82 protein-coding genes, 4 tRNA genes, 3 pseudogenes and 1 CRISPR repeat array (2 of these 90 cut by a window edge) are annotated in these 115,343 nt (G+C 59.3%); of the genes and pseudogenes, 20 read left to right on the top strand and 69 right to left on the bottom strand.

The features are described 5' to 3' along the window. The 8 genes from H3T90_RS03985 to H3T90_RS04020 form a co-directional block, all read right to left on the bottom strand. On the bottom strand, positions 1-1,058 hold the 5' portion of the coding sequence (locus H3T90_RS03985) for a polyribonucleotide nucleotidyltransferase (protein ID WP_198229668.1). The gene continues 1,723 nt to the left of window position 1, outside the view; 1,058 of the gene's 2,781 nt are visible here — the first part of the coding sequence; it begins with the start codon at positions 1,056-1,058; its stop codon lies off the left edge, out of view. Between the two features lie 250 nt (positions 1,059-1,308). Next, complete coding sequence (gene rpsO / locus H3T90_RS03990; protein ID WP_024626835.1) at positions 1,309-1,578, bottom strand: 30S ribosomal protein S15; 270 nt, start codon at positions 1,576-1,578, stop codon at positions 1,309-1,311. A gap of 165 nt (positions 1,579-1,743) precedes the next feature. Beyond that, positions 1,744-2,460, bottom strand: a complete 717-nt coding sequence (locus H3T90_RS03995; RefSeq protein ID WP_052733377.1) for a hypothetical protein — start codon at positions 2,458-2,460, stop codon at positions 1,744-1,746. A gap of 252 nt (positions 2,461-2,712) precedes the next feature. Then, complete coding sequence (locus H3T90_RS09030; RefSeq protein WP_332468235.1) at positions 2,713-3,759, bottom strand: LacI family DNA-binding transcriptional regulator; 1,047 nt, start codon at positions 3,757-3,759, stop codon at positions 2,713-2,715. A gap of 178 nt (positions 3,760-3,937) precedes the next feature. Continuing rightward, positions 3,938-4,831, bottom strand: coding sequence for a carbohydrate ABC transporter permease (locus tag H3T90_RS04005; protein WP_198229669.1), 894 nt, complete (start codon positions 4,829-4,831; stop codon positions 3,938-3,940). Continuing rightward, on the bottom strand, positions 4,828-5,766 hold the full coding sequence (locus H3T90_RS04010; RefSeq protein ID WP_198229670.1) for a carbohydrate ABC transporter permease: 939 nt from the start codon (positions 5,764-5,766) through the stop codon (positions 4,828-4,830). Before H3T90_RS04010 ends, H3T90_RS04005 begins: the two co-directional genes overlap by 4 nt. A 101-nt stretch (positions 5,767-5,867) precedes the next feature. Continuing rightward, on the bottom strand, positions 5,868-7,235 hold the full coding sequence (locus H3T90_RS04015; protein ID WP_232350557.1) for an ABC transporter substrate-binding protein: 1,368 nt from the start codon (positions 7,233-7,235) through the stop codon (positions 5,868-5,870). Between the two features lie 93 nt (positions 7,236-7,328). After that, positions 7,329-9,467, bottom strand: coding sequence for a glycoside hydrolase family 36 protein (locus H3T90_RS04020; protein WP_198229671.1), 2,139 nt, complete (start codon positions 9,465-9,467; stop codon positions 7,329-7,331). Positions 9,468-10,607: 1,140 nt separating this feature from the next. Between H3T90_RS04020 and H3T90_RS04025 the strand changes: the two genes are divergently transcribed. After that, positions 10,608-10,868: a hypothetical protein gene (locus H3T90_RS04025; protein WP_198229672.1), complete on the top strand. Its 261-nt coding sequence runs from the start codon at positions 10,608-10,610 to the stop codon at positions 10,866-10,868. 304 nt (positions 10,869-11,172) lie between these two features. Continuing rightward, a CRISPR array of direct repeats spans positions 11,173-17,130; the repeat unit is 28 nt; unit sequence GGATCATCCCCGCGGATGCGGGGAGCAC. A 164-nt stretch (positions 17,131-17,294) separates the two neighbouring features. On the opposite strand, the gene H3T90_RS08875 is transcribed toward H3T90_RS04025, so the two are convergent. From H3T90_RS08875 to H3T90_RS04100, 17 genes and pseudogenes are all read right to left on the bottom strand, one after another. Continuing rightward, complete coding sequence (locus H3T90_RS08875) at positions 17,295-17,450, bottom strand: hypothetical protein (protein WP_232350598.1); 156 nt, start codon at positions 17,448-17,450, stop codon at positions 17,295-17,297. A gap of 28 nt (positions 17,451-17,478) precedes the next feature. Then, a pseudogene (gene cas2e / locus H3T90_RS08880) lies at positions 17,479-17,721 on the bottom strand (type I-E CRISPR-associated endoribonuclease Cas2e); the annotation flags it as partial. Then, entirely contained in the window at positions 17,721-18,707 is a 987-nt protein-coding gene (gene cas1e, locus H3T90_RS04035; RefSeq protein WP_408610688.1) for a type I-E CRISPR-associated endonuclease Cas1e, read from the bottom strand. The gene cas1e and the pseudogene cas2e, both read right to left, overlap by 1 nt. After that, positions 18,704-19,393, bottom strand: coding sequence for a type I-E CRISPR-associated protein Cas6/Cse3/CasE (gene cas6e / locus H3T90_RS04040; protein ID WP_198229674.1), 690 nt, complete (start codon positions 19,391-19,393; stop codon positions 18,704-18,706). The genes cas1e and cas6e overlap by 4 nt, the downstream gene beginning before the upstream one ends. A 9-nt stretch (positions 19,394-19,402) precedes the next feature. Continuing rightward, positions 19,403-20,200 carry a type I-E CRISPR-associated protein Cas5/CasD gene (cas5e, locus tag H3T90_RS04045; protein ID WP_198229675.1) on the bottom strand — a complete coding sequence of 266 codons (798 nt, stop codon included), beginning with the start codon at positions 20,198-20,200 and terminating at the stop codon, positions 19,403-19,405. A 7-nt stretch (positions 20,201-20,207) separates the two neighbouring features. Continuing rightward, complete coding sequence (gene cas7e / locus H3T90_RS04050; RefSeq protein WP_198229676.1) at positions 20,208-21,356, bottom strand: type I-E CRISPR-associated protein Cas7/Cse4/CasC; 1,149 nt, start codon at positions 21,354-21,356, stop codon at positions 20,208-20,210. A 103-nt stretch (positions 21,357-21,459) separates the two neighbouring features. Further along, positions 21,460-22,050: a type I-E CRISPR-associated protein Cse2/CasB gene (gene casB, locus H3T90_RS04055; protein WP_198229677.1), complete on the bottom strand. Its 591-nt coding sequence runs from the start codon at positions 22,048-22,050 to the stop codon at positions 21,460-21,462. A 149-nt stretch (positions 22,051-22,199) separates the two neighbouring features. After that, positions 22,200-24,032 (bottom strand): type I-E CRISPR-associated protein Cse1/CasA, encoded by a 1,833-nt coding sequence (gene casA / locus H3T90_RS04060; RefSeq protein ID WP_198229678.1) that lies wholly within the window; start codon positions 24,030-24,032, stop codon positions 22,200-22,202. Between the two features lie 78 nt (positions 24,033-24,110). After that, positions 24,111-27,242, bottom strand: a complete 3,132-nt coding sequence (cas3, locus tag H3T90_RS04065; protein ID WP_198229679.1) for a CRISPR-associated helicase Cas3' — start codon at positions 27,240-27,242, stop codon at positions 24,111-24,113. 726 nt (positions 27,243-27,968) lie between these two features. Next, the gene (locus H3T90_RS08885) at positions 27,969-28,463 is read right to left on the bottom strand and encodes a DUF4145 domain-containing protein (RefSeq protein WP_198229680.1); all 495 of its coding nucleotides are present in this window, start codon (positions 28,461-28,463) and stop codon (positions 27,969-27,971) included. A gap of 455 nt (positions 28,464-28,918) precedes the next feature. After that, positions 28,919-29,410, bottom strand: a complete 492-nt coding sequence (locus H3T90_RS04075) for a holo-ACP synthase (RefSeq protein ID WP_232350558.1) — start codon at positions 29,408-29,410, stop codon at positions 28,919-28,921. A 329-nt stretch (positions 29,411-29,739) separates the two neighbouring features. Further along, positions 29,740-29,813: transfer RNA gene (locus H3T90_RS04080), tRNA-Gly, on the bottom strand. A 657-nt stretch (positions 29,814-30,470) separates the two neighbouring features. Next, positions 30,471-33,413: pseudogene (locus H3T90_RS09105) on the bottom strand (beta-ketoacyl synthase N-terminal-like domain-containing protein); the annotation flags it as partial. 176 nt (positions 33,414-33,589) lie between these two features. Then, a pseudogene (locus H3T90_RS04085) lies at positions 33,590-39,836 on the bottom strand (fatty acid synthase subunit beta domain-containing protein); the annotation flags it as partial. Positions 39,837-39,887: 51 nt separating this feature from the next. Further along, the gene (locus tag H3T90_RS04090; RefSeq protein WP_198229682.1) at positions 39,888-41,459 is read right to left on the bottom strand and encodes an acyl-CoA carboxylase subunit beta; all 1,572 of its coding nucleotides are present in this window, start codon (positions 41,457-41,459) and stop codon (positions 39,888-39,890) included. Beyond that, positions 41,456-43,291 (bottom strand): acetyl/propionyl/methylcrotonyl-CoA carboxylase subunit alpha, encoded by a 1,836-nt coding sequence (locus tag H3T90_RS04095; protein ID WP_046323362.1) that lies wholly within the window; start codon positions 43,289-43,291, stop codon positions 41,456-41,458. The genes H3T90_RS04090 and H3T90_RS04095 overlap by 4 nt, the downstream gene beginning before the upstream one ends. 64 nt (positions 43,292-43,355) lie before the next feature. Further along, positions 43,356-44,462 carry a biotin--[acetyl-CoA-carboxylase] ligase gene (locus H3T90_RS04100; protein ID WP_198229683.1) on the bottom strand — a complete coding sequence of 369 codons (1,107 nt, stop codon included), beginning with the start codon at positions 44,460-44,462 and terminating at the stop codon, positions 43,356-43,358. Between the two features lie 177 nt (positions 44,463-44,639). Between H3T90_RS04100 and H3T90_RS04105 the strand changes: the two genes are divergently transcribed. Together H3T90_RS04105 and H3T90_RS04110 are read left to right on the top strand one after the other, a co-directional pair. Next, positions 44,640-46,532, top strand: coding sequence for a DUF6020 family protein (locus H3T90_RS04105; RefSeq protein WP_198229684.1), 1,893 nt, complete (start codon positions 44,640-44,642; stop codon positions 46,530-46,532). Next, positions 46,529-47,761 carry a PucR family transcriptional regulator gene (locus H3T90_RS04110; protein ID WP_198229685.1) on the top strand — a complete coding sequence of 411 codons (1,233 nt, stop codon included), beginning with the start codon at positions 46,529-46,531 and terminating at the stop codon, positions 47,759-47,761. The genes H3T90_RS04105 and H3T90_RS04110 overlap by 4 nt, the downstream gene beginning before the upstream one ends. Before the next feature lie 90 nt (positions 47,762-47,851). Here H3T90_RS04110 and rplA read toward each other — a convergent pair whose 3' ends face one another. The 12 genes from rplA to dapE all read right to left on the bottom strand — a co-directional run bounded on the left by rplA (position 47,852) and on the right by dapE (position 59,583). After that, positions 47,852-48,541, bottom strand: coding sequence for a 50S ribosomal protein L1 (rplA, locus tag H3T90_RS04115; protein ID WP_046323363.1), 690 nt, complete (start codon positions 48,539-48,541; stop codon positions 47,852-47,854). A gap of 64 nt (positions 48,542-48,605) precedes the next feature. Continuing rightward, the gene (gene rplK, locus H3T90_RS04120; RefSeq protein ID WP_015022451.1) at positions 48,606-49,037 is read right to left on the bottom strand and encodes a 50S ribosomal protein L11; all 432 of its coding nucleotides are present in this window, start codon (positions 49,035-49,037) and stop codon (positions 48,606-48,608) included. A 138-nt stretch (positions 49,038-49,175) separates the two neighbouring features. Beyond that, positions 49,176-50,018 carry a transcription termination/antitermination protein NusG gene (gene nusG / locus H3T90_RS04125; RefSeq protein WP_198229686.1) on the bottom strand — a complete coding sequence of 281 codons (843 nt, stop codon included), beginning with the start codon at positions 50,016-50,018 and terminating at the stop codon, positions 49,176-49,178. A gap of 30 nt (positions 50,019-50,048) precedes the next feature. After that, positions 50,049-50,273, bottom strand: coding sequence for a preprotein translocase subunit SecE (gene secE / locus H3T90_RS04130; protein WP_046323894.1), 225 nt, complete (start codon positions 50,271-50,273; stop codon positions 50,049-50,051). A gap of 44 nt (positions 50,274-50,317) precedes the next feature. Next, positions 50,318-50,393, bottom strand: a tRNA-Trp gene (locus H3T90_RS04135). Positions 50,394-50,513: 120 nt separating this feature from the next. After that, positions 50,514-51,722, bottom strand: coding sequence for a pyridoxal phosphate-dependent aminotransferase (locus H3T90_RS04140; RefSeq protein ID WP_198229872.1), 1,209 nt, complete (start codon positions 51,720-51,722; stop codon positions 50,514-50,516). A 43-nt stretch (positions 51,723-51,765) separates the two neighbouring features. After that, positions 51,766-52,908 (bottom strand): glutamate 5-kinase, encoded by a 1,143-nt coding sequence (gene proB, locus H3T90_RS04145; protein WP_198229687.1) that lies wholly within the window; start codon positions 52,906-52,908, stop codon positions 51,766-51,768. After that, a complete protein-coding gene (obgE, locus tag H3T90_RS04150) occupies positions 52,905-54,584 on the bottom strand; it encodes a GTPase ObgE (protein ID WP_198229688.1) in 1,680 nt (559 codons plus the stop codon). The genes proB and obgE overlap by 4 nt, the downstream gene beginning before the upstream one ends. A 131-nt stretch (positions 54,585-54,715) precedes the next feature. Beyond that, on the bottom strand, positions 54,716-54,967 hold the full coding sequence (gene rpmA, locus H3T90_RS04155) for a 50S ribosomal protein L27 (protein ID WP_015022457.1): 252 nt from the start codon (positions 54,965-54,967) through the stop codon (positions 54,716-54,718). A gap of 32 nt (positions 54,968-54,999) precedes the next feature. Beyond that, positions 55,000-55,308 carry a 50S ribosomal protein L21 gene (rplU, locus tag H3T90_RS04160; protein WP_024626855.1) on the bottom strand — a complete coding sequence of 103 codons (309 nt, stop codon included), beginning with the start codon at positions 55,306-55,308 and terminating at the stop codon, positions 55,000-55,002. A 154-nt stretch (positions 55,309-55,462) separates the two neighbouring features. After that, positions 55,463-58,117, bottom strand: coding sequence for an Rne/Rng family ribonuclease (locus H3T90_RS04165; RefSeq protein ID WP_198229689.1), 2,655 nt, complete (start codon positions 58,115-58,117; stop codon positions 55,463-55,465). Between the two features lie 236 nt (positions 58,118-58,353). Next, entirely contained in the window at positions 58,354-59,583 is a 1,230-nt protein-coding gene (dapE, locus tag H3T90_RS04170; RefSeq protein WP_198229690.1) for a succinyl-diaminopimelate desuccinylase, read from the bottom strand. Positions 59,584-59,726: 143 nt separating this feature from the next. Between dapE and H3T90_RS04175 the strand changes: the two genes are divergently transcribed. Then, positions 59,727-60,671, top strand: coding sequence for an AEC family transporter (locus tag H3T90_RS04175; protein WP_046323896.1), 945 nt, complete (start codon positions 59,727-59,729; stop codon positions 60,669-60,671). A gap of 22 nt (positions 60,672-60,693) precedes the next feature. Here H3T90_RS04175 and H3T90_RS04180 read toward each other — a convergent pair whose 3' ends face one another. The 8 genes from H3T90_RS04180 to H3T90_RS04215 all read right to left on the bottom strand — a co-directional run bounded on the left by H3T90_RS04180 (position 60,694) and on the right by H3T90_RS04215 (position 70,537). Then, a complete protein-coding gene (locus tag H3T90_RS04180) occupies positions 60,694-62,043 on the bottom strand; it encodes a Maf family nucleotide pyrophosphatase (RefSeq protein WP_198229691.1) in 1,350 nt (449 codons plus the stop codon). Next, positions 62,033-63,085, bottom strand: coding sequence for a homoserine kinase (thrB, locus tag H3T90_RS04185; RefSeq protein ID WP_198229873.1), 1,053 nt, complete (start codon positions 63,083-63,085; stop codon positions 62,033-62,035). Before thrB ends, H3T90_RS04180 begins: the two co-directional genes overlap by 11 nt. Next, positions 63,085-64,425 (bottom strand): homoserine dehydrogenase, encoded by a 1,341-nt coding sequence (locus H3T90_RS04190; protein ID WP_198229692.1) that lies wholly within the window; start codon positions 64,423-64,425, stop codon positions 63,085-63,087. Before H3T90_RS04190 ends, thrB begins: the two co-directional genes overlap by 1 nt. Before the next feature lie 107 nt (positions 64,426-64,532). Then, entirely contained in the window at positions 64,533-66,104 is a 1,572-nt protein-coding gene (locus H3T90_RS04195; RefSeq protein ID WP_232350560.1) for a diaminopimelate decarboxylase family protein, read from the bottom strand. A gap of 26 nt (positions 66,105-66,130) precedes the next feature. Next, the gene (gene argS / locus H3T90_RS04200; RefSeq protein ID WP_198229693.1) at positions 66,131-67,888 is read right to left on the bottom strand and encodes an arginine--tRNA ligase; all 1,758 of its coding nucleotides are present in this window, start codon (positions 67,886-67,888) and stop codon (positions 66,131-66,133) included. A gap of 43 nt (positions 67,889-67,931) precedes the next feature. Beyond that, positions 67,932-68,321 carry a Rid family detoxifying hydrolase gene (locus H3T90_RS04205; protein WP_198229694.1) on the bottom strand — a complete coding sequence of 130 codons (390 nt, stop codon included), beginning with the start codon at positions 68,319-68,321 and terminating at the stop codon, positions 67,932-67,934. A 103-nt stretch (positions 68,322-68,424) separates the two neighbouring features. Continuing rightward, the gene (spxB, locus tag H3T90_RS04210) at positions 68,425-70,179 is read right to left on the bottom strand and encodes a pyruvate oxidase (protein WP_198229695.1); all 1,755 of its coding nucleotides are present in this window, start codon (positions 70,177-70,179) and stop codon (positions 68,425-68,427) included. 282 nt (positions 70,180-70,461) lie between these two features. Next, positions 70,462-70,537: transfer RNA gene (locus H3T90_RS04215), tRNA-Arg, on the bottom strand. Positions 70,538-70,901: 364 nt separating this feature from the next. On the opposite strand from H3T90_RS04215, the gene H3T90_RS04220 reads away from it, so the two are divergent. Further along, entirely contained in the window at positions 70,902-71,531 is a 630-nt protein-coding gene (locus H3T90_RS04220) for a CYTH domain-containing protein (protein WP_198229875.1), read from the top strand. 36 nt (positions 71,532-71,567) lie between these two features. Here H3T90_RS04220 and H3T90_RS04225 read toward each other — a convergent pair whose 3' ends face one another. The 3 genes from H3T90_RS04225 to H3T90_RS04235 form a co-directional block, all read right to left on the bottom strand. Continuing rightward, positions 71,568-72,533 (bottom strand): tetratricopeptide repeat protein, encoded by a 966-nt coding sequence (locus tag H3T90_RS04225; RefSeq protein ID WP_198229696.1) that lies wholly within the window; start codon positions 72,531-72,533, stop codon positions 71,568-71,570. 117 nt (positions 72,534-72,650) lie between these two features. Continuing rightward, on the bottom strand, positions 72,651-73,676 hold the full coding sequence (locus H3T90_RS04230; RefSeq protein ID WP_198229876.1) for a DUF8094 domain-containing protein: 1,026 nt from the start codon (positions 73,674-73,676) through the stop codon (positions 72,651-72,653). 2 nt (positions 73,677-73,678) lie between these two features. Next, positions 73,679-74,728: a hypothetical protein gene (locus tag H3T90_RS04235; RefSeq protein WP_198229697.1), complete on the bottom strand. Its 1,050-nt coding sequence runs from the start codon at positions 74,726-74,728 to the stop codon at positions 73,679-73,681. Between the two features lie 112 nt (positions 74,729-74,840). Here H3T90_RS04235 and H3T90_RS04240 point away from each other — a divergent pair, with 112 nt between their 5' ends. Continuing rightward, on the top strand, positions 74,841-75,776 hold the full coding sequence (locus H3T90_RS04240; protein ID WP_198229698.1) for an FKBP-type peptidyl-prolyl cis-trans isomerase: 936 nt from the start codon (positions 74,841-74,843) through the stop codon (positions 75,774-75,776). A gap of 91 nt (positions 75,777-75,867) precedes the next feature. On the opposite strand, the gene H3T90_RS04245 is transcribed toward H3T90_RS04240, so the two are convergent. The 15 genes from H3T90_RS04245 to H3T90_RS04315 form a co-directional block, all read right to left on the bottom strand. Next, a complete protein-coding gene (locus H3T90_RS04245) occupies positions 75,868-76,779 on the bottom strand; it encodes a cysteine ABC transporter substrate-binding protein (protein ID WP_046323377.1) in 912 nt (303 codons plus the stop codon). Positions 76,780-76,864: 85 nt separating this feature from the next. Continuing rightward, positions 76,865-77,737, bottom strand: a complete 873-nt coding sequence (locus tag H3T90_RS04250; protein WP_121912963.1) for an amino acid ABC transporter ATP-binding protein — start codon at positions 77,735-77,737, stop codon at positions 76,865-76,867. Next, the gene (locus tag H3T90_RS04255) at positions 77,730-78,404 is read right to left on the bottom strand and encodes an amino acid ABC transporter permease (RefSeq protein ID WP_198229699.1); all 675 of its coding nucleotides are present in this window, start codon (positions 78,402-78,404) and stop codon (positions 77,730-77,732) included. The genes H3T90_RS04250 and H3T90_RS04255 overlap by 8 nt, the downstream gene beginning before the upstream one ends. Further along, positions 78,391-79,044: an amino acid ABC transporter permease gene (locus tag H3T90_RS04260; protein WP_198229700.1), complete on the bottom strand. Its 654-nt coding sequence runs from the start codon at positions 79,042-79,044 to the stop codon at positions 78,391-78,393. The genes H3T90_RS04255 and H3T90_RS04260 overlap by 14 nt, the downstream gene beginning before the upstream one ends. 490 nt (positions 79,045-79,534) lie before the next feature. After that, positions 79,535-79,777: a glutaredoxin-like protein NrdH gene (nrdH, locus tag H3T90_RS04265; RefSeq protein WP_046323381.1), complete on the bottom strand. Its 243-nt coding sequence runs from the start codon at positions 79,775-79,777 to the stop codon at positions 79,535-79,537. A 225-nt stretch (positions 79,778-80,002) separates the two neighbouring features. Continuing rightward, positions 80,003-80,806, bottom strand: coding sequence for an endonuclease NucS (gene nucS, locus H3T90_RS04270; protein ID WP_198229701.1), 804 nt, complete (start codon positions 80,804-80,806; stop codon positions 80,003-80,005). A gap of 87 nt (positions 80,807-80,893) precedes the next feature. Beyond that, the gene (locus H3T90_RS04275) at positions 80,894-81,190 is read right to left on the bottom strand and encodes a F0F1 ATP synthase subunit epsilon (RefSeq protein WP_046323383.1); all 297 of its coding nucleotides are present in this window, start codon (positions 81,188-81,190) and stop codon (positions 80,894-80,896) included. A 2-nt stretch (positions 81,191-81,192) separates the two neighbouring features. Continuing rightward, on the bottom strand, positions 81,193-82,677 hold the full coding sequence (atpD, locus tag H3T90_RS04280; protein ID WP_144178340.1) for a F0F1 ATP synthase subunit beta: 1,485 nt from the start codon (positions 82,675-82,677) through the stop codon (positions 81,193-81,195). Between the two features lie 8 nt (positions 82,678-82,685). Next, a complete protein-coding gene (locus H3T90_RS04285) occupies positions 82,686-83,636 on the bottom strand; it encodes a F0F1 ATP synthase subunit gamma (protein ID WP_144178338.1) in 951 nt (316 codons plus the stop codon). A 3-nt stretch (positions 83,637-83,639) separates the two neighbouring features. Next, the gene (gene atpA, locus H3T90_RS04290) at positions 83,640-85,298 is read right to left on the bottom strand and encodes a F0F1 ATP synthase subunit alpha (protein ID WP_198229702.1); all 1,659 of its coding nucleotides are present in this window, start codon (positions 85,296-85,298) and stop codon (positions 83,640-83,642) included. A gap of 46 nt (positions 85,299-85,344) precedes the next feature. Then, a complete protein-coding gene (locus H3T90_RS04295; protein WP_198191318.1) occupies positions 85,345-86,172 on the bottom strand; it encodes a F0F1 ATP synthase subunit delta in 828 nt (275 codons plus the stop codon). Between the two features lie 51 nt (positions 86,173-86,223). Further along, the gene (locus H3T90_RS04300) at positions 86,224-86,766 is read right to left on the bottom strand and encodes a F0F1 ATP synthase subunit B (RefSeq protein ID WP_198229703.1); all 543 of its coding nucleotides are present in this window, start codon (positions 86,764-86,766) and stop codon (positions 86,224-86,226) included. A gap of 50 nt (positions 86,767-86,816) precedes the next feature. After that, entirely contained in the window at positions 86,817-87,044 is a 228-nt protein-coding gene (gene atpE, locus H3T90_RS04305; protein WP_015022486.1) for an ATP synthase F0 subunit C, read from the bottom strand. A gap of 129 nt (positions 87,045-87,173) precedes the next feature. After that, the gene (gene atpB / locus H3T90_RS04310) at positions 87,174-87,989 is read right to left on the bottom strand and encodes a F0F1 ATP synthase subunit A (RefSeq protein ID WP_015022487.1); all 816 of its coding nucleotides are present in this window, start codon (positions 87,987-87,989) and stop codon (positions 87,174-87,176) included. 191 nt (positions 87,990-88,180) lie between these two features. Then, positions 88,181-89,227, bottom strand: a complete 1,047-nt coding sequence (locus H3T90_RS04315; protein ID WP_198229704.1) for a homoserine O-succinyltransferase — start codon at positions 89,225-89,227, stop codon at positions 88,181-88,183. 95 nt (positions 89,228-89,322) lie between these two features. Here H3T90_RS04315 and H3T90_RS04320 point away from each other — a divergent pair. Continuing rightward, positions 89,323-89,399 (top strand) — tRNA-Met (locus H3T90_RS04320). A 193-nt stretch (positions 89,400-89,592) separates the two neighbouring features. On the opposite strand, the gene H3T90_RS04325 is transcribed toward H3T90_RS04320, so the two are convergent. Both H3T90_RS04325 and H3T90_RS04330 read right to left on the bottom strand, forming a co-directional pair. Then, on the bottom strand, positions 89,593-91,119 hold the full coding sequence (locus H3T90_RS04325) for a DUF2130 domain-containing protein (RefSeq protein WP_198229705.1): 1,527 nt from the start codon (positions 91,117-91,119) through the stop codon (positions 89,593-89,595). Positions 91,120-91,199: 80 nt separating this feature from the next. Then, entirely contained in the window at positions 91,200-93,128 is a 1,929-nt protein-coding gene (locus H3T90_RS04330; protein ID WP_198229706.1) for an ATP-dependent nuclease, read from the bottom strand. 874 nt (positions 93,129-94,002) lie between these two features. Here H3T90_RS04330 and H3T90_RS04335 point away from each other — a divergent pair. Further along, positions 94,003-95,010: an aldo/keto reductase gene (locus tag H3T90_RS04335; RefSeq protein ID WP_198229707.1), complete on the top strand. Its 1,008-nt coding sequence runs from the start codon at positions 94,003-94,005 to the stop codon at positions 95,008-95,010. A gap of 203 nt (positions 95,011-95,213) precedes the next feature. Here the strand turns inward: H3T90_RS04335 and H3T90_RS04340 are convergent, their stop codons facing one another. Further along, on the bottom strand, positions 95,214-95,432 hold the full coding sequence (locus H3T90_RS04340; protein ID WP_198229708.1) for a hypothetical protein: 219 nt from the start codon (positions 95,430-95,432) through the stop codon (positions 95,214-95,216). A gap of 386 nt (positions 95,433-95,818) precedes the next feature. Beyond that, positions 95,819-96,823, bottom strand: a complete 1,005-nt coding sequence (locus H3T90_RS04345; RefSeq protein ID WP_198229709.1) for a LacI family DNA-binding transcriptional regulator — start codon at positions 96,821-96,823, stop codon at positions 95,819-95,821. A gap of 193 nt (positions 96,824-97,016) precedes the next feature. Between H3T90_RS04345 and H3T90_RS04350 the strand changes: the two genes are divergently transcribed. Next, positions 97,017-100,784, top strand: a complete 3,768-nt coding sequence (locus H3T90_RS04350) for a glycosyl hydrolase 115 family protein (RefSeq protein WP_198229710.1) — start codon at positions 97,017-97,019, stop codon at positions 100,782-100,784. A 2-nt stretch (positions 100,785-100,786) separates the two neighbouring features. Here the strand turns inward: H3T90_RS04350 and H3T90_RS04355 are convergent, their stop codons facing one another. Further along, positions 100,787-104,698 carry an LPXTG cell wall anchor domain-containing protein gene (locus H3T90_RS04355; RefSeq protein WP_198229711.1) on the bottom strand — a complete coding sequence of 1,304 codons (3,912 nt, stop codon included), beginning with the start codon at positions 104,696-104,698 and terminating at the stop codon, positions 100,787-100,789. Between the two features lie 157 nt (positions 104,699-104,855). Between H3T90_RS04355 and H3T90_RS04360 the strand changes: the two genes are divergently transcribed. From H3T90_RS04360 to H3T90_RS04385, 6 genes are all read left to right on the top strand, one after another. Next, the gene (locus tag H3T90_RS04360) at positions 104,856-105,347 is read left to right on the top strand and encodes an inorganic diphosphatase (RefSeq protein ID WP_046323398.1); all 492 of its coding nucleotides are present in this window, start codon (positions 104,856-104,858) and stop codon (positions 105,345-105,347) included. Between the two features lie 150 nt (positions 105,348-105,497). Continuing rightward, positions 105,498-105,944, top strand: a complete 447-nt coding sequence (locus H3T90_RS04365) for a DUF3290 family protein (RefSeq protein WP_198199617.1) — start codon at positions 105,498-105,500, stop codon at positions 105,942-105,944. A 3-nt stretch (positions 105,945-105,947) separates the two neighbouring features. After that, positions 105,948-106,592, top strand: coding sequence for a DUF421 domain-containing protein (locus H3T90_RS04370; RefSeq protein WP_198177229.1), 645 nt, complete (start codon positions 105,948-105,950; stop codon positions 106,590-106,592). A 152-nt stretch (positions 106,593-106,744) separates the two neighbouring features. After that, a complete protein-coding gene (locus H3T90_RS04375) occupies positions 106,745-107,062 on the top strand; it encodes a type II toxin-antitoxin system RelE/ParE family toxin (RefSeq protein WP_198229712.1) in 318 nt (105 codons plus the stop codon). 48 nt (positions 107,063-107,110) lie between these two features. Beyond that, positions 107,111-107,425, top strand: coding sequence for an addiction module antidote protein (locus tag H3T90_RS04380; protein WP_046323400.1), 315 nt, complete (start codon positions 107,111-107,113; stop codon positions 107,423-107,425). A gap of 216 nt (positions 107,426-107,641) precedes the next feature. Continuing rightward, positions 107,642-108,205 carry a manganese efflux pump MntP gene (locus H3T90_RS04385; RefSeq protein ID WP_198229713.1) on the top strand — a complete coding sequence of 188 codons (564 nt, stop codon included), beginning with the start codon at positions 107,642-107,644 and terminating at the stop codon, positions 108,203-108,205. 1 nt (position 108,206) lies between these two features. On the opposite strand, the gene H3T90_RS04390 is transcribed toward H3T90_RS04385, so the two are convergent. Next, the gene (locus H3T90_RS04390) at positions 108,207-108,869 is read right to left on the bottom strand and encodes a hypothetical protein (protein WP_198229714.1); all 663 of its coding nucleotides are present in this window, start codon (positions 108,867-108,869) and stop codon (positions 108,207-108,209) included. A 161-nt stretch (positions 108,870-109,030) separates the two neighbouring features. Here H3T90_RS04390 and H3T90_RS04395 point away from each other — a divergent pair, with 161 nt between their 5' ends. From H3T90_RS04395 to H3T90_RS04415, 5 genes are all read left to right on the top strand, one after another. Further along, a complete protein-coding gene (locus tag H3T90_RS04395; RefSeq protein ID WP_198229715.1) occupies positions 109,031-109,861 on the top strand; it encodes a winged helix-turn-helix transcriptional regulator in 831 nt (276 codons plus the stop codon). A gap of 61 nt (positions 109,862-109,922) precedes the next feature. After that, a complete protein-coding gene (nth, locus tag H3T90_RS04400) occupies positions 109,923-110,570 on the top strand; it encodes an endonuclease III (RefSeq protein ID WP_198229877.1) in 648 nt (215 codons plus the stop codon). 10 nt (positions 110,571-110,580) lie between these two features. Beyond that, positions 110,581-112,113 (top strand): ABC transporter substrate-binding protein, encoded by a 1,533-nt coding sequence (locus H3T90_RS04405; RefSeq protein WP_198229716.1) that lies wholly within the window; start codon positions 110,581-110,583, stop codon positions 112,111-112,113. Positions 112,114-112,157: 44 nt separating this feature from the next. Continuing rightward, on the top strand, positions 112,158-114,899 hold the full coding sequence (gene valS, locus H3T90_RS04410) for a valine--tRNA ligase (protein WP_198229717.1): 2,742 nt from the start codon (positions 112,158-112,160) through the stop codon (positions 114,897-114,899). A 364-nt stretch (positions 114,900-115,263) separates the two neighbouring features. After that, a protein-coding gene (locus tag H3T90_RS04415; protein ID WP_198229718.1) for an RCC1 domain-containing protein crosses the window boundary here: on the top strand, positions 115,264-115,343 show its 5' portion. 5,410 nt of this gene lie beyond the right edge of the window; only the first 80 of its 5,490 coding nucleotides appear in the window; the start codon lies at positions 115,264-115,266; its stop codon lies beyond the right edge, outside the window.

Below are 115,343 nucleotides of genomic sequence, written 5' to 3' on the forward strand. Positions count from 1 at the left end.
CGCAGACCACGGCCATCGATGCGGTAGTCCTGGGTCAGGATGCGGCGGCGGACAATCTGGCGCTGAAGCTCCTTGAAGGCGTTGCCCAGCTCCTTGTCCTTCTCGGCCTCGTCCATGTCGGTGAACTCGTCGGCCAGAGCCTCGCGGACCTTCTCCTTGATCTCGTGGATTCGATCCTGGCGGGGCAGCTTCTCCGCGATGGACAGGGCCTGGTCCAGGTCGGCATGAGCCACCTGGTCGATGCGAGCATAAAGCTCGTCAGTGTACTCGGGGAAGAGCTGGAAGTCCTTGGTGGGCTTGGCGGCCTTGGCCTTGAGCTCGCTCTGGGCCTCGCACAGAACCTTGATGAAGGGCTTGGCAGCCTCAAGACCCTGGGCGACAACCTCTTCGTCGGGCTTGATCTGGCCCTCGTCATAAATCAGGCTCCAGGCGTTCTTGCCGGCACCGGCCTCGATCATGGCGATGGCGACGTCCCCGCCCTCGACCACACGACCGGCCACGACCAGCTCGAAAACGGCGCGCTCGCGCTCGCTCCAGCGCGGGAAGGCCACCCACTGGCCATCGATCAGGGCCAGGCGCAGACCCGAGACCGGACCCTCGAAGGGCAGACCTGAGATCAGGGTGGAGGCAGAGGCGGCGTTCAGGGCCAGCACGTCGTAGGCATCCTCGGGGTTGACAGCCAGGATGGTCTCCACAACCTGGACCTCGTTGCGCAGAGTGTGCGGGAAGAGGGGGCGTAGGGGGCGATCAATCAGCCGGCAGGCCAGGATAGCCTCGTTTGAGGGCCGACCCTCGCGACGGAAGAAGGAGCCGGGAATCTTGCCCGCGGCATACATCTTCTCTTCCACATCGACGGTCAGCGGGAAGAAGTCGTAGTTCTCCTTGGGGCTGGACCCGGCGGTGGTGGTGGACAGCACCATGGAATCGTCATCAAGATAGGCGGCTACTGCCCCATCCGCCTGCTGGGCGAGACGACCCGTCTCGAAGCGCAACGTGCGCTTGCCATATGATCCGTTATCGATCGTGGCTTCTACAGCCGTGATTTCGGGACCCTCCATAGGGTTCCTCCTTTTGTTTACTGCTTGTTTACTACCTGATGTCAGGATGCTCGGCGTCACTTAACCGCCGGAGATCCTTGTACTTCGGTCTGGTCCTGCCGAACCCCATGTTCGGCGATTTTCATTCCTTGCGGACCAGCCTTGCATTTCAATTCGGCACCATCTTCTGCAACCCCATCCCGGGATCGACGGTACCTGGTTCAGTCATGCAAAAGCGCCCGAGCGCTAGGCCCGGGCGAAAGCATGCATATCAGTGGCGCAGTCCAAGACGCTCCACCAGGGAACGGTAGCGGTTGATATCCACCTTCTTGAGGTAATCCAGCAACCGACGACGATGACCGACCATGAGCAGCAGACCACGACGTGAATGATGATCGTGCTGATGCTGCTTGAGGTGCTCTGTCAGGTCGGAGATTCGCTTGCTCAGCAGAGCCACCTGGACCTCGGGGGAACCGGTATCGCCCTCGTGGGTCGCGTATTCCTTGACGATTGCCTGCTTCTGCTCACTCGTAAGAGCCACGGCTCCTCCTCTTGCATTCTTCCGTTACGCGGTGCACCAGCCCTATGCTGAAGCGCTCTCGATCCGCGGGCGAAACACGCCAAAAACCCATTATACACAGCGATGGGACCGGAGGCGGGAATGGTAGGAGGAACGGATTCATCCCCGACGGACTCGGTGATGAGGTCAGGCCGCGGTGATCAAGCCTCCGAAGAGGACGATGGCGATGGCCGCCAGCTCGATGATGAAGAATAAGGAGAGCGCGGACCAGCTGTGGGTCAGCGTGTTCCATGGGGAATCCTTGCGCACACAGACCAGGATGGCTACGAAGACGACCGCAAAGACCGCCACGCCCAGGCCAGCGGCGATGATGCCCAGATTAGCCGCGTTGGCCAGGATGGCCTGATGCTGGTAGACCACGAAGGTGCTGTACCAGAAGTTCATCTTGAGCAGGCAGAGGCCGGCGATCAGCTGTTCGGCGGCCAGGCCCAGCACGAAGACCACCCGCCAGAACCAGGAGGACGACTCGATGATGGACATGCCGATCCCCATAAAGGTCAGCACGGTCACCGTCCAGGCAATCAGGGCTATGCCGCGCGGGTCCAGGACCGAGGCATAGTGGAGCACGCCCTGGGTGTGGTTGATGGCCAGCGAGCGCCCGTATCCATATGGAATGACGATGGCCAAGAGGACCGCCAGCGCGAAGACGACCCAACGGACCGGGCGGGCACGGCGCTGCTCAATCTCAGCCAGAGAATATTCCGAATCCGGAATAGTCGCTTCAGGGTGGGCCGAAACCTTGTTCACAGCAGTCGCGTCATCCAGGTGCGATGTCACAGATGCAGAACCGGCTGAAGCGCTTCTGCCAGATTCCGCGCCACCTGCATCGTCGAATTGCTCCATCGGCGACCACACCTCCAAGTCCGCTACTCGTGGACACATCGCATACAAGCTTATACCGGGCGGCACACCCGCGCCTAGGAATGCAAAAGCCGTAGCGTAGGCATGACGCAGTGGCCATCCGCTTCAGTTGTCACATTCCTCTGCCGCTCATTTTTCATCGCTGCATAACTAAGATATACACATCCACACGCAGCAAAAAGTCAGACCCTATGCAGAAAAACCTCCAAGCACCAAGAGCAGAGCAACCATCGATCAATGAGGTTTGGAAGCGGATCCACGAATGATCAATTTGCCATGGATGTCCATTCTCATATCTTCGTTATTCTCATCTGTGACCATTTCATCTTCTTCTTGTTCCCTGCCGTTGATCTGCCGGAGCAACAAGTCGACACTGGATCTGCCTGCCTCCGCAAAATTTTGCCTTAGCGTAGTCAGCGGCGGATCCCAGTAGCCGGAAAGAGGATGCCCATCGAAACCCACCACACTGACATCTTCAGGCACCCGCTTACCCATATCGCGCAGACCGCTGATCACACCTATGGCAAGTTCATCATTGCCAGCAAACACAGCAGTCACATCTTCCTTCAACGCGAGTGCTCTGCCTATATCGCGCGCTTCACCTGGATCCCAGGTTGAATAGATCGGTTCAGGGACCCTGGCTCCCATGTCCCGCAGGGCTTTCGCCCAACCCTGCATACGTCTGTTGGTTTTCGACTTGACAGGAACCGCTACATGATACACAGTCTCATGTCCTAGTGAAAGCAGATACCTGGTGATGATTTCACCACCGTCTTTATCGCACAAGGAAATGTCGGGAAAGCCATCTGCTTTCTCACCCGTGATCATCACATAAGGCACATCCAGCGGGAAAATATCGTGAAGTCTCATGTCGACCATATCCGGATACATGAAGAGCACGCCTAATGGCTGCTGGTCAAGAGCAGCGTTCAACGTATGTCTGATATCCACGACCTTGTTGGTCTCAGGCACACAAATAGTAACTGCCAATCCTTTTTCACGAGCCTTCTGCTCTATGCCGCCAAGCATAAGAGTGGGGCCAAGCTGCGATGAATCGATGGCAATGACTGCGATGGACGGATTGATCTCGCTTGCCAAGGCCTGTGCTATACGACTAGGCCTATAGTGCAATCGGTTTACTGCGTCGCCGATCCGCTTGCGATTCGCGCTACTGACATAACCGCCATTGAGAAAGCGGGAGACGGAAGAGATGGAAACATTGGCCATTTCTGCCACGTCCTTTATAGAAGCGCTTTGCCTGTTATGTCTCTTCACAGCCACCTACCATCATCAAGGTCATACCTTGCCCTAGCAAAAAGCTGAAAAACAAAGCCAGGGAATGCCACAACCAATGTAACTGGACTTCACCAATTATAGGTTTTTATTGGCAGACCCCTTGCTGATCCGATTTTGAGAATTCAGCAAGGGGTCTCTCTAGTACCGAGAATTACACCAATCTCTACTTGACTGCTCCTCCGGTAATGCCAGAGATTATCTTCTTCTGGGCAACCGCAAAAATAATCAGCAGCGGAAGGCTCATTAAGATAATGTAGGCAAAAATCAAATGCCAATTGTTAAGGTGCAAGCCAGCGCTAGCCACGTTGTACAGATTGAGCGGCAGGGTATCTAGCTTCCCTGACAAAATGAACAGGGCATAGAAGACATCATTCCATATATAAAGTATCAACAGTATGGTCGCAGCCGACAAAGTTGGCCCGAGCAGCGGCAGAACAATGGTGAAGAAAATCCTCATCGGCGACGCACCGTCCAACCTGGCCGATTCCTCAAGGGATATGGGGATGGTCCTTATGAAGCCGGTGACGAAGAAAATAACCGTCGACAGATAAATACCGACGTATATGCAGATCATGCCAATCGCGGTACCAGCTAGACCCATCATTTTCAATAACATCATTACCGACACCACTGCCGGAGGCAAAATCAACCCGGAGATGCAGAGTGCGTAAACAATAGACATGGCTTTAGTTGTTCGCCTGGCAAGTATCCAGGAAGCCATGGCGCCAAAAATCAAAGCAAGCACCACTGATGGAACAGTCACCAGAATACTGCCGAAGAAGGCGGGGATCATTTTCCCCTCAGTGATGACCGTTCTGAAATTATCAATAAGGTACCAATGGGTGGGCAATGACAAAGAAAGCTTCAAGGCCTCGGCCTGATTCTTCCCTGCAGTGATAATCAGCAGATAGAACGGCAGCCCAAGAGCCAAAACCACTAGCACGACGAGCATGATCGTATGCAGCAGGTGCCTGCCTTTAACCCGTTTGCTCTTATTAGGCACACCTTTAGATGGCTCCTTGCGCAACCCCTGCGAATCATATGATGCCATGGTCATAGTATCTTCTCCTCACGCTTGCGAAGATAGGTGATTACGGGAACGGCCATAATCATCACCACAAGGAATAGAATTAAACTCATCGTCGTTGACTGGGCATAGGTACCTTGGCCAAATGTCCTCCAAACGAAGAGATTGAAAATCTCAGTCGAACCACCCGGGCCACCATCAGTCATAGCCTGGATAGTGTCGAAACCGTTCATGGATCCCAGCAGTGCAGTTGCCGCATTGAAGGTGACCGCAGGCGCAAGCAACGGAAACTTGATCTTCCAGAACATTTGAAAAGAGTTGGCGCCGTCTACTGTGGCAGCTTCCAATACTTCAGGATCAATTGTCTTGAGACCGGCGAGATAAATGATCATGGCCAAGCCTGCCCATTTCCATCCTTGAATCGCCGAGACAAGAACAATGGTCCAAGTAGTGCTACCTAGCCAAGCGATGCTGATTGCGTGACCTGAGATAGCTCCCAAAAGTTGGTTCAACGCTCCATGAGGTTGAAGGATGGCCTGCCAAACATAACCGACTGCAAGAGCCGACATCAGAACAGGAATGAAAAAGAGCACCCGGGCAATCTTGTTCTGGACAGTATCTTCTTCCAAGAAGACGGCGAGAGCCAAACCAAAGACATTTTGGAAGAAAGCCTCGCATATAGCAAAAACAAGCGTGGTCCTCAAGTCTCTTAGAAGCATGCCATTTTTGAAAAGAGCAGCAAAATTATCAAACCCATTAAAGGATATAGACGGATTAAAAGACGACCAGTTAGTAAAAGCAAGAACAAAATTCACCAAAGTGGGCAACAAAAAGAACACCAGGAGCATGATTCCAGCCGGTGCCAGGAACCGCAAAGGATAGTTCTGACGAAGCAATGTCAGTCTGTTGTGACGCACCTGGGAGGTACCAATACGACCCGTGTGCCACGTCTTGTGTAACTGCATGATAGAAACCTCTTAAGCCAGGTAATACGGGAAACGGTGACGGACAAAGCTACCTATATTCTTGGGCACTATGCCCGCCACCATGTGTTAAGGAACATCAATCAGAACCCACTGACCCCCTGGGCCTTGGCGACCTCATCAAACTGGTCCTGCGTGGTCTGCGCCACTTGCTGTGCACTCATTGTGCCATTGACCATATTGGCCAAGTTGATGTATAGGTCAGGATTCGCCAAAGCAAGCGACTGCATAGAACCGACACTGTTGCTTATGGAGTCATTGGCATCAATCAAAGCCTGCGGCACGGATCCCGGCGTCTTTACCGTGGAGAGTATGGAAGTGGTGTTCTGGCTGTTGATGAAGTCACTATACCCGTCTCCCATCAGATAAGCCAGGAACTGACGTGACGCCGCTTCACGCTTGGCATCGCCGGTCTTGAAAGCAACCAATCCATTGGTCTCCTCAGGGACCACAGTAGCTATTGTTCCCTTTTTGGAAATGGGGAAGAAACCGATTTTCTGATCCAGGACCTGTTTACTGTTGCCTGCCATAGCCGCAACACCAAGGAAGAGGCTGAGGTTACCGAAGATCATGCCTGTCTTGCCATTCAATAGGGCTTGCTCTTCCATCACATCAGTTGCAGAACCGATATCAGCGTTGAACAGCTTCTTCTTCTCGATCATATCGCGATATTCCTCGATGGCTGACATCACATTGGTATCGGTGAATTTCTCTTTGCGTGTATTGATGCGGTTCCAAAGTCCTTTCTTGGCGGCTTCCGCCAGCTGAACTTGAACAGCCCACTGCGTACCCCATTGGGCTCCACCCATGTCATAGAAAGGCGATTCGACTCCTGCAGGCGGATTCTGTTTTATTTTCTCAGCTGTGTCTATCAGTTCATCCCAATTCTTGGGCAGCTTATCGACACCTGCAGCTTTGAACACCCCTTTGTTGTAATAGACTCCTAATACCGAAGGTGCAGTGAATAACACGGAATACCGTGACTTCTTATAGACACCTGCCGCATTAGCAAATCCCTTTTTATAATTCTTGACGAATGGAGCGCTATCTAGTTTTTGGATCTTGTTCTGCGATACCAAACCTGCCAACATTGAAGCAGTTGGCTGCCAGACACCGATATCGGGTACATCCCCAGTGGCAATTTTCGTCTGTGCATTATTTTTGTACACATCGGCGATGACGGAGATCTTTACCTGAGCACCTGTCTTGGCTTCAAAGTTTTTAACTACCTTATCGAAAGTGGTCTTCGAGTTGGGGGACACCCACAAAACCAGCTTTGTGCCATCCAATTTAGTGCTAGCAGCCGGCCAGTCACCTTCGTTATCAGAATCTGAACCTTTGGCTGCCGTCGGATTGGAACAGCCTGATCCCAAAAGCAACATAGAGCACGCTAATGCTCCTATTAAGGCGATTTTGCCTTTCTTAAAGAGGGAATTTTGAGATATCATCATTGATTTCCTTTCTTTTAATCTTGTCCGCGGCAATTCCCCCGAATGCTGCTTGCGGCTCGAATAAGCAACGATGCTGCTGCACCGTTGAATTCCTCACCGTGAAAGATCGATCGAAAAAAGTCGCGCCGCATACTGGCGGGAAGGTAGAGAGATCGACAATGTGCCGGATTCTACATTCCAGGAATAACGCCAGGATCTGTTATCCAAGGAAGTCGGGAAAATGATCCGAACATTTCCTTTTCGGCCAGCGCCATTAGGAATCGGCAACGTGATATTTGAACGTTCTGTTCCCCTGACCCAGACTGCAAGCAGACAAACTTCACCATCCATCATCCCCAGTGTCACTATGTCATCGGTCCACTGTGGCAATCCCAACGGCCAGCAGGGCGAGGAGTTGATCAGATGAGGCCTCACCGTAGTCTTATAGACATCAATGGACTGTCGAATCAGCGCTTTTTGAGACGCTGTAAACGTGTTGAGATATCCAGACAGAAAATAATGACCAAGCATGGTGTTCATCAATGCGAAGGCAAAGTTTTCATCATCCATGGACTGCTCAGGATAAGCCCAATTGCCTGCCTGTTCTGGCAACATAGTCATTGGCGCTGCCGTAGAAATTGTCGGGTATAGCCGATAATCCTGCTGATCCGATGTGGACAAGAGCTGAAAGTGTGAAGCCTGGGCAAAGTCAGTACGCATACCGCCAGCGGAGCAGCTTTCCAGAATCAGCTTGGGATGCCGTCTGTACAAACCATCTATCCAGCGCAGATAAGCCCTGTTATGCTCCAGGAGTCCATCACCTGAGCTATCCGAATCATAAGTCGTGCCAGAGCCTGGACGGATGTTAAAATCAAATTTGAAGTAACCTATATCGTAGTCTTCAATTAGACGATCGATTACATCATCCATTCGTTTCACGACTGCAGGGTTTCTGTAATCGAGCATTAATCTTTTCTGCTCTATAAGCCGTTTGCCATCGTGTTGAAAGAAACAGGAGTCCGGCAATTCGGAGGCTATTGGGCTATCGATACCGACGGATTCGGGCTCAAGCCACAGCCCAGGAATCATTCCACGATCGCGTATGGCATCGACAACCTGATGCAAGCCATTGGGAAAACGTTTCAAGGAAGGAACCCACTCGCCTACAGAGGGCCACCAATCACCAGAGTCGTCATACCATCCGCAATCGATGCAAAACACATCGATATCCAGATATCCTGCCTCCTCGATCAAGGGTATCAGTTTTTCTGTGGTCGGATCCCCGTTGATGGTATTCATATAATCATTAAAAATAATGAGCGATTGGGATGCTCTCCCCATCTGCTTCCTGATAATGCGCCGATAACTTGTCAGTGCTTCGATGGCGGAGTCGAAGGAATCCCCCAATGTGACAGACACAGGAACCGATGTGAACTGTTCACCACTCCGCAGGCACTTAGACCATGTATGGTTCTTCCAATTGGGGCCTGAAAGAGCAAAATATCCGTCTTCCCTGTCTTGACCGATCTCCCATCTCCAAGCGCCGTTATGTTCGATCTGAAAAGCCCAGCACATATGCAGCTTCTTTGATTCCAATACACCAACAGGAGATGAGGTACCCGTCGAAAAGGTTCCTTCGGATATGACGGCATGACAGCCCTGTGGATCACGTTTTGCGAGCGAGGCATGCAAATCAGGGCAGTAATGGCGGACGGGGGTGCGAGTCCATCTACCCTCGCCAGTGCACTCATTGGTACATTCGTAAACCACCCAAGATGATAAGTCAGTAATTCCGCTGTCGTCCGTAGTCCCGAAAGATGCGCTCCACGGCACAACGGATTCCAATATCAAAGAGTCGTCGCCAATATTGGTCACATCCACTATGGATCGTACGGTCCGTTGACCTTGAGGAACAAACAAATGCAGATGGACAGCAATATCAAAACTGGGACTATTCATGTCCAGATAACAGTGACTTCCGTCCGATTCCTCAAGGCACTTGCATGATGTATACCGTAGAGACTGGCCAAGAGTAGTTTGTACTGATCGCGTATTGGTGATCCAGTGCCCTGTACCACGTCCAGAAGCCATGATTTCAACTAGAGGAATGGCATGAGGCAAGGTTACCGACAAGCTCCGTTCTGCCTCTTTCCCGCTTTCCACTTCTACATGAGCCAAAGATATAGGGAACGAATCGCCATACACAAATGTCAGCGAAATGCGACCTGCCTGCCATTCGATTTGTTGTTTCATGTTCTGACCCTCCGGACAGCCTGCCTGTTCCCTTAGCAACATTGGCGGGATTACTGTCTACACACTCGATATAAAGGAAACGCTTCCATATAGAGTACGTTTCCAAGTTATTAAACTTCTCTTACATTTACTAATGTTTCATACTCTTTATCAGCTCTCCTTTGTAGCACTAACTACAATAAACTGGAAGCGCTTCCATGTCAAATCCAGCTATTCGTGCCTTCACCCGGATCAAAAACACCGATTGGGCGCCTCAGACGGTTTGCAAGCCGTGGTGGCGACCATATATTGTCACTTAACGAGACCAATCAATATCGAGCTGCACTCTGACATCGGCAAGAAAAGCAAGACTGCATCTCTGCTCAGGAGTGATTTAATATATGCGGCGATCGACTCTAAGTGCGACGAACGCTATTCTGTGCATTTCTGTATGATCTCGACTCTTGTTCAGCATTTTTCAACGAAAGTCAACAGACCGGAGCTATATCTCGGATATTCGCGCATCATGTATGCCTACAGCACGTATACCTACAGCACGTATATTCTGCCCCAGCAAATCAAACATCTAGTTTTTTACTCCTATCAATCTTGCAAAAGATAAATAACTTCGATTATTCAAGCTCCTGATATTGACCTGACCAAGCCAAGCAAACCAAGTGAAAAAGGTTGGGGATTGGATTCGGTTTACTGAATATATCTTGTCGTTTGCAAGAATGCCGACTTATTAGAAGAAGGTGTCAGAGCCAACATGTTAGCCCATCATCAACCTAAAAAATTATTATACTCGGAAAGAAGAGCTCAACAAATGCGTTGACAGCTCTCGAACAGACGAGGCGTTATTCGATGACCCAATGCAAAAACGAGTCATCAGAGTTCGCGGCTCTCCATATCAAAGAACACAGCTAGAAGATACACTCTCCTCAATTTGAGCAAACAGCTACAAATAGCATATATACAGACAAGATCTAAAAGGGTCTTAGTCCGTGTCCCGAAGCATAGCGAAGCGCCGACAATAAGTCAGCACTTTTGGATGTAGAAAGTACTGAATGGGCTTTCCTCATCTACAATTCTGCCGATGATCATCCCCACAGAAGTGAGGAGCGCAGTCCAGCAGGCAGAGACTCTGAGAGGAGAAAATGAATGACGGATATCAGCTTTGATGCCATGATGGCAGTTGCCCGACAATGCCTGGAAATAATCCGAGGCATCGATCAATTGATGGAGGACGACGCGGAGGATGCCCTCACAGCAGGCGAGCCGCTGGCAGCCATCGAGAGCGTGCTTGACGTCGCATATGGCCACCCCGAGCTGGTACGGCTTTTCCCGCCCGAAGTCAGGAAAATGGCCAACGACCCCGAGTTTATCGAGCTTGAACCCTTTAGGGAGTATCTGAATACATGAGCTCCAACTAACCCACTTGCACCTGATAAACATTGGGAAGTCCTCATTGGTCTTTTCACGTTCGCAGTGCGGGCGTAAAGCCGCAACCACTGCAAACGCAAAGCTGATCGCGCACAGGCGGCATCCAGCAGAACGCGTGCTAAATGCCAATAATGAGGCACAATGGAAACACAACAGCAATCAAGAATTGCCTATCGTCTCAAATGCGAGAAGCGCTTGTATCTCCCATCAGTGGTAAGGGCTCGGAATTATCCCTGCTAATGCGGGGAGTCTTAATAGCTGGCAGTCCAGACCCTGGTACACCGGATCATCCCCGCGGACGCGAGGAGCACGTCTTGATATGGACCCCGGCCTGAGTAACCGCCGGATCATTCCATCGGATGCGGGGAGCACCCCGAGATGATCCAGGCCGGGCAGCATCCACGCGGATCATCCCCGTGGATGCGGGGAGCACGGTGTCGGTCCTGATGGTCTTGATAATGATGAAGGATCATCCCCGCGGATGCGGGGAGCACATGCCCGACAACCGAAGAAAAGACTGGGATAACGGATCATCCCCGCGGATGCGGGGAGCACAACGGAGCCAAAATGACCAAATACGTCAGTCTGGGATCATCCCCGCGGATGCGGGGAGCACTTGCGTACACTGGTCCCATACAGGGGGCCAGGAGGATCATCCCCGCGGATGCGGGGAGCACTTAATGACCTCCTGGTAGACCGTACCGAACGAAGGATCATCCCCGCGGATGCGGGGAGCACAGCGCGCTGAGGGTGCAGGAGGCTTCCCGCGCGGGATCATCCCCGCGGATGCGGGGAGCACGAGTATGAGGAAACCGAATTCGCAGAAAAGGAAGGATCATCCCCGCGGATGCGGGGAGCACGGCTGCGGAACCTGGTCCTTGGTCAGGGCACTGGGATCATCCCCGCGGATGCGGGGAGCACTACCAATACCAGCAGCTCTCTACCATATAACAGGGATCATCCCCGCGGATGCGGGGAGCACTTGTCCTTGGGCATGTAGCGGTCGAGCATGATGGGATCATCCCCGCGGATGCGGGGAGCACGTATCGATTCATCCATTCGTGTTCCTCCTCTGGGGATCATCCCCGCGGATGCGGGGAGCACGCTACATCACCGCGAGAGGCGTTTCCGAAGCGGGGATCATCCCCGCGGATGCGGGGAGCACTTAGCTTTTCAAGTCTGAGCCCCAGTCCGAAGAGGATCATCCCCGCGGATGCGGGGAGCACCGTTTCGACGGGATCAAGTCCATCATTGCTCCAGGATCATCCCCGCGGATGCGGGGAGCACCTACTCCGTCGGCAACTCCGCGGACGCCAAAAAGGATCATCCCCGCGGATGCGGGGAGCACTGGTACAGCAGGCTCTATCAACTGATAAAGGTGGGATCATCCCCGCGGATGCGGGGAGCACCAGGTCACCATCAGCGTCCTGCTCTTCGGCCAGGGATCATCCCCGCGGATGCGGGGAGCACCATGCAGGTGGAGGACGAGGCCGGCGTGCTGCAGGATCATCCCCGCGGATGCGGGGAGCACTGTCCCATCTGCGAGGACCTGCCCAGAGGGCCAGGATCATCCCCGCGGATGCGGGGAGCACGAACTCAAACCTGCCACCTTGCACCTGATCCCGGGATCATCCCCGCGGATGCGGAGAGCACTCAGTGAGGATAGCCAAGATAGGCCCCCAGCACGGATCATCCCCGCGGATGCGGGGAGCACTTCTTCATCTCCATGGTCGTCACGTCGGCAAAAGGATCATCCCCGCGGATGCGGGGAGCACGGCGCGCGTCTGGTTCTCGTCTGGTTCTCCTGCGGAGGATCATCCCCGCGGATGCGGGGAGCACTTGAGCTCCTCATAGATTTTCGTTCCCGTGCCGGGATCATCCCCGCGGATGCGGGGAGCACCGGTTTCCCGTGCTGTCCACACTCGGACTAGGGGGATCATCCCCGCGGATGCGGGGAGCACGGCAACGGAGGGAGTCTGGTATGTGAATCCCGAGGATCATCCCCGCTGATGCGGGGAGCACGAATTGTCGACCCTAGCCCGTTCCTTCATCTCGGGATCATCCCCGCGGATGCGGGGAGCACGCCCCGCAGGGTTCAAAACTCGACGGGCACACGGGATCATCCCCGCGGATGCGGGGAGCACTGAGCGGCACATCCTCAGGCCATTCATGGCTGGGGATCATCCCCGCGGATGCGGGGAGCACATATGGAAGACTACGAGCGGTCATCCGTGTGAAGGATCATCCCCGCGGATGCGGGGAGCACTCAGTAGTCAGCATTATATTCGGGATACTACAAGGATCATCCCCGCGGATGCGGGGAGCACTTTGCGGTATATGCCTTCACGGAATTTCGTTAAGGATCATCCCCGCGGATGCGGGGAGCACGTCCTACTGTGTAAGACCAACCACCCGCTGATAGGATCATCCCCGCGGATGCGGGGAGCACTATGATGTGACGGCCTTGGGTCCGCAGCCATGGGGATCATCCCCGCGGATGCGGGGAGCACCTATCACAGCCTGGCGTAAAGTCACACCATTAGGGATCATCCCCGCGGATGCGGGGAGCACCAGGTATAGGCCAAGGCTGGCGCGTCGGCAGAAGGATCATCCCCGCGGATGCGGGGAGCACAGAAGGGTGGTCAGTTTGCCGATGTCGACCTTGGGATCATCCCCGCGGATGCGGGGAGCACAAGGGAACCAACCTTACCGGCCGATAGTGCAGAGGATCATCCCCGCGGATGCGGGGAGCACTCTGCTCATCTAGCTGTGTTTCTGGTTGTTTTGGGATCATCCCCGCGGATGCGGGGAGCACGATGCCATAGGATACGCACACCTGCTTACCATAGGATCATCCCCGCGGATGCGGGGAGCACTCCTGCGGCTTCCCGTCCGCCTGATCGGATCGGGAGGCGAGGGATCATCCCCGCGGATGCGGGGAGCACCGTGGTTGTCCATTTGGCCAACGCCGTCTTCAAGGATCATCCCCGCGGATGCGGGGAGCACTGGACACGTTGCGCAAGGGGTTCAACGCGGCACGGATCATCCCCGCGGATGCGGGGAGCACATACTATCCGTTCGGTACCTGATTGGGTACCGAGGATCATCCCCGCGGATGCGGGGAGCACTCGTTGTATTTCACGCATTGGTCACATCCCGTGGGATCATCCTCGCGGATGCGGGGAGCACTCCGGCGAACCCCTCCATCTGTCCCAGGTCGTTGGATCATCCCCGCGGATGCGGGGAGCACCCAGCAGACCAAGCCAGGATTGGAAAGTCAGGGGGATCATCCCCGCGGATGCGGGGAGCACTTGCCAGCAGCCTGAGCCTGGTTCAGCTGGCGGGGATCATCCCCGCGGATGCGGGGAGCACTCCTCCCAATCGTCCTCCTTCACATGCGAGGTGGGATCATCCCCGCGGATGCGGGGAGCACTCCGGGGCTACCTGCTTCTGAATCAGCTCCACAGGATCATCCCCGCGGATGCCGGGAGCACCAGCTAGCCAAAGACCAAAATTTGACCAACTCAGGATCATCCCCGCGGATGCGGGGAGCACATATCATAGAGATATGTGGGGGGGTTCCTCATAGGATCATCCCCGCGGATGCGGGGAGCACTTGAGGAGCTTGAAAACCTGCACGGCAGTAGGGGGATCATCCCCGCGGATGCGGGGAGCACGTGCCGCAGGTCCTGCGCAACGGTGTGGATTCAGGATCATCCCCGCGGATGCGGGGAGCACGATCCTGCCCGAACCCAAGGATGGGGATGATCAGGATCATCCCCGCGGATGCGGGGAGCACGCATCGGCTGCCGGTGCATCATCCGTCTTGGCCGGATCATCCCCGCGGATGCGGGGAGCACATATGGTGGCCTTCGACTGATCGACCCTGCAGTGGATCATCCCCGCGGATGCGGGGAGCACGGACCGTCGTTGAGCAAGGCCAGAAGGTCTTCGGGATCATCCCCGCGGATGCGGGGAGCACTTCTCTATCCGTCTGATGGCCGCATTGAGATTAGGATCATCCCCGCGGATGCGGGGAGCACCAGGCAGAACCTGAAGTTTTCCTACACCACAGCGGATCATCCCCGCGGATGCGGGGAGCACCCTCGGAGGGCGAACGGCCAGCAGGAGCTCCGGGGATCATCCCCGCGGATGCGGGGAGCACAATGCGCACGAAACGATCCGACTATGGTAACAGGGATCATCCCCGCGGATGCGGGGAGCACCCCTCCGACCACAAAACCGTCCGTCACTCCCACGGATCATCCCCGCGGATGCGGGGAGCACACTCCGACCCTGGCGTGGGGATCAAGTACATGCGGATCATCCCCGCGGATGCGGGGAGCACGTTGAATCTGCTCTACATTGTCAAGCTGGCCGGGGATCATCCCCGCGGATGCGGGGAGCACCGTCTGCTGGTTAAGCACTCGATATAGATACCAGGATCATCCCCGCGGATGCGGGGAGCACCTTTGATAACTCTGCTGCTGGGCTTGTTGGCGGGGATCATCCCCGCGGATGCGGGGAGCACATTTCCTGATCGACTTTAATATCCAGCGCGTGAGGATCATCCCCGCGGATGCGGGGAGCACCTCGTGATGGACTCGATAGGATGTAATTTTTCAGGATCATCCCCGCGGATGCGGGGAGCACACACCTTGTGCCACTTGCGCCAGTACAAGACCAGGATCATCCCCGCGGATGCGGGGAGCACGATGATGAGATCACCGTAGCCCAAAAACGCGCCGGATCATCCCCGCGGATGCGGGGAGCACCGTGTACTCAATCGGCAGACAATCGCCCAGAATGGATCATCCCCGCGGATGCGGGGAGCACTATTAGATTGTTGTGGCTGCTGCTGAGGCACGTAGGATCATCCCCGCGGATGCGGGGAGCACTCGGTGTCGGTGGTGAGGATTTCAATGCTCTTAGGATCATCCCCGCGGATGCGGGGAGCACACGTAAGTAATTAATGGTTTTAATGCCGGTGGCGGATCATCCCCGCGGATGCGGGGAGCACTAGTGTTCAGTTCCATAGCGCGCGACCCCGGTAGGATCATCCCCGCGGATGCGGGGAGCACTACGCGGCACAACGGCTGGGCACACTCAGCGCGGGATCATCCCCGCGGATGCGGGGAGCACGAGGATAGGTACAATGCCTTTACCTATATATCCGGATCATCCCCGCGGATGCGGGGAGCACTAACTATAGATGAGACAGATAGGCGACTCATGAGGATCATCCCCGCGGATGCGGGGAGCACCAGTAGGTCCAATTTGTTTGACATGCAACATTGGGATCATCCCCGCGGATGCGGGGAGCACGTCATCAACAGCGGCGACGAGCGTAACGCCACAGGATTATCCCCGCGGATGCGGGGAGCACGCAGGCAGCTGGGCGACCATGGCACCCTGGGCAGGATCATCCCCGCGGATGCGGGGAGCACTGGTCGCATCCGGACGAGGTAAAAATGACAGGAGGATCATCCCCGCGGATGCGGGGAGCACTTTCTTCAATCGTAATGATGATTATGTGTATGAGGATCATCCCCGCGGATGCGGGGAGCACTCTTGTAGAGCGAAACGCAAGAGTACAGACGGGGGATCATCCCCGCGGATGCGGGGAGCACACCGGTGACGCTCCCGTCCAGGCTGACGATGTGGGATCATCCCCGCGGATGCGGGGAGCACGCAAGGTGGATCTCAGCGACTTCTACGACAATGGGGATCATCCCCGCGGATGCGGGGAGCACCCTATGATACTACTTATAGCGTCCCATACGCCGGGATCATCCCCGCGGATGCGGGGAGCACTTTGACGGGGAGCGTATGCCTAGACATGTGTGGGGATCATCCCCGCGGATGCGGGGAGCACGGGATAGAATCAGTGAGATGGGCAGTAATATCGGGATCATCCCCGCGGATGCGGGGAGCACGAGCAGCAGCAGAACAAGGTGCTTCAGGCCAAGGGATCATCCCCGCGGATGCGGGGAGCACGCTGTGTTGCCATCAACGTCGGTCTTGAACGTGGGATCATCCCCGCGGATGCGGGGAGCACGCGGAACGTTTGGAACCTATCAAGTATGCGTGAGGATCATCCCCGCGGATGCGGGGAGCACTTGCCATGAGCATTCATAGTCGCCATCGGATGAGGATCATCCCCGCGGATGCGGGGAGCACACGACGCCGTCCTTGGTTTTGCCGTCATACTTCGGATCATCCCCGCGGATGCGGGGAGCACACTTAAAGATCCTTGCAATCCCAACAATATGATAGACAAGATCTCTGATTTTTAATGAGTTTGCATTTCGAACCTCCTCTATTTTCCATCTCAGCCATTGCAATTCAGACCATCAACACTGTGCTCGTTAGCCATGCACTTACCCAGTAATCAGTGCTTGGCCCTCATCGGCAAAGCTCATCTGAAAAAGCGCAGGTCCAGTTGTATTCAGCCAGAACGCGACCGTCTGAACTTTGCAGCACGTCTGTACTTGCTGGCATTGCTCCAACCGGTCCGACGGTATCGGTTTCCGCCACCTGCAGATTTGCCGTCGCCGCCATCAGCAGGCCTCTCCATAAGAGTCAATCCTTCACAGTCGACTGGGTCCCAATCCGAGCGATGCACCTTGAAACCCAGATGCTGCTCATTGCGGGCGGAATAGACCATAATGGCCTTGCCAGTTCGGATTTGCCCTGTGATGCGTTCCCAAAGTCGATCCCGGACCCTAGCGGTCACGTGGCCCACGAAAACCCCGGATGCTATTTCTAGGAGCCATCGAGTCAAATCCCCACGCAGGCCCACTGGACATGCCGTCAAAACGACGACCACCATCAGTTCATCCCCTCCTCTTCATCTGCATAGGATCTCCCAGCTGGAACCGCACCAACCTTCTCATCCCAAAGCTCCAAGGTCTCGCCATCTTCATCAGAAGACGAAGAGACAGGCGCTCCAAGCAGTCGTGGAATGTCACGAGCCATCCGTCGCATAAGCGAGAGGTCATAGACAGCATCGCGCATGGCATGCCGGGTGGCTGACCCGATGTCGTCGGGCTGCTTTGCAGTAGTCTTGAAGGCTACAGGAATCGATATTTCGGCCTTGTATAGATCAGCCACATCATAAACAAAGGAGCGCTCATGGCCCACATGAACGAACCCTAGGCCTGGCGAGCACCCAAGGGCCACGATCACCGAGTGAGCGATTCCGTACAAGCAGGTATGAGCAGCCGACAGGGCCTTGTTGATCTCGTTGCCGGCATCGAAATCCTCATGATCATAGGTTCGCTTGTCCCACGGGACACCAGTCAGTTCCGACCAGTGACGGTAGACCTGTCGAATTCGAGCGCCTTCACGCCCACGCAGCTGCTGCATGGTACAAGAACTGACATCTTCATTGAGGAAGCGCATCTGGTACATGGCCCTCGCCACAGCCAACCGCTTGCGGGTGTTGGAGACCAGCGCCGCCTGCCTTTGCAGAAGAGCAGCCGAATGCGTCAGAGGACGACCGAAGGCATACATCCTCACACCGCGCTCCCCCACCCATACCACGCTGGCACCGTTGTCACCGATAACCACCATGGCCTGATGACTGACGGTGGTGCCAGGACCCAGCATGAGCACACCCAGATTGGCTGCAGGCAACCGTATAGTCCCGGTATCCCTGGTGACCGCGATGGCATTGTCCTCGCGAGTGATAACGCAGTGCTCGAAATAGGCGAACGAGAGCCTATCCTCGGCCCGCACCAAATCACCCAATTCAGGAGGGGGACTGCCGGGAATCTCGGTTCTCCCGGCAGCCCCCATGGACTGGTCCCTAGTCATCGGATCGGAGCCACCGTCAGCATTCCGCAGCCGAAGCTCTTAGCCCTGCCGATGCCCTGCCGCAGGCAACGTTGAAAAGCTTGAGCATCAGTTACACGGAGCTGTCCATCGAATTGGGCTGTGACCAAGGTGACCTTGCTGTTCCCGTGAGCGAACTGCTCTTTGCGGCGCTGGGAAACAACACAGGATAGTCCAGCCTCCTCTTCAGAGCTGCCTAGGAGGGCAAATCCGTTGCGCTCGCTGCTTTTCTTCAGCCATGACAACTGTTTATCTATAGTGACATGGCCCATCACTTTGCCGACCACTGCAGGATTTGGCCGTTTCCCCAAGTCCTTATAGACCTTTCTTGCAGGATTAGCCCGCAATCTGAAAGCCCACTCCTGTCCCTTGGCTATATGAGTGATCAAGGGCTCGTAATCCTTCACCTCCCACTCGGTTCGGGTAGGCCAACCAGCCTGCTCAACAATATGGGTGAAGTCAGGACGCTCGGGGCTCACCACATACAGCCAGGTCGAATCCCCATCACGCGAGAAATCCAATCGCCACAGGATGCGCCCCTCATCGCCACTGCGTACAGCACTCGGAGGGAAAGACTTCTCAACGGCGGCATGAAGCCGGTAAGGCGAGGAGATCAGTTGCTTGGCCGCAAACCGCGCAGTGTTCAACGGTATTCTGGATATATACATGCATGCCTCCTAAAAGAACGACATCGGATCATGATCCAGGACGGCTTCAGCACCTTTCTCGTCAGGATCCGGACCATCCGGGTTGGGAATCTTATAGCGATTGACTGTACGGACCGCATACTTGCGAGCGGATCCGAAACTCACCGGAATGTCGACCTGGGAAGAAATCACCCCGTTGCCTGCATCAGGGGCGCAGTCCTGATCGCAGACTACTTCCAGCTGACGGCCCTGATGGCGCTTTTTGTACCAATCAGCCGCTATCCATGGGTAAGTACGCAAAGCCTTATCTATACGCTCTTCTTGCACCAAACCAAGCGATACAGGATAATCCGGTGGGCAGGCCCTGCGGCCCAAATACAAAGACCACCGAGGATGACGCAAGGCCTGGTCTAAACCTTCCAGAAGCGCAGAATCTGCACCTAGCGCCACTAGGAATTTTGCATCTGATAAGTAGTACCGATGAGTAACTAATCTGTTGCTCTTATTTTTCTTGGGTTTTTTCTCATACCTGAAGCTTCCCTCTTCCTCGCTCACTTCAATTTTGACAACATGATTATTGGCAGTTTGCTGTTTTTGCTCCGCAGTCTGCATATCATTAACCAACCTTCCCGGTTGATCGATGCGCACCCCAAAATGCAAACGTAACAAATCTTCGATTTCGTCGCCACGAAGCCGGCCTTGTGCCGAAGCTAGCAAACCAATTATGGCACTTTTTGTAGGCTCTGTACCGGTATGTCTAGTCTGGAAACGCGATGAGCTCCCCCACGATTGCAATGGCCCGGCCAGACGCAGTAACAACACGCTCATGACTATCCTAACGACTCTGCTCGTGCTGTTTCAGCTCATTCTTCGTTTCAGCATCAACTTGATTGATCAAAGTCGTCAAACTAACCAAGTTCTCAGTCGGCTCCAAATCCTCCGGTGAAACAATGGTGCTGGTAACCCAAGTATGCTTAGGCTTCTCATCATAAGCCTTTTCAATCCTATGCAACTCGTCAATCAGTTGGAGACAGGCTATCTGAGTTATTGATTTATCTTCGCTAGCTTTCACAGGCTTTTCAAAGGCTTCCACTGCGTTGATAGGCTGATTGTCTCGAAATGCAACGATGCATGTCTCAGGCAGAGTCCTGTTACCGTATGAGTTCTGCTTACCAGTGGGCATCGATCGAATGAAGGCTTCCACAAAAACTGAAGCTGCCTTTGACGTTACTTCTATATTACCCAGCTGTTCTCGCAATGCGGTAAGATTCACATTTGCGTAGCGGTAAAGAGTAGATGAGTTGAACCCAACTGAATCCATCATGGCCGCTCCTGCGTTATCGTTTTCAGAGCAATCATCTTTCGCAGTGAAAAAGTCATACTCCGGCCTGATCGCATCTACGGAAATGGCATGGGCAACTTGAGCACTGGCATCTGTATTCAAATCGGGGGCATCTGCCAGCATGCGACCGAACAGAGCGATATCCACCGCCTGTTCATTATGAAATATGTCCGCCATCTCCTTTTGCATATCAGTATCGAGTTTCTGCGTGGGTTTCTTGCCTTGATCCATCCATTCCAAAGCAAGTGCAGCCAATCGCTTTATTTCAGTATTGGCGAGGAAGACCAGGTAATCCGTAACCGGTTTGCCGCTTGCCGCTCCAGCCCTCTTGGAGGGTTTGGTCTTTATACCGATAGCTTTCAATACCGCAGACGCGTATTTTGATGCCTTTTCTGCAGCGCACTTAGGGCGTTGTTCTACCATGGAGTCCACAATCAACTGAACAGCATTCATAGTCCGCTTCCCTATATGGTCTTTGCCCATACGCACACAAAATGTGTGCCGCATAGCCCTCTTCCATGCCTGGCTAGAAACTCGAGAACGCAAAACACCTCCATACAAGGCTGTTTTAGGATTGCCGGTCTCGTCTCGATTAATGTTGCTCGGAGGAACATTCTGAATTGCATAGATATCCATGTACATGGCATCTTCTCCTTATTCTTGTTTTATCTATCAGCTTTGTCTTCAGCCCTTGATCTCTTATGAGAGAACATATAGTTGAACTGTATTTGTTATATAACGGCGATTATTCTTCTGAAGATCGGTCCTTAGCATTTGTCTGATTTACCTGAGCATTGAAATACTCACGAGCCCACCTATCAAAGACCGAAGAACAGCTATTAGGAAATTGCAAATCATACAAATCGCGAGCGAAGCTGTTGTAGTCTAAAGAAACACTCTGGCCCCGCATCATGCGTATCAATGAATATAAATGATGCCTAATATTGTCAAAATCAGGGAAATCCTCCATGGACTGCAATTGTTTGAGGATTGGGGTGACTTTCGACCCTAAGTCGTCTTGTTTCCCATCTATTTCAAAGCAGGCATGACCAAAACTATGCAAATTTTGCGGCCCAACATTGTTGGCCTGTTCGGACATGGCTCCGGTTGCATCCATACGGCCGGGCATCCACGCCATGGCTTCAGATTTTGATTGCTGATGCAGTGCATACACCTGCAGTGAAGTAGCGATGGCTCTGATTTCAGGTTTTATATAATAATCGCTTTCATCGGTAGGATCACCCAAGGTCTCTCGCGGCCAATCACTGTATAAATCAATACCCACACTTAACCATCGCACCGCTCCGGTATCCAAGCCTTTCCTCAACAAAGCCATGCGGCCCCTAGCGTCGGAACTGGAACCAGAGATATATGCGGACTGCAGTCTTCTAATTTTCTGATTAACATACTTGCCTAACGCCCTCCTCCGATCACTGCGAGTCGGGACAGATGAAGCACTTCTGCTCGTATTCGATTGCACCATAATTAGCCCTCCGTATCTTTTTTGATGGTGCTATGCCTATCACTTGGAAGAGGCCCCAAATAAACATTCAATTTGTGTTTGAACCGCATGAAAAGAACAGCAGCTGACAAACTTACCGTTTTTTTCTTCTTGCGTTCACCTTTGGTCGTCTTCGACGAACTCCGGATATATTTCGAGGCAAACGAAGGGGCTGAAGCATTTTTGCGACATTCCCAACCTATTTCGATTAAATTACGATGTATTGCGTCATACCATTCTTGTCTGTAATCTTCAATATCCATCACCGGGGTGTAATCGCTGATCCGCTCACGGAACAAAGAATCCAGTGATTCATATGCTCGTTCTTTAACAGCCTCGGAAGCTATTTTGTATCTTTTTTGCTGAGACTTAGTCACCGAATCTTCATTGGCCTGATTTCCGGACGATTCTTCCAAACAACCAGCCATTTTTGCCAATGCATCGACTGACTTCTCAGTTTGCTCAACTGCGTTCACGATTACATCTACTGCTGCAGAGTCTAATCGGAACAATTGCACACTGGCATCAAGATAATCGTCAACTGAATCGACATAATTTGCTTGATATTGCCCATAGGTCATAGCTTGAGTGTGAATGCGGGCCAACTTAAGAATGCTACCAGAAGCTTCATCGCCGAGACAACCATTCACCAGCAGGTATTCCAACCATTTAATGACTCCAGGGCGAGTATCCTCGCTTTCACCTGCACCGTTATTACCGGCACTAATCAATGGTTGCAACTGTCTCCATATAGCTTTGTCGGCTGTAAACGTTACTGGAACGCGCGGTAAAGTCGGCAATTGTAACTCTTTGCGTTTTTTCTCAGTTCCATATCTCCAAGCTGACATAGGCTCCAGTGAATCCATGTTGTGTGCTTGTATGACATCACCGTAGCAACTGATGACTCCGATTACATTCCGTCCAGATTGATCCGGTATCAAGCGAACTCGGCGAGATTGAAGCGTAAGCAAATCAACTATTCCGCTAAGATGATAATGATCATTCAAGTCGGGACCGGCGGGTTCTCTCTCCCAAGCCGGACGATCTTGAGGATTACCAAACCAGATATCTTCCCTTGTTCTTCTATATGGATTAAACAGACACCAATTCAACATAAGTGTACGGAACAAGGAATCTTGCTCAAGGTAAACACAGCCTAAAGCTCCCAACCATCCTGTTTGAACCTTAGACTTAGGGGCGACCACTTTCCCACTCGTTACATGCGTCTCCCCTACTACCGGAGATTTGTTGCCCGCTATGTCAAATGCTTGGAAAAACAGCAGCCAGCGCGCCGCTTCCGCTGAGGACAGCTTTTTTAAATCGTTTCGAGGACGCATAGAAAACACGAATTTATCAGCCTTGGGTACGTCACCCTCAAGCTCACCTACACTATCAAACTCTTTCTTAGCCGGGTATGATAATCCTGGTGTTTGATAAAAGGGATGTTTTGCGTCAAATAAATTGAAGCGATCATAGAATTGATTAAAATAATCCAGAATTATTTGCTTGTTAAAATGTCCTGCCTGCCACTCTCTTTTCCACAGTTTTCGAAGATCCGATATATTAACTTCACCCGATCCAGGACCACAATTTCGGCCATAAGCTCGATACAGTACTGCCACAAGCAGTCTCAGCAAAGGCAAATCCTGATTAGGCATATCATTCGCGAACTTCTTGATCTTATGAGCATTGACTAAAACATCACGAAGAGAAACCGCACTAGCACAACCGTCTGTATCAATGACGTTTATCCAAGGTTCTTCCAGGAGATTGTATTTGGGCCTTCTTTCTTCGGCCGCTTCACCGATATCGTGCATTGATGCATACCTCCTTTGACAAATTTCACCCATCTCTCAGCCAGCGCAACAACTGCGGACTTCAAAGGTTGACATAAGCTAGCTCCTTTCACCACTATCAACAGCCGCCGTGGTGAGCCCTTCTTCTCGAGAATATCCGATCTGAAAACCACCTATCGTCGTGGTGTACAACATTTTATCTGAACCATTTAAACTCACTTCTTTGAGAACCAATAGATGACATCCAAGTAACAAAGTTGAATCACACCAAGCATTAGTTAGGTCTCTTGCACGTTTATCTACTTCTACGAGTAAATCCCTAGCCTTTTCGCAAACGGATGGTGGAAGTCTGACTGCAGATTGCAGTATTAGTTGTGCCAGAAAACTGCTGGGTTCTTTGTCAGTAGGCACCGGAGACCCGCATGGAACATTCTCACTCCCCACCCAAGGCAATAGAGCAATACCATCGGCGCATTGACGTAAAAGAACCACCTCCACAGAATCCTTCATATCCCTAACAGCTCGTTGAGCTTCCTCATCAACCTGCGAATCTACAGTTTTGTTAAACAAATCCACCAGTGTCCTCGACTCATCATCGACAGCAAAAGCGGAATCTGTGATTAGATAGGCGTTAGCCTTATGAATCTCATCTTTTTCATTCTCAGCGCGACGCTTTACACCAAAGCAATACTTTTGTCGCCATTGCTGAGGTATTCGCCGTGCAACTCTTTTCTGTTCGTAGGCAGTCCGCACCAATGAGGCAATATCACCAGGAAGATTCAACTGACGGTGAGCACCATTCGCATGCAAGCACAGCACAGCGAGGCCTTCGAGTAGAGAAGCAGGCTCATATACGCTATCCACACCGTCTGAGAATGTCGGTCCGCCTGCGGCCCAGGAACCAATGCCTCGCAGATAACAGAAGGCCCTCTGCAGACCGGTTGGGCGGTCGCTCTCTTCTTCTCCACGATGATGTCGATGCAGACGGCCCATACGTTGCAGAAGAATATCAATGGGAGCCACATCAGTTACCATAAGGTCGAAGTCAATGTCCAAGGATTGTTCCAAGACCTGAGTGCCCACTACGACTAGCCTGCGTGGGCGTCTGCCATTTGCCAGAGTCGCGTTCGGTCCCAATTCCTCCCGCAATCTCCGTTCGTTATCCATGCGATCCCGATCAATGAAGCGTGAATGCGTCAATCTAACTTCAGTTGGATCGAATACCTCTGCCAAGGCAGAAGCAGTTAGCTGAGCACGCCTCACAGTGTCACAGATCACGGCCGCACAACCGCCATCGGCTAGCCTCTCCTGTAGTAAGTTCGTCAGATGCTCAATATCGTCATCTATAACCTGGCAGTCAATGTCGACCGAACGGCCCGAAGGTCGCACCTTACAAGTTCGTCGATTTATCCCCGACGTATACGTGATGAGCGGATAGACATCCATACCGGCCGAGTCGACTAATTTGCTAACTGCTAACTTCTGTCCATCGGAAATACGCGCGTTGGCAGAATCATCCTCATCGGCAACTGCGGAACGGTGAAGCGTGCATCCATCCCGCTTTTGGAAACGACCCGATCCGTTGATCACAGACGCATAACCTTTCAGATAAGCATCGACGAGCTCTTTACGCAATGATGTGGGCAGTGTCGCCGATAGAAGAATGACCGGGGCATGGAACCCTCCCAGCCACTCCAGTGTTCGCTTGAGGTATTCACGCATGTATGTGTCGTAGGCGTGACATTCATCGATAATCACGACTTTGTTAGCTAGAGCCAGTTGACGTAGACTTACATGCTTCATCTCTAGTGCAGCCATAAGGACCTGGTCTACGGTGCAAATCAGGAAATTTGCCAGAACGCCTTTCTTCCTCCCATGGAACCAATCGTTAACTACCGCCTCAGGGTAAGTAGGCCGATATGAAGTTCGGTGAGCAGCAGAAGTAGAAACCTGCGGGTTGTCATCGTCAAAAATTGATGAGGTAGCAGTGCTTGCAGCTGAAGTCCCCATCGACATAAATTCTTTATTGAGAGCTGCCTTGCTATGCCTGAGCGAAGTGGATTTTTCAGAACGACCCGCAGGCTGCGGTAAGTGGTCAATCCAGCTCTTACAGCGTGAGAACATGGCATCCGTGGTGGCCATAGTAGGCAGAGCTACACATACACCTCCTCTGCCGGTCCGTTCCGCCAAGATTTCCGCACAGGCCAATGCAGCCTCGGTCTTTCCCTCGCCCATGGGAGCCTCAATGACCATGATTCCGGGTTCAGGAGTCGTTTCCGCCAGATGTACAGCCTGCTCCTGCACTGGCCGCGGATGAGCACCAGGCGGCAGCTCGAATCTAGACGCGAACCGCTCTTCGACGCCGATCTGGTCATGAACTGGCTCCCACTTCGGTGTCAGTTTGAGATTTCGCCAACCTCGCTCCTGTCGAGCCTGCAAACCAGCCTTGGTACGCACTGAATTAGCCAACTCCTGAGCTTGCGCATCATTGTTCTGAGGATTAAGTGGAACCAAGGGGAACAGTTCATCTTTGCAGTTGCTGGCAATCCAGTCGGCCATGATGACCAACCCCTCAAGCACTGACTCAGCATAGATTTTTAATCTATGTCCAGCTAATCTGGCGAAGTCGTCGTCGGTTAGTCCGCACTGATTCGCGATGAACTTGATCAATTCGCGCTGAACTGCCACCCAGTCCTCGTAACCTTTGGCAACTCCTATTCGCACATCCTCATCGGACTTGCGCAGAGCCACCAGCTTGGGAGGTTGACCATGGTGACCCCCGACGACACAGGCGTAGGATCTGGCCACGGCCTGATCCCAATGCTGAACCTTGGTCAAATACGACTCCAAGATCCGTTGGCCTGCTATGGAGTGGGTTGGTCTATTCAGTTCTGTCAGGGGACGCTTTGGAAATTTCAGCCCCGCCTGCTGGGGTTTCTGCTGTAACGAGAGACCCCGCATACCCGATGCATGCGTCAGGGGCTTGCTCTGAAAAACTGGAGTAGCCTTGCCGACATCATGAACACCAGCGATAAACATACTGACTTTACGCGCCAGTTCAGGATCACCGATATCACGAATGATGATCTCCTTGGTGCCAGAAGGCACCCATTCAAACCAGAGACGTTCAGCGACCGCCGCAGAGTCACTCAGATGCACGAACAGCTGTAACCAGAAACTATTATCCTTCCGGTTCGTCTTACCCCAAAGTGACATGGCCTTGACGCTCAAGCCCAAATCCGAAGGTATCAATTCAATCAACGCCCCCGCCGTTTATGTTTCAGTGACCTCGTCCATCGAGATACATCATTGAAGTACCAGTTCAAGTTTACAACCATAAACAAGCGGAGTCCTTAGGGACATATTGTTTTAGATCATCATCCTACAAGTTATATGCTGTCCTTCTATTTAGGAGATACTCGAAACCAGCATGAATGCATAGGATTGTCCTTAAGCTTGCGGACAGCAACGAACTTAAAGGACTGCCGCTTCTTTATTTGCATTGTGCATATTGAGAAATCGGTACCTTTGAATATTAGACGTCCCGCGCGTACCGCTTAGATAATCAATTGCGAATAAGTCTATTCAGAGTTCGCTAAAAACGACACCAAAAAATATGTTCCGGAATATTTTTACTTTCGTAAAATGCTTGAAAAGTCTGTACCAATGATGCTTTCATCTGCAACTGAATCAATTGAGAACAGCAATTGGCAGCCAACCGACTAGGTCAATGAGGCAATCATCAACGAAACAAGTAGCTCTAACATCCTATAGTAATTGGTTTACATCAATATCAATTCCTTTATCGGCAACCGCTGTTAAGCATATAAACGTATTCGACTCAAACAAAGCCATTCCTAAAACTCAGGCACAATAGAGGCTGCAGCCATCAATGCTTATCAAATGAGCCATAGCATCTTCTTATCAACACAGCTCATAGGTCAGTTTTACGCATAATCAATCTTTGTGCTTTCGAGCCTTTCGAAGTTCCTGACGTCTCAAAATAGCTTTGGGCTGCTGGTACACATAGTCCAGTACTGAATCGAGAAAGCCAAGAATATCTGTGGAATCATCCACCGTTACTGGCGTACTCAAATCACCATGAGCCATTTCATTACCTAATAGCCGAATCTCATCAGCCTCATCTGCCAGTTGGTCCGTGATGATGTGCTTCTTGGCCATCTCTTTAATTTTCCCGCATAAGGTTCCTTCTGTAATCCCCTTATCTTTCGCAGTGGCCTCTAATGCTGTCCGTGCCATGAGTACTGCTGCTCTATACATAGATATCGAAGCACACGAGTATGCTTCAGAAGCAGCAGAAGCAATAAACTCCGGCACATCCTCATATTGCTTGCCCACTGATTCGAATGGAAGCCAAGTATGACGCACATATTCTTCCTCTGCATCCATTGCATCTAGGGGTTTACCCCCATTTACGATCACATCGTCCACCGTCTCCCCTTCAAGAAGACAAATTGAAGGCCACCCACATTCTCTACAAACCATAAGAGCAAACCAAAAGATGGGATCCTTTGTAAAGATTTTTGACCGTTGAGGTTTACCTACAATATCCATTCCCGCATATATATGGCAATGCCAGCATTGTCTTGAAGCCATACCTAAATATTATGGCACAAGACCATCCCCGCTGTTGAGAAGAACGTACATCGATATAGTGCTTTAGTAAAATAAAAAAGCTAATGCAGTAAAACTATTGTCCTCACATCCGCAATAAAACCAGCACGGGAGTATTACCTCTCAGCCACCATGCTGACTAACCTAACAATCACGATAAGACACACCAATCTCATTAAGATCATGGCTCTAAACACTGATGTTCCCGCTTAAACGGTCGCCGAATTCAGCAATACACAATTCAATACAGTCTCCGATCGCTAGCCTCGGATTCAGACACACCTGCACAGAAGCACAACCGCCGAAGCCACCGGTCCGTCATGGCTGAGAGCGATGTGCCAGCATAACTGCACCCGATCGATCTGACCACCGGTCAGAGACAAGGAATCGTAAAGCCTAGCTTCCAGGGAGGACTCCAGGTTGACGCTCGGCCGACCCCGGCCGTCGTCCAAGATCTCCACCCCTCTCCAGGGAAAATCATCAAAGCCATAGGGCGATGGCTCAGGTCCCAGCGCCTGCGACCAGGCCTTGAGCACCGACTCCTTGCCGGCCCAGCGCACCGCCAAGTGCGCGGCTGTGTCGTCATGCTTGAGCAGGGCCCGCTGCTGGGCCTGCCGCCGCTCCCGTGGCGAAAACAAGCTTGTCATGCGCGTACCTGGCATAGCCAGCTGCTGGCCGAACTCCTCCAGATCGACCAGATCATGTCCTAACCCCAGCACTTGTCCAAACCCGGCATCATCCATAGGCCCGAGTATGCCCCTCATCGTCCCTCGCAGCAAATCATCCGGTCGGAAATTGAGGATTCCGCCCCCCCCCGCTGTGTCATTGATAGCTAAGTTCCTGAGCGAACGACTGCAGGGGGATAAAGAAGATTTCGCCATATTAGCAGCAGGAGTCACAACGCTGGCATGACGCTGTTGGACAGCTCTGCAGCCACTACCATCCAGCAGTCTCCGCTGTGTACCCTATCGTGTACCCATTTAGCCCGTAAAGTGCCGAATACTGGCGAAAATCACGCTCAGTCAGGCCCGATCCTGACCACTCCAAGTGGTTGAGAAACCCGTCGAAAATCCCGGAATATCAACGATTATCGTGGAGCGGGCGGCGGGAATCGAACCCGCGTAATCAGTTTGGAAGACTGAGGCTCTACCATTGAGCTACGCCCGCGAAGCCGTTGGCTCGGTAAACAGCATAGCACATGGGCCAGCCGGAACATGCGGTCAGTTAATCACTGCGTGATTTTACTCAGTGATAAACCTATGTAGGCATCACTGGGCAGAGCCTTGTACAACTTGGAGTCCCGCCCACAGCTAAAGGGAAAAATATCGGCGTGGCTATGGTGATCGGGCTTCTCGCCATGAGTATTATGACAACAAACCGCAGCCGCAGGAATTCCATAACAGCGGCCACTAACACCAACACTTCGTACGAGTAAGCGGTCGGGCGACTCCCCAAAGACAAGTCCGGCCATTCGGGTGGCCCAGCAATAACCCCAAGTAAAACCTGGGCCACCCATCTACTTTTTATACCTTTTCATGAACAGGATTCAAACACTGTCAGGTTGCAAAGGTCGCCTGCTCCTCAAGCAGCATTGAAGCAAGACGAGGGATGGGATAGCCAAGCCTGACGTACCAGGGACATTTCATCCACTCTCCCGCGAAGAAAGCGATCACCCGAGTGCGAGCAGCTGATGAGCATCCACCCCATAACAAAGGGGGAGGTGAGCCTTTTGGCCCACCTCCCTGATCAGCGCGGTGATTGAGCTCTTACCGATTTCCCATCTCCCACTGCAGAGAATAGGTAACCGGCCGACTCACGCTGCTCTCAGCCCAGGTCGTAGTAGCCGTCGGCACCCAGACGGGCCTGGGGATCCAGCAGCATGGCCTTCTCGACCTCATGGCCCACATACCCGTGGCCGTCCTCATGGAAGCGGCGGTTGTCGATGGGCTCGTAGAGCGGGGCCCGACCCATGCGGCCCTCCTCCAGTCGGCGCTGACCAGCGGCCAGACGGTCGTTGGCCCGGCGACGCCACTCGTCCAGGGCCTCCTGACCGGAGGTCTGGAACACAGCAGCTTCGAAGGCCCCCGGGTTGACGATGACCCCGATGCCGGAGACATGGCCGAAGCCCAGGGAGGTGACCAGTCCGGCCTTGACCCTGCCCACCTTCAGAGGCTGCTCCAGCCAGACCAGATGGTCGTCGCGCCTCAGGACCGGATCCACGCAGTCCAGGGAGGCATTGGCCGGGATGACCCCGGATCGGAAGAGCTGGGTGAGCCCGTTGATCTGGAAGATGCAGGCGCCGCCCTTGGCATGGCCGGTCAGGCTCTTCTGGGAGATGACATAGAGCGGGTTGCCGTCCGTCCGCCCGATGGCGTGGGCCAGGGTGTTATGCAGCTCGGACTCGTTGGGGTCGTTGGCGTTGGTGGAGGTGTCATGTTTGGAGACCACGGCGATGTCGTCGGGACCCACACCCAGCCTGGCCAGCGAGCGCACCAGGTCCGAGTCCTTGCCACCCATGCCGGCGGCCAGAGCCCCCAGCCCGGGTGCGGGGATAGAGGTGTGGGCGCCGTCCGCGAAGGAGTGGATGTACCCGACCACGCCAGCCACGGGAAGACCCATGCGCAGGGCGATGTCGCCGCGGGTCAGCAGGATGGTCCCGCCGCCCTGGGACTCCAGGAAGCCACCACGACGACGGTCGTTGGCCCGGGAGAAGAACCTGGGCTGAATGCCCTTGGCGTACATCTCGGCGGAATCGGCGGTGGCGTTCATGTTGCCGAAGCCGATGACCGACTCCACGCCGATGTCGTCGATGGCACCCGTGACCACGAAGTCAGCCTTGCCTAGGGCGATTTTGTCCGCGCCCTCCTCAAGGGAGACCGCAGCCGTGGCGCAGGCCGAGACCGGCTGGACCATGTTGCCGTATCCGCCGATGTAGGACTGCATGACGTGCGCGGCCACCACGTTGGGCAGAGCCTCCTGAAGGATGTCCGTGGGAATCTCCTTACCCAGGAAGCGGTCCAGGTAGAGCTTGCGCATGGAGGCCATGCCGCCGAAGCCGGTCCCCTGGGTGGAGGCCACCTTGGAGGGATGGACAGCCTGGAGGATCTCCACAGGGGTGAATCCGGCCGACAGGTAGGCATCCACGGTGGTCACGATGTTCCAGAGGGCGATCGGGTCCACATCCCCGACCATGGAGGCGGGAATGCCCCACTTGACCGGGTCGAAGCCCTGGGGGAACTGGCCGCCCACGGTCCTGGACATGGTGGCCCGACGCGGCACACGGATGCGGGAGCCGGGCAGACGGGTGACCGTCCACTCGCCGGACTGCTCGTCGCGGGCGATGCTGGTGTGGTCCGGATCCTGGGCCACGTACTCCTGAGCCATATCCTTGGTGGGCACCGAGAAGGCCACGTCGTGATCCAGGAAGACGTCGACCTCCTCTTCGTTGGTGCCCTGACGGTAGTCGGAGCCCATGCCGTCGTCGAATGGACGGATGCCGGAGCGGGCCACCACCTGGTCGTGGTAGCGCTCGGCGATGTCCTGCTCGGGCACCAGCTCGCCGTCGGTGTCGTACCAGCCCGGCTTGGGGCTATCCTGCCATTCGACCAGGCCCATGTTCCAGGCCAGTTCGAGCACGGCGGCCGCACTCAGGTCTACCTGACCATCCGAGTGGATGCCCATCTCGGCCTCGAAGCGGGTGCGGCCGGAACCCCAGGGACCCATCTCACCGATGGAGACGATGACGATCTGATCCTCGGGACGAGCGGTCACGCCCTGCCAATCCTGCAGATCCACCGGGGCCTGGGCGGGCACCCGGGGTGTGGGCAGAGCCTTGATGACCCGGCCCGGATCTTTGTCTGCATCTGCGGGAGCATCTCCGGACTTCCCGGTTGGAGCCGGTGTCGATGGATCGCCGTCCTGGGCAGCCTCGGCCTTCAGGGCCTTGAGGTCCAGCGGGCTGGAGCCCAGGCCACCGGTCAGATCTGCCTTAAGCGGGGCCTGGAGAGCCTGCTGGCGGACCTGCACAGTGCACAACTCCAGCAGGGAATCGGCCATCTGCCTGGTTGAGTATGTGTGAATGCCGTGGCGCTCCACCACCTGGACCAGCGGATCGTTGCCGCCCATGAGTCCGGTGCCACGAACCCAACCGATCAGCGGATGGGCGAAGGTGACCCGACCGGACCAGTCCTGCTCGGGGCGGGACCGGTTGACGATGGCATCCAGGGCGGCCTTGACCTCTCCATAGGCTCCGTCGCCGCCGAACATGCCGCGGTTGGGCGAGCCGGGCAGGACCACATGCAGACGGTGGTCGACATCGGTATCCGCCCCGATGCCGGCGAACCCGGCGATCTGGCGTTCCAGGCTCCAGAGCATGAGCCGGGCCTGGGACTCGAAGAGCCGGCCCGAGTCGGCCATGGTCCCGTGCATGGCGGGTGCTGCGAAGGGCAGCAGTAGGGTGGGCTCATAGGCGGGCTTGAGCACGGTGGTCGTGGCCCCCGTGGTCTTGCGCTGCTCATTGCCGACCCAGTCGACCAAAGCGTCCACATCCCGGTAGCTGGACAGGTTGGCAGGAACGATCCAGAGACGGGCACCGCCCACGGCATGACGGCGGTAGAGGTCGCGGGCCCAGATGACGGTCTGCGGCTTCAGGGAGTGGCAGACGGCGATGACCGTCGCCCCGCCCTCCAGGAGGCCCGCAGTCAGAGATCCTGCGATGGACTTGGGGGCCACGCCGGTGACCACGGCCACGTCCCTGGCGAACCGTGCTGCGGTCTGGTCCGAGTCGGCAGGGGTCATGGCCTGATCGGCGATGCCGCTGAAGACCCGGGCCAAATCCTGCTCGCCGCGTTTGCCTGCCTGGTTGGCGTACCAGACGGCCTGATCGTGCACCTCACGTCCGGCTCCTACGAAGCTCAGGCGACTGCGGTCATCATCATGCTCGTGGTAGATGTGAGCCAGATCCTCTCGAGCGCTGGCCCAGCGGTCGTCGAAGAGGACGGCGCGCGAGGCCTCGAACCGTGGTGCCACCTGCTCGGGCCAGTCGCTGCCCAGCTCGGCATTGACGGCGGCCACAACGGCTACATCCTCATTCTCGCCAGGCTGGACGGTCGGAGGCTTAAGCCCCAGTTTGTCCAGGAGGAAGCGGGCAGTGGAGGCCAGCACACCCTCAGAGCCGGTCACCTGGGCTGCGAAGGCATCCAGGGCAGCGGAGTCGACCACGGCACCGCCAGCGGCACCACCTGCAGAGGGCATGGAGACCGTGACACCGTGACGCTGGGCCACCTGCTGAACGGCCTGGTCAATCAGCGCGTTGGCCGCAGGCACTGTGGAGACGGCTTCAGTGGGCAGGAGCGCCAGATCACCGCCACGCGAGGAGGCACCCTCACGGGTGTCCAGGACCAGACTGGCCACGGTGGCCGAAACCCAGCCTGCACCCAGCTGCCAGACATCGGAGACCCGCTGTTCAACCTGCTGCAGCTTGAGGCCGGAGGGGCCGAAAAGGTCGCGGATGCGCTCACGCACGATGTCGGAGAGCACCGGGCCAAAGGGCCGATAGTTAGGAGCCACCTTGTTCACCAAGGCGCTCAGATCGGTCATGCTGGCCTCGGCTGCACCATCCACGCTGGCCACACCCAGCTCCGAGCTGATGTCCATCAGCAGCTGGTTGCGCCTGGAGGAGACGCCGTTGGTCAGGGTGTCGGTGGTGTCGGTCTGCCCGATCTGCTCGGGGCGGATCTTGGTGGAGTAGGCCAGCAGGACGGCGATGGCGTCCGAGGCCTTGAAGGGCAGGTCGGCCACCTCGGCACCCGACGGACCGCCGGTCGCCGGGGCAGGGGCAGGAGCAGGAGCTGAATCCTCGGCTGCCGCAGGGGCAGGAGCCGAAGCTGGAGCCGGATTCGATGCCGGGGCGGGCGCAGCAGCCTGAGCAGGTTCAGGGCTGGAATCCTGGGCCGGAGCTGCGGGCTCCTCCTCCACTGTGGCCATGGGATCGGTATCGGTCAGATAGACCCGGCTCTCGTCCCTGCCCAGGTTGTAGACGCTCACGTGACGCTCGCGGAAGTCAGGCAGCTTCAGGGTCTTGGTGCCCAGGTTGGCCAGGGTGGGTGAATGGCCCAGCCCCACCTCAATCAGCTGCTCCACGCCCAGGCCGCCCTGTTCAGGGGCGTCGAACATGATCGCCTGGGTCTCGATCCAGCGCACAGGAGAGGCAAACTGCCAGGAGAGCAGCTCAGTCAGCAGCAGACGACCCAGCTTCTGGTCGTCAGCCGCATACTGGTCCCAAACCTGCGGATCGTCCAGAGCCTGCTTGATGCGTTCGGAAGGAACCACCTCCAGGATGGAGGCCGCGAACTCCTTGGTCATCTGGAAGGGCCGTGCAACCAGGTTGGGTATGTAGCGGCCCTCCAGGCGGGAGTAGTCAATGTGCTCGGGCAGCAGGGCGTCCAGGGTATCGCGGAACTCGGGTACCCCCTTGCGCAGCAGGGTGGAGTGGAAGGGTACGTCGATGCCTGGCACATACATGAAGGCCGGCTTGCCGCCCGCCTCCTTGGCCCGGCGGTTAGCGTCGGCTCGCAGATACTCCAGACCGGCGATGGTCCCGGCCACGGCATACTGCTGGCCAGCCAGGTTGTAGTTGACGATCTCCAGGAATTCGCCGCACTCCTTGGACACGGACTCCACATACTGCTTGACGCCGGAGTCGCCCACGCCGAACTGGTTGGGACGCAGGGCACCCATCCGATAGTTGCTGCGCCCCTGCTCGTCACGTTCGATCAGGGAGTGCATGGTGGATCCACGGTGGAAGACCAGCTCCAGAACCGTCTCCAGGGACATGACCCCGGCGAAGGAGCTCAGGGCGTTGTACTCGCCCAGGGAGTGGCCGGCGAAGTAGGCGGGCCAGATGTCCATGCCTGACTCGCGCAGGCGGGCGGTCTGGGCGAAGGCCACGGTGGCCAGGGCCACCTGGGTGAACTGGGTCAGGTTGAGCAGACCCTCAGGATGGTGGTAGGTGACCCCCTTGGCTGTAAGGGTATGCGGGTTGTCACGCACCACGGCCAGGATGGAGAACCCCAGCTTGCTGCGGGTCAGGGCATCGGCACGTTCCCAGGTCTCGCGTGCGGCCGGAGACTTGGCCCGCTCGTCCAGGACCATGCCCTGTTGCTGGATCCCCTGGCCGGGATAGACGTAGGCGGTCCGTGGGGCGCGGGCGATGGCCGTGCCGCGGGAGACCAGCTGGCCGTCGATCCTGCAGGTGACCTCCAGGACCAGGCCGCCATGGCGAACCTTGCCCACACGCTCCAGGCTGATCTCCACCTTGTCGCCCAGCTGGACCATGCCGTACATGTTGTAGGTCCATCCGGCGATCTCGTAGTGGACGCCCTGCTCGTCAGTGGCCTGGGCCGCGTACTGGGCGGTGGCCGACAGCCACATGCCGTGCACCAGCGGCGCAGACAGACCGGAGACCGCCGCTCCTCGCTTAGACGTGTGGATGGGATTGAAGTCACCGGAAGTGCGTGCGAAAGCGGTCATGTCCTTGGGGGCGGTGACGGTGACGCGACGCAACAGCCTGCGGGGTGTGTCCACTGTGTCGGCTCGGATGCCGCCATATTCGGGAGCCTCCTGGGGCAGCTGGTCGCTGTAGGCGCGGCCACGGATGGCGAAACGCTCGACCTCGCGGGCCAGCACGGTTCCGTCCTGGGCGGCGTGGACCACATGGATGGTCACCACCCGACCGGAGGCTGACTCCTGGTAGGGCTCGGCCCAGCTGGTCAGTTCAATCCGCTGGCCGGTGTGCTCCAGCAGGCGCTTCTCGCTGACCTCCAACTCGATCAGATGGTCCAGATGGACCGCGTTGAGCAGTCCCTCGATGATGGGGAAGCCATCCACATAGACGGATCCCAGGGCTGCGTAGATGGCCGGCCAGGCCGGACCCACCAGAGCGTCGGGAGCGAAGCCGGAGGGGATCAGCGCATCGGGCAGGGCGCCTCCGGTGGCCGCCTCATGGTCGAAGCCCAGGTTGGCCGCCAGTGTGTAGCCACTGTGGGCCAGACCGAAGGGGTGGTCCTGGTCGTCATCGTCCTTCTCGATGACAGGCATGGCCTCCAGCTTGTCGCCGGTGATAGTGGTATTGCCGATGCCGGCTGTGTCGGCCAGCATGTCGTAGACATCCTTGGGCAGGCGGCTGCGGTCGACCACCGGGAAGAGCCCGACCTGGTCGCTCTTGAGAGTCAGTGGCACGACGATGTCGCGCACCGCATGCCGGTCCAGACCGCCGTCAGGGTCGTCATCCCAATAGGTGTCCAGGTGGATGTCCAGATCGTAGTGCTCGCCCTGGTCATCCTGGCCGGTGGCGGTGATGGTGTAATTGGGGTCGTCCATGGCCGTGCCGTAGGCCGGATTGGCCATCAGGTGGCCCACCCAGGAGATGTTAGGGCTGCGGCGGATGAACTCCTGTGCGTCAGCGGCGCCTGCCAGCTGGCTGTATACCTTGACGGACCCGTTGCTCAGGTCTCGCACTCGGTCTATAGCCGCCTGTTCGAACCGTCCCAGAATGGAGGCCACCGGCTCGTCCACCGTGGTAATGCCCGCCACGGAGATGGGTCCGGGGATGGCCCTGACCGAGTCGGCACCGTAGCGGGGATCCTCGGACTGCCAGAGCTGATCCTGGCCCCACCAGCGCAGCAGATCGTTGTCGATGACCGGCACGAAGGGCATGGGCTTGGGGTACTCGCGCACCAGGACGGGGAACCAGGCCACGTCGGTGGGCACCACCTTGAGCTCGGCTGCCTGGGGATAGGCCTCGTGCAGTCGGCGAAGTGCCTGCTCGGGCTCGGCCACATCCTGCCTGGAGGCGAAGATGGAGTCGAACTCGCCGCTCTGACGCTCGCAGACACGGGCCTCAATCCGCCGCAGCAAGTGCAGGAAGCGGTCGATGTAGGTGTCGTCGGCCCAGGGGTAGGCCAGGTCGGCGAAACGTTGGGCCCAGTCCTGGTAGGTCATGGTCTCCAGATCGCCGAAGTAGGGCTTGGCGGTCTTGTTCAGGGCCTCGATGATCTCTGCGCGGCGGGTCTCCAGCTCCTCGGGGTGCTTCATGACCCGGACTAGCAGGCGGCCGCACTCGGCGGAGGAGTTCTCCATCTCGTAGATGTCGGCGTGCAGATGGCTCAGGCCGGAGCCCACGCCTCCCACGGACTTGCCGCTGGGCACCCACTTCTCGCCCATGGGAGCGAAAGGATCCGGATCGGGAGTCGAGCTGTCGATGCCAGGGGTGGCCACCAGAGCCCGCTTGATCTCAGGATTGGTGTGAGCCTCCTTGGCGGTCATGGCCGCTGTGCCGATCATGACGCCGTCCACGGGCATGTCCGGCAGGTTGTAGGCGCGGGACCACTGACCACTGATGTAGTCGGCCGCCCGCTCAGGGGTGCCGATGCCGCCGCCAGCCACGAGCACGATGTTGGGGCAGGCACGAACCTCGGCATAGGTGGTCGAGAGCAGGTCGTCCAGGGACTCCCAGGAGTGGTGGCCTCCTGCGGCCCCGCCCTCGACCTCCATCAAAATGTGGGTGGGGGCGACCTTGCGGGCGATGGCCACGACCTGGCGGATCTGGTCCACCGTGCCGGGCTTGAAGGCCACGTAGGGGAAGCCCTCCTCGTTGAGCTGACGGATCAGGGTCACGGCCTCGTCCAGCTCGGGAATGCCGGCAGAGATGACCACACCGTCGATGGGGGTGCCGGAGGCGCGCTTCTTGGGCACGATGTGCTGGCTGCCGAACTGGAGGTTCCACAGGTAGCGGTCCATGAACATGGCGTTGAACTCGACCGTGCGACCCTCCTGCAGCTGGTCCTCCAGCTGGGACACATGGCGGTCGAAGACCTCGGCAGTCACCTGGCCGCCGCCGGCCAGTTCGGCCCAGTAACCGGCGTTGGCGGCTGCAGCCACGATCTCAGGCTCCACAGTGGTCGGGGTCATGCCGGCCAGCATGACCGGGGGCTTGCCGGTCAAGCGGCTGAAGGCCGTCTCCACCCTGGGACCGGCGGGGGTCTCAAGCAGACGGGGGGCCAGCTTGGACCAGTCCTGGGTTCGGGCCGGGTCCTCCTCCATGGTGGACAGCTGCGCGCGCCGGGCCTGATTGGATGCTTCGACCACGCCGACACCGGTGCCCTGGACCAGGTTGTCCACCAGCTTGCCCAGGGTCTCGCCCGGGCCCAGATCCACCAACCAGAGGGATGCGGCATCCTGCTGGTCCATGACCTCGGCGATCCGGCCGGCCCAGTCGGCGTGGTTGAGCAGAACCTCCTCAGCCAGAACCTGGGCACGCTCGGTGTCCAGACCGCAATGGGAGGCCCAGTCCACGCTCAGATCCACGGCTTCCTTCATGAGCGGGGAGTGGAAGGGCAGGGTCACATCCAGGTACTCCAGAACCGGCGAGAAGGCGGTTCCACCACGAACTTTGTCTTCGCGCAGTTGGCGCTGGTGCTCGCTCTCCTTGCCCGCCTCGATGGCAAAGGCGGCCAGATCCTCCGGATAGCCGGACAGGACCAGGTTGCGATCCGAGTTGGTCACGGCCACGCTGATGGGGCCGCGAGCGCCAAGCACCCGGTCGACCAGAACCTCCACCTGATGGCGGGTGGCCCCGCGCACCGAAAGCATAGGGGTGGCCTCACCCTGGCGGTGGATACCCAGACGACGGGCCTGACGAGTGCCAGCCGTTCCAATCAGCATGGCGGTGGCCAGAATCTGGTCAATGGCACCCTGAGCGGCCTTGAGGGATCCGGCAGCCTGAATCTCCTGAACCATGTGAACGCCGATGATGCCCTGAGAGTGCCCCAGCAGGGCCACCGGACGGGCCTGGGCCGCGTCGTAGCCCAGCTGGTCCATATCCATGAGGGCACCCAGCTGCACCAGGGCGATGCCGGGCACGCTGACCGCCGCGTCGGCGGCCGGCCCCAGCCTGACCGGGTCGGGCCTGTAGCCGAACATATCCAGCTGACGACCGTTGGTGGCCAGCAGGTCGGGCTTGACTGCCCTGAGCAGGTCGGTGGCCGCCGCCATGCGCTCCTTCAGGGCCTTGTCGATGTCGGGATCGCCCTGCAGATCGGCCAGGGCCACGGTCCAGGGGTTGGACTGGCCGGCGAACATAAGCGCGTGCGGCTGTTCAGCGAGACGGTTGATGAAGAATGTACTGGTCATGATGTCCTATTCATAGAGAGTTGGGGATTGCTGATAATGACGAGGGGAAGTTCACAGAGGCTGGTTGCCGTGGTGCTTGTCGTTGACCCTGACGCGTTGCTTGTCTGCTAGTAGGTCCATGGCCTGGACCAGGACCGGTCTGGTCTGCTCGGGGTCGATCATGGCGTCCAGCTCGCCCATCTCCAGGGAGAGATTGGCGTTGACGGTGCTGGTTTCGTACTCCTGGGCCAGCCGGTTGCGCAGCTCATCCACGTCCCGGCCGGCTTCCTTGGCCTCCTGCAGGTCGCGCCGATGGATGATGTTGACCGCGCCCTGGGCTCCCAGCACGGCGATCTGCGAGGAGGGCCAGGCGTAGTTGAGGTCCGCGCCTATGGCCTTGGAGCCCATGACGATGTAGGAGCCGCCAAAGGCCTTGCGCAGCACAATGGTGACCATGGGCACCTGGGCGTTGGCATAGGCGTAGATGACCTTGGCCCCCCGGCGGATGATGCCGGCGTGCTCCTGGTCCGATCCCGGCTTGTAGCCAGGGGTGTCCACCAGGGTGATGACCGGCAGGTTGAAGGCGTCGCAGAGGCGGACGAAGCGGGCCAGCTTCTCGGAGGACTCCACATCCAGGCTGCCCGCGTCCACCATGGGCTGGTTGGCCACGATTCCCACCGGCCGGCCCTCCAGGCAGGCGAAGCCCACCACGATGGACCGTGCGTAGAGCTCCTGGACCTGAACCAGCTCGCCGTAGTCGACGATGGCATGGATGACATCCAGCACGTCGTAGGGCTGCCGGTCGTTCTCGGGGATGACCGTGGCCAGGCGTTTGGCGGCCTGGCGCTCGGCATGGCCGGAGATGAAAGCGTACCGGGGTGGCTCCTGTCCGCTGTTGGCAGGCAGGTAGGCCAGGACGGTCCTGGCGTAGTCGATGGCGTCGGCCTCGTCCTCACCCAGGTAGTGGGCCACGCCGGAACGGGTGTTGTGCACGTAGCCGCCGCCCAGCTGGTCCATGCTGATGGTCTCGCCGGTGGCCGCCTTGACAACATCAGGACCAGTGACGAACATGTCGGAGTTCTCCTTGGTCATGATGATCAGGTCGGTCAGCGCCGGGCAGTAGACGGCACCGCCTGCACAGGGCCCCAGGATCAGGGAAATCTGCGGGACGAAGCCGCTGGCCTGGCAGGTTTTGCGAAAGATGCGTCCGTACTGGGTCAGGGCAGCCACACCCTCCTGGATGCGGGCGCCTCCCGAGTCGATCATGGCCACGATTGGGACCTTGATCCGCAGGGCCATGTCCATGAGCCGGCAGATCTTCTCACCCTCGGCCCGGCCCAGAGTGCCGCCCCTAACGGAGAAGTCCTGGGCATAGACGCCGACCTTGCGCCCGTAGATCAGACCGAAGCCGGTGATGACCGCAGAGCCCGCCCGGTCCCCGGCGATGTCGCCGCCGGCGAAGCGGCCCACCTCCTCGAAGGTGTCCTTGTCGAAAAGCAGATCCAGGCGCTCCCGGGCGGTCTGCTTGCCCTTGGCATGCTGACGGTCGCGGGCGTGCTCCTCAGCCTGCTTGGCCAGGGCGGCGGCCCGGTGGATGCCCTGGCGCACCGGCTGGGAGCCCAAGGTGGATTCGGTGACGCTCATGCCTGCTCCTCCCCGCCCAGATCCAGGGTGACCAGGGTCTGGCCCGGATCCACCCCTTGTGCCACGGACACATCGATGGTCTTCACACGCCCCTTGGCCGGGGCATAGACGTAGTTCTCCATCTTCATGGACTCCAGAACCACCAGCAGGTCGCCCTTGTCCACCTCCTGGTCGGGGGCCACGTTGATGCGGGTGACCACAGCCTGCATGGTGGCCACGATGATGCCGGACCGGGCCGCATCCTGCCGGGGTGCGCCAGGCTCCTGATCGCGCAGCCCGCGTCCGCGCAAGGGCTGCCGGGGCCGCGAAATGCCGCCGTGCCCGCCGACGCCGCCCATGCCTCCCAGCAGTGACTGGGGCAGGGCCAACCTGACCCGCTTGTCGTCGATCTCCACGTTATAGGTCTCCATGGGATCACTGTCCCGGTCCTGTTCCTGGGCGGAAGCGCCTGAGACCGAGGCTGGCTGGCCGCTACCGTTGGAGGCAGGTTCCACATTCAGGTAAACCCGTTCCAGCCACTTGGTGGACACATCGAAGGAGTGCCCGTCCTCGGCGGTGAACTCGGGGTTGGTGAAAATCTTCTGGAAGAGGCCGGCCGGGGTGGGGACCCCGCTGATGCTCATCTCGCGCAGGGCCCGGCGAACCCTGGCCACGGCGGCCGGGCGGTCCTGGGCGGTCACAATCAGCTTGCCCATCATGGAGTCGTCCCTGGGCGAGACCGTGTCGCCCACCTCGACACCCGAGTCCACGCGGATGCCGGGGCCGGAGGGCCACTGAATCGACTCGATGGTCCCTGAGCTGGGGGTCAGGTTGGTGGCCGGGTCCTCGCTGGTGATGCGCAACTCGAAGCTGTGGCCTCGGGGCGGAGGCGCCACATTCAGGGAGCCGCCGTCGGCGATCCGTAGCTGCTCGCGGACCAGGTCCAGTCCGCAGACCTGCTCGCTGACCGTATGCTCCACCTGCAGCCGGGGGTTGACCTCCATGAAGTAGACGTCGTCCCTGGGGGTGACCAGAAACTCGCAGGTGCCCAGGCCCACGTAGCCCACCGTGTCGAACAGACGGCGGGAGAACCCCTCCAGCTGGGCGATCACATCGTCGGACAGGAAGGGAGCCGGGGCCTCCTCCACCAGCTTCTGGTTGCGGCGCTGAACCGAGCAGTCCCTGGTGGAATAGACGGTGAACTGGCCGTGGCTGTCCCTGCCGGACTGGGTCTCCACATGCCGGGCGCGGTCCACGAACTTCTCGATGAAGTAGTCGCCCAGGTCGCCGCCCTGAAGGGCGTCATGGTTCATGTAGAAAGTGCGCAGCTCGTCGCTGTCATTGATCAGGGTTATCCCCCGGCCGCCGCCGCCGTCAGCCTTCTTCATCATGACCGGATAGCCGTGCTCGTCGGCGAAGTCCAGCAGGGGGCGCATATCGGTGACGGGCTCGCTCAGGCCCGGCACCACAGGCACCCTTGCCCGCTCGGCCACCTTGCAGGCGGTGATTTTGTCGCCCAGCTCGTCCAGGACCTCTGGATCCGGCCCCACCCAGGTGATGCCCGCATCAAGCACCTTGCGGGCGAAAGAGGAGAACTCGGACAGGAAGCCGTATCCCGGGTGAAGGGCATCAGCGCCGGCCCGGCGGGCGATGGAGACGATCAGATCCTCGTTCAGGTAGGTCTCCATGTTGGTGTCCCCGGGCAAGAGGTAGGCCTCGTCCGCCATCTGGGCATAGGGGGCATCACGATCCTGGTCGGCATAGACCGCTACGGTGGCGATCCCCATCTCCTGGGCTGTGCGCACAACCCGCAGGGCTATCTCGCCGCGGTTGGCGATCAGCAGTTTTTTCATTCCCCTCTCCTCACTGGTTGCTCAAGAGTGATTGGATTGACGGAAAGCATGAACAGGGTGGGGATTAGGCCCCCACAGCGGCCACTTCAGGCAGGACACCCACGTCTGCCGTAGATACGTCAACCTGGTCGCCATCCGACAGTTGCACCCGCAGGGAGGCATCCGGGTTGATCTCCAGAGCACGGCCCTCCACGGGCTCACCGGCCACGGGGACAACCCTGACCCGCTTGCCCAGCGTCCAGCTGAGCGCGGCAATCCGCGAGCGCAGACCCTGGGGCCCGTTCAAGGTCCTATCCAGCGACCCGTCAAAGCCAAGGGGGGCCATCTCCCCGCTCAGGTGCCAGCTGATGGCATCGACCAGATCGTCGCGAAGGGTCTGATAGTCGGGCAGGTCCTGGTAATGCAGCTGCAAGGATGTGGACTCCGCAATGGGCAGCGCCTGCCTTGGCAGGAACAGGTTGATGCCGATGCCGACAACCAAGGCCGACCAGTCCTGACCCACCCGGACCAGTTCGCAGAGGATGCCCCCCAGCTTGGCCCCGCGGCAAAACAGATCATTGGGCCATTTGAGGGTCAGGACCCTTTCAGGGTCGCCGCCGTCAGCCAGCGGGCAGCCGTGGTACTCAAGCACATCCTGCAGGCCTTCCAGAGCAGCCAGCCCCGCCACCATGGGCATCCATCCGCCAAAGGGTCCAGTCAGCAGTCCGGTGGGCAGCGGCAGGGCCCAAGTGGCCAGCAGGGAGCATCGGGCCTGATTGACCCAGGTTCGGGCAAGACGACCGCGGCACCGGGATTGCGCATCGGCAACCGCTACGCTCAGCGGCATGGTGCTCTTCCCGGCGCCCGGCCATCGCCGAATACCCCTACTTGCGACTCTTCCCTCGTACCGTGTAGTCGTAGAAACACCCTGACGGGCGTTTTTTCGAGGCGTATCTTCGGCTTTTCCCCTTGTGCCAGAGGCCAGTCCCTTCACGGTCTCCGTGCTCGTTGTCGATTCACCGCCCCCAAACAGCCGCTCGACCCGGTCGCGCGCATCCGAATACGTCGAGGCTTCCAGAGCATGAGCCACGAGCGTATTGGTCGAATCGACGGTGTCGAGCACCACGATCGAGGAGAGTACGCCACTGTCCAGCGATGCCGAAGGCTGCCACTTGATATTCTGATGAGGCACGCGTTCCACTATACGGCACAAGGGGTCAGCCCCGGTAGCGAACCACCCACAAAAGCGACGGCCGGTTTTTGTATCTTTTCACAGGCGACCATTGGATAGCTCAGAGCGCATCCTCGGACAGGCACTGGATAAAATGGGGAAGCCGTACACCAGGCATGACCCGCGAAAGGGGTTCTTTTGAGCGCAGACAGCGGACGGGCGCAAGCGAGAGAGGCGGGCGAACAACCTGTGCAGACATCGGCCTTGCAGACCGGGAGGCCTGGATCTCGTGCATCCCGGACCGTCGGCCTTGTCCTGGCCTTGCTGGCCTGCCTCTGGATTGCCTTCTGCACTGGACTGGGCCCCATCTACCGGCAGCAGGGTTCGCTGACACAGGTGGGCCTGCCCCAGATGCTGATCATGCTGGGAACCCTGGTCCTCTGCCTGGCACTGGTCCTGGTCTGCCGCCGAATTCTGCTGGGTTGCGAACCCCTTCGGGTGCCGCAACGGCTGACCGCCCTGGCGCAGCGCCCACGGATGCGTGCCTATGCGGCCTTCATCACCAGACAAACCAGCGGCTGGCGACCCATCATGCGTCTGCTCCTGCTGGGCTGGGCCTGGGCCTTTCTTACCCTGCTGGCCGCCTACGGGGCCGACCTGTATGCACAGGCCCAGGAATGCGCCAACTTCCTGGCCCAGCTGCAGGGCGATCAGCCCCCCTACGGCGGCAATGCCTTCACCCAGATGGACGTCTACCCCATCGGCCACTACCTGTGGCCGGGTCACCCGGCCTTCCTGACCGATCAGCACAACATAGTGCTGACCCTGTTTTACGGGATGACCATCATGGCCTCCAACCATCTGACCGGATCCTATGACGCGGGCATTGTGCTCCTATCGGGGCTGCAGGTGATCTTCGCGGCCTTCTGCTGCGCCGTCACTGCCGACCGCTTCCTGCGCGGCAGCGAAACTGAACATGTCGGGGCGCTGGCCCGCACCCTGGTCATGCTCTTCTTCCTCTTCTCCCCCTTTGTAGTCTTCAGCACCTTCAGCCTGACCAAATCCCCACTCTTCGCCTTCGCCTTCGTCTGGTGGTTCGGCATCTGCCACCAGCTGGAGTCAGCGGACAAGAACTCGCCACTGTACGCAAGCCAGGCAGCCCGACTGCGACTTGCCCTCGCCTTGAGCACCCTAACCATGCTGATCAGCGCAAAGTATGGCCTTTACATCGTCCTGGCCCAGCTGGTCCTGGCCCTGATCATCCACCGTCGCCAGTGGGCCACCATCCTGATAGGTCTCCTGCTGCCCCTGGTCCTGTTCACAGGGGTGACCGGGGCCATGATGGCCACAGGGACGGTCATCAAGGGCGACCCAGTGGAGAGCCGCAGCATCCAGCTACAGCAGATCGCCCGGGTGGCCCAGCGCAACCCTCAGGGGATTCCGGCCCAGGCAAGGGCCGACCTTGAGCCCATCATGGACCTGGACAATGCCGCCATCCAGTACACCCCCTGGGAGGCAGACCGGGTCAAGTCCTCGGGCAACCAGCCCAAACTGATCGTCTATCGATGGAGGACCGTCACGCCCGAGCAGCTGTCCCGGCTGAATCGGGCCTGGCTCCAGGTGGGACGGCGCAACCCGATGATCTACCTGGATGCATTCATGGCCGAATCCTACGGGTACTTCGATCCCGGCGACCCTGCCTACGTGGCCATGTCCTACTACCTCAACAACGGCTACGTGCAGAACTCGGGCTCCTGGCTGGCGGCCTGGTGCCATGACTGGCGCAATGGGGTGACCGGATTCGTCAGAACCTGGGCAGACACCCCCCTGCTGGGCCTGGTGGCACGGGCCAACTTCTGGGTGGTGGCCGCCCTGCTGCTGATCGTCGCCCGCCTGGCAGCCGGCCACTGGCGAGGGGCCCTGTGCTGGTTCCCCCTCCTGCTGATCATGGGGGTCATGATCACTGCTCCGGCCAACAACTTCGAACGGCACATGCTGCCGGTGGACATGGCAGTGCCCTTCCTGATCATGGATATGGTCCGGCAGAGCCGCCGTGCCCGCGCCGAAAACCTGATGGACCGGCCGACATGATCGGCAAGTCGAAGCGGTCCAGACCGAAGGACGATGAACCTGCCGAGGCGCAGCAAGCTTACCGGTCATCTACTGCCTCCGATGCCGCCATGGAGCAGATTCTCCTGAAGACACTGGATCATCTGCAGGAGGCGTTGCCCTGGACCAGGTCCTTGCCCGCTGATGGACACAGAACCTTGGAGGGGGCCATTCAAACGGCTCTGGACGACCTGCTGTCCCGACTTGACACCCAAGGCACAGACGACAGCGAAGTCCCCTCACCCGTACCAGCCGAGCTCTCCCGAAGCCTGGGCCCGCACAGAGCCATGGAGCTGACCCAAGTCATTCTGGACATGCTTGAGGAGGCTGGCCGGACCATGGGAGCCGAAGAGGAACGAGTCACGCTGGTCTACACCCGCCAAGCCGCCACCGCAGCAGCCGAACTCTACGCCGACCTGGCAGAGACGCGGAGCGGACGCAAGGCAGTAACGGAGTCGAGGATCATTCGGCATCTGATCGAGAAAACTGCAGACACACGGACGGTGGATGATCTGGCCCGTTTAGGCTGGCCGACCGAATTCGACTGCTTCGCTGTCGTCGGCGAGCCCCAGGGCAACGATGACGGGCAGGGCATGGAGAACGCCCGCCAGCCCATACACACCACGGTGGTCCGTCAAGGTGGCAGGGCTCTGGTGGGCGAGAGCGAGGGGCTCATGGTGGTCCTGATCAATCCCGACCGGTCAGGCACTCCAGCCGACTTCTGCGCATCCATCCTGCGGTTCTTCACCGACGAATCAGCTGTCTGCCTGGGGCCTCTCCGCCATGGAATCTCCGGTGCGGAAGACTCCATCCGAGCTGCCCTGAGCACGCATGCGGCGGCTCCAGCAGTGGCTGACCCCATCACTGCCGCGTTACCCAGACCACTGCACGCCGACGACCTGCTGCCCGAACGAGCCCTGAACGGGGACACGGACGCTGCTGATCAGCTCTACCAAGAGGTCTATATGAGCCTGGCCGGACAGGACCCGGACGGGCCTCTGCCGACCACGCTGCTCACCTTTCTGCGCTCGGGCAACTCGCTGGAGGTCACCGCCAAAAAGCTAGGCATCCATCCCAACACCGTGCGCTACCGGCTGAGGCGCTGTGTGGAGGTGACTGGCTGGGATGCTATGGACCCGCGAGAATCCTTCGTCCTCCGGGCGGCCCTGATCATCGGCAGAATCCGCAGGTCGCATCAGGGCACCGACTGACGGGTGCCGGACCAACTGCCGTAAGACCAAGATATAAAAAGGGCAGGAACCCGAAGGTCTCCCGCCCTGGAAGTATACAGCCGAACTGGCTCAGAGCACCGCGGTGTCCAGAGGAACGCCCGGGCCCATGGTGGTGGTGACAGTGGCCTTGGTGATGTAGCGGCCCTTGACCGTGGCCGGCTTCAGACGCTTGATCTCCTCGTCGACCGCGTGGAAGTTCTCCTCCAGAGCCTGCTGCTCGAAAGAAACCTTGCCCACCGGGAAGCTCAGGTTGCCGTTCTTGTCCACACGGAACTCGATACGTCCGGCCTTGATCTCGGTGACCGCCTTGGCCACATCCATGGTCACGGTGCCGGTCTTGGGGTTGGGCATGAGGCCACGGGGACCCAACACGCGGCCCAGGCGACCGACCTTGCCCATCATGTCGGGGGTGGCCACCACGGCATCGAAGTCCAGGTAGCCGCCGGCGACCTTGGTCACCAGCTCGTCGTCGCCCACCTCGTCAGCTCCGGCCTCGGCGGCTGCAGTCGCCTGAGGACCACGGGCGAAGACCAGGACGCGCACGGTCTTGCCGGTGCCGTTGGGCAGGCTGACGGTGCCGCGGACCAGCTGGTCGGCCTTGCGGGGATCGACGTTCAGGCGGTAGACGGCCTCCACGGTCTCGTCAAACCCGCGCTTAGGCATGCTCTTGAGCAGGGCGATGCCCTCCTCGGGGGTGTACAGGTTGGTGCGATCGACCTTCTCGGCCGCTTCGCGGTACTTCTTGGAACGCTTGGTCATCTGCTTCTCCTATCAGCAGTCGCGGTGCGGGCAAGCGTATGCCCTACCGCTCACAACAAAAATTTCAGTCGGTGACGGTGATGCCCATGGATCGGGCGGTACCTTCAATGATCTTCATTCCGGCCTCGACGTCACGGGCCGACAGATCCTCCATCTTGGTCTGGGCGATCTCGCGGACCTGGGCCTTGGTGACGGATCCCACCTTGGTGGTCAGCGGGTTGCCGGCACCCTTGGAGACGCCGGCCGCCTTGCGCAGCAGGTCGGCTGCCGGCGGGGTCTTGGTGATGAAGGTGAAGGAACGATCCTCGTAGACAGTGATGATGCAGGGAATGACCTGGCCCATCTTGTCCTTGGTGGCATCGTTGTACTGCTTGCAGAAGTCCATGATGTTCACGCCGTGGGAACCCAGTGCGGGGCCCAGCGGGGGCGCGGGGTTGGCCTTGCCGGCCTCTATCTGCACCTTGATCAGCGCGGTGACTTTCTTCTTTGCAGCCATATGCTGGTTCTTCTTTCTACGAAGCGGTGATGTCGGAGACCATAGGCCCCCTCCCGCAACCTGTTCTTTCCAAATGCGCTCCACAAGGGAGCACAAGCTTGACGATTATCTCATCGACCGGGGACCGGCCGACAGCGCTCAGACGATCTTTTCGACCTGGTCGAAGCCCAGCTCTACAGGGGTGTCCCTGCCAAAGATGGAGACCAGAACGGTCAACTTCTGCGTGGTGGGCTCGACATCAGAGACCACGGCGGCCATGGTGGCGAAGGGTCCTTCAGTGACGGTGACCTGATCGCCGACGGCGTAGGAGACCTCCACGGTGCGCTTCTTGGCAGCCTCGGGTTTGTCTCCAGCGGCCTTCAAGGCCTCGGAAGCGATCATGGGGGCCATCATCTGGACGACCTCCTTGCGGGTCAGCGGAGCCGGCTCCTTGCTGGGACCGACGAACCCGGTGACGCCCTCGGTGTCGCGGATGATGCGGCGGGCGTTCTCATCTGGCCACATGCGAATCAGCACATAGCCGGGCACACGCACGCGGGTGACGACCTTCTTGCCCTTGTCGGTGTGCTTTTCGACCTCCTCCATGGGAATCTCCACCTGGAAGACCTTGTCCTCCAAGCCGAAGGAGGCCACGCGGGACTCCACGTTGGCCTTGACGCGCTTCTCGTAGCCGGAGTAAGTGTGCAGAACGTACCACTTGCCCTCAAGAGTGCGCAGCTTCTTGGAGAACTCGTCCACGGCACGCTGACCGGGATCCTCCTGGTTGGTCTGGTCGTTGGAATCAGAAGAATCTACCTGGGTGTCCTTGGCCTGGGCAGATTCGGCGGATGCCTTGTCCTGCTCAGCCTGCTCCGATGAGGTTCCGAGCTGCTGATCCTGGACCTGGGCATCCTCCTGCGCGGGGGCGTCGACGGATGCCGACGGGACCGACTCAGTTGCCTGATCGGGGTCCAGTCCCTCTCTGGTCAGATCATCACTCATGGATCACTCCACCTTCTACCTTGTCACGGCTCAGCCGAATATCAGGAGGGCTAGTTTGCCCAGCCCGAAGTCCATCGCAGTCACGAAGATCATCAGCAACAGCACAAAGATGAAGACGGCCACGGACCAGCCCACCAGTTCCTTGCCCGTGGGGGTCACGACCTTGCGGATCTCATCGATGACCTGCTTGATGAAGAGCCCGATACGCATGAAGAAGTTCGGCTTGGCTTCCTCAGCCCCATCCTTCTGTGCCATGGTCATCCATCCTTCGTTTGTTCTGCATCATCTGCTGCAAGCCTTGGCAGGGAAGGCGGGACTCGAACCCACAACCTACGGTTTTGGAGACCGTTGCGCTACCAATTGCGCCACTTCCCTATCGGAACTTCCCACCAGCCTACTCGACAGGGAGGAAAAACCGCCAAATGGCAAGTTTAGCCTAAAGGATGGATTGCGTCCAACCGTGTTGCCACCATAGCATTTCGCTCAGGAGCCGGATCAGGCGCTGATCCAGTCCCCAAGGCGCCGCATGCCCTCGGCCAGGTCGTCATCGGCCAGCGCATAGGAGAAGCGCAGGCAGCCGGGCGCGCCGAAGGCCTCGCCTGGCACGGCCGCCACCTGGATCTGCTCCAGGATGACCTCGGCCAGCTCACCCGAGGTAGCACAGACCGCACCTTGTGGACCCACTGGCCGATTCAGCAGGCCAGTCACATCGGCAAAGGCATAGAAGGCACCCAGGGGTTCGGGGCAGGTCACACCCTGCATGGCGTTCAAGGCATCCACGATGGCCCGCCGACGCAGGGCGAAGGCCGACCGCATGGCCTCCACGTCCTCCAAACCGCCGGTCAGGGCCGCCAGGGCCGCCTGCTGGGAGACGTTGGCCACGTTGGAGGTCATGTGTCCCTGAAGCTTGGCGGCCGCCTTGGCCACCGGCAGGGGGGCAATCAGCCAGCCCACCCGCCAGCCAGTCATGGCATAGGTCTTGGCCACACCATTAACCACAATCAGCTGATCGCGCACTTGGGGCACCAGAGCGCCCGGATAGGGGGTGTGCGCCCCCTGGTAGGTCAAATGCTCGTAGATCTCGTCGCTGATTACCCAGATCTGGTGCTCCACAGCCCAACGGCCCACGGCTGCCACCAGGTCGTCGTCCCAGACCGTCCCGGTTGGATTGGCAGGCACGTTGAGAATGATGGCACGCGTGCGCTCGGTCCGGGCCGCCTCCAGCTGCTCCAGGCTGGGGATATAGCCCTGGTCGGCTCCGCTGAGCACGGGGACCGGCCGGCCGCCGGCCAGCAGAACCATCTGTGGATAACTGGTCCAGTAGGGTGCGGGGATGATGACCTCATCGCCAGGATTCAACAGGATCTGAAAAGTCTCATAGACGGCCTGCTTGCCACCGTTGGTAACCACCACCTGATCCGGGTCGATCCGGTAACCCGAGTCGCGCAGGGTCTTGTCGGCGATGGCCTGTTTAAGTTGGGGCAGGCCCGCCGTGGGCGTATAGCGATGGTTGCTCGGATCCAGGCAGGCTCGGGCCGCTGCCTGCACGATGTGGTCAGGCGTGGGAAAGTTGGGTTCGCCGGCACCGAAGCTGATGACATTCATGCCCTGGGCCTTCATGGCCTTGGCTTTCGAATCCACGGCCAGAGTGGCACTGGGGGCCACCGCATCTATGCGTCTGCTCAGGGTCTGCCATTGCGCCATAGTCATGCTGTCATGCTACCGCCCGCCACCCCCAGGGCTGCGCTCAGACCAGGACCAGAGAGTCCCGATGCACCAGCGGATGGGCATAGTGAGCGCCCAGTCGGCGGCGGAGCTCCTTGGTGTTTAGGCCCAGCATGTCCTGAGCCTCCTCGGAATCGTAGCCGGACAGACCCTTGGCCACCTGGTGACCGTACTCATCATGAATCCAGACCGGATCCCCGGCCGAGAACTCGCCCTGGACCGATCTGGCACCAGCTGCCAGCAGGCTGGCCCGACCACCGCGCAGAGCTTTGACGGCCCCCTGATCCACCAGATAGCCGCCCCGGGGACGGGATGCGAACTTGATCCAGAGCCGGTGCGAGGAGCCCCGCGGACGGATGGGGGCGAAGAGGGTGCCCACCCGGTCGCCGGCCAGGGCAGGACCTGCAAGATCGGCGCGAGTCAAGACCACGGGCATGCCGGAGGCCGCAGCAATCCGCGCCGCCTCCAGTTTTGTGGACATCCCACCGGTTCCCAGCCCAGAGACGGACCCCTGGGCATCCACTTGGTCCATAATGGCCGCCACGTCCGGCACAAAGCCGATCCTGTGGGCCCCTGGCTGGGACGGGGGTTCAGTGTAGAGGGCATCCACATCAGTCAGCAGGACCAAGGCATCGGCACTGACAATGTTGGCGATCAGGGCCGAAAGATGGTCGTTGTCGCCGAAACGGATCTCGTTGCTGGCCAGGGCATCGTTCTCATTGACGATGGGGATGACCCCCAGATCCAACAGACGGCAGAGGGTGCGCCGGGCGTTGCGGTACTGGACGGCATGGGTGGTGTCACGAGCGGTGATCAGGATCTGGCCAACCCGTAGGTCATAGCGGGCGAAGGCGGTCTCGTACTGAGCCATGAGCAGACCCTGGCCCACTGAGGCCGTAGCCTGCTGGGTGGCCACATCACCGGGGCGTTCATCGAATCCCAGGGTGCCAAAACCAGCTGCAATGGCCCCGGAAGTGACCAGGACCAGGCGAGCGCCATTCACGGCAGCCGAGGCCAGGGCGCCCACCAGCGAACGCAGGCGGCCAAGGTCCAAGTGCCCATGGAGATCGGTCAGAGAGCTGGATCCTACCTTGACCACCATGGTACGGGCCTGAGCCACTCGGGAGCGGATCTCAGCCTCATCAGATCCTTCCCGTTCGGTCATTGCCCAGCCTCCTCCGAACTGGCAGCATCCGCGTCCCCGCGCCCCAGCAGGCCCTGCCTGTCGTGGGGATCGTCGTCCACGGAGGGGTCGGCCCAGTGCCCCTGACGCCGTTCCTGCTCCATGACCTGTCGCACCGCCTGCCGGGCATCCATCATCTGGTGGTACTGGCGGCGGCGTTCGCTGTTGGTGCGGCGACGGTTGAGCCCCTGGCTCTCCTCCAGGCGCAGGTCACGACCCCGGGCCACCTGGGGGGTGCCATCCAGCATTTCGGCGCCGGCCGCCACACTCGGATCCCAGTCGAAGGCCACCGCATCGTCGCCAGGACCGATGCGGACCTCGTCACCTGGTCTGGCTCCGGCCTTGCGCAGAGCATCCTCCACACCCATCCGGGCTAGACAGTCAGCCAGATAGCCCACGGCCTCCTCGTTGTCGAAGTTGGTCTGGCGGACCCAACGCTCGGGCTTGGCTCCGCAGACCCTGAACCAGGTCTGTCCGGAACGGGTCTGATGCCGCTCAAGGGTGAAGTCCTCGGACTGGTCGCCGCTCCTGCGCCGCCGCTCCAGGGGGCGGATGACCACGCGCTCCTCCTGCCTGGCCTCTTCCCGCTGACGCAGCTGCCCGCGCAGGCGGTCCACCAGACCGGCCAAGTAGTAACCCAGTTCCTTAAGCCCCTGATGCGAGGCTGTGGAGACCACAAAGACCTTGAGACCCAGGGCCTCGAAGTCAGGCCTAACAAATTCGGCCAGTTCGCGAGCTTCCGGCAGGTCAGCCTTGTTGAGGATGATCACCCTGGGCCGCTCGGCCATGGGGATGACTCCCAGAGGAAGCTCCAGGCGGTCGGCATAATGGGAAAGCTCCTCTTCCAGGGCCCGGTAGTCGCTCATGGGGTCCCGATCAGGCTCCAAGGTGGCACAATCGATGACGTGGGCGATAATCTCGGTACGCTCGATGTGCCGCAGAAACTCCAGCCCAAGACCCTTGCCCTGGGAGGCTCCTGGAATCAGCCCTGGCACATCGGCCATAGTAAAGCGGCTTTCCCCTGCCTGGACCACGCCCAGGTTGGGCACCAGGGTAGTGAATGGATAGTCGGCGATCTTGGGCCGGGCCGCGCTCATGGCCGCCACCAGGCTGGATTTGCCCGCGCTAGGGAAACCCACCAGGGCCACGTCGGCGATGGATTTGAGCTCCAGCACCAGGTCGCGCTCCTGCCCGGGATCCCCTAGCAACGCAAAGCCAGGAGCCCGCCTGGCCTTGGTGGCCAGGGAGCGGTTGCCCAGGCCGCCCACGCCGCCCTGGGCTGCAACGAACCGGTCTCCCACGTGGGCCAGGTCGGCCAGTCGCTCACCAGGCTGCTTGCGCTCGCCTTGGCCCCCTTTGGCGGTGAAGACCACGGTGCCCACAGGCACCGGCAGAATCAGATCCTGGCCGCGGCTGCCGTCCTTGTCGCCGCCCAGACCCATGGTGCCTGATTCGGCCTGGCGGTGCGGCAGGAAGCGGTAGTCCAGCAGGCTGGTGGCGTTGGCATCGGCCTGAAGAATGACCGAGCCGCCCTGGCCGCCGTCGCCTCCATCAGGCCCGGCCAGGGGCTTGTACTTCTCGCGGCGGATGGAGGACGCCCCATTGCCGCCGTCGCCACCCTTGACATGGACGGTGACCTGATCCACAAATGCGCTCATAGGGGCCCATGGTACTCAATCCGGCCTGACATGCGGCCCCTGAGAGCTGAATGCCCTGCATCTTCATACATATATGCAAAAAGGCCACCCCCACGACAGGGATGGCCTTGGCTGATGCCAATAAAGGACAATCAGGCGGTAAGCACGTCAACGACCTTGCGGTCACGCCGGTTGGCGAACCGAACGGTTCCGTCCGTCAGGGCGAAGAGGGTGTGGTCCTTGCCCAGGCCGACGTTCTGGCCAGGATGGAACTTGGTGCCACGCTGGCGAACGATGATGTTGCCGGCCACTACGGCCTCGCCGCCGAACTTCTTGACGCCCAGGTACTGTGCATTCGAATCGCGCCCGTTGCGTGAGCTGGACGCACCCTTCTTATGTGCCATGTCTGGTTCCTTTCCTACCTCGACCTAGGCCCTCAGGCGATGGCCGTGATCTTGACCACGGTCTGCTTCTGGCGGTGGCCCTTGCGGCGCGCCACGCCGGTCTTGTTCTTGAACTTCTGGATGTTGATCTTGGGGCCCTTGGCCTCGTCATCCACGACCTCGCCCTTGACGGAGATCTTGGCCAGATCCTTGGCGGCCATGGTCACCTTGGATCCATCGACGACCAGCGCGACCGGAAACTCGACCGACTCGCCCTTCCTGGCAGCCAGACGGTTGACCGTGATCTGGTCACCGACCTCGACCTTCTCCTGATGGCCTCCGGCCTTCACAATCGCGTACATAGCCCTACCTTGCCTGTTGTCCAAAGCTGTATGCGCCCGGCATCCGGGTCTCGCCATGCGATTGACGGACCCGTCCAGACACCAGCTAACCAGTATAGAAGCAAACACACCGCGTCGTCAAATGTGCCTGCTCCGCCGACAAAACGAATTCAGTTTATGACTCCTTGGCGACATCCGCCGTCTCAGCCTGGGCATCGTCCTCGTCCGACGCCGCCTGGGCCGCCGCAGCGATCCTGGCCAACTTGGCCTTGACTGCAGGGGTCGAGCCGGTGGACAAGGTCTCCTTGGAAGAGGAGCCGTGCCCATGCTTGTTGGTCTTGACGAAGGGGTCGCCGCCCTTGACCGCGTATGGATCGGCATAGGAGGCGGAGATGGTCGGCTTGTCGTGGAGGATGAAGCCTCGGCCATGGCAGGTGGGGCACTCCTCGGAGAAGGCCTCGACCAGACCCTGGCCCACCCGCTTGCGGGTCATCTGCACCAGGCCCAGGGAGGTGACCTCGGCCACCTGGTGCTTGGTGCGGTCACGGGCCAGGCACTCGACCAAGCGGCGCAGGACCAGGTCGCGATTGGCCGGCATGACCATATCCACGTAGTCGATCATGATCATGCCGCCGATGTCGCGCAGGCGCAGCTGACGGGCGATCTCCTCGGAAGCCTCCAGGTTGCAACGGGTCACCGTCTCCTCCAGCGACTTGCCCTTGCCGATGAAGCGGCCCGTGTTCACGTCGATGGTGGTCATGGCCTCGGTGCGGTCGATGACCAGGGAGCCGCCGGAGGGCAGGTAGACCTGGCGCTCCATGCCCTTGCGCAGTTGGCTGTCGATGCTCCAGCGATCGAAAACATCCTTGCCCTGGTGCTCGGCCGGGTCCCAGTGCTCAAGTTTCTCCTCCAGGTCGGGGGCCATGGTCTCCAGGTAGTTGCGGACCCTCTCGTAGACCCCCTCGCCCTGGACCACCAGCTTGGCGAAGTCGTCGTTGAAGATGTCTCGAACCACGCGGATAGCCACGTCCGGCTCGCCCTGCAGAAGCTTGGGACGCTTGCCGTGCAGGAACTCCTTGCGCTTGTCCTCGATCTTGCCCCACTGACGCTGCAGGTTCTCCAGGTCCTTGGTCAGGGCCTCCTCGCTGGCCCCCTCTGCCGCGGTGCGAATGATGACGCCCATGTCCTTGGGGGCCACCTTGGAGACGATGCTCTTGAGACGGGAACGCTCGCGGTCGGGCAGCTTGCGGCTGACGCCGGTCATGCCGCCCGAGGGCACCAGGACCAGGAAGCGGCCGGCCAGCGTGACCTGCGAGGTCAGCCGTGCACCCTTGTGGCCAATGGGGTCCTTGGTGACCTGGACCAGCACAGGGTCGCCGGATTTGAAGGCCAGTTCGATCCGGCGGGGCTGGCCCTCCAGACGGGTGGAGTCCCAGTTGACCTCGCCGGCATAGAGCACGCCGTTGCGGGCCTGGCCGATGTCCACGAAGGCGGCCTCCATGCTGGGCAGGACGTTCTGAACCCGGCCCAGGTAGATGTTGCCTACGGTGGAGACCTCCTGGATGTCGGAGACGTAATGCTCGACCAGGATGTCATCCTCGATGACCGAAATCTGGGTGTGGTGCTCCTTTTCGCGCACCACCATCAGACGGTTGACATTTTCGCGGCGGGCCAGGAAGTCCTGCTCGACCAGTTGGGACTGACGCGAGCGTTCGCGGCGGTTGTCCCGCCGGCGCTGCTTTTTGGCCTCCAAGCGGGTGGAGCCCTCCACGTCGGTGATCTCGTCAATATATTGCTGTTTGCGCGAGCGGCGGGTACTGGGCTCCTCTGACTCGCCCTCAGCGGACTTGGAGCCTCTGCGACGGCGGCGGCGACGAGTCAGCGGGGCCTCGTCCTCGTCATCCTTGTCCTTCTCCTGCTCGTGCCCGCGACGGTGGCGAGTGGAAACGGACTTGTCAGAGCCCTCATCATCGCTCTTGGCACGGCGGCGGCGACGAGTGCGAGTGCCGGACTCATTCTGGTCCTCGTCAACCACGAAGGTTATGCCCTCGTGATCCAGATCCTCCTCGATGCGCTCCACCTCGTCGGCGGCCCTGCGCTCCTCGGCATTGAGCCTGCGGGAACGGCGTGAACCGCCCTCCGAGGTGCTCCTGGATTTGCTTCGGCGGGAGGGCTTGGATGACTGTTCGGCATCCTCGTCCTCCTCATCCCGTTCGTCGCGCTCATTCTGCTCAGGCCTGGAGACGGGTATAACGGGCTCCTGGAAGAGCAACGACGTCATAGGACGGGGACGGGCGGTGCGGGCGGCACGCGGACGCTCATCCTGCTCCTCAGTCTTCCGGTCTGTCCTCTGGCTGAGCCCCGATGTCAGAGCCTCCACAGCCTCAAGGGCACGTTCCTGACGGTCTTGATCAGGTTCGCCCTCCTGGGCATGCTCCTCGGTGCGTCGGCGGGCAGTAGTACGGCTGCGACGACGAGTAGTCGTCCTGGCCGGCTTGGACTCGCTCTCGTCTTCCTGGGCATCCTGGCTGGAATGGTCCTGCACGCTCTGATCGGCAGCCTGATCCTCCTTGGGCTTGCGGGTGCGGCGGCGACGGGTGGCGGAGGGCTTGGACTCGTCCTCCTCCTCCTTGGCCTTGCGGGAGGTCTTGCGCTTCTCGGCCTCGACCTTCACAGGCACGTCGGCACCGGCCGCGCCGGCCACCCTGACCACACGCCGTCCGGAGCGGCGACGAGTGCCGGAACTTGCAGTCTCTTCAACCTGCCGCCCCTGCCCATCACTGATGGCGGACCGATTATCCTTGGTATCCTCATTCGTATTTTCGGGCACAATGCTCCTTGCGGCACGCCGCCTCGCGCCGCTCTCACGGTCCCGATCCGTCCTCACGCTGCACTCTCACTGCAACCGCGCACCTGCGTACGCCCGATCGAAACGCCTTGGCAAAAAGTCTTCCTGACGCAGGCGGACACCGACGCCCACACGGGTCACTGGGTCTCCGTCCGGGGGGATCAACGCCTACGCTGCAAGTGGTCAGGCAGAACCACCGCCATCTAGTATGTCACAGATCAGCGGTCTTCAGGTCCATTGAGCCACTCGACCAGTATTGCTTCCAGCCGGACCAGGTCATCCAGGGGCACCTGTTCGTCGGCCTTGTGGGCCAGTAGGGGGTCCCCTGCGCCCAGGTTGACGGCTGGTAGGCCAAGGGCTGAAAATCGGGCCACATCTGTCCACCCCAGCTTGGCACGAGGCTGCTGGCCCGTGGTCCGGGCAACCAGGTCCGCCAGTGAACTCGCCCAGGGCGAATCCAGTCCAGGACGGGCCGCTGGCGATTCGTCGCACATGCGTACCGAGAACCCCTGGAAGACCCCGCCGCGGGCCATATGCTCGCCATTGCCCAGCTCAGCGCCTGTCCCTTGCCCCATCATCAGTTCCTTGGCCTGGGCCAGACTCTTGTCGGGGGCGAACCGGTAGTTGACATGCACCCGGCAGCGGTCGGGAATGACGTTGGTGCCCAGGCCGCCCTCGATCATGGTGGCGTTGAGCCCCTCCCGATAGTCCAGGCCGTCCACCCGCACCGTGGCCGGACGGTACTGCTCCAGCCGATCCAGAATGGGCGCGGCCGCGTGGATGGCATTGCTACCCATCCAGGCCCGGGCGGAGTGGGCCGCCGTGCCGTGGGTGATCAGGTCGAAGCGCATGGTTCCATTGCAGCCGGCCTCGATGGTGCAGTCGGTTGGCTCGCCGATGATGGCGAAATCACCTTGCACCCAGTCAGGGTGGGCGGCCACCACCCGGCCCAGCCCGTTCAGATCGGCCTGGACCTCCTCATGGTCGTAGAAGACGAAGGTCAGGTCATAGACCGGCTCCTGCAGGGTGAGCGCCAGGTGAAGAAAGACGGCATCCGAGGCCTTCATGTCGGCGGAGCCCCTGCCGTACAGCACCCGGGATCCAGGGTGGGTGGCGGCCAGGTCGGCGCGGATGTCCGGGTCGCCGGGCTCCAGCCAGCGCGGGGGGAGGTTCCCATCCACGGGCACGGTGTCCAGATGCCCGGCAAGAACGATGCGGTGGGGACGGCCCAGCTGGGTGGAGGCCACGACCGTATCTCCCAACCGTTGGACCAAGAGGTCGGCTCGTGAGGACAGGGCCCTCTGTACGGCATCAGCCAGGGCGCCCTCCTGGCCGCTGATCGAAGGCAGGGCGGTCATGGACTCCAGTATCCTTGCCAAGGACTGGGCAGGTTCAACCCCCCGGGTGCCGGCGAGAAGATCAATATCCGTCTGTGTGTTCTTGGCCATAGTGCCATGCTAGCGGGCCGGGAATCGCAGATGGACCTGCAGCCGCAAGCATGAGGTCCTGGTGGCACAATGGGGGCGACGGAAGCGGTGGCACTCCGCCTGGGAGGCCGCCGTCCACCATGCGAGACGAGGAGGATGCCGGAGTGCCTGGACTGCTCAGCGCCATGGAGGGGTTCTTCATCATCGGCGTGGTCATCGCCGTGGGCTATGTGGCCGCCCGCTTCCATGTAGGCGGTCCCACAGCCCAGCTGGTACTGAACAAGTACTCATTCTTTGTGTCAACGCCCTGCCTGATGTTCGCCATCCTCTCCAAGCAGAAGCTGTCGGTAATCTTCCACCCCAGCATCATCGTGGCCTTCCTGTCGGCGGCGGCCGTGGGTCTGCTTTTCGTGGCCCTGAATGCGACCAGCTTCCACCTGCCGGCCGCCGAAGCCACCATCGGCGCTCTCGACTCCCTGTATTTGAACTCCAATAACATCGGGTTGCCTGTAGCCACCTATATTCTGGGCAATCCCACACTGGTGGCCCCTATCCTGGTCATGCAACAGGCCCTCTTCACCCCAATCGGGCTGACCGTTCTGGACGCGACCACCTCTGGCAAGCTTTCGGTCAAGACCATCCTCAAACAGCCCCTGAAGCAGCCGATCCTCATCGGCTCCATAGGCGGCATAGTGATATCGGCCATTAGCGCCCAGGCCGGCCATTTCGTCATCCCTGACTTCGTCTACAAGCCCATCGACATGATTGGGCAGTCGGCCGTGCCCATGATCCTCATGGCCTTCGGCATGTCCCTCCGGGGTTCGCGACCCATGGGCCGGGGCACTGACCGTCGTGCCACCCTTTGTGCGGTGATCCTGAAGAATCTGGTCATGCCGATGATCGCCTACCTGCTGGCCCGGTTCATGATGGGCTTCAGCGGGGCGGAGCTGTACGGGTGCGTGGTTCTGGCGGCCCTGCCCACCGGCCAGAACGTCTACAACTACGCCGCCCGCTACGAGGTGGGAACCACCTTCGCCAGGGACGGCATCCTGTTGAGCACGATCACCTCGCCCGTGATCATCGCTCTGGTTGCTCTGCTCCTGAGCTGATGCGCCCAGGCAGGCTGCCTACTCAGCCTTCGGCTGCCAGAACCTCCAAGCGTTGCCTGAAGTGCGGCCAGTCCTGTCCGAAGGCCTTCAGAAGGGGCAGGTCCGCGACCTTGTCCAGGTCCACCCATTCCAGGGCAATGCTCTCATCGTCATTCATGCGGGGATCGACTTGGTGGCCGGAACGCTCGAAGGCCAGTATGGTCGTGTAACCCCAGGGGCCGTGGTCCTCCAGGTAGGAGCCCACCACCTGAATGTCCTCCGGGCGGATGTTGGCTTCCTCATAGCTCTCGCGCAGGCCGCCCTCCAAGGGATTTTCCCCGTCGGATATGGCGCCGCCCGGCACACCCCAGGTGCCGCCCTCAGCGCTCCAGCGGGCCCGATGCTGCAGAAGCACACTGACCGGCACACCTGTACGGGCATCACGCCGGGCCAACAAAACGCCGGCAGCCCCGTTGAGCCCCCAGTGCCGCTTGCCGCAGGCGCAGTCCACCCACCCGTCGCCAGGCTGATGGACGTTCTCCACGGGAGCGACCATTCCCTCAGGGCCACGCGTCGATCTGGCGGTCTGCTGCCGCTTGGGCATGACTCGTTCGGCCCACAGGTCAGGCCAGGAGACGCCCAGCTCCTGGGCCAGGGCGCGCAGGGTGGGCATACTCAATCCCATCACTCCACTGGGATCACCCTCGATGCCCTGGATGAAGGCGCTGCCCAATCCCTCCAAGGTGAAGGATCCAGCCACCTCAAGGGGTTCGCCTGTGGCTACATAGGCCTGCATGGATGCCCGGTCATAGTCTCCGAAGGTCACTTGAGCACTGCTGACCGCCCGGACCTTTCGTCCGGTGGCCAGATCGATCAGACAGTGACCGGTGACCAGGGTACCTGTTTGGCCACGCATGGCCATCAACCGCTCCATAGCATGTTCTGGCTTGTGAGGCTTGCCCATGACAGCCCCGTCCATACTGAACAGCGAGTCACACCCCAACAGGAGGGGCCCGCGTCCGGCGCCGATCATCCCGCCCCAGGCCCCAATGACCTGGCTCATGGGATCCCGGGAGGATGCACCTGAATCACCCTGGCTCAGAGGCCTGAACGTGACCAGATCGCCCCGGGATCGTCTTTCGGCATCCTTCACGGCATCCAAGGTCGCTTGGACAGCCGAAGCCTTGGCCTCAGCCAAGACGCTGACCCGTTCGCGCACATCCAGGTCATCCAGGCGACAACCCAGTTTACGGGCCCGTTCAGCCAGCACAGCCGGCTCATCGACCTTTGAGGGTCGAATGATGGGGTCAATGCCGGCCTGGACCAGAAGCCGCCGCCTGGATGGAGAGGATGATGCCAGGATCAGCGGGATATGCCTGTCTTCAGTGTTCACGATTGCCTTCCTGGTCCCGTTCCACCTGGACCCCCTGGCAGTCCACGTCCAAGGACAGGATCCGCCAGCGACCGGAATCCAGATAGTCCCTGGCAAGGGTCCGCAACTCATTTTCGGCATCCCCGTAGTGCAGGACGATAATGCAGGGTCCAGCCCCAGAGACGGCCGCCGCATAGCCCTGACGACGAAGGAGCTGCAGGAGCTTGGTGGAGGACGGCATGAGCCCGGCCCGGTATGGCTGATGGAGTCGATCCTGGGTAGCTACAAAGAGCAAGGAGTTAGCTTCGGCAGCCTGCCCGATCGTCTCGGTCCCCAGGTCATCTAGTGACCCTGGGTTCAGAGCGCCGGGAATCAGGGCCGCCCGAGAAAGGTTGTGGACGGCATCCGCGTAAGGCACCCTGTTGGGCAGGGCCTGTCGGGCCTTCTGTGTGGACAGATGGGCGCCGGGAATGAAAACCGTGGCCTTGATGGCCGGGTCCACCTTGTAGCGCAGGGTATGGTAGCCGCCTTCCAAGGGCGCGCCCCCGGCTATGGGCAGGGAACCCACCCCCTCGCCAGTGGCCAAATCATAGGAGACGGTCAGTCCCCCGTAAACGGCAGGCGCCACGTTGTCGGGATGCCCCTCGATCTGGGCAGCCAGTGCAAATACGGCATCACGGCGCAAGGGACCGGCGTGGGCGAAGGCAGCAGCAGCCGCAATCCCGGCCACGATGGCCTCAGCGCTGGATCCCAACCCCCTGGCCTGGGGGATACGATTGACGGCTCTCATAATGAAGCCGAACCGTGGCAGTCCAAAGACCTGGCAGGCCCGCCGGAATGCGGAAACAACCAGGTGGGTCTCGTCTCGGGGCAGGGTCCGCTCTCCCTCGCCTTTGATGACGACATAGGCGGTGGTGTCGCCCGGGTCAACGGAACGGGTGAAGACGATCTCGTCATGGTAGTTCAGCGCCAGACCGACTGCATCGAAACCCGAACCCAGGTTGGCGCTGGTGGCTGGCACACGCACCCGGACAGTAGATGGGCCCTCTGTGGCAACGGTCATCATTGGGCCTGCCGATCGAAGACGCGCAGAATAGAGGCCTGCCCGGTGACCGAGTCGAAGGTGGAGATTCGCTGAACCACCTGCCGCAGGGTCACCTCGTCGCACAGATGGGTGACCACGCGCAACTGCTGGATCTCGCCGCTGTAGCCCGGGTCATGCAGGGTGGGCTTGATGTCCTGATTGACTCCGTTGATGGAGATGCCTGCCTCGGAGAAGACCTGGGCGATGGCCGCCAGCACGCCAGGCTTGTCGTGGATCAGAAAGCGGACAGCAAAGGCGGCCCGGGATGCATCCAGCGGGGCCATGGGGATGTTGGCGTACATGGGGATTCCCGGACCCATGCCATGCTGGACGATGTGGCGTGCCTCGGTGACCACGTCCCCCACAACGGCTGATGCTGTGGGCGCTCCGCCGGCACCCCGACCGTAAAACATGAGATCGTCGGCGGCCTTGGCGGTGACGAAGACCGCGTTGAAGCTGCCATGGACCGAGGCCAGAGGGTGGCTGTCGGGAATCAGCGCCGGGTAAACCCGGGCGGAGATGCCCTGCTCCCCGCGTTCAGCCACAGCCAGAAGCTTGATGACCCTGTGCTCGGTCTGTGCGGCCGCAATATCGTCGGCGGTGATGGCGCGGATGCCCTCTACGGGGACATCATCCAGGCGTACATCGGTGTGGAAGGCCAGCGTGGCCATGATGGCGGCCTTGGCTGCCGCATCCAGCCCGTCCACATCGGCAGTGGGGTCCGCCTCAGCGAAGCCCTTGGCCTGGGCATCGTGCAGGGCCTGATTGAATTGAAGACCCTTGGTGGTCATCTCATCCAGAATGTAATTGGTGGTCCCGTTGACGATGCCTACCAGGCTGGTGATGCCGTCGCCCACCAAGGACTCGCGTAGGGGCCGCACGATGGGGATGGCTCCGCCCACAGCTGCTTCGAAGTAGATGTCGACGCCCCGCTCTTCGGCGGCCCGGTAGAGCTCAGGGCCGTGCTGGGCCAGCAAGGCCTTGTTGGCGGTAACCACGCTGGCGCCGGACTCGATAGCCTTGAGCAGCAGGGTACGGGCCGGCTCGATCCCGCCGATCAGTTCGATGACGATGTCCGCCCGGGTGACCAGGCCGGCTGAGTCTGTGGTCAGTAGGGACGGATCAATCCAATCAGCCTTGACCTTGTCAGGATGAAGGACGGCGATACCTACCAGCTGCAGGGGACGGCCCACTCGACTGGCCAGATCCTGGCTCTGCTCCACCAGGAGGCGGGCAGTCTGTGAGCCCACGGTCCCAGCCCCCAGAAGTGCTACGCGGATGGGCCTGACGGCCTCCTGCTGCTGCATGCGTTCAGGCATATGGTCCTCCATCCGCCCCAACGGGGCCTGTCTCCGGGTGTTGCTCCATCTTAGAAAGCCAATCCGACACCCCTACCCCAGCGGCTGGTTCCATCCGGGGGCGAGGCTCATCCCTGGTCCAAGGCCAGCAGGTCATCCATGGTCTGCCGCCGCAGCATCAGATGGGCACCAGACTGGTCCAGGCCCACCACGGGAGGGATCAGAGCCTGGTTGTAGTTGCTGGCCATGGTCCGTCCGTAGGCGCCGGTCACCGGTACCAAAAGCAAATCACCCCGGCGAATGTCCGCAGGCAGAGGCACATCCTGCACCAGGATATCCCCAGATTCACAGTGCTTGCCCACCACACGGGCCTGAATCCGGTCCACGCTGCCATGTCGGTTGGCAAGGACAGCGGTGTACTCGGCTCCATACAGGGCCGGACGAATGTTGTCACTCATGCCGCCGTCAACCGAAACGTAGGTGCGCACACTTCCGTCAGACAGGGGGACGGGCTTGACGGTGCCCACCCGGTACAGGCTCATGCCGCATGGGGCCACAATCCAGCGGCCGGGCTCGAAGGCGATGACCGGCATGGGCATGCCCAGGCGACGGTTGATGGCGACCATGTCAGCCCCCAGGCTGGTCAGGGTCTGGTCCAGGTCCATCCGATCCTCATCTGGAGTGTAGGGCACGGAAAAGCCGCCCCCCAGATCAACTTCAGGCATCAGGTATCCGTCGGTGGCCCAGAAGGTATGCCGCAGGAGCATCATGCGCCGGGCGGCCTCGATGAAGGCCGAAGAGTCATGGATCTGAGAGCCGATATGGGTATGGATGCCCACCAACTCCAGTTCCCGCTCGTGGGAGCGGATCTCCTTGAGCAGGGCGATAGCCGGTCCGTCGGCCAGAGCGGACATGGCTCTGATCCGGGCAGGATCGGCAGGTTCAGCAGGCCCGTTTGCAGCCGAATACAGTGCCGAAGACGACGGAGAGACCACAGAATCGCCAGGAGCCGAGGAGCTGTCATTCTTCGTGGCCGCCGGAGTCGCTGCCCCAGCCTGCCCTGAGGACCCAGGCTCAGCGCCCAGGTCCAGCAGACTCACGTCGGTGCCCTGGGGCAGCAGGGGGATGCCAAACTTCTGATCCTCGTGTGCGGTGGAAATGTACTCGTGACCGCCGGCGTGCACCCCCACGGTCACCCGGAGCATGACCTTGACGCGACGGCCCTGTGCCCTTGCAGCAGCGGCGATTCGGGCAGGCTCGTCGGGCGCATCGATAACGATGGCCCTGTAGCCCTCCCTCACAGCCAGGTCGATCTCCTGGTCGGACTTGTTGTTGCCGTGCAGAACCAGACGACGGCCAGGGGCGCCAGCGGCCTGAGCGATCAGCATCTCGCCCAGAGAACAGGTATCGATATCCAACCCCTGGCGCAGCATGATCCGCACGGTCTCCTTGCTAAGAAAGGCCTTGCCCGCGTAACTGACCCTGGTGGTCGCACCGCCCAGGTCTCGCAGAGCCGCCTGACGGAAGGCCGAGGCCCGTTCCGCCATCATCGCGGTGTCCATCAGATACATGGGGGTGCCGTAACGCTTGGCCAAATCTTCCATAGAGCACCCGTGCATGCTCAGCATGCCCTCAAGGTCCTGCTGCAGAGCCTCGGGCCAGAACCCATCGGACCCCAACCCGCACATCCCTGTCTCCATTAACGACCTCCCGGTAACCTTCAGGCTTACATACGGTCAGGGGCCTGGACGCCCAGCAGATCCAGACCATTGGCGATGACCTGCTGCACAGCGTCATTGAGCCGCAGACGTGCCGCCGCACGGGCTGGCTGTGGATTCCTGTCCTCGTCCTGGTCCAGATCTTTACGGCCGGTGGGTTCCATGGGCACCACGCGCTCCAGGTTGTACCAGCGGTGATAGACCCCAGCCAGCTGCTCCAAGTAGTGGGCCACCCGATGGGGAGCCTTCTGGTCGCCTGCAGTCTGAACCACATTGGGATAGAGGGCCAGGACGCCCAGAACATCGTTGTCGGCAGCGGTGTCCAACAGGGACAGGTCGGCCCCGGACCGGTCGATGCCCGCCTGGGCTGCGTTCCGATCCACATTCCTGGAGCGGGCGTGCGCGTACTGCACGTAGTAGACGGGGTTGTCGTTGGTATGCGAAGCCAGCAGGTCCAGGTCGATGTCCACGCTCTGGTTGTAGTCAGTGCGGGCCAGGGAATACCGGGCGGCATCCACACCCACGGCATCCACCAGATCGTCAATGGTGACCACGTTGCCTGCCCGCTTGCTCATGCGCACAGCCTGACCGTCCTTCATGACGTTGACCATCTGGCCGATCAGGATCTGCATGTTCACACCTGGGGTGTCCCCGAAGGCTGCGCAGATGGCCATCATCCGGCCGATGTAGCCGTGATGGTCGGCGCCCAGCATGTAAATGGCCTCGTCGCAGGGATCCTTGGGTCTGCGTCGCTTGTTCAGGTAGTAGGCGATGTCGGCCGCCACATAGGCTGCGTGGCCGTCGGACTTGATGATCACCCGGTCCTTGTCGTCGCCGTAGGTGGTGGAGCGGAACCAGGTAGCCCCGTCCTTCTCGAAGATGTCGCCCTTGGCCCGCAGCTCATCAATGGCCCGGTCCACCTGGCCGGACTCATACAGGCTGTTCTCATGGAACCAGACATCGAAGTTGACCCGGAAGTCACGCATGGACTGCTGGATCTCGGCGAACATCATGGGCACGGCCCGGGTGCGGAAGGCCTCGCGCTGGGGGCTGTCACCTTCGGCACCGTCCTCGTCCTGCACCCTGGGCATAGCCAGGATGTCCTGCCCCTGGTCGGCGGCTTCCTTGACTACCCGCGAGGCAATCTCGTCAATATATGAACCCTTGTAGCCGTCAGCAGGCACGGGCTCACCATGGGCCGCCGCCACCAGCGAGCGGGAGAAGCGGTCGATCTGCGTGCCGTGATCGTTGAAGTAGTACTCTCTGACCACCTTGGCACCGTTGGCCTCCAAGACCCGGGCCATGGAGTCGCCCACAGCCGCCCAGCGTGTGCCGCCGATATGGATGGGGCCCGTAGGGTTTGCCGAGACGAATTCCAAATTGAGCGTGCGTCCGCTAAGGTGATCGTTGCTTCCGAAGGCGGATCCCGCATCCAGGACCGCATCAACCACAGCAGCCGCCGAGGCCGAATCCAAGGTTATGTTGATGAAGCCGGGCCCGGCCACATCCACCTGGGCGATTCCATCGGCCTCTCGTAGGGCCTCAGCCAAGGCCTGCCCCAATTCGGCAGGCCTCATGCCAGCCTTCTTGGCCAGCTGCATGGCGATGTTGGTGGACCAGTCCCCGTGGGAGCGGTCCTTGGGGCGCATAACCGCCAGATGGTCGGCATCAGGAACCATGTCGGGCTCCAGGTTTCCCAGCTGGCCCGACTGGGCCATCTGGACGGCGGTCGAAGAGATGATACGGGCAAGTGCTTCAGGACTCATGCCCTCAAGTCTAGCGACGGCGGGGACCAGCAACCGACCTGTCTCAGGCCAGGGCCACGACCTCGATCTCGACCAGGGCCCCCTTGGGGATGTCCGCGCCACCGAACGCCACGCGGGCCGGCCGCACCGAGCCGATGAAAACCTGAGAGTAGGCCTGATCCACCTGGGTGAAATCCTCCACACGCCGCATAAGGATGGTGGCCTTGACCACCTTTTCCATGCCGGTGCCGGCTGCATCCAAGATGTTCTTGACGTTCTTCAAAGCCTGGGTAGCCTGGTCAGCCGCAGTACCCTCCACCAGCTCGCCGGTGTCCGGGTCGATGCCCAGCTGTCCGGAGACAAAGACAAAGCCCCCGGCCTTCACAGCCTGGCTGTAAGCCCCCAAAGCCTGAGGCGCATATGGCGTGCCGATCTCTTCCGGTCCATCTTCCATGAGTCCAACCTTTCTTCAGGTCCGCCGCACCCATGTCGGGCCGAAGCCCCGGGCGGACACCGTCCACTATAGGAGTGCCCGCCCGGCAGAAGCGGTACCAGTCTCAGCCCTTGCGAGCCTCCTGACCCATCCAGTAGGCCAGGGAGTGCAGGTCGCCGGCCTCGTAGGTCTTGACAAATTTCTCGACCTGGTCCGGATCCGAGCAGGTCTCCGGGAACCGCATGTAGCGGGTGTCCAGAGGGCTGGCTCCTGTCAGCTTGATGTCGATGACCGAAGACCTGTCAGCCTTGCGAGCCTCGGAGAAGGCGTGGCGTGCATCGGCCACCGTGCGCACAGTGAAGCCCAAGGCACCCATGCCCTCGCCGACCTTGGCCCAGTCGGTGTCGGGCAGGTCCACCCCGCTCAGAGGCTGATGGCTGTCGTCGCGCTGCTCGGCCTCGATGTAGCCCAAGGACTGGTTGGAGAAGACCACATTGATGACCGGGGCATGATACTTGAGCTGGGCCAGCACCTCCTCGCCGAGCATGGCGAATCCGCCGTCGCCGCTCAGGGAGTAGACGGTCGATTCCGGATGCTCCAGCTTGGCGGCCAAGGCGGCCGGCACGGCGTAGCCCATGGTGGCGTGCTTGCCGGAGACTGTCCAGCGGTTGGTGGGCTTCAGGTGCAGCAGACGCAGGAAGTCGATGTCCACATTGCCCACGTCGGGGATGACAATGTCATTGTCCTCAAGCTGCTGATCGATGATGTGGTAGACGGGCTCGGGCCTCAGGGGCGTACGGGTGTCTTCGTTGAAGGAGGCCAGCCACTGGTCCCAGTTCTCCTTGCTGCGCAGGCAGGCCCGGTAGAAGACGGACTCCTCCTGGTCCTGGCCGGCGGCGGTTATTGCCTTGAGGGCCTCGCGAGCATCGGCCTGGATGGCCAGGACCACGTTGGCCTGGAAGCGCTTGCCCAGCTTGACCGGGTTCAGGTCGATCTGGATGACCTTGGTGTTGGGAGTAACGAACATGGACCCGAAGGGGTTGTCCGAACCCACCCAGACCGTCAGATCCGAAGTGTAGATGGCCTCCGTAGCGGTCTTGGTGGCCACACGGCCGGCCGACTGCAGGTAGGCAGGATAGGTGTCCTCCACAATCCCCTTGGCCGGGAATGTGGAAACCATGGGCATCTTGAAACGCTCGGACATGGCGACCAGTTCATCGCGTGCCCCGGCAGCGCCTTGACCGAAGTAGAGCAGCGGCGCCTTGGCGGACTGAATGATCTCAACTGCCTTGCTGACCTGGTCGGCCGCGGGCTTCAGCGGCTCCGGCTTGCGGAAGTTAGGCGCAGATGCCACCGGGCGGTCGTCAATCTCGGCCCAAGCCAGATCCTTGGGAATGATCACCACGGAGACCCCGTGGCTGGCATAGGCGCGGCGGATGGCCTCATCCACCAGGGCCGGCAACCCCTGAGCGTTGGTGGCGGCCCGGGCGAATACGGCCACATCGGTAAAGATAGGCACCTCGTCCATGGCCTGGAAGAAGTCCATGTTCATAAAGGCCTGAGGCACCTCACCCACCAGAGCCAGCACCGGCACGCCGTCTTCACGCGCATCGTAGAGGCCGTTGAGCAGGTGGACGGCGCCGGGACCCGACGAGCCGAAGCAGACACCAATCCTGCCGGTCAACTTGGCCTCTCCGGCGGCTGCCAGTGCTCCGGCCTCCTCATGACGGACCTGGATAAAGTCGATGCGCTCGCGCTCGTTGTGGATGGCATTCATCATGGAGTCGAAGGAACCGCCGGGCAGGCCATAGATGCGCGGCACCCCCCACTGCTCCAGGACGTGAAGGACAGCATCCCCTGCATTGATTCGATTGGCCATGTGAACTCCTTTGCTTCACCGGGGAAAGGAGGCTCCGCCACAACGCGGAAGCGTCGGTCCTCCCCGACGTTCGGTCTTACCCTTTCACTATGGCACCTAGAAACGAAGACACAAGCGGGCTAAGGGCCATGTTCCTCAAAAGCTTAGTGATTCACCACACATATCGTGACGTATGCGGTGCACTTACTTCATCAAGCAGATGCCGTAATCTCAGTCATTGCGACAGACAGATTTGTCTAAAGAAAAATCCCTGCGCTCTTCCTGGCGGCAGGGATTGCATCCTGGTGGGCTCGAAGGGATTCGAACCCTCGACCTTCTGTTCCGGAGACAGACGCTCTATCCGCTGAGCTACGAACCCGACAGCCACTTTCCAGTGGACAACAGAGACCATACTAGGACACTTTGCGCATTTTCGCACCCATGCGCGTCTTCACGTGTCGGTCCAGCTCTTGCTGACATCGGCGTGTTGCCGCAAAATTCCGGGCGTTTCATAGGTATCGTGATGGCAAGGCCTCGTGCCACCGCCCCGGTTGCGCCATTGCATCCTCATGCGGTGGCGCGAGGCCGCCAACATTCCCGGATGATCTTCTCTCGGGATAATTTACACTGTAGTTCCTTCACCCGGCCATCACAAGCGGCCTTCACATACCTGGACTATGAAACGGGCTGTGGACAGCAAATGGTGGCCGCAACCGGCCTACCGTACCATGGGAAGCATGGCCATGAATGAGGACGAGGACGATTTCGAGTTCGAGCGCAGATTCTTCTGCCGGGACCTTCCTCGGGAGCTGCTCAGGGAGAGCCGACCGACCCTGATTGTGCAGAGCTACTACGTGCATGAGGACAACTTCGCCCTTCGTGTGCGCCTGCAGGGCCAGGTGGACCCGGTGGTACCCATGACGGCCCGGACCGATGCCCTCCACACTTTGCTTGAGGAAGGCGACCACTTCGACGCTGCCTCAATGACGGCCAAGGGGCCCTCCGTCGGCGGCACCCGCTACGAGGCCGAACGGGCCATCGATCCGGGAATCGCCCTGGAACTGATCCTGCGCGGCGGCATTCCGATCGTCAAGAACCGGTATGGGGTCTGGCTGGACGAGGATTGGTGGAACCTGGATGTCTTCGGAGACGGCAACGCTCCCCTGGTGGTGGCCGAGGTTGAGCGGACCGGCCCGGTGACCGACCTGACCATTCCCGACTTCTGCGCCACTGAAATTACCGACGATCCGCGGTTCTCCAACGACGGGCTGGCTGGCCACCCCTTTGGCGACTGGGCGGCCGACTTCGACCGGGAGCTAAAGGCCAGCGGACCGCGCTTCCTGACCAACTTCGACGGGAACCGCGAGTCCTGACCAAGGACTGGTTCAGGCCGGTACTCGGCAACCTGATCAGTACATCAGCGTGGACAAACGGCGACGGGCCTTGGCCAGCCGAGGATCAGTCGGTTCGGGAATAACAAAGTACTCCAGCAGGCGGCGGCGGATGGGATCGGTCTGATCCCGGTGCCCGGCCAGAAAGTCCAGCAGGCGATCGAAAGCATCCTGAATCTGGCCGCCGATCATGTCCACATCGGCCACATCCAACTGGGCCTGCAGGTCGTCAGGAGCATCGGCAGCAGCCTGACGGACCTTACGAACATCGGCCTGGGCTGACCGGGCCATCAGCAGGCACTTGGCCTGTTCACGCTTGGCCAGGTCGTCGGTCGAGTCGGCCTGAACCAGCTGGCCATAAGCTTCGGCCGCAGCTGCATAGTCGCCCTCTTGAGCCAGCCGGTGGGCCTCCTGATGAGCAGGAGGAATGGCATCAGCCGCTACCTGGCCAGCTTGCTCGTCCTGCCCCTGATCGTTGGTCTCCTGATAGGGCGCGCTGCCGGTGATGCCGGCCTTCTGCGCCATCTGGACCACCTGTGGGATGAGCTGATCGGTGATCTGGTTCATCTCCTCATCGGTGGGCAGACCTTGCAGAATGGGCATGGGCCTGCCGGCCAACAGGGCAAAGAGGGCCGGGGCACCCTGCACCTGGAAGGTCTGGGCAATCTGCGGATTGGTCGCGATGTCGATGCGGGAGAGCTGAATGCGCCCCTCTTGGGCATTAACGGCCTCAGCCAGGCGTGTGGCCAGGGGGAAGAGACGGTCGTCGGTGGGTACCCAGAGCAGGACCAGAATGGGAAAGGTGGTCGAGGTCTGGACCATGGCCTGGAAACTGGCCTCCGTGGTATCGATCACGTAGCCGCCTGCAGCGGGCGCCCCTCCCTGCTGTCCTGGCTCGGCATCAACCTGGTGCTTAAGCGCGCCCAGGTCGACCGCTCCCGCCAGCGAGACGCCCGGCTGCCCCTGCCCGTTCTTGTTCGCCATGTCAGTCCTCCTTAACCTGGCGGACGCCGACTGCAGCTTCGGTCCGCCCTCGAATGCAAACTCCTGGAAGCCAATCTAGTCCAAGGCCCGGGCGTTCACCCAGCGCAATCCCGCCGTTCAGACCGCTTCCACCTTGATGGGTTCACGCTCGGCGCCCACGGCCCTGATGGGCTCGTGCGAGTCCGCCGACGGCACGTAGAGGGCAATCACGTTGACATAGGTGACCTTCATAGTACTGGTGGGCTTGCCCTGTCCAAAGAGGGCCTTCTCAGCATCCGATGCGGGCGAGGACTCCCGGCCCTCACCCGCCTGCCTGGTCCATACCGAATCAATCCGGGCCACGACCAGGTCGCCCCCATCGGAAGAGTGCATGACCCGCAACTGCCCCTGTGCCGGGGTAAAAGTCTGCGACTGGCTGCCCTTGTTGGCTTCAATTCCCTGCTGGACCACCTGAGTCAGCGTGCCCAGGGAGTTGCGGAAGTCATCCTGGGCGAACTCCTTGGCATACTTGCTGCTCTGGGGGTTCTGCAGGAGGTCGGCATAGCGGCGCACGGCCTCCACAGGCGTAGCCTTGAGACCCTGATCGTCGCCCTGCCCCATCCTGGCGCCGATGGTGGCTACCGGAAACTTGGGCAGCTGGGCTCCTTGGAAGAGCCTTGCCACACCCCAGAGCTTATAGTTCTCATGGGCGGACTCCTGATCCAGAACCAAGAGGCGCTTGGACTGCTGATCCTGCGTGGTGGTGGTAATCGAGAAGACTGAGCGCGGCCAGCCCGGATCGCCGGGAATGACCGTCTGGGCGATGGTGGTAGGGATAGCCGTCTTGGGATCCAGCTGCCCGGTGGCCTTGGCTATGGTCAGCTCGCTGGTACGGATCTCCAGCTGGGGTCCGCTGACTCGCCGGTCCAGCCCGGTTGGGTCCCTGGCCTCGTTGGCCTGGTCCAGAACAGCCCCGATGCTCTTGCGGATGCGGGCCTCCTGGGCCGGGGTCAGGTTGGGTGCGGGAGCAGTGGTTGCAGTGCTCTGAGGCTCGGTCCGGCGAGCCTGGGGAACCTGCCCCTCGCAGGCGGACAGACCTGGCAAAAGGGCCAGGGACAAGGCCAGCGCCGCTGCAACCCCTACCCTGTTCATCGGTTTGTTCATACTCATTGGCGCTCCTCCTCCCCCTCGTGGGCAAGTCTGGCCAGGTAGGAGGCCATCTCCTGGCTGCTGATGACCCTGGTGGCCGACATGTCATCGGCTCCCTGATCACCGCTGACGGTACGGCCGTCGCCATCCCCCTGTTGGTCAGCGACCAGGTTCCGATTGCGCGGATCAATCACCACGGGCGGCCTGGGCGGGGGTCCTGGATCCCCCTGCCGCGCCTGTCCGCGAGCGTGACGCAGGCGTCGGCCTGAAACCGGGCTATGCCGATTTCCGAGACCAGGCAGAATGGCGCTGCCCAGGGCCTGGGCCACACTGACCTCGGGAGTCTCTTCAGCCTCTTGTTCAGGTTCGGTCTGCTTGCGGCGCTTGACCGGATCCATGGCAAAGACTGTTGCTGAAAGAACCGCCAGCAGGGCCAGCAGCCCGCCGGCAAAATAGAAGGGCATGGCGAAGTTGGGCAGCCTGTCCCGCTGCCAGAGCATTTCCAGACCCAGGGAATGGGAACCCTGAGGAACCGCCACCAGCAGGACGGCCTGCGGATCGTCGGTCTTCAGGGACATGGACACGTCGTTGTCGGAGCAGGTGACCTGTTTCCACATATCCGAATCCTGAAAAGCCACGCCCTGATTACTTTTGACGGCCTTGCCGGGGCTGGTGTCCCTACCGACGGACAAGGTGTGCCAATCATCCAAACCTCGCACACGGGCCACATCTTGCCCGGCCGTCCAGCCAGCTGCATCCTTGGCCGTGGTCAGGGCCATACAGACGGTAGGCTTGTGTGAATTCTGATCTGCGGACGCGGAGGTTCCATTCGATGTTACATCCACTCGCATGGTCACTTTGCTGTCCACCAGGGGAAGCACACCTGGATCGGTCACCACATAGGCTGCCTTCGTACGCGCATGCGCATCCACATGAGCCGAAGGCTTCCAGACCGTGGCGTTGAAAATACCCAGCACAATGGCCGTTACAGCCAGCAGTCCGAAGATGGGGGTGACGATGCCGCGCATGATCGTGCTATGACGCGAAGGCTTTTCAGGCCGCGTCATCTCATCTTTTTCCTCGGGTACTCGCTCCATATTATCGACATTCTACCGTCGGCTCCCTATGATCTGGTTCCAAGCACAGGGAAATCACCCATAAGCCCTAAACTGTTCTTCTATGACCATCATCGCAAGGAAATCAGGCAGCAAGCGTCTGCTGGGCGCCATGACGGCTCTGGCCCTATGTCTTGGGCTGTCAGCCTGCAGCGGGAAATCTGGCGGGGACGCGCACGCAGGCGACACCATGCAGGGCGTATCAGCCAGTGGCAAACTTGGCAGCAAGCCCGACATCAGCTTCAAGACCCCCTTCAAGGTCGAGAACCAGGCTCATCAGGTCATCCAGGAGGGCAACGGCGAGGTCATCCGCGACGGGGATCGTGTGTGCACAAGGAGCCTGGCCCTGGATGCCAAGACCGGCAAGGTGCTCAACTCCACCTGGGACAAGAGCAGTCCGGAGTGCTCGATCGTCATCAGCAAGAAATCCATTCCGGCATACTATGACACCTTCAAGGGCCTCAAGATCAACTCCACCGTGGCCGTGGGCATCGATGAGTCAGGCTCCGGCAGCAGCCAGGCGACCGACTCCTATATCATGGCCCTGACCTTCGTCTCCCGATCCAAGAACCTGACCCGCGCCCAGGGTCAGAAGGTGACCGATCTGCCCAACGACCTGCCCAAGATCAGCCTGGACGACAAGGGCAAGCCCTCCCTGGATCTCAACGGATACAAGCCCGAGGCAGGATTGGTCGTCCAGCCCCTGATCAAGGGCAAGGGGGCCAAGGTCGGCCAGCATCAGAGCGTCAGCGCCAACTACACCGGCTGGCTGGCCTCCAACGGCAAGCAGTTCGACTCCTCCTGGGACCGGGGACAGCCCAGCGATTTCAGCCTGGACCAAGTGGTCAAGGGCTGGCAGCAGGGTCTGGCCGGCCAGACGGTGGGCTCTCAGGTTCTTCTGGTCATTCCGCCCGACCTGGGCTACGGCAGCCAGAAACAGCAAAGCATCCCGGCCAATTCAACCCTGATCTTTGTGGTTGACATCCTGGCCGCATACTGATTCGGCAATCCGCCGAGTCAGACTACAGGGCCCGCACCCATCCAGTCGCATTCGGATGGGTGCGGGCCCTGTCATAAGCCAGACGGCCAGGTCAGTCCTTGCCGCCCTCGACCACAATCTCGTCGGGGTTGGCCTCGCTTCCATAGACCGGCTCCAGGGTCTTGCGGTAGTCCTCATGGAAGAACCGCTCCTGGCCCAGCTTGACCAGCTCTTTGTTGATGTAGTCCAGCAAGGGCTTGTTTCCCTTGCGCACGGCCGGGGCGATGACAGCCTCATCCCCAAGCTTGGTGATGCCCACCGAGAAGCCCTTGTTGGCCTTGGCCCAGGCCAGCACTTCGGTGTTGTCCGTGCTCATGGCGTCGCCACGGTGGTCCAGCAGAGCGTTGTAGGCATCGGCGTACTGGTCGTACTTCTGCAGCTTGACTTCCGGGTAGTGCTGCTCGAAGTAGGGCTCAGCCGTGGTCCCCTTGGCGATGATCAGAGTCTTGCCGTTCAACTCCTTGACATCTTTGATCGGTGCCGAATCCGGGGAGACCACGCCCAGGAAGACCTTCATATAAGGCTTGGCGAAGTCCACCTTGCGAGCGCGATCATCGGTGACGGTGAAGTTGGCCAGAACCACGTCCACCTTGTTGCTGGACAGCACATCCACACGGGCGGCCGGGTCCACCGAGGTGTATTCGGGCTTGACGCCCAGATCCTTGGCCAGGCGCTCGGCCAGGACCACATCGTAGCCCTGGTTCTTGCCGTCCTTGTCCACATAGCCGAAGGGGGCCTTGTCAGTGAAGACCGCCACCTTGAGTTTTCCGGACTTGGTAATCTGCTCCGGAGTGCGTGCAGACCCGGATGCTGCCGAGGAGCCGGAGCTGCTTGCCGAGCCGCTTCCAGCGTCACTGGGGGCGGCCGCCGAAGGGCCGCAGGCCGCCATGGAAGCCATCATCGCGATCGTCGCCCCCGTGGCCAGCGTCGCCCGTATCAATCGGTTCACTACCCTTGCGGTCATGATCCCTCTTTCCTCTTATCTTTCCTATGGCCGCCCCTGGAGGCGGTTCCGGCGAATACCGCCGGACGAATATGTGAAGTCCTCATCAGGACTCCTGATCCTGGTCCTGATCCCGCCTGCGCTCATAGGTGAAGGTGGACAGGAAGCGTTGCGCCCGGTCACTGGCCGGGTGAGTGAAGAAGGCCTCCGGATCGTCGGACTGCTCAACCAGTGAGCCTCCATCCAGGAGGACGATGTGGTCGGCGATGCCCCTGGCGAAAGCCATCTCGTGGGTGACGATCATCATGGTCAGCCCCTGGTCGGCCAGTTCCAGAATGACCTGGAGGACCTCGCGGACCATCTCAGGATCCAGAGCAGCCGTCACCTCATCGAAGAGCATGATCTCGGGATGGAGAATGAGTGCCCGGCAGATGGCCACCCTCTGCCGCTGGCCGCCCGAAAGCTGGCTGGGCCAGGCATCCCGGCGGTCGGCCAGACCTACCCGGTCCAGCAATTCCAGAGCCTCCTGACGTGCCTGGTCCCGCTTGCGCTTCTGGACCAGGACGGGCGCCAAGGTCACGTTATCCAGAACGGTCCTATTGGGAAAAAGATCGTAGCTCTGGAAGACCATGCCGATCCTGGTGCGCAAGTCAGAGCTGCGACTGCCCGACATAAGGCCGCCAGGACCTCCGCTGCGGTTGCCCAGGGGGTGGCCGGTCTCCACCACCTGACCGTCCAGAAGGATGCGGCCGCCCTGTATGGGCTCCAGTCCGGCTATGGTCCGCAGCAGGGTGGACTTGCCTGAGCCTGATGGGCCCAGGACCACAAAGACCTTCCCCTTGGGCACCTGGAATGAGATGTCATTGAGCACAGGGCTCTGCGCCTGCGGATACTGCTTGACCAGATGCTCCACGGTCAGCACCACCCGTTCCTCCTGGTCATTTTGTGGCTGGTTCGCCCTCGTTTGCCCCTCAGTCATGGGCCCACCTCTTTTCCAGATGCCGGGCCGCCAGAGACAGGGGCCAGCAGATGAAGAAATACATGAAGAAGATCACCCCGTAGATCCACAAGGTTGCTTGAGGATAAGCGAATCGGTTGGCATCGATGATCTGCTGGCCGACCTTGATGACCTCGATGACGCCCAGCAGGGCAGCCAGAGAGGTGGTCTTGACGATCCTGGTGGCCAGGTTGACACTTGCCGGCAACAGTCGGCGCAGGGCCTGCGGAAGAATGATCCTAGAGAAGGTCTGCCAGGAGCTCAGTCCCAGCACGTAGGCCGACTCCACCTGTGTGCGGGGAATGGACTCCAGGGCCCCGCGGACCAGGTCGCCCAGCTCGGCCCCGCCCCAGAGCACAAAGACCAGCAGGCAGGCACCGGTGGCGTCAAGATTCAGGTTCCATGCCCTGGACAGCCCATAGAAGGCGATGAAGAGCAGTGCCAGCTGGGGCATGATGCGGATGAAGTCCAGATAGACCCTCATCAGGAAGCGAATCAGGGGGTTGCGTAAGGTCATCAGCCATCCGACCACCAACCCCAAGGGCAGGGAAAGCAGAACCGAAACGCCGGCTATCCAAACGGTCACCCAGAGCCCCTGGAAGAGCCTGGGCATGACCCCTGGCTGGAAGAGCACCTCAACGCCGTGCATAGTCGAACCTCCGCTCAAGAATTGTTCCGATGACGGAGATGGGCAGCAGTATGACCAGATAGGTGACGATAAGCAGGGTCAACGACTCGTAGGTGTCGTATGAGGTACCCATCAGGTCCTTGGTGACATACATGACATCAGCCAGGGCGATGGCCGAAACCACCGAGGATTCCTTGATCAGGAAGATGATGTTGGCCACCACGCCCGGTATGGCGCTGCTCAAGGCCTGGGGCAGCACGATCCTGGACAGGGTCTGGCCTCGGGTGAATCCCAGGACGCGGGCCGACTCGATCTGCACTCGAGGCACCGCCTCCAGTCCCCCACGCATGGCTTCGGCCATATAGGAGCCGCCCAGGAAGGCCAGCCCGACGATGGCGCAGGTCTGGGCGCTCCAATTGACCCCGAGCTTGGGCAACCCGAAGTAGAGGAAGTAGAGCTGAACCAGGAGCGGGGTGTTTCTCGACAGCTCGATGTATATCCTGGCCACCTGTGAGAGCAGAAGGATCCTGAAGACCTCCAGCCCGGCGCAGACCAGCCCGATCAGCATGGAAAACACCACGCCAAAGAAAGAGATGAAGACCGTGACATAGGCTGCGTTGACGAAGAAGTGCAGATTCTGCGCCATGAAAGTCCAATTCATGCCCTCACCCCCCTACTTGCTTGAGTCCTGTTCATCGTCTCCTCTTCACTGCTTCCCGCTCGCTTCCCGCCGACTGCGGCATATAGTCGACAATCCTAGAGAAGACGAACCTTTTTCCTTTGCTTTTCGATATACGAATACCGGATACCGCGTTATCATCCGCTCTCGCAGCAACCTGAACGGCGATTCGTATCCATGCCGTAGCCGAACGGCAGGAATGAGATGGTCTCAGCCTGCAAAACCCGGCAGGTGCACTCCACAGACCACAGATGATCGCTCTGTCATTGCAATACCTATCAACCGAACAGTGCCAAATCAAACAAGGCCAACTCATTAAGCACTTGCAGAACAATAATCAGCCAATTACTCGCCTACCCAGCATCTACTAACCAAGTAGGCGTACAAGGTAATTTTCACTGAACGGACTGCTGACCAAACTATCAAAAAAGCCCGGTCCACATATTCGTGAACCGGGCTCCGAGTGCTTTGATCAGGCGAAGACCTTGGCGCTCTGTGCTATCTTCCTGATCAGATCGGGGCGATACCCGCTCCACGTCTCCTGGTCAGTGACCACAATGGGGGTCTGCTTGAACCCCTGGGCGATGAACTGGTCGATCAAGGTCTGATCCTCAGTCAAATCCACCTGCTCGAACTCCAGCCCCTGCTTGGTCAACTGACGCTTGGTGGCATCACACTGGGGACAGTGCGCCTTGGTGTAGACCGTGATGGACATGATCGCCTCTCCCTTAAATGTTGCCGTGACATTCCAAGCTCAATATCCCTCTGCTCGGAACCTGATGATTGCACTCTACACAATCCAAGGCGCGAGCACAATACCACCTGTAGTGGCGTGTCAGTCCACAAACCCCAATATCTAGTAGCTTTTCTGCCCTTACAGAGCCAGGAGGAATCTATGTGAGCTGCATGACACATTGACTATATGAGACGCAAAACTGCCTCAGAAGAGGGTCAGTTCGTCGCTATCGGCGCCCTTCATGGCCTCGTAGTCCAGGATCAGGCACTCGAATCCCCTGTCCTCAGCAAGGACCCTGGCCTGGGGGGTGATGGTCTGGGCAGCAAAGATCCCGCGGACAGGGGCCAGCAGAGGGTCGCGGTTGAGCAGGCGGCAATAGCGGGTCAGCTGCTCTACCCCGTCAATGCCGCCGTGCCGCTTGATCTCAATGGCCACATGCCGCCCCTGGCCGTCGACGGCCATGATGTCCACCGGGCCGATGGGCGTGGGATACTCCCGGCGCACCAGAGTGGCTCCTGGGCCGATGCGGCCGATCTGTTCGGCCAGATAACGCTGCAGATGCGCTTCCACACCATCCTTGACCAATCCCGGATCCTCTCCCAGGTCGTAGCTGTCGTCGGCATATACCTGGTAAAGCCTGATGGTGAGCACATCACTGGATTTGACGGCCGAAACGCGCAGAACCTTACGTACAGGCCGAGACTGGTCCTGATCCTGCTCCTGGGCAATTAGCGCATCGGGCGCGGCGACTTCAGCTACCTCATCCGGCCCGGTTCCAGCCACTGAATCAGCCTCGGCACCCGCGCCGTCCTGGCTTGCCTCCTCGGGTTCGATCTCCCTGATGGTGCAGGGGGCGCACATCCAGTTCAGTGGCTTGTAGGAGCCCAGTTCCGAAAAGATCAGACAGCTCATGTCGGCCTTGATCAGCAGGACACGTCTGGCCGGCGGCAGGCTGGCATTGAGACGCCCGGAGTATTCGGCGGAGCAGTCGGCAACAATGATTCGCACAGGTGCCAATATATCAGTCGCTGCTCCGGGCGGAAAAGAAAAGCCCGGCCGATGCCAGTGCACCAGCCGGGTATAAAAGGAAGGAAGTCAGGACTTTTGGCCCTGATCAGCGTCCTCCAGGTAGTGGTCCACGGCCACAGTCAGCTTATTGCTGTCGAAGGAGGCGAATCCGCTGTCCACATGGAAGGACTGACGACCGCCATCGGTGGCCTGAACCCGGATGTTGCCCTCCTGCAGCAGGGCCAGCACCGGCTCATGGTCGGGCATGATGCCCATGGACCCCTGGGTGCCGGGCACGGTGACCGACCGTGCCTGGCCCGACCAGATGGGCCTGTCCGCCGAGACGATGTTGACCTGCATGGAGGCCTTGCCCGTGTCCGCCATGACTACCGGTATTCCTTCTGCATGTCGTGCCACTTATGTTCAAGGTCGTCGATGCCGCCGATGCCGGAGAATGCCTGCTCGGGCACGTCGTCGTAGGCACCATCGCAAATACGGGTGAAGGCCTCGATGGTCTCGTCCGCAGGCACGTAGGAACCCTTGCGGCCGGTGAACTTCTCAGCCACATAGAAGTTCTGGCCCAGGAACTGCTCGATCTTGCGGGCGCGGTTGACGGTGGTCTTGTCTTCCTCGCCCAGCTCGTCGATGCCGATCAGAGCGATGATGTCCTGGAGCTCCTTGTTCCTTTGCAGGATGGCCTTGACCCGGTTGGCGCAGTCGTAGTGGGCCTGTCCCACATAGCGCGGGTCCAGAATCCTGGAGGTGGATGCCAGCGGGTCCACAGCCGGGTAGATGCCCTGGGAGGCGATGTCACGGCTGAGCTCGGTGGTGGCGTCCAAGTGGGCGAAAGTGGTGGCCGGGGCCGGGTCGGTGTAATCATCGGCCGGCACGTAGATGGCCTGCAGGGAGGTGATGGAATGGCCACGTGTGGAGGTGATCCTCTCCTGCAGGGCGCCCATCTCGTCGGCCAGGTTGGGCTGGTAGCCCACGGCCGAGGGCATGCGGCCCAGCAGGGTGGAGACCTCGGATCCGGCCTGGGTGAATCGGAAAATGTTGTCGATGAAGAGCAGCACATCCTGATTCTCCACGTCGCGGAAGTACTCCGACATGGTCAGGGCGGTCAGAGGCACGCGCAGACGGGTCCCCGGGGGCTCATCCATCTGTCCGAAGACCAGTGCGGTCTTCTCCAGCACGCCGGCCTCGTCCATCTCGCCGATCAGATCGTTGCCCTCACGGGTACGCTCGCCAACTCCCGCGAAGACGGAGACACCGCCGTGGTTCTGCGCCACGCGCTGGATCATCTCCTGGATGAGCACGGTCTTGCCCACGCCTGCACCGCCGAACAGGCCGATCTTGCCACCCTCCACGTAGGGGGTCAGCAGGTCGATGACTTTGATGCCGGTTTCGAACATCTGGGTCTTGGATTCCAGCTGATCGAATGCAGGCGGGTTGCGATGAATGGGCCACCGCTCGGTGACCTTGATCTGCTCACCCTCCTTCTTGTTAAGGATGTTGCCGGCCACATCAAAGACGTGCCCCTTGGTCACGTCGCCCACAGGCACCGTGATGGGTCCGCCCGTGTCGGTTACGGTGGCGCCGCGGACCAGGCCGTCGGTGGGCTTCAGGGCCACGGTGCGAACCGTGGAATCGCCCAGGTGCTGCTCCACCTCCAGCATGATGGTGGTCAGTGACTCGCCCTCGGTGTTCGAGGACTTGCTCAGATTCACAGTCAGGGCATTGTAGATGTCCGGCAGGTGACCTGCCGGGAACTCCACATCGATGACCGAACCCTGGACTCGGGTGACACGCCCCTTGGAGGCCGAATCCGGCTTGCGGCTCGCTGTGGTCGGCTGTTCTTGCTGTGCAACCATTGGCGTTCCTACTCTTCCTCTTTGTTGAGCGCATCGGCGCTGCCGACGATCTCGGTAAGTTCCTGCGTGATGGCCGCCTGACGGGTGGCATTGAGCTTGCGGGTCAGGTCGTCGATCAGCCCCTTGGCGTTATCAGTGGCGGTGTGCATGGCGTTCTGCCTGCTGGCGGTCTCCGAGGCGGCCGAAGTGAGCAGACATTCATGGATGCGCGACTGAATGTACTTGGGTAAAACGGCATCCAGCACCTCCTGGGCGCTGGGCTCGAAGTCATAAAGGGCCGCATAGCGGTCGCCCTGGCGTCCATGCTCGTCGTCCGGCACGGGGGCATCGATAGCCTCCTCAGGCTGCTCCTGGTCAGGCCTGATCAGCTCAAGGGGCAACATGCGCAGCACCCGAACCTCCTGCACCACCATGTTGATGAATTCAGTGAAGACGATGTAGAGCTCGGAGACGCCGCCCTTGGCCGCTGGAGTCATGTAGGTTTCCAGCAGCGCCTGGGAGATCTCCCTGGCCACATCCACACCGGGCCGATCGCTGTTGCCCTCCCAGGTCTTGGCGATGCTGCGGTTGCGGTAGCGGTAGTAAGAGACGCCGCGACGACCGTAGACGAAGAGCTGAGGCTGTCGGCCCTGCTGGTCCAGTCGGGCCAGCAGAGACTCCGTCTCGCGGATGACCGAGGAGGTATAGGCCCCGGCCATGCCACGGTCGGCCGTCAAAGCCAGCACAGCTACGCGCGGGTTCTTCTCGTCCTTCCTGACAATGGGGTGACGGATATCGTCCGTGTGGGCCACCAGGGCTTGGACTGCATCGAAGATCGCATCGGAGTAAGGCTTCGCTTCCATGGCCACGGTCCTGGCCTTGGCGATATGCGAGGAGGCTATCATCTCCTGGGCATTGAAGATCTTCTCCAATGCCGAAGTGGAGGCGATCCTTGACTTGAATGCGAGTTGTGAGGCCATGGTCTACCGCTTCCCGGCCTTGCTGCCGCTCTTGCCGTCGGCCACCAGCTTCTCCTGCTGGACGGCCACGGGCTGCTCCTGATCCTGATCGGCCTTGTGGCCGTCCAGAGTCTGACCCTTGTGGGTCACGAAGGTCTTGGCGAACTCATCCACAGCCTTGTCCAGGGCCTTTTCGGTATCGTCGGTGAAGTCCTCCGTGTCGCGGATGGTCTTGAGGATGTCGGTGTTGTGGTCCAGGTAGTCCAGGAGCCCGGACTCGAAGGGCAGCACGTCCTCCAGGTCCAAATCATCCAGCTTGCCATGGGTCCCCACCCAGACCGAGACGACCTGCTTCTCCATGGAGTAGGGCGTGAACTGAGGCTGCTTGAGCAACTCGGTCAGCCTGGCGCCGCGGGTCAGCTGGGCCTTGGAGGCCGCGTCCAGATCCGAGGCGAACATGGCGAAGGACTGCAGAGAGCGGTACTGGGCCAGGGAGATCTTCAGTGTCGAGGAGACCTTCTTCAGAGCCTTGGTCTGTGCAGCGCCGCCCACGCGGGAGACGGAGATGCCCACATCCACAGCAGGACGCTGGTTGGCATTGAACAGATCGGACTGCAGGAAGATCTGGCCGTCGGTGATGGAGATCACGTTGGTCGGAATGTAGGCCGAGACGTCGTTGGCCTTGGTCTCGATGATGGGCAGACCGGTCATGGATCCGCCACCCAGGTCATCGGAGAGCTTCGCGCAGCGCTCCAGCAGACGCGAATGCAGGTAGAAGACATCGCCAGGGTAAGCTTCACGCCCCGGCGGACGACGCAGCAGCAGGGAGATGGACCGGTAGGCCTCGGCCTGCTTGCTCAGATCGTCGAAGACAATCAGGACGTGCTTGCCGCCGTACATCCAGTGCTGACCGATGGCCGAACCGGTGTAGGGGGCTATGTACTTGAAACCTGCAGAGTCGGAAGCCGGGGAGGCCACGATGGTGGTGTACTCCATGGCGCCGGCCTCTTCCAGAGAGGAACGGACCGCTGCAATGGTGGTGCCCTTCTGGCCGATGGCCACATAGATGCACCGCACCTGCTTCTTGGGGTCTCCGGACTCCCAGTTGCGCTTCTGGTTGATGATGGTGTCGATGGCGATGGCCGTCTTGCCGGTCTGCCGGTCGCCGATAATCAGCTGACGCTGGCCGCGTCCGATGGGTGTCATGGCGTCGATGGCCTTGATGCCGGTTGCCAAGGGCTCGTCGACGGGATGCCGGTGCATGACGTCGGGGGCCTGAGCCTCCAGGATTCTGCGGCCTTCACTCTTGATTTCGCCCAGGCCGTCGATGGGCTCGCCCAGGGGGTTGACCGTACGCCCCAGATAGCCATCGCCGACTGGCACTGAAAGCACCTCGCCGGTCCTGTGGACTTCCTGGCCTTCTTCGACGCCTGCGAAGTCGCCCAGGATGACCACGCCGATCTCTCGGGCATCCAGGTTGAAGGCCAGACCCAGCGTGCCGTCCTCGAAGGTCAGCAGCTCGTTGGCCATGCAACCAGGCAGTCCCTCCACATGCGCAATGCCGTCACCGGCCGTACGGACGTAGCCCACCTCCTGGGTGGGGGTGTCCGTCGGCTTGTAGGACTCGACGAACTGGTCGAGCGCCTTGCGCACCACGGCGGGATCAATGGTCATTTCTGCCATGATCACTCCTTATTTCTGTTCTTGTTCAAGTCTGTCTGTTCCCCGCTCATCCTGCCACGGCCATCCGCCGCCGCAGGTGCTTCAGCTGGGTGGCCACCGTGCCGTCGGTGGAGACCGAGCCGTACTGGACCTTCATGCCACCAAGGACCGAGGGATCGACCACCGAGTTGATGTGGACCGGCTTGCCCAGCTTGCGCCCGTAGACCTTTTGCAGGCGACTGACCTGTTCGTCCTTCATGGAAACCGCCGTGGTGACGGTGACCATGACCTGGTCCATGTGCTCGGAGAAGCGATCCACCAACCAAACGATGGTGTCAGGGAAGCGTCGTCCGCGCAGATCGACGGTGGCGTTCAGGGCCATCTGCTCGGTGACCGGATGCATATGCTGCCCAGCCAGGAGTGCCCTGAGCAGGTCGGCTCGAGCTCTGGAATCGCTGTACTCATCCGAGAGCCGGAAGAGCACAAGAGGCATACCCAGCAGGGCCGAATGAATCTCAGCCAGCTCGCCGGCCACCTGGTTGGTGATTCCCAAGGCATCGGCGTAATAAGCGGTGGCATCCACTGACATGTCCTCGGCCGCGTTGGCGATGTGCACCACACGGCTCCACTGATGATCAGTCAGATCATGGAGGATATCCACGGTCAGCGGATCGGCCTTGTCAGCCAGGATTGTGTCGATCACCTGCCACTTGTCCTCAGCTGGACGGGAGGGGTCGGTCAGCGCACGCTCCAGGGGCCTGTTGGCATCAAGCAGGGCCACGAAGGTATAGAGCTCCATGGCCACGCGGAGGGCATCCTTTCCCTTGCTCTTCAGCAAAGGGGCATACTTGGCCCTGGTCTCCTTGTCGGAGCTCAGCGAAGTCTCTCCTCGCATGTCACCTCCCCTTTCGCAAGACGGGCGCGCCCGTCGTCCGCCTATCAGTCATCATGCCTGCCGCTTGTCCGAGGACTGTCCGCCCTGGTCCGCGATGATCGAGTCGATCATGGAGGACTGCACGGCATCATCCTGAAGCTGCGAGCCCAGGATTTTGCCGGCAAGAGCCGTAGCCAGCGTGCCCACCTCGCCCTTGAGCGAGACCAGGGCCTGCTGCTGCTGGGACTTGAGGGATCTTTGGGCGTTCTCGGTAATCTGGTTGGCCTCGGTCTCTGCACGGGTCCTGGCATCCGCCACGATCCTCGAGGCCTCAGCGCGGGCGTCATCCCGAATCTGGGATGCCTCCACACGAGCCTTGCTCAGCTGATCCTGATACTGCTTTCGGGCCTGATCCGCCTCTTCACGAGCCTTGGCGGCCTTCTGGATGTTGCCCTCGATCTTGGACGAGCGCTCATCGAAGATGGCCTGGAACTTGGGCATGAAGAACTTGTAGAAGAAGACGGCCAGGATGACCAGGATGACCAGCGACCAGAAGATGTCGTAAATCGGAGGAATAAACAGCTTGATCCCTTTGCCTACCGCTAGAGCGTACATTGGCTCCTCCTTTCCTTTATCGAAGCCGGATCATGCAAGAATCACACGGCTTAGGCGATGAAGAGCGCCACGAAACCCAGCAGGGCCAGCACCTCGATCAGAGCCAGGCCGATGAACATGGTGGTGCGCAGCTGCCCGCTGATCTCAGGCTGGCGAGCCATGCTCTCGACGGTCTTTCCGACGGCGATGCCCAGACCCAGTGCGGGGCCGAGAGCTGCGATGCCGTATCCCAGGATGCTCAGATTGCCGGAGACCTCAGCAAGTGTGATGATGTCCATTTATTTTCCTTTCCTCCACCGTTGCCGGTTCTTGGATTGTGGTTCGGCCCCGACCCCCGTCTACTGGTCGGAACCGACGAATATGTGGGCTGCGACCGCCTGAAGCGCCGACCGCGGCTTTCTTTTCGCTCAACCTTCCTCAGGGTAACTCATGGAGATGTAGACCGTGGTCAGGATGGCGAAGATGTAGGCCTGAAGGGCCGCTACAAAGATTTCAAAGGCCGTCAGGGCGAAGCCCAGAACGAACCAGCCCACGCCAGCCAGGGCCAACAGCTTGTTGCTGGCCTCAATGATGTAGAACTGGGTGAAGGCCAGGCTGACCGCCACCAGCAGATGGCCGGCGATCATGTTGGCGAAGAGTCGAATGGTCAGGGAGGCCGGCTTGACGATGACCATCTCCAGCAGCTGGATGGGCGTCAGAATGATATAGAGAGGCCATGGCACCCCAGCCGGGAAGAGCTCCGACTTGAAATAGCCCCAGACGCCCTGCTCCCGGAATCCCGTAACCATGTACTGGCAGAAAGTCCAGATGGCGAAGACCAAAGGCATGGTGATGGTCGCAGTGGCCGCGATGTTCATGCCTGGCACGATGCCGCAGAGGTTGAAGACCAGAATGGTCAGGAAGATGGTCGTGATCATGGGCACGTAGCGCTTGCCGCGAATCTCGCCCAGGGTGTCGTAGACGACCGAGTCGCGGATGAACTCGATGACCCATTCAATAGCCCCCTGCCAACGGGAGGGGATCAGCTTGGCCCTGGCGGCGGTGATTCCCAGCACCAGAAGGATGATGACCATGGCCACGAACCTGATCAGGATGATCCTGTTCATGGCGAAGGGCGTTCCCTGGAAAAGAATCTCAGGAGGCAGGAAATCTTCGATGGTGGGTAGCTCGCTCGGCTTGGCCATAGCCAGACTGAAAGCTTCACTTCCCATTGCCTCTAGCATCTATCGCCTCCTGAACGACACAGTGAACACTATAGCGCGTATGTGACTCATAGCTGCACCGTATGGGTAGTGTAGCCCACACCAAGAGCCACGGTAACCATGGATTCATCCAGTGTGTCACAGATAGTGGCCACAGGTTGAATGCGCCCCGCGGTGTGGACAGTTTGATGATTAATTTAATTTAAACGTCATCAACTATTAACAACCCCAGGAATAAGCCCGTACCCGTCACCGGTCAGGGGACGATATCCGTCGGCGCGTGGGCTTCCAGGAGCGTGTCTGATGGATCGGTCGGTGCCTAGTTGGCCCGCTGCTCGCAGAGTCGGCACCTGGTCCAGATCATAAGGAGTGGTCTCGTATACCCAGTTCAGCCAGTTGCGCCAGAGCAGGTTGGCGTGGGCCCGCCAGGAGAAGACCGGCTCCAGTGCGGGATCGTCATGGGGGTAGTAGTTGACCGGGAAAGGCACCTGGTCCAGGCCCTTGGCCATGTCACGCTGGTACTCGTGAGCGAGAGTGTCACGGTCATACTCCCAGTGGCCCAGCACGAAGATTTCTGAGAAATCCTGGGTGCTGATAAGCCCTGGACCTGACTGAGGACCCCAGGTCAGCACCTGCAGATCAGGACAGGCCCGCACTTGGTCCTCGTCCACCCCGGCCCAGCGGGAGTGGGGCTGCAGGGCAATCTCGTCGAAGCCATTGGTGATGAAGCAGTACTCGTCTTGCAAATACTGGGGGAAGACCCCGAAGACCTTGCGGTCCAGGTTGCGCTTGGCGATGCCATGACGGTAGTAGAGCCCGGCCATGGCCCCCCAGCACAAGTACATGGTTGAGAAAACATGGGTAGACGACCAGTCCAGAATGCGGGTCAGCTCCTCCCAGTAGTCGACCTGCTCAAAATCCATCTGCTCCACCGGGGCGCCCGTCACGACAAGACCGTCATAGCAGTTGTCTTTGAAGGAATCCAGATTCTCGTAGAACTTGACCAGGTGATCCATGCTGGTGTGCACGGCCTGATGAGTGGAAGTCTTCATGAAGTCGATCTCCACCTGAAGCGGTGACTTGGAGATCAGCCGCAGCAGCTGGGTTTCGGTCTCCACCTTGGTAGGCATCAGATTGAGGATGACCAGCCTGAGTGGACGCATCTCCTGGCGCTCCGCCTCGTGGCTCTCCAGGGCGAAGATACGCTCCGAATCGAGGATGGATCTGGCCGGCAATCCGGTGGGGATGGTGATAGGCATGACTCCATTATGGCCCAGCGTAGGCCTTCCCACACACGGACTTGACAAGCGCGCTGGAATCCGTAACATAGATAACTGCTGTGTTGAACAGCCGACGCGGGGTGGAGCAGTTCGGTAGCTCGCTGGGCTCATAACCCAGAGGTCTCAGGTTCAAATCCTGACCCCGCTACCAGTAAGGCTCGGAATCGTTTGGATTCCGGACCTTTAATTCTCTATATTGTTTTTCTATCTCAGCGTATTTGCGGCCGTTCGGAACACTGGCCAGTGTGGTGCAGTCAAATATGGACGGACGATGGACGACCCAACCACAAAGTCGAGATAGCCGTTTAGGCCCATCACCTCACATGACCGCACCGTTCATAGTCTCAGGCTCCTATCGCCTTCGACTTATTTACTTCGTCGAATTTGGCTTTCATCGTCTCATTGTTTCTGGTCAGTCTTCGTATGGTCACATCCTGCGCCTTGTTGTTGGCCAGACGAAGCTGGTTCTCGGAACCTAGCAGCGCGTCCTTTATCTTGTTCAGGTGGTTGATGGATTTGTCGATCTCCTCTACTGCATTCTTAAACTTTTTTGAGGCGATATCGTAGTTGCGTCCAAAAGCACTCTTGAAGGAGTCCAGCTCTTCCTCGAAATGCGTTATATCGATGTTCTGTGCCTTCACCTCTTCAAGTTCATTCTTGTATTGCAGAGAGTTCTTGGCGGCATCACGAAGCAGGGTGATTATCGGAATGAAGAACTGCGGGCGGACAACGTACATTTTCGGGTAGCGATAGGAGACGTCCACGATACCGGTGTTGTACAGGTCGCTGTCAGGCTCCAGCAGGGAGACCATGATGGCGTACTCACAATGTTTCTCATGCCTGTCCTTGTCGAGCTCCTTGAAAAAGTCCTCGTTCTTGTGCTTGGTGGATGTGGTGTCCGTCTCATTCTTCATTTCGAACATGATGGACACAATCTCAGTGCCTGAATCGTCCTTGTCGCGGAAGATGAAGTCGCCCTTGCTGCCCGTCCTGGCATCGTTGTCCTTCTCGAAGTAGGCATTGGGAAAAGCCGTGGATCGCAGCTTGTTGAACTCGATCTGACAATGCTGCTCAAGCGTCTCCCCCACCATCTTGGTGGACAGCTTCGCCTTCAGATCACGCAGCCGCTCAATCTGCTCGTCACGATCCTGGATCTGGACCTCGTAACGCTCCTTGAGGGACTTGGCCTCGACCTTGCTCTGCAGCTCCGCCTTGTCCAGACTGCTCTTCAGCTTGGCTATCTCGGAATCCTTGTCTGCGACAACCGCCTGCAGCTGCGACTTCAGCTGCTCCTTGGAGAGCTTCTCCTCCGATTCCTTCTGAAGCTGCAGCCTCTCAAGCCTGCCCTTGAAATCATCACGCTCCTTCTCCACCGGACTCAGCGCTTGGGCAAGCTCCTGCTTCTTCTGCAACTCAAAAGCATCCAGTTGATTCTGCAATTTGACGATCTCGGCATCTTTATCTGCAGCCGCCTTCTGCAGCTCGCTCTTGGAATTGGCCTCTGCCAGATCGAGCGCCTGCTGCTTCTCCGACTCGGCCTTGTCCAGCTTGGCGCTCAGATCGTCTTTCTCTTTCTCGACCTTCCTCAAGGCTTCTGAAACAGCCAGTTCCTTTGCAGCCTGCTCGGATTCCAGCTTTGCCTGCAACTCCTGTATCTGGGCATCCTTGGCGCTTTTGGTCTTCTGCAGTGTCTGTTCGGCCTGAGCCTGGTCCAGTTCGCGGATCTTGCTATTCTCTCTTTCAGCCTGCTCAAGCCGTTCATGAAGCTGCTTGTCAAAATCCTTGTCACGAACCTGCTTCAGGATATCGGCATATCCGGCCTCTTCGGGAGTGAATACGGTTCCGCATTTGGGACAAACAATCTCAGGCATATACAAACCCTTCCTTTTTAAGACGCGGTTAAGAATTTGTTTTTATTCTTTGGGCGTCGCAATAACTAAAAGAATATTAATTACAAATTCCTTCTGCGATTGAGTTCCCTCGCATCTTCGATAAGGGATTTTATTTCTCCTGGACATTTACTGATATCTGCCGATTGAACTGCCAATCGATATGTATACGCGTCTTTTTTGTCTTTTCCAGTGCGAGCAACAGCCTTGTTCAGTTCTTCAGTCCAACCTTCCCACTGAGTATCCAGATAAGGTTCAAGAGTTTTATCAACAACAAGCACATGGCTGTCTTCGTAATAGCCGGGATCAGGCCAATTTCTATCACCACATCGTTCAGTTAAACCAAAATAGGTAACAATTCGTGAATTCTCTTTTGCGCACTGTTCATAGCCCTTGTCTCCTGGAGTCTTGTTCGAATCATTATCAAAGACGACCACACAGGGTATACCTAGCGTCTCAAGGATAGCTGCATTTTGATTTATATTACTCTTTCCATTGCAAACAACCACCTCTATGCCCTCACATCCCAACTGGGATTGTTTGTTTAATAATCTATCAGCACATTCTTCAATAACAGCTTTCTCTGTCGAACCCTCGACAAGAATAGCTACATTTGAGAACACCACAGACGATAAACTATTAGTGAGGACTTCACCTATTCTGTTTTCGATAGTTGATTTAGGAGAAGACGTTTCCTTCTCCTTTTTCATTTGGCGGAGAATTTTTTCTTTACTCGTGCCAGTTATGGCTACTCCAGTATCACCAGTACTGACGTTATGGTGCCGCGTTAGACGATATATATCGTCATAATGTTGCTCACTTATAAAAAATGGACTGTGTGTTGCATAGATAATTTGAACATTACTTTTTGGATTTTCAGCCAGCGAACGCAGTACCCGAGCAAATGTTTTTGCCTGGATCGGATGCTGATACAGTTCTGGTTCTTCAATGGCAAGGCATAGAACACCATTCGCATTTTGAGATGATTCCTCATCTGTAGCTACAGTCTCCGCCAGCAGTTGCAAGGCAGCAATTAGCAACATCCTCTGAAAACCATGACCCTGGTTGGCAACGATGGTTTCATCTTCACCCTCCTTCACTGCTATAGTGAAATTCGCTTTGGGCGGCTTGATCTCTTGTATCATCGGCTTGATTTCAACATCTCTGCCATGAGAATATTGATCCACTATACGATTCAGCTTTTGCGAGAGTCCTTGCAAGTCACCACTAAAGGTCTTCTGATAAATGCTTTGTTCTTCGCCAGTGATTCCCCCGTACAATTTTTCTAGCTCTTCATCTGCCTTATGCCTGTCAATCGCACGACCGATTATTGATCCAAGCAGAGAGGAATTCGTATCTTCAGCTTCTTCCGCAGCCCTATAATCTGCTTTTACAAGCGTAAAATTAAATAAGTCTCGTATAGCACCATTCGAGTTGAAACCATTAAATGCTGTAGTGACTTCTTCGGGCATTTCCTGTAAATCGTCCGGATGAGCATGCTCCCAATCCAATAAAGCACTCATTATGGCAGTATTAGTAGTAGCAGCTGGCAACTCCAAGTCTGGCTTTTGCTCCCTTAAAGCTCTATACTTCTCTCTCTTTTCGGCCACCTTTGAACAATTTCTTATAGCAGCAAAGTCTGGATTTCCTTTATAATTTGCTGATAATCCTTCGTGTCCGTCCTTTCGCGTTTTCCATGCAACAAAAGTATCCGAATTATCCGACACATACTTTGCTAAGCTCGCTCGGTCATCACTGGTGAGATCGTTAAAAGTCACCTTGACTTCAATATCCTCATCAGAATGCCCGTATGTCGCATCTGATTCACTTAACGCATCATCGCTAGAACTATTGAAAAACCAATCCAGTGCATTAAGAATTGTAGATTTCCCCGCGCCATTAGGACCGATAAATGTTGTAATATTATGAAAATCTATTGACACATCGTAAAGAGTTCTGAAATTATGAATTTCCACTTTTTGTATTTTCATAATCGGCCCCCTGGCTCATTTGAACAACATTGCTCATTTGTTTCATTTTCCACTATATAAAACTACCTAGAAGTTTCTTCTGCAAATCTCAGAATTCGTCAAACTCCTCAATGCAAAACACTTAATCCGAGAATTGATATGAAATTATTCCGCTATTAAATCTTCCAAGTTTTGTGCGGCTAGCAGACATGAGCGTTGAGTAGACATGACTCGAATATTGTTATAGAAATAATTAATCTACAGAGAAACGAAAACATGGCGTTGCTTGCTGTTAATTTGCATCTATATGAACAGTGTGAGGGAGGGGCCTAACTCAACTCGCGTTCTACAAGGCATCTATAAACTCACCCCAGAAAAATAGTGATATATACAGTTGCGGGCCTGGCATAACGAGCCATCTATGGAGACAGATCTGCCGTAGTTTTTCTACAGTGGTCTTTCAGATTTGACCCTTTACTGCACCCTCTATCTACTGGGCAAGGAGCTTAAAGCCGTAGGCTCGATTATTGTTTCTTACGATCATCAGACACCAATCTAACCTATTTACATTGAAGCGCGTAAAAGCAGAGGAATCCAGAGCGTTATCCACATAACCCGGCTTGTCCATACAAGTAGTTAGTGACTACCGGCAATATCAATCGCACAAGATAGGGGAAACCTCATCCTAAAGCCTAAAATTGCTGCCAATGGATACCAGTCTCAGACTTATTCATTTCTTTTGTGTCCACGTTGCTGCCCAGAGCACCGAGAGGCAGAAATCCAGTTCCTCTTTCATACAGAACCGTATCGACGTCTCAAGCCCGAGAGTAGACTTCCACCGACTCGAACTTGCTAGCATGATTGCATCTGCACCAAGGAAGGCCAAGGGGCTTAAATGCAGTACACACAACTAGGCGAAACGGGCATCAGCATATCGAAGATCTGCGTGGGGTGCATGAGCTTCGGCAAACCAGGCACCATGCACGACTGGACACTGAACGAGGAGGGGACTGACGCGGTCGTTGCGCACGCACTCGATCTGGGCATCACCTTCTTTGATACGGCCAACGGCTACTCCGCTGGAACCAGTGAGGAGTACTTGGGAAAGGCGCTTAGAAAGCATACAAGCCGCGAGCGGGTGGTCATTGCATCCAAGGTCTATTTCAATGAGGGGCGCCTTTCGTCCAAGGCCATCCATCGGGAGATCGAGGGGACGCTCAAGCGGCTGGGCACCGACTACCTGGACCTCTATATCATCCACAGGTTCGACTATGAAACGCCCATCGAGGAGACCTTGGAAGCTCTGAACGATCTGGTTCAGGCCGGCAAGGTGCGGGCGCTGGGCGCCTCAGCCATGTATGCCAGCCAATTTCAGGACATGCAGAAAGTCGCCCAAGACAACGGTTGGACCCCCTTCAGCGCCATGGAGAACCATTACAACCTGCTCTACCGGGAGGATGAGAAGGACCTGATCCCCTTCTGCAAAAAGACGGGTGTCTCGCTCATGCCCTACAGCCCTCTGGCCGCCGGCCATCTGACACGTCCCACCTGGACAGCCGACACTCTGCGCAGCGCGACTGATAAGGTCTCGCGTGGCAAGTACGACCGGGCCGAAGACAACGACCTGGCCATTATCGACCGTGTACAAAAGGTGGCAGAGCGACACAACGTTCCCATGGCCCGGGTAGCCATTGCCTGGCAGTGGGCCAAAGGCGTCGCTTCACCAATCATCGGCGCCACGAAGGCCCGGCATCTTGACGACGCAGCGGCTGCGTTGGATTTGGGGCTCACGCCTGAGGAGATCGCCTCCATGGAGGAGCCCTACCTGTCGCACGAGACCGTGGGAGCCATCGACAGCAATCCGCCCCAGGGTGTAGTGCTGCTGGACGCTGAGGAGAATTGACACCGTCACCCCTCGCGTCAGAACCTTCTGCGGCATATGCTTCGAAGCCGATATCCCCGGCTGTTCGGAAATTCAAACGCTTGCAGAACTGACAGCAGCGGGGCCAAGCATAAGGCGGATGCCCCGTTGGGGGATTGTCCACCTCAGTTGTTGGATGCTCTCAGGCAGGCACTGACAAATCAATCATTTATTTGCTTAAGCGTTTACTTTGTATAGTGCTGGTTATAGACTTTCTGCTCCTGTTTGATGTTCTGGTCCAGACTGGTCTTCTTGAGGGTGTCCACGTACTGTTCCCAGCCGGAGCTCACCTCCTGCCAGTTGATCTCGCAGCAGCAGTCATTCTCGACCTGCTTGGGCAGGACCATCTTGAGCATCTTCTTCATCAGGTGGTGCATGACTACAGAGACGGCTGCAGGCGACACCACCACCTACAAAGGCCAGCAACGATGCGCTTATTCGGCGAAGCTCTGCCGACGGCAGCCTCACCCGCCACGGATCCGATCCCACAGGAAACGCGACGAGCCGGAATCTCAGTCCAGTGCGCCCCTGTACGATGTGAGGTCATGGCATGTCCTTTCTTCATGAAACGGGATGTACAAGCGCCAAAAGGATTAAGCTCGCTCACACTGGGAACCGGACAGACGACCTGCGGCCCTAATGCCTATCGGCAACTCCGACACTGGTCATGATAAGAAGAAAAGAAAAATTCGTCAAATAAAAAAGTTTCTTAATATTAAAGGACAAAAGACCCGATTGTGTCAGTGAAATTGCGATTGCAGTGCTGTCTGAAATCTAGCGGCAAACGGCTTTAGAGCGGCATTCTGGTAGAGGTGCGCTGGACCAGCGTGCCCTTGACGCATTCGATACCTTGGTGACTTCGGCCGTCCAGCATGTCAGCAAGGCAGCTTGCAGCCCTGGTGCCGATGGCCTTCAGATTCAGGTCGACGCTTGTCAGCGGAGGACGCGAGTTGCCAACAATGACCGACCGATTGTCAACCCCAACCACCGATACCCTATCCGGAACGGCAATATGCCGATCATGCAGGATATCCAGGCAACCCCGGGCTATCTCGTCGTTGCCGCAAGCCACCCCATCGAAGTCGATGCCCTCATCCAGCAAGCCAATCATGGTGCGACGTCCGGTCTCTTCGTTCCAGCCTCCATACCGAACCGTGCGCACGGCCGCCAAACCACGGCTATCCAGTTCGGCCATCTCACCCTTGAGTCTCCTGACCGAGGACTGGAAGGCTGGATCGCCAGCAATCAGCACGATTTTTTTGGATCCACCCTCGACCAGATGCCGTACCATCAGCCGCCCGATATCCTCGTTGTCAGTGATAACCGAGCAGTCATGGGGATCCAGGGATGCCTGGTTGGCATAGACAACCGGCACCGGACAGCTGGTCAGCGCAGGCCGCGGATCGGTACGCCATCCGACCATCAGCAGACCTTTGACGCCATAGGCCAGCAGATTATCTATATGGTGCTGTTCAAGAGCAGGGTCCCTGCCGGCGTTGCAGAGAAAAACAGGAATGGATTCGACTCCGAAGTAGCTTTCCGCACCAATCAGGATGGGCATGGAAAACTGACCGTCCAGGTCCGAAGTGACCAGCCCCACCGACTTTGGCAGGCTGGGCGGTTGGGACTGTTTCTGACGCTCATTGAGCGAAAAGGAGAGCTCTGCCGCGGCCTTGAACACCTTGGCCCTTGTCGGACCGCTGACCTGTGCGCTGTTGCGTAGCGCCTTGGAGGCTGTGGACACCGCAACCCCTGCCTTGGCAGCCACGTCGGCCAGCGTCACTTTCTTGCTCATCGGATCGCCTCCCGGCTCTGCTGTACTGTGAGCGTCTCCAACTATGGTAATGGAGGGAGACGGCCATCGAACCCTGTCAGTCGTATTCATTTTTTTGCTCATTGAAAATTTTCCTAATCAGGTGTTAGCCTATGGGTGTCCGAACACAGGCGGCAGAGCATCCGCCTGATCAGCAGACAGTGGGAGCGCCACCATGGTCACCTTGTTTCATCCCCAGCCCGGAACCATCCCAGTGACCGCCGGGTCGGGCGCAGTTCTGGCCGATTCAGGGGTCCGGCCCAATTGGCTGCTGGATCATGGTGAGGATTCGGCCGTGCAAATTGCGGCAAGCAATCTGATGAGGGATTTTGCGACCGTCACCGGCCAGACCCAGAGACCGACCAATCTGATTGACGAGAGCAGCCCGACCATCTGCCTGGGCACCCTGGGCCATTCAAGTTGGATCGATTCGGTTGTCTGCTCCGACCAGCTCGATCTGACCCCGCTCAAGGACCCCCGAGGAGAATATCGCTGGGAAGGCTTCACCTTGCAGGTCATCGACGGCATCCTCTACATCGCCGGGACTGACCGGCGCGGAACCATCTACGGAATCTACGCTCTCAGCCGGGCCATCGGCATCTCACCCTTGCACTGGTGGGGAAACGTGCCAGCACGTCACCATGAACGGATATGCCTGCCCGACGACCTGCGCGTCTTCGACTGGCCCTCGGTCAAATACCGGGGCTTCTTCATCAACGACGAAGAGGAGCTGGACGACTGGGCTCGCCTGCACACTCCCGACGGAACCATCGGACCGACGACCTACGAAAAAGTCTTTGACCTGATTCTGCGGCTGGGCGGCAACTATCTGTGGCCGGCCATGCACGTCAACGCCTTCAATGCCGATCCGCGTAACGGCAGGCTTGCCCAGAGCATGGGGATTGTCATCGGAAGCAGCCACTGCGACATGCTCCTGCGGAGCAACCAGCATGAGTGGGACCCCTGGGTGGCCTCGCAGGGCACGCATGTGGACTATGACTATTCGTTGCCCGGACACAACCGGGATATGATTCGGCGCTACTGGTCGCAGAGCGTGGACATGAACCGGAACTACGAGGTCACCTGGACCCTGGGCATGCGCGGTATACACGACACGGGCCTGACCACGCGCGCCATCGACGAGGATCCGAACCTGGACCAGGAGGGTCGTCTGCGAGCGCGAGTCGATCTGCTCGGTCGAATCATTCGCGACCAGAGGGACATCCTGCGTCAGCACCTGGGTCGACCTCCACAGGAGGTACCCCAGCTCTTCATTCCCTACAAGGAGGTGCTGCCCCTCTACGACGCGGGCCTGGACCTGCCCGAAGACGTGACCATCATGTGGGTCAACGACAACTACGGGTATATGCGTCGCTTCCCCAATCAGGCCGAACGGGCACGCAGCGGAGGCAATGGGGTCTACTACCACAGCTCCTACTGGGCGCCACCGAGGACCAGCTACCGCTGCACCTCATCCACTCCCCTGGCTCTGATGAACGACCAGCTGGGCAAGTGCTGGGATCGGGGCATCCGCCGGGTATGGGTAGATAATCTGGGAGCCATCAAGCGCCTGGAGCTGGAGGGATCCTACTTCCTCCACCTGGCCTGGAATGCAGACGAGAATCACCACAGTCTGTCGGCCCGGGACTTCGTGGCCGCCTGGTTCGACCAGACCTTCGCCGACGATCGCGGCTCTGAGGTGGCCGATCTGTGCATGAGCTACTACCGGATCAACAATCAGACCAAAATCGAGCACCTGCACGAGGACTCCTTCACCCAGACAGGTTACGACGACGAGGCCGGCGGCCGCCTGGCAGCCTTACGGGAACTAGCTGAGCGCTCGCACAATCTTGTCAGAAGCATGAAGCCAGAGTTTCGCGAAGCCTATCAATCGCTGGTGAACCTGAAGATCGCCATGGCCTACTACGTGAACGCCCAGTTCTACCATGCGGACCGCAGCCGCCTTGAGGCCGCCAGAAGCGCCTTACCAGCCGCCGACAGGCAGATGAAGATCTCCCATCTTTTCCAGGGTATGATCCGGGCTCTGCTCCATTGGTACAACAAGGAGCTGGCACAAGGCGGTTGGGACGGCATCCTCACTCCCAACAGGTTCCCTCCTCCTACGCTGCCTCAGTACCCGGCTTGCAGGCCGGTGAAGGTTCAACCAAACCAGGGACTGATCCTGACGCCACAGGGAGCACAGGAGGGCGTCATAGCCCCGGGCAATAGCCATCACGCCAAGCTGGTCTTCGATCCCTATGGCATCACCGACCGTTGGATTGACCTGGACCTTATGGGAAGCCCTGCACAGGAAGTGTGCATCAGCGCCGATCAGGACTGGATCCGTCTGCCAGTGGAACGACGAATTGTCAGGGATGAATGGCGAATCCATGTACAGGTCGAGAACGCCTCAACACATGCGGGTCGCCAGGGTACTCTAACCATCATCACCCGTCCCAGCAAGCCGGAGACAACTGAAAAAGCCTGGTCTACCCCGATCAGGGTCGATGTTCTAGTAGGCGAGAATCCTGGCTTCAGACAAGGATTCACCGGCTACGTCGAGGCGGATGGCCACATCAGCATGGACCCCTCACGCGGACGCGTCAACCCCGACCTCACTCAGGCCACCGCTTGGCTGGCGACGCAAGACCTGGGACGTTTTGGCCCAAGCCTGATGCAGACCAAGGGCTGGAGCAACCCTGAATCAGGAAGTGGGGCCTGTCTGAGTCTGGACTTCTGGCTGAAGGCCCCCGGCCGCCATCGTCTGGAGGTTCACCGGCTGCCCACTCTAAACTCACGTGGGCGAATTCGCCTGCGTGTCAGCTTGGATGGCGACCATGGCGAAATCCTGGAATCATCTACCACTGACGAGTTCCGCGGCGACTGGCAGGAGACCATCGTATACAACGCCGAGCAACTGGCCATGATCCTGCCCTACTTGAAGACCGGACCCCACCGGCTGCAGCTGATCGCTGTGGACGACTCCTTCGGCATCGACAAAGTGGTGATCAACACCGGCCAGGAACGGCCCAGCCGACTGGGACCGGCCTTCAGTACCTGGGTGACAGGTGGACAGCCCTCCAAACAGACCGACAACAGGAGCTCTCACATATTTCATAAAGACAAGGCTCAGACCGGCAATCAGATTACGGACCATCAGCCAACGCCCACGGCCGAGGTCTTGGACCGCCCCCTACGGAACCTGGCCATCAGTGACTACGGAATCGATCCGGACCACACCCCGGAAGAACCTGTGCCCTACTTCGATCAGGACTACTGGCTTCACGGCGGTTTGTATACACGGCCGAAGCTGGTCTGGCCTGACGGGCATCAGCATGAGCAGAAGCTCAGCCAGGACAGTGACGCCAACAAGACCCCAGAGCATATCTACCTTGAGCCCGCCGACTGCCTAAGACAGGACGAAAACGCCTGGCTGTCACAGGATGGCCCACAGAATGGCAGGCGTCGGAAGGGCTTCTGGGTCCCTACGGACGCCCCCATTCACAGGGGCCGGGGCTTGGCCATGCGGACCGAGCCAAGGCAACAGCTCTGGCCCGAACCCGGCCGAGCTCCCGGCATAAACCTTGCCTTCCAGGTTGACAGGCCAGGCAACTACCGGATCTGGCTCCTAGCCCAGTTCGCCTCCGACCTGGAGGACTCCTGCCATGTGATCTTGGACGGCGACCCGCTGGCCCCGGACGACATCTTCCCCCGAGGGGGAAGACTGATGACCTTCGCCACGGAACATGTCTGGGGATGGTCGGAGATGGCCGCCGTCCAGCTGACCGGCGGTCGGCACGTGCTGACCTTGGAGCCGGAACGGGCCGGCATGCGCATCGCACGTGTCTACCTGGCCTGCGATGGATCACGGCCTCCCTTGGATGAGCAGTGGCCCAGCGAGAAAGACGACAGACCAGGGGACACGCATGGGCTGGACGTGTGAAATCAGCGGTCACTGCCGCCCCTACGGCCTTTGGACGCCCGCCTGACCAGGCCGAAGAGGAGCGAGCCGGTCATGACTGCCGCTGCAACGATGGCCAGAGGAAGAGCTACAGCTGCCCCTGTTCCGGGCAGTGCTTCCCCAAGGGCGTTCCAATCGTCGCTATTGGAACGGACAGCCCGATCCGAACACAGCAGACGGCCGTCGACCATCACGCCCCGGGAATCAGGCCGTACAGAAGCCTTGCCGGCATCTTCCCGCTCAGGAAGGGTCGCATCCTCTTCTACCGGACAGGGCACCAGGGGACTGCCGATCACCCTAGCCCTGTCGGTGTGCCGACCTGATACGCCCGTCACCGTGGCATGCACGTCTACAGACTGGCCAGGTCGTAGCATCAGGGTCGACCAGTTGTCGGGATAGCGAATCCCAGTCACCCGCCCCTGACCGACGACTGTCTGATCCTCCAAACGCAGTTGCCGGGCGGGGAAGATGGCCCCGGTCCCATCGCCGGGATCGCGGGGAGAATCATTGGTGATCCGGAAAACAATAGGGACATCATCATGAGTCCGAAGGGCCTGTTCCGGCTGATCCCGATCACCCTTGGACATACCGCCGGCCCGATCAAACTTCTCGATATGCAGAGCCGGAGTCATATCGGGCGTTCTGGTCCAGACCGTGTTGGAGACCAGGGTCTTGTCCTGGTAGTACTCAGTAAATCGGTTCTCATGACGCTCCACGTTCTTCAGCCGTCTGCATTGCAGGTAGGTCCTCCAACCGACGGGGCGGTCGCCTGAAGCGCTGACCAAGGCCAGATATCGGGGTGTGGCCTCCACTTTGACCAGACCTGCCGGGTCTGCGGTCATCGTGAACAGGGGGCCGCCATGAATATCTGCAGATATATCCGAACCAGCCATGATTTGTCCATGATGAATCAGGATGCGCCCATTCTCGTAGAGATCCTGGTTGGCGTAGACGGCCCAATGGCCGGTGAACCGGTCCACCGAGGGGTCCAGCCGATCCTCGATCCGCCAGGTTTTCACCTGCGGATAGGCCCGTCCGGCCGGCAGCAGACTTGAGTCCAGACGATAGAGGAAGAGCCGGCCACGGTAAAGACTGCTGCTGTGAGCGCTGTCCCCGCCCACGTCCACTACCACATCCTTGGCGGGATTGAGCGGTTTGACCGGATTAGCGACCACATTGGTGGCTTTGCGCATGTCGTTGACTATCTGAGTCGCCTGGTTGCGCACCACGTGACCAGGCTCTGCACGGATGACCGTGTAAGGCAGGACCAGATCGTAGGTGCGCCCCAGCAAGCCTTGGTCAATGGCCGGCTCCCTGAGGGGACTATGGCCTCGGGCAGCGGCATAGGCAGCCAGATCGGGAGGCTGAGGATCTCCTTTGAGGGTCGCACCTGTGGCCGGAACATAGGTGTCCACAGTTTTGGCGAAGACCATAACCATACCGTTTCTTACCTGGATATTGAAAGCCTTGGTGTAATCGCGGCCGTCGGAGCCCAGGACCTCGATGCTCTTGGGATCGATATCCAGATGCCGAGCGTCGTAGGCATCCGTCATGCCCAGCCGCCAGACCGGATAGGCGGTGTCTTTACGGCGGGCGTCCAGACTGATTCGATAAACTCCACGGTCACCCACAAAGAGCACCTTGCCGTCGATGCTGATGCCCGGATCATGCGCGCTGACATCGCTCTTTGAGGGATGGAAGTCAGCTGGTGGATTGCTCACTTGGTTGGAGGGGGTCAGTGAATTGTTCAGCGTCAGCAACCACTGATTGCCCACCCGATGATCCCTTGGAGCCTTGGGATCAACCCTGCCCTCAAAGCGCAGGCGGATTCTGGGTTTGCCCCCGGCCCGCCACTTGCTGATACGGGTGGGGTTGGTAATGGCCACCCGCAAACTGTGGTCCTTGTCCTTCCACTTTGTGGCGTATCCGGTCTTGGCGATGATATCGCCGCTCTGCAGGTCAGTAACCTCAAGGGTCTGCTTGTCGGGCAGAAACCAGCGGTCATACACATCCGTCAGGATGATTGATTTGACAGGATAGGCCAGATTGTCGGGCAGACTGGGCTGGGTATCCAATTGATACTCCAGTCGCTGACCAGGGAAGACCACCTTGCCGTCGACGCTGGCCTGCTCCCCGCCCTGACCAGCCTCAGAGATTACATCCTTGCGTACCGGAGGCAGGTATCCGCAAATGCCTGGCTTGTTGGTCTCCACACTCTGCGTGTTGACTGTCTGGGAACCCGAGTTGGTCAGAGGCTCGCCCTGGCTGCCATGGCCATCAGGAGCCCGGCAAAAGGTCAGCTCCTGGTCAGGTGCTCCACCCATATCCTTGCGGACCTTGGCTGCGCCGCCGCCGTTGGCAAAGCGGACCGTGAAGGGAACCAGCATAGTGACCTGCATAGGGTCCTCCATCCCCTTTAAGCCGCTCAACCATCCGCTTTTGGCCTGTGCCCGCGCTCGTGTGCCGGTCACGCTGATCTCGAAACGGTCGGTCACATCCCTGCCCTTGGCCGCAATGTCCTCGATGCTGCTGCGGCGGTAGTACCCGTCTGCATCCGCCTTGGCCTTGGCAACGAAAATGCGAATGGCCCGAGCCCCGTCCTGATCGACCAGATAGTCAGCAGCGCTCCAGTCGTCAGTCAGGGCGAAAACCTTGGGTGCCTCAATCAGATGGGCTTCGACAGTAGCGTTGACCACTGACCCCACCCGATCCCCATCCAGAAAGGCATGCCCGTCGGCGCCAGTTCCGTTACTCCATTGGGGGTCTATGACGCTCTTCCACACCCCCGTAGCCGTATCTCGCAGGATCCAGGATTTGTCGGGCCTGGGCTTCCATGTGGGTGTACGACGTTCCGGAGTCGACTGGTCAATCTGCCGGGCGGCGCCCTTCCAGTGGACTCCTCCCTGGTCCAGAATCACCCCGGTCTCTGGCCGCTCGACAGTCACATCCAGCTGCCACACCCAGCGGTGTTTCTGCGGCAGAGCACCGCCCTTCCAGGTTGCTGTGGCCCGGTCACCAGGCGGCCTAACTCCTTCGGCGGTGTTGAAAATGAATTTGTCAGTCAAATCTTCACCGCTGGTCTGGTCCCTGACATGCTGGCCGCTTATACGGTACTGCTTGTCCTGAGGATTGAAAACATCGCTGAAAGTCAGCTCACGCCCGCCCCGGCCGGTTCCAGTGACGATATGGGTGCGATTGATCATCCCATCCGCGCTGGTTCCACGATCTACTTCCTTGTCGGGGGGATCCGGCGGCAGATCTGCCGGCTTGGGCTCGTAGTCGTTGAGCATGATCACCACCAGGGAAATGTCATTCTCGTTGCCTGCATACTCGTCAGCAAATTTGTCCAGACTGTCCTCGGGCTGATCCCAGAATGGGTCGCCGGTTCGGTAGGTCACCCCGCGGTTGCTGAAGGTTCTGTTGGCCACCTGGCTGCGCCAGTTATCCATCCAAAGCTTGTGAATAGCCACACAGATCCCGTCAAAGATACGTTGGGATCCACGGTAGCCAGCAACCACTCCCACGCCGGTTACCCGACAGTGGCCCTGTCCTGATTGGTCGGCATGGGCCTGGTTAAAGCGCGCCTGACAGTTGCCGTTAGCCTCATCCAGAGCCTGCCGCTTGACCCGGGCCGTAGTGGCATTGCCCCCATCCACCACACCCATCTGGGACAACGCCCTGTCTATGCTGCCTATCTCATAACCGCCAAAAGCGCCCTGGTCGTCATCCTTGTAGGCCCAACCCTGCCAGATCCGGACATTTTCGCCGCCGGGGGGCACAGGTCCGCCACCGGCATGACCCGATCCTCCGCCAGCCACGGCAGGAGCCGCCGGACCGGCAAGGGTCGCCAAGGCAACCAGATCCGCCAAGAGGCTGACCCGTCTATGCTTGTTCATACTCGTCCTCACTCTTCGCCCGCTCCATGCCTTGAGTATGAGCGACTGCCGGGCGTACAGGTGCGTGAGCGGGAGATTGTGGTCGAATGTGCCGCGGGACGGTTATGCTGTGTATAAGACATACCTATGCTGTCCAGACCGAGAAGGAGACAGGACTATGGCAGAGACATTCGACGTGTTGGTCGAGATCCCCCGGGGCTCCCGCAACAAGTATGAGATGGACCACGACAGCGGCCATATCAGGCTGGATCGCACCCTCTTCACCTCTATGGGCTACCCCGACGACTACGGCTACATCGACGGCACCCTGGGCGAGGACGGCGATCCCTTGGATGCTCTGGTCATGATCCCCGACTCGGTCTTCCCTGGTTGCATCGTCGAATGCCGCGCCGTGGGTCTCTACCACATGGTCGACGAGGCCGGCGGGGATGACAAGGTCCTCTGCGTGCCTGCCGATGTCCGCTACGATGCCATCAAGGACATCGACGACGTCTCCGACTTCCACAAGCAGGAGATCAAGCACTTCTTCGAGCAGTACAAGGCTCTGGAACCCGGCAAGGAGGTCATGCCCGGCGACTACTGGACCAACGCCGAGGCTGCTGAGACCCAGATCAAGGCTGCACGCGAGCGCCTGGCCGCCCAGCACTGACCTCTCAAGGCCGACCAGTCGGCACAATCACCCCGGCAAGGGCCCAATCGAGCGCCCGAACCGGGGTTTTGCATGCCCAAATCCTCCCAAAACGCGTCTGGCCGTCTACGATTGCCAATTGCGGGTGCGCGCGCAAGGGCAGGAGCGGCTATGACTTTCTATACGTACCAATACCTCAAGGGTGGTCAGACCAACTGGACCATGATCAGGATCATCGTGGTCGTCGTTCTGGCCCTGGCCTTTCTCTTCTTCCTGTTCATGTACTCCCGCCACCGCTGGAACCACAAGTACAAGGATCTGTCCATCATCCTGGCCACCCTGCTTCTGTTGGCGGCGGCCATCCAGTACAGCGACTACACCAATCTGCGCACAGCCAGCCTACAGAGCGGACAGCTGACCACGGTCATCGACAAATCCGCAGCCAAGCTCAAGGTCAGCCCTGAACAAATCAGCATCAACGACACCTCGCGCAACAACGACATGATCATCAAGACCCCCAAGGGCTACTACACCCTGGTATTCAACAGCTCCGGCTCCGAATTCCTGCTGCAACGCGCCGACCTGTACCACCCAGACATCACCGTGATCGGAGAGTGACCCATGGATATCAATTTCTACGTCAACGTGGCCCTGAAGCTGATTGTCGGGCTGCTCTTCATCACCCTGCTCATCAACGTGACCGGCAAGGGGAACCTGGCGCCCACCTCGCCCATGGACCAGCTGCAGAACTACGTCCTGGGCGGCATCATCGGCGGGGTCATCTACAGCGACAGCATCTCCATGGCCCAGTACATTGTCATCCTGCTGATATGGGCGGCACTGATCCTCATCACCCGATACGCCAAGACCCACATCCACGCGGTGGGCAAGTACATCGACGGCGAACCGGTCACCATCATCAAGAACGGCAAACTGCTGGTCCAGAACTGCCTCAAAGTCAATCTGACGGCCAAGGAGGTGGACTTCAAGCTGCGCACCAAGGGCATCAACGACATCCGCGACGTCAAGCGGGGCATCGTCGAACAGAACGGCGGCCTGACCATCATCTCCGAAGGCGACAAGGACGTGCGCTACCCGGTGGTCATGGACGGGCGGGTCAATCCGGACGTTCTTGACACCATGGGACGGGACGAGGACTGGCTTGACGAGCAACTGGCAAAGCAGGGCATACACAAGGTCAGCGATGTGTACATGGCACGCTTCCAGAACGGCGAGTTCTACGCCGTTACCTACCAGGACCAGTAAGACCTGTAATACTCGAAAACCGGCAACAGAATCCGTTAGTCACCCGACATCTAGATGTCATGAGCAATTGCTCTAATGTCTACTGTAGTGTACACTTTTCTTGTGGGGAATGGGACGCATCTTCTCGAAAATAAGGGAGGGGAAGCGGCACCATGCCCCTGTCCATCATTGAAGTACTGGAGACTGAGGAATTCAGCCGGTGGATTGATGAAATGAAAGACACCCAGTCGGCAGTACGTATCCTGCACCGATGGGAACAAGTAAAGCTATCCGGGCACCCGTTAGGGGATTGGAAGACTTTGGGAGAAGGCGTATTCGAAATGCGTTTTCACTATGGTCCTGGTTACCGCACCTACTTTGGCTTGAAGAACAGACAGGTCGTGCTACTGCTTTGCGGCGGCAGCAAGGCTCATCAAAAGAGGGACATAGACCAGGCAAAACATCTGTGGAAGTCATATCTGGAAAGCTGATGTCAGCCAACGGTCAAGGAAACGGACCACATTAAGGACAGGGTTGTGATGATGTTGAAGATCAGGAAATTTCGTGCAGGCGACCATATACATAGTGAGCAGGCGGCCGTCACCTACCTGCAGGTTGCCATGGAAGAGGCCGACAAGGCCGAAAACCCTCGGCAAGGAGCTGCCATCATCGCAAATGCACTCGGCGAGGTAGCGCGAGCACAGAGGCATATGAGCGCCATCGCCTCGGATGCCGACCGATCCCGTTCGGGCATCTACAAGGCCCTGAGCAATCAGGGGGATCCGGCGCTGAGTACGGTCATCAGCGCCATCCACGCAGCGGGAGGCAGCCTGACAGTGACTATGGCTCGCTAATGGGCCTATCCGATAGCCTGTCATGCTTGATTCTCCAGCGCTGACAGGTAAAATCTATGTCCATATTGTTATGGCGTAGCATGTGAACGGCATTCAACGAATTCAAAGCCGACTCCAGTCGGCAGTTCCGCGCTCGACGCTTCCGAGGCGTAGGCGGGTTTGAGGAGACCTGGTCGAGGCCCATCCCACCGGGGATGAACCCTTTCAAGGAATGCCGTGTTCTTAAGATTGTTGTTTATCGCTTTAGGTGTATCTTCCGACGCTTTTGCCGTCTCCATCAGCAAGGGACTGTCTGTAGAGCGACTGCGGGCCCGCCATCATTGGCTGGTCGGACTTTGGTTCGGCGGGTTCCAGACTCTGCTGCCCCTGCTTGGCTACTTCGCAGCCTCCATGTTGCAGGACTCCCTGGCCGCTGTGGATCACTGGATTATCTTCGGCATTCTGTCGGCCATCGGGGTCAACATGATCCGCGAGGGCATCTACGGCAAGGAAGAAGGAGCGGACGGAGAAGAGAGCTTCTCCTGGCGGCAAATGCTTCCTGCAGCCATAGCCACCAGCATCGACTCATTCGGCGTGGGCGCGGGCCTGGCCCTGCTGGGCATCAACATCTGGCTGTCCGCACTGGTCATCGGGTTGGTGACGGCTGCGGTCTCCATAGCGGGATTGCGCATCGGATACGTTGTCGGTTCCCGCTGGCGCAAGCCGGCCAGAATCGCCGGCGGCATCATTTTGATAGTCATGGGCATCCAGATCCTTCTGGATCACCTGATGAACGCCTAGCTCAGATCGTCGTCTGGAGGACGAGTGCCGCCAGTACCACGATGGCTCCGGACAGAAGCACCGACATCAGCGCCAGACCAATGGCCCCGTGCCGATCAGCTGCTTCTTTGGCCCAGCGATAGCCTGCGGCGATGAGCCCGATCAGCAGCAGCAAGGCCACAAGCACCACCAGGATCGGCATCAGGTCAGGTCCGAAGCCCCTGACCAGCTCTGGCAGGAAGACCCATCCCGAGGCGGCGATAGCGGTGACCCCGCCCATGGCCGTTGCAGAAATGCCTCGGATGACCATCTGCCGGTCCCGACGCATCATCTGCCGAACGAACATAAACACAGCCAGGAGGGCAAGCAGGAATGCCGCAGTCGACAGCCAGACCCTGAAGGCGTCAGACCCCTGCACGACCAAGGCCGGAACCAGGCAGACCAAGGTCAGCAAACCGAACATGGCTCGGTCTGGGCCGGTGCGAATACCCCGACCCACCAAGGGCCAAGAGGCCAACAGGGCCAATGCCAGCACCAGAACCAGGAAGGCCTGCACCCATCGGGCGACCCGAGGCTCGGCCAACAAGCCCGCCGCCACGCCCGGCAGGATCAGCGCCGCCAGGGCCAGCAGCTGCGTCAAGGCGGGCGCGCGCCCATCCCGGGTTTCTTTTACGGTCTGCGCCATGGGTCCTCCTGCCTGTCCCCATCGGGGAGCCATACGTCACATCCTAGGGCAAGGCCATCCTGTGAACTCGAAGCCCTGTGACGGGCCGATTGTACAATGATGACGACTGTTCAACGAATCCACCCCTCTATGGACGAACGGACAGGGAAGAAGGTACCCCCGTGACGGATCTGACCTTGATGACCTGCGCCGAGGACCCGGCATCGGTTCTGCCAGCCTTGGCCCTGCTCTCCCATCGGGTGCGCGTTCTGCCCTTGGACGCCGCCTCCCTGGTAAGAATGCCCGAGGACACAGTGCTGCTGATCGATGCCAGCGACGACCTGGCCGAGGCCAAGACCCTCTGCAACCTGACCCGGGCCTCGGGCCTGTCCACGCCCATCATCCTGGTTCTGAGCGAGGGCGGCTTCACCGTGGTCAATGCCAGCTGGGGCGTGGCCGACGTCATCATTCAGTCCGCATCCCCCGCCGAGGTCGAAGCTCGGCTGCGTCTGGTCTGCCAACGCGTGACCCCGATACGCAAGCCGGATGCTCAGCCCGAAGAGGCTGAGGACCAGGTGCCCACTGGTCAGGTCCGCTCGGGCGATCTGGTTGTGGACACCGAAAGCTACACAGCCCGAATCCACGGTCGTCCCATCAACCTGGCCTACAAGGAGTTCGAGCTGCTCAAATACCTGGTTCAGCATCCCGGCAGGGTCTTCACCAGGGCACAGCTCCTCCAGGAGGTCTGGGGCTATGACTACTACGGCGGCACCAGGACGGTTGATGTGCATGTGCGGCGGCTCAGGGCCAAGCTGGGCAGCGAGTACGAGCACCTGATCGGCACGGTCCGCAATGTGGGCTACCGGTTCGACCCGCCCTCGTCAGCACGGACGACCTCAGCCCCCAAGCCCGAGCCGGATGTCGGGACCAACCCAGATCCAGCCGAACAAGAGGACAGCCAGTCAGAACAATCCCAGGACTCCAAGAAGAAGAAAACCGATCATAGTGACTGATGCATCATCAAATCGAAAGCGTCCCCAAGGCAGGGAAAGCAAGGCCCACCGCCTGGCCCGCATGCACGAGGAGTACCGCATCCTCTGCCAGGTCTTTCCCGAGGCGGTCTGCGCCCTGCACTTTCACAACCCCTTCGAACTGCTGGTGGCCACTGTCCTGAGCGCCCAAACCACCGATAAGCGGGTAAACTCGGTGACCCCTGAACTCTTCGAGCGCTACCCCGATCCCGCAGCCATGGCCCAGGCCCAGCCGAACGAACTGGAGGCCATAATTCACCCGGTGGGCTTCTACCACGCCAAGGCCCGCCACCTGCTGGGGCTCTCTCAGATGCTGACCGAAGACTACAACGGCAAGGTCCCCCAGACCATGGAGGAGCTGACCGCTCTGCCCGGCGTGGGACGCAAGACCGCCAATGTAGTCCTTGGCAATGCCTTCAACATCCCCGGATTCCCGGTGGACACCCACGTCACCCGGGTCACCGGCCGTCTGCGCTGGCGGACCGACTGGCGCAGCATCCACCCCGATCCAGTGAAGATCGAACATGAGATTTGCGACTGTTTCCCGCCCGAGGACTGGACCAATCTGTCGCACAGGCTGATCCTCCACGGCCGAGCCACCTGCCACGCCCGCAAGCCCGACTGCCTCCACTGCCCCCTGGCCGAAACATGTCCCAGCGCCGAACTCCTGGCCGGACCGGCCTCTCGATAGAATCAAAACCATGGCACGGGGCAGACACACACAAATCAGATCCGGAATCATCTTTCTGCTGGTACTGGCGATCCTGACAGCGGGCACCTACATAGCCTGGCCGCTGGTGACAGGTCAGGGAAGCTGGCAGCTACCCTGGGCCCAGGGGAGCACGGGCCAGATCGTGCGCATTCGAGCCCGCCAGGCCCCCGTCTCCCTTGACATCCGCACCGAACCCGGATTCGCCACCGACCAGGCCCTGATGGGCAATGTCTACCAGACTCTGACCAGGCCCGACGCCAAAGGCCGGCCGACGCCCGGCCTGGCTCAAAACTGGGAGGTCTCCTCAAACGGGCTGCTCTACACCTTTCATCTGCGCAATGACGCCCACTTCGCCGACGGACGCCGCCTGACCTCGGAGGATGCCCTCTGGTCCCTGCACCAGATCATCGACCACCAGTACCAGGGTCATCGGGACCTGGATGGACTGGCCAGGGTCACCAACCCCGATGATGCCACACTGGTAATCGGCCTGAAGAGCCCGAACGCCAGGCTGCTGACCGCCCTGAGCGGTCGTGCGGGCATAGTCTACGACCGCCGGGCCCGTGTCAACTATTCCACTCGATCCGCTGGTTCAGGCCCCTACCAGGTGGATGACTGGCAGCCGGGCACCAGCCTGACCCTGACCGCCAGCAAGTCCTACCAAGGCCCGGACAAGGCCACCATCCACAAGGTGATCTTCAGCTATACCGGCAGCCCGCAAGAGACCATCAAGAATCTGGACCAGGGACGCCTGGACGCTGTAGTGGACATGGATCCCGCCACCGCCAAACAGGCCGGCAAGGCGCCGACTGCCACGCCCAGCACAAACAATGTGGTCCTGGCCTTCAACAACGAGGCATCCAGCCTGCTATCCGACCAGCATGTGCGCGAGGCCGTCCGCTATGCCGTGGACCGCCAGGCGCTGGCCGATCTGGAAGGCGGCGGAGCCAAAGCGCTGGGCGGGCCGCTCAACGCGCTGAGCCCTGGCTATGATCCCGGTTTGCAGGCTTTCCCCTTCGACCGCATCCAGGCGGCCCGTCGAAACTCCTACTATGCCCCGTCCTACTATCACGGCGGTCTGCGCCTGATCTACCCCCAGGAATTCGGCAATCAGGTGGGCGATCTAATCAGCACGCAGCTGAAGGCGGTGGGCATCCCCAGCCAGGTCTCCATGGTGGACCAGGCTGCATTCCGCGACCAGGTGCTCAATCGCCACGACTATGACATGACCCTGCTGGTCATGGACAATGATGAAATCGACCGCTTCGCTGACCCCGAATCCACGATGCACTTCGACAACATCGATATTCAGAATTCCTGGAAGCAGGTGACGGACTGCACTGACCAGAACACCTATGCCGAGCGACTGAAGGCCTTTGCCCGACAGGTCAGCGACCTCTCCCCCAGCGACTGGCTGTATCAGCGTACGCCCCTGGTCCTCACCGCCCCCCGCCTGCAGGGCATGCCTAGCTCTCTGGTGGACCGCTACCTGCCCCTGTGGAACCTGCGCATCCAGGGGTGAAAAGGCCGGTGCCCCTTGTCACTGTTCGTCCATAAAATGCTGGTATGTCTGCTGAAAACCAAGGAATCGTCAATGCCCATCTGACCCCCCTGCCCGACAGGGTGGGCGTGGATGGCCTGGAGGAAAAGTGGTGCCGCGACTGGGATGAGTCCGGCGTCTACCGCTTCCGCAACACCCGCGAGCGCTCCGGTGTCTACTCCATCGACACCCCGCCGCCCACGGTCTCGGGGCATTTGCATGTGGGACACGTCTTCTCGTACACCCATACCGACGTGATCGCCCGGTTCAAGCGGATGCAGGGCTACGACGTCTTCTACCCCATGGGCTGGGACGACAACGGTCTGCCCACCGAGCGGCGGGTCCAGAACTATTACGGGGTCCGCGTGGACACCTCGCTCAAGTACGATCCGGACTTCAAGCCCCCCTTCCACGGGACCAAGGGTAAGAAGATCAGCGCCAAGGACCAGGTGCCCGTCTCCCGTCAGAACTTCATCGAACTATGCGAGGAACTGACCGCCGAGGACGAGAAGCTCTTCGAGCAGCTCTGGCGGTCGCTGGGCTTGTCGGTGGACTGGTCGCAGACCTACCACACCATCGGCGAGCATCCCCGCCGGGTGGCGCAGAAGGCTTTCCTGCGGAACTTGGCCCGAGGCGAGGCTTACCAGAAGGAGGCCCCGGGACTCTGGGACGTGACCTTCCAGACCGCTGTGGCACAGGCCGAGCTGGAGTCGCGCGAATATGACGGCTTCTATCACCGTGTGGCCTTCCGGTTTGCGGACGGCACGCCAATTTACATCGAGACCACCAGGCCTGAGCTGCTGGCGGCCTGCGGCGCCCTGATCGCCCATCCGGACGACAAGCGCTACCAGAAGTACTTCGGGCAGAAGGTCTACTCTCCCCTGTTCAAAGTGGAGGTGCCCATCCTGGCCCACCCCGCCGCAGAAATGGACAAGGGCGCCGGCATTGCCATGTGCTGCACCTTCGGCGACGTGACCGACGTGCAGTGGTGGCGGGATCTGAACCTGCCCACCAGGTCCATCATCCAGCGCAACGGACGAATCGTCATGGATGTGCCGGACTGGATCACCGATGAAGGCGGACGGCGAATCTTCGAGCAGACCGAGGGCAAGACCACCTTCTCAGCCCGCAAGATCATCGTGGATGCCCTGCGCGAGTCCGGCGACCTGGATGGCGAACCCAAGCCCACCAAGCGCATGACCAACTTCTATGAGAAGGGCGACAAGCCCCTGGAGATCGTCACCTCCCGTCAGTGGTACCTGCGCAATGGCGGCACCGACCAAAAACTCAACCAGGAGCTGCTGGAACGTGGCAAGGAGCTCAACTTCCATCCGGACTTCATGCGGGTACGCTACAACAACTGGGTCGAGGGACTTAACGGCGACTGGCTGATCTCCCGCCAGCGCTTCTTCGGAGTCCCCTTCCCCCTCTGGTACCCGGTCAGGGAAAACGGCGAGACCGACTACGCCCATCCCATCACCCCGGCCGAGGACAGGCTCCCCATCGACCCCAGCAGCGATGTGCCCGAGGGCTTCGAGGAGTCCCAGCGCGACCAGCCTGGCGGCTTCACGGCCGAGAAAGACATCATGGACACCTGGGCCACCAGTTCCCTGACACCCCAGATAGTGACACACTGGGCCGAGCCGGGCGAACAGGACCAGGCCCTCTTCAAGGCGACCTTCCCCATGGACCTGCGTCCCCAGGGCCAGGACATCATCCGCACCTGGCTCTTCAGCTCCATGGACCGCGCCCATCTGGAGAACGGCTGCCTGCCCTGGAGCGACACCACCCTGTCGGGGTGGATTCTGGACCCGGATCACAAGAAGATGAGCAAGTCCAAGGGCAATGTGGTGGTACCCGACGAACCCATCAAGAAGTATGGCGCTGACGCTGTGCGCTACTGGGCATCCTGCGCCCGGCTGGGCCTGGATGCCACCTACGATGAAGGACAGATGAAGATCGGCCGCCGCCTGGCCGTCAAGCTCCTCAACGCCGTCAAGTTCGCGCTGGCCATCGGACGTGAGGATGAAAACCATAAGGTCACTCAGGCAGCGGAGGCCACCTGGGACCCGGCTGATGTGACGGTCCCGCTGGATCGCGCGGTCCTGGCCGGCCTTGCCCAGGTGATCGACCAGGCCACCAAGGCCCTGGAATCCTACGAGCACTCCAAGGCATTGGAAGTGACCGAATCCTTCTTCTGGGACTTCTGCGACAACTACATCGAGCTGGCCAAGAACCGGGCCTACGGAACCGCGGATGCCACCGGCAGGACCCCTGACGAGGCCCAGGTACTGAGTGCCCGCACAACCCTGGGACTGGTCCTGGACGCTCTAGATCGTCTTCTGGCTCCCTTCCTGCCCTTCGCCACCGAGGAGGCTTGGCAGTGGATGCATCAGGGGGACGGATCGGTTCACCGGGCCTCCTGGCCACGTTCAGAATCCTACCGTGCAGCTGCCCAGGGCCAGGATCCGGCTCTTTTGGCCTGGGCAGGCACGGCTTTGGCCTCACTGCGGCGGATCAAGTCCGAGGCCAAGGTCTCCATGAAGACCCCCATTCTCTCCGCCTGCTTAAGTGTGGCGCCGGAGGGCCTGGAAGCCGTGAAGGCCGCCTTGGACGACATAGCCGAAGCGGGTAGGGTTACCGGAGATCTGGATCTGGTCGAGGAGACCAATCAGCCCGATGCCAAGAGTGCCGGCGAGGATGAAACCGGCATCCGGGTGACCGCCAGCCAGCTGGGCGAGCCCCCGGCCAAGAAGCCTCGTAAGTAGGTTTCATTCCCGATGGTAACCGAGGCGGTTCGGCCATAGGCACCACCCCGGTTGCCATCGGTTTGCACTCGTAACAAGGCCGTTACAGTGCAACTAGCGTTACAGCCTGAAGGCCGGACGAACAATCGTCACCCATGCAAAAGCAGTACCAATCAGCATTCACGCAGTTTTGCAATCGAAAGCATGCCTGTTACGAGCTGCTCAGACCGAATTTGCCTGTGGAACAGCTTGATCACAACACTCTGCACCTTGCGAAGATTGTAATGCTAAAGTGGAGTTAGTAGAGGGATTTTACATGGTGTGCGTCGACGCAGTTATGGGGACTATGACCTGGGAAGTCAGCACGCTTGGGGAGGAAGATTAAATGGGGAATGCTCATAGCACCCGTAGACTGTTGACCTTAACGGCTATGATTGGACTGGCGCTGGTCGTAGCTTCAACCGG

It is taken from the genome of Bifidobacterium polysaccharolyticum (genome assembly GCF_016101585.1).
GTDB lineage: Bacteria > Actinomycetota > Actinomycetes > Actinomycetales > Bifidobacteriaceae > Bombiscardovia > Bombiscardovia polysaccharolytica.

Bases quoted from the DNA above. Each gene is read 5' to 3' on its own strand.
- H3T90_RS04235 (WP_198229697.1), bottom strand. From the start codon at position 74,728: ATGACGCGGCCTGAAAAGCCTTCGCGTCATAGCACGATCATGCGCGGC.
- cas7e (WP_198229676.1), bottom strand. From the start codon at position 21,356: ATGTACATGGATATCTATGCAATTCAGAATGTTCCTCCGAGCAACATT.
- obgE (WP_198229688.1), bottom strand. From the start codon at position 54,584: ATGAGCGCATTTGTGGATCAGGTCACCGTCCATGTCAAGGGTGGCGAC.
- H3T90_RS04350 (WP_198229710.1), top strand. From the start codon at position 97,017: ATGGTCACCTTGTTTCATCCCCAGCCCGGAACCATCCCAGTGACCGCC.
- cas1e (WP_408610688.1), bottom strand. From the start codon at position 18,707: ATGACTAGGGACCAGTCCATGGGGGCTGCCGGGAGAACCGAGATTCCC.
- casA (WP_198229678.1), bottom strand. From the start codon at position 24,032: ATGCACGATATCGGTGAAGCGGCCGAAGAAAGAAGGCCCAAATACAAT.
- H3T90_RS04095 (WP_046323362.1), bottom strand. From the start codon at position 43,291: ATGAAAAAACTGCTGATCGCCAACCGCGGCGAGATAGCCCTGCGGGTT.
- valS (WP_198229717.1), top strand. From the start codon at position 112,158: ATGTCTGCTGAAAACCAAGGAATCGTCAATGCCCATCTGACCCCCCTG.
- H3T90_RS04075 (WP_232350558.1), bottom strand. From the start codon at position 29,410: ATGAGGGGCATACTCGGGCCTATGGATGATGCCGGGTTTGGACAAGTG.
- H3T90_RS04405 (WP_198229716.1), top strand. From the start codon at position 110,581: ATGGCACGGGGCAGACACACACAAATCAGATCCGGAATCATCTTTCTG.
- H3T90_RS04205 (WP_198229694.1), bottom strand. From the start codon at position 68,321: ATGGAAGATGGACCGGAAGAGATCGGCACGCCATATGCGCCTCAGGCT.
- H3T90_RS04390 (WP_198229714.1), bottom strand. From the start codon at position 108,869: ATGGCGCAGACCGTAAAAGAAACCCGGGATGGGCGCGCGCCCGCCTTG.
- cas6e (WP_198229674.1), bottom strand. From the start codon at position 19,393: ATGTATATATCCAGAATACCGTTGAACACTGCGCGGTTTGCGGCCAAG.
- H3T90_RS04025 (WP_198229672.1), top strand. From the start codon at position 10,608: ATGACGGATATCAGCTTTGATGCCATGATGGCAGTTGCCCGACAATGC.
- argS (WP_198229693.1), bottom strand. From the start codon at position 67,888: ATGAGTCCTGAAGCACTTGCCCGTATCATCTCTTCGACCGCCGTCCAG.
- H3T90_RS04300 (WP_198229703.1), bottom strand. From the start codon at position 86,766: ATGTACGCTCTAGCGGTAGGCAAAGGGATCAAGCTGTTTATTCCTCCG.
- H3T90_RS04255 (WP_198229699.1), bottom strand. From the start codon at position 78,404: ATGCACGGCGTTGAGGTGCTCTTCCAGCCAGGGGTCATGCCCAGGCTC.
- thrB (WP_198229873.1), bottom strand. From the start codon at position 63,085: ATGACCGTTGCCACAGAGGGCCCATCTACTGTCCGGGTGCGTGTGCCA.
- dapE (WP_198229690.1), bottom strand. From the start codon at position 59,583: ATGGCCAAGAACACACAGACGGATATTGATCTTCTCGCCGGCACCCGG.
- H3T90_RS04110 (WP_198229685.1), top strand. From the start codon at position 46,529: ATGATCGGCAAGTCGAAGCGGTCCAGACCGAAGGACGATGAACCTGCC.
- H3T90_RS04380 (WP_046323400.1), top strand. From the start codon at position 107,111: ATGATGTTGAAGATCAGGAAATTTCGTGCAGGCGACCATATACATAGT.
- proB (WP_198229687.1), bottom strand. From the start codon at position 52,908: ATGACCGAACGGGAAGGATCTGATGAGGCTGAGATCCGCTCCCGAGTG.
- H3T90_RS04195 (WP_232350560.1), bottom strand. From the start codon at position 66,104: ATGGAGACAGGGATGTGCGGGTTGGGGTCCGATGGGTTCTGGCCCGAG.
- H3T90_RS04230 (WP_198229876.1), bottom strand. From the start codon at position 73,676: ATGAACAAACCGATGAACAGGGTAGGGGTTGCAGCGGCGCTGGCCTTG.
- nusG (WP_198229686.1), bottom strand. From the start codon at position 50,018: ATGAGTGATGATCTGACCAGAGAGGGACTGGACCCCGATCAGGCAACT.
- atpD (WP_144178340.1), bottom strand. From the start codon at position 82,677: ATGGTTGCACAGCAAGAACAGCCGACCACAGCGAGCCGCAAGCCGGAT.
- casB (WP_198229677.1), bottom strand. From the start codon at position 22,050: ATGGCTTTGTTGAGGAAAGGCTTGGATACCGGAGCGGTGCGATGGTTA.
- H3T90_RS04295 (WP_198191318.1), bottom strand. From the start codon at position 86,172: ATGCGAGGAGAGACTTCGCTGAGCTCCGACAAGGAGACCAGGGCCAAG.
- H3T90_RS04020 (WP_198229671.1), bottom strand. From the start codon at position 9,467: ATGAAACAACAAATCGAATGGCAGGCAGGTCGCATTTCGCTGACATTT.
- H3T90_RS04285 (WP_144178338.1), bottom strand. From the start codon at position 83,636: ATGGCCTCACAACTCGCATTCAAGTCAAGGATCGCCTCCACTTCGGCA.
- rplU (WP_024626855.1), bottom strand. From the start codon at position 55,308: ATGTACGCGATTGTGAAGGCCGGAGGCCATCAGGAGAAGGTCGAGGTC.
- H3T90_RS04335 (WP_198229707.1), top strand. From the start codon at position 94,003: ATGCAGTACACACAACTAGGCGAAACGGGCATCAGCATATCGAAGATC.
- atpE (WP_015022486.1), bottom strand. From the start codon at position 87,044: ATGGACATCATCACACTTGCTGAGGTCTCCGGCAATCTGAGCATCCTG.
- H3T90_RS04005 (WP_198229669.1), bottom strand. From the start codon at position 4,831: ATGACCATGGCATCATATGATTCGCAGGGGTTGCGCAAGGAGCCATCT.
- cas5e (WP_198229675.1), bottom strand. From the start codon at position 20,200: ATGAGCGTGTTGTTACTGCGTCTGGCCGGGCCATTGCAATCGTGGGGG.
- H3T90_RS04220 (WP_198229875.1), top strand. From the start codon at position 70,902: ATGAATGAGGACGAGGACGATTTCGAGTTCGAGCGCAGATTCTTCTGC.
- H3T90_RS04275 (WP_046323383.1), bottom strand. From the start codon at position 81,190: ATGGCGGACACGGGCAAGGCCTCCATGCAGGTCAACATCGTCTCGGCG.
- atpB (WP_015022487.1), bottom strand. From the start codon at position 87,989: ATGCTAGAGGCAATGGGAAGTGAAGCTTTCAGTCTGGCTATGGCCAAG.
- rplA (WP_046323363.1), bottom strand. From the start codon at position 48,541: ATGACCAAGCGTTCCAAGAAGTACCGCGAAGCGGCCGAGAAGGTCGAT.
- H3T90_RS03995 (WP_052733377.1), bottom strand. From the start codon at position 2,460: ATGGAGCAATTCGACGATGCAGGTGGCGCGGAATCTGGCAGAAGCGCT.
- H3T90_RS04325 (WP_198229705.1), bottom strand. From the start codon at position 91,119: ATGCCTGAGATTGTTTGTCCCAAATGCGGAACCGTATTCACTCCCGAA.
- H3T90_RS04315 (WP_198229704.1), bottom strand. From the start codon at position 89,227: ATGCCTATCACCATCCCCACCGGATTGCCGGCCAGATCCATCCTCGAT.
- H3T90_RS04090 (WP_198229682.1), bottom strand. From the start codon at position 41,459: ATGAGCGTCACCGAATCCACCTTGGGCTCCCAGCCGGTGCGCCAGGGC.
- H3T90_RS04140 (WP_198229872.1), bottom strand. From the start codon at position 51,722: ATGGCGCAATGGCAGACCCTGAGCAGACGCATAGATGCGGTGGCCCCC.
- H3T90_RS04370 (WP_198177229.1), top strand. From the start codon at position 105,948: ATGGATATCAATTTCTACGTCAACGTGGCCCTGAAGCTGATTGTCGGG.
- nrdH (WP_046323381.1), bottom strand. From the start codon at position 79,777: ATGTCCATCACGGTCTACACCAAGGCGCACTGTCCCCAGTGTGATGCC.
- rpmA (WP_015022457.1), bottom strand. From the start codon at position 54,967: ATGGCACATAAGAAGGGTGCGTCCAGCTCACGCAACGGGCGCGATTCG.
- spxB (WP_198229695.1), bottom strand. From the start codon at position 70,179: ATGGCCAATCGAATCAATGCAGGGGATGCTGTCCTTCACGTCCTGGAG.
- H3T90_RS04330 (WP_198229706.1), bottom strand. From the start codon at position 93,128: ATGAAAATACAAAAAGTGGAAATTCATAATTTCAGAACTCTTTACGAT.
- H3T90_RS04225 (WP_198229696.1), bottom strand. From the start codon at position 72,533: ATGGCGAACAAGAACGGGCAGGGGCAGCCGGGCGTCTCGCTGGCGGGA.
- H3T90_RS04190 (WP_198229692.1), bottom strand. From the start codon at position 64,425: ATGCCTGAACGCATGCAGCAGCAGGAGGCCGTCAGGCCCATCCGCGTA.
- H3T90_RS04250 (WP_121912963.1), bottom strand. From the start codon at position 77,737: ATGACTGAGGGGCAAACGAGGGCGAACCAGCCACAAAATGACCAGGAG.
- atpA (WP_198229702.1), bottom strand. From the start codon at position 85,298: ATGGCAGAAATGACCATTGATCCCGCCGTGGTGCGCAAGGCGCTCGAC.
- H3T90_RS08875 (WP_232350598.1), bottom strand. From the start codon at position 17,450: ATGGCGGCGACGGCAAATCTGCAGGTGGCGGAAACCGATACCGTCGGA.
- H3T90_RS04355 (WP_198229711.1), bottom strand. From the start codon at position 104,698: ATGAACAAGCATAGACGGGTCAGCCTCTTGGCGGATCTGGTTGCCTTG.
- H3T90_RS04375 (WP_198229712.1), top strand. From the start codon at position 106,745: ATGCCCCTGTCCATCATTGAAGTACTGGAGACTGAGGAATTCAGCCGG.
- H3T90_RS04240 (WP_198229698.1), top strand. From the start codon at position 74,841: ATGACCATCATCGCAAGGAAATCAGGCAGCAAGCGTCTGCTGGGCGCC.
- H3T90_RS04365 (WP_198199617.1), top strand. From the start codon at position 105,498: ATGACTTTCTATACGTACCAATACCTCAAGGGTGGTCAGACCAACTGG.
- H3T90_RS04010 (WP_198229670.1), bottom strand. From the start codon at position 5,766: ATGCAGTTACACAAGACGTGGCACACGGGTCGTATTGGTACCTCCCAG.
- H3T90_RS04345 (WP_198229709.1), bottom strand. From the start codon at position 96,823: ATGAGCAAGAAAGTGACGCTGGCCGACGTGGCTGCCAAGGCAGGGGTT.
- secE (WP_046323894.1), bottom strand. From the start codon at position 50,273: ATGGCACAGAAGGATGGGGCTGAGGAAGCCAAGCCGAACTTCTTCATG.
- rplK (WP_015022451.1), bottom strand. From the start codon at position 49,037: ATGGCTGCAAAGAAGAAAGTCACCGCGCTGATCAAGGTGCAGATAGAG.
- H3T90_RS04245 (WP_046323377.1), bottom strand. From the start codon at position 76,779: ATGACCGCAAGGGTAGTGAACCGATTGATACGGGCGACGCTGGCCACG.
- H3T90_RS04260 (WP_198229700.1), bottom strand. From the start codon at position 79,044: ATGAATTGGACTTTCATGGCGCAGAATCTGCACTTCTTCGTCAACGCA.
- H3T90_RS04360 (WP_046323398.1), top strand. From the start codon at position 104,856: ATGGCAGAGACATTCGACGTGTTGGTCGAGATCCCCCGGGGCTCCCGC.
- nth (WP_198229877.1), top strand. From the start codon at position 109,923: ATGCACGAGGAGTACCGCATCCTCTGCCAGGTCTTTCCCGAGGCGGTC.
- H3T90_RS04015 (WP_232350557.1), bottom strand. From the start codon at position 7,235: ATGATGATATCTCAAAATTCCCTCTTTAAGAAAGGCAAAATCGCCTTA.